The 115343-nt window shown below is 49.0% G+C and carries 92 protein-coding genes and 1 pseudogene (1 of these 93 running past the window's edge); 68 read left to right on the forward strand and 25 right to left on the reverse strand.

What is annotated here, in order from left to right; translation table 11 throughout:
• Positions 1-110: 110 nt before the first annotated feature.
• On the reverse strand, positions 111-851 hold the full coding sequence (locus HP552_RS24300; RefSeq protein WP_175397974.1) for an LSm family protein: 741 nt from the start codon (positions 849-851) through the stop codon (positions 111-113).
• A 343-nt stretch (positions 852-1194) separates the two neighbouring features.
• Here HP552_RS24300 and HP552_RS24305 point away from each other — a divergent pair, with 343 nt between their 5' ends.
• The 8 genes from HP552_RS24305 (at position 1195) to HP552_RS24340 (ending at position 12961) form a co-directional block, all read left to right on the forward strand.
• A complete protein-coding gene (locus HP552_RS24305) occupies positions 1195-2247 on the forward strand; it encodes a CotH kinase family protein (RefSeq protein ID WP_246311039.1) in 1053 nt (350 codons plus the stop codon).
• Between the two features lie 187 nt (positions 2248-2434).
• Positions 2435-4210 (forward strand): sensor histidine kinase, encoded by a 1776-nt coding sequence (locus tag HP552_RS24310; RefSeq protein WP_175397976.1) that lies wholly within the window; start codon positions 2435-2437, stop codon positions 4208-4210.
• On the forward strand, positions 4207-5283 hold the full coding sequence (locus HP552_RS24315; protein WP_175397977.1) for a response regulator: 1077 nt from the start codon (positions 4207-4209) through the stop codon (positions 5281-5283). Before HP552_RS24310 ends, HP552_RS24315 begins: the two co-directional genes overlap by 4 nt.
• Before the next feature lie 202 nt (positions 5284-5485).
• Positions 5486-6460: an ABC transporter permease gene (locus HP552_RS24320; RefSeq protein ID WP_175397978.1), complete on the forward strand. Its 975-nt coding sequence runs from the start codon at positions 5486-5488 to the stop codon at positions 6458-6460.
• 14 nt (positions 6461-6474) lie between these two features.
• Positions 6475-7344 carry a carbohydrate ABC transporter permease gene (locus HP552_RS24325; RefSeq protein WP_175397979.1) on the forward strand — a complete coding sequence of 290 codons (870 nt, stop codon included), beginning with the start codon at positions 6475-6477 and terminating at the stop codon, positions 7342-7344.
• A 60-nt stretch (positions 7345-7404) separates the two neighbouring features.
• The gene (locus HP552_RS24330; RefSeq protein WP_175397980.1) at positions 7405-9063 is read left to right on the forward strand and encodes an extracellular solute-binding protein; all 1659 of its coding nucleotides are present in this window, start codon (positions 7405-7407) and stop codon (positions 9061-9063) included.
• Positions 9064-9366: 303 nt separating this feature from the next.
• Positions 9367-11139, forward strand: a complete 1773-nt coding sequence (locus HP552_RS24335; protein WP_175397981.1) for an ABC transporter ATP-binding protein — start codon at positions 9367-9369, stop codon at positions 11137-11139.
• Positions 11120-12961 carry an ABC transporter ATP-binding protein gene (locus tag HP552_RS24340; protein ID WP_175397982.1) on the forward strand — a complete coding sequence of 614 codons (1842 nt, stop codon included), beginning with the start codon at positions 11120-11122 and terminating at the stop codon, positions 12959-12961. The genes HP552_RS24335 and HP552_RS24340 overlap by 20 nt, the downstream gene beginning before the upstream one ends.
• A 131-nt stretch (positions 12962-13092) precedes the next feature.
• Here the strand turns inward: HP552_RS24340 and HP552_RS24345 are convergent, their stop codons facing one another.
• Positions 13093-15084, reverse strand: coding sequence for a DUF4832 domain-containing protein (locus HP552_RS24345; protein ID WP_175397983.1), 1992 nt, complete (start codon positions 15082-15084; stop codon positions 13093-13095).
• 657 nt (positions 15085-15741) lie between these two features.
• On the opposite strand from HP552_RS24345, the gene HP552_RS24350 reads away from it, so the two are divergent.
• From HP552_RS24350 to HP552_RS24370, 5 genes are all read left to right on the forward strand, one after another.
• Entirely contained in the window at positions 15742-16842 is a 1101-nt protein-coding gene (locus HP552_RS24350; protein WP_175397984.1) for a Gfo/Idh/MocA family protein, read from the forward strand.
• Between the two features lie 11 nt (positions 16843-16853).
• Complete coding sequence (locus HP552_RS24355; protein ID WP_175397985.1) at positions 16854-17744, forward strand: carbohydrate ABC transporter permease; 891 nt, start codon at positions 16854-16856, stop codon at positions 17742-17744.
• A gap of 12 nt (positions 17745-17756) precedes the next feature.
• A complete protein-coding gene (locus HP552_RS24360) occupies positions 17757-18590 on the forward strand; it encodes a carbohydrate ABC transporter permease (protein ID WP_175397986.1) in 834 nt (277 codons plus the stop codon).
• Between the two features lie 68 nt (positions 18591-18658).
• On the forward strand, positions 18659-20002 hold the full coding sequence (locus HP552_RS24365; RefSeq protein WP_175397987.1) for an ABC transporter substrate-binding protein: 1344 nt from the start codon (positions 18659-18661) through the stop codon (positions 20000-20002).
• 288 nt (positions 20003-20290) lie between these two features.
• Positions 20291-21331, forward strand: coding sequence for a LacI family DNA-binding transcriptional regulator (locus HP552_RS24370; protein WP_175397988.1), 1041 nt, complete (start codon positions 20291-20293; stop codon positions 21329-21331).
• Positions 21332-21442: 111 nt separating this feature from the next.
• Here the strand turns inward: HP552_RS24370 and HP552_RS24375 are convergent, their stop codons facing one another.
• A complete protein-coding gene (locus tag HP552_RS24375; protein ID WP_175397989.1) occupies positions 21443-22348 on the reverse strand; it encodes a helix-turn-helix domain-containing protein in 906 nt (301 codons plus the stop codon).
• Between the two features lie 184 nt (positions 22349-22532).
• Here HP552_RS24375 and HP552_RS24380 point away from each other — a divergent pair, with 184 nt between their 5' ends.
• From HP552_RS24380 to HP552_RS24395, 4 genes are all read left to right on the forward strand, one after another.
• Complete coding sequence (locus tag HP552_RS24380) at positions 22533-23177, forward strand: carbohydrate-binding family 9-like protein (protein ID WP_246311040.1); 645 nt, start codon at positions 22533-22535, stop codon at positions 23175-23177.
• 49 nt (positions 23178-23226) lie between these two features.
• Positions 23227-24075, forward strand: a complete 849-nt coding sequence (locus tag HP552_RS24385) for a sugar phosphate isomerase/epimerase family protein (protein WP_175397990.1) — start codon at positions 23227-23229, stop codon at positions 24073-24075.
• 55 nt (positions 24076-24130) lie between these two features.
• A complete protein-coding gene (locus tag HP552_RS24390) occupies positions 24131-25174 on the forward strand; it encodes a Gfo/Idh/MocA family protein (RefSeq protein WP_175397991.1) in 1044 nt (347 codons plus the stop codon).
• A gap of 89 nt (positions 25175-25263) precedes the next feature.
• Positions 25264-25572 carry a hypothetical protein gene (locus HP552_RS24395; protein ID WP_175397992.1) on the forward strand — a complete coding sequence of 103 codons (309 nt, stop codon included), beginning with the start codon at positions 25264-25266 and terminating at the stop codon, positions 25570-25572.
• Between the two features lie 57 nt (positions 25573-25629).
• On the opposite strand, the gene HP552_RS24400 is transcribed toward HP552_RS24395, so the two are convergent.
• A complete protein-coding gene (locus HP552_RS24400; RefSeq protein ID WP_175397993.1) occupies positions 25630-27234 on the reverse strand; it encodes a bifunctional metallophosphatase/5'-nucleotidase in 1605 nt (534 codons plus the stop codon).
• 252 nt (positions 27235-27486) lie between these two features.
• On the opposite strand from HP552_RS24400, the gene HP552_RS24405 reads away from it, so the two are divergent.
• The 4 genes from HP552_RS24405 (at position 27487) to phnE (HP552_RS24420) (ending at position 31099) form a co-directional block, all read left to right on the forward strand.
• A complete protein-coding gene (locus HP552_RS24405; RefSeq protein ID WP_175397994.1) occupies positions 27487-28473 on the forward strand; it encodes a phosphate/phosphite/phosphonate ABC transporter substrate-binding protein in 987 nt (328 codons plus the stop codon).
• A 174-nt stretch (positions 28474-28647) separates the two neighbouring features.
• Positions 28648-29445, forward strand: a complete 798-nt coding sequence (gene phnC, locus HP552_RS24410) for a phosphonate ABC transporter ATP-binding protein (protein WP_175397995.1) — start codon at positions 28648-28650, stop codon at positions 29443-29445.
• Complete coding sequence (gene phnE / locus HP552_RS24415) at positions 29442-30296, forward strand: phosphonate ABC transporter, permease protein PhnE (protein ID WP_246311041.1); 855 nt, start codon at positions 29442-29444, stop codon at positions 30294-30296. Before phnC ends, phnE (HP552_RS24415) begins: the two co-directional genes overlap by 4 nt.
• Positions 30293-31099 carry a phosphonate ABC transporter, permease protein PhnE gene (gene phnE / locus HP552_RS24420; protein WP_175397996.1) on the forward strand — a complete coding sequence of 269 codons (807 nt, stop codon included), beginning with the start codon at positions 30293-30295 and terminating at the stop codon, positions 31097-31099. The genes phnE (HP552_RS24415) and phnE (HP552_RS24420) overlap by 4 nt, the downstream gene beginning before the upstream one ends.
• A 167-nt stretch (positions 31100-31266) precedes the next feature.
• On the opposite strand, the gene HP552_RS24425 is transcribed toward phnE (HP552_RS24420), so the two are convergent.
• The gene (locus HP552_RS24425) at positions 31267-34071 is read right to left on the reverse strand and encodes a chitinase N-terminal domain-containing protein (RefSeq protein ID WP_376768985.1); all 2805 of its coding nucleotides are present in this window, start codon (positions 34069-34071) and stop codon (positions 31267-31269) included.
• 794 nt (positions 34072-34865) lie between these two features.
• Between HP552_RS24425 and HP552_RS24430 the strand changes: the two genes are divergently transcribed.
• Complete coding sequence (locus HP552_RS24430; RefSeq protein ID WP_175398405.1) at positions 34866-37208, forward strand: rhamnogalacturonan lyase; 2343 nt, start codon at positions 34866-34868, stop codon at positions 37206-37208.
• A gap of 174 nt (positions 37209-37382) precedes the next feature.
• On the opposite strand, the gene HP552_RS24435 is transcribed toward HP552_RS24430, so the two are convergent.
• Positions 37383-37994: a histidine phosphatase family protein gene (locus tag HP552_RS24435; RefSeq protein ID WP_175397997.1), complete on the reverse strand. Its 612-nt coding sequence runs from the start codon at positions 37992-37994 to the stop codon at positions 37383-37385.
• 96 nt (positions 37995-38090) lie between these two features.
• On the opposite strand from HP552_RS24435, the gene HP552_RS24440 reads away from it, so the two are divergent.
• The 5 genes from HP552_RS24440 (at position 38091) to HP552_RS24460 (ending at position 43551) form a co-directional block, all read left to right on the forward strand.
• Complete coding sequence (locus HP552_RS24440; RefSeq protein WP_175397998.1) at positions 38091-39101, forward strand: AraC family transcriptional regulator; 1011 nt, start codon at positions 38091-38093, stop codon at positions 39099-39101.
• Positions 39102-39290: 189 nt separating this feature from the next.
• Positions 39291-40796 (forward strand): alpha-glucosidase/alpha-galactosidase, encoded by a 1506-nt coding sequence (locus HP552_RS24445; RefSeq protein ID WP_175397999.1) that lies wholly within the window; start codon positions 39291-39293, stop codon positions 40794-40796.
• A gap of 426 nt (positions 40797-41222) precedes the next feature.
• Positions 41223-41993 (forward strand): amino acid ABC transporter substrate-binding protein, encoded by a 771-nt coding sequence (locus HP552_RS24450; RefSeq protein ID WP_175398000.1) that lies wholly within the window; start codon positions 41223-41225, stop codon positions 41991-41993.
• 109 nt (positions 41994-42102) lie between these two features.
• A complete protein-coding gene (locus tag HP552_RS24455) occupies positions 42103-42762 on the forward strand; it encodes an amino acid ABC transporter permease (protein ID WP_175398001.1) in 660 nt (219 codons plus the stop codon).
• 33 nt (positions 42763-42795) lie between these two features.
• Positions 42796-43551, forward strand: coding sequence for an amino acid ABC transporter ATP-binding protein (locus HP552_RS24460; protein ID WP_175398002.1), 756 nt, complete (start codon positions 42796-42798; stop codon positions 43549-43551).
• 73 nt (positions 43552-43624) lie between these two features.
• Here HP552_RS24460 and HP552_RS24465 read toward each other — a convergent pair whose 3' ends face one another.
• Positions 43625-44176: a hypothetical protein gene (locus tag HP552_RS24465; RefSeq protein ID WP_175398003.1), complete on the reverse strand. Its 552-nt coding sequence runs from the start codon at positions 44174-44176 to the stop codon at positions 43625-43627.
• Positions 44177-44664: 488 nt separating this feature from the next.
• Between HP552_RS24465 and HP552_RS24470 the strand changes: the two genes are divergently transcribed.
• The 5 genes from HP552_RS24470 to HP552_RS24490 all read left to right on the forward strand — a co-directional run bounded on the left by HP552_RS24470 (position 44665) and on the right by HP552_RS24490 (position 52797).
• Entirely contained in the window at positions 44665-46773 is a 2109-nt protein-coding gene (locus tag HP552_RS24470) for an RICIN domain-containing protein (protein WP_175398004.1), read from the forward strand.
• Between the two features lie 369 nt (positions 46774-47142).
• A complete protein-coding gene (locus HP552_RS24475) occupies positions 47143-49155 on the forward strand; it encodes a CotH kinase family protein (RefSeq protein ID WP_175398005.1) in 2013 nt (670 codons plus the stop codon).
• Positions 49156-49620: 465 nt separating this feature from the next.
• Positions 49621-50934, forward strand: coding sequence for an ABC transporter substrate-binding protein (locus HP552_RS24480; protein ID WP_175398006.1), 1314 nt, complete (start codon positions 49621-49623; stop codon positions 50932-50934).
• A gap of 95 nt (positions 50935-51029) precedes the next feature.
• Entirely contained in the window at positions 51030-51923 is an 894-nt protein-coding gene (locus tag HP552_RS24485) for a carbohydrate ABC transporter permease (RefSeq protein WP_175398007.1), read from the forward strand.
• A gap of 16 nt (positions 51924-51939) precedes the next feature.
• Positions 51940-52797 carry a carbohydrate ABC transporter permease gene (locus HP552_RS24490; RefSeq protein WP_217506551.1) on the forward strand — a complete coding sequence of 286 codons (858 nt, stop codon included), beginning with the start codon at positions 51940-51942 and terminating at the stop codon, positions 52795-52797.
• Here HP552_RS24490 and HP552_RS24495 read toward each other — a convergent pair.
• Complete coding sequence (locus HP552_RS24495) at positions 52787-53593, reverse strand: helix-turn-helix transcriptional regulator (RefSeq protein ID WP_175398009.1); 807 nt, start codon at positions 53591-53593, stop codon at positions 52787-52789. The two genes, HP552_RS24490 and HP552_RS24495, sit on opposite strands and share 11 nt — an antisense overlap.
• 183 nt (positions 53594-53776) lie before the next feature.
• On the opposite strand from HP552_RS24495, the gene HP552_RS24500 reads away from it, so the two are divergent.
• Positions 53777-55198 carry a family 43 glycosylhydrolase gene (locus HP552_RS24500; protein WP_175398010.1) on the forward strand — a complete coding sequence of 474 codons (1422 nt, stop codon included), beginning with the start codon at positions 53777-53779 and terminating at the stop codon, positions 55196-55198.
• 83 nt (positions 55199-55281) lie between these two features.
• On the opposite strand, the gene HP552_RS24505 is transcribed toward HP552_RS24500, so the two are convergent.
• The gene (locus tag HP552_RS24505; protein ID WP_175398011.1) at positions 55282-56196 is read right to left on the reverse strand and encodes an AraC family transcriptional regulator; all 915 of its coding nucleotides are present in this window, start codon (positions 56194-56196) and stop codon (positions 55282-55284) included.
• A gap of 410 nt (positions 56197-56606) precedes the next feature.
• Here HP552_RS24505 and HP552_RS24510 point away from each other — a divergent pair, with 410 nt between their 5' ends.
• The 11 genes and pseudogenes from HP552_RS24510 to HP552_RS24560 all read left to right on the forward strand — a co-directional run bounded on the left by HP552_RS24510 (position 56607) and on the right by HP552_RS24560 (position 71112).
• Entirely contained in the window at positions 56607-57482 is an 876-nt protein-coding gene (locus HP552_RS24510; RefSeq protein WP_175398012.1) for a fumarylacetoacetate hydrolase family protein, read from the forward strand.
• A 21-nt stretch (positions 57483-57503) separates the two neighbouring features.
• The gene (gene gucD / locus HP552_RS24515) at positions 57504-58970 is read left to right on the forward strand and encodes an alpha-ketoglutaric semialdehyde dehydrogenase GucD (RefSeq protein WP_175398013.1); all 1467 of its coding nucleotides are present in this window, start codon (positions 57504-57506) and stop codon (positions 58968-58970) included.
• Between the two features lie 16 nt (positions 58971-58986).
• Positions 58987-60963 carry a YjhG/YagF family D-xylonate dehydratase gene (locus tag HP552_RS24520; RefSeq protein ID WP_175398014.1) on the forward strand — a complete coding sequence of 659 codons (1977 nt, stop codon included), beginning with the start codon at positions 58987-58989 and terminating at the stop codon, positions 60961-60963.
• A gap of 55 nt (positions 60964-61018) precedes the next feature.
• Positions 61019-62634: pseudogene (locus tag HP552_RS24525) on the forward strand (glycoside hydrolase family 43 protein).
• A gap of 319 nt (positions 62635-62953) precedes the next feature.
• Complete coding sequence (locus HP552_RS24530) at positions 62954-64642, forward strand: methyl-accepting chemotaxis protein (protein WP_175398015.1); 1689 nt, start codon at positions 62954-62956, stop codon at positions 64640-64642.
• 35 nt (positions 64643-64677) lie between these two features.
• A complete protein-coding gene (locus HP552_RS24535; RefSeq protein WP_175398016.1) occupies positions 64678-65322 on the forward strand; it encodes a Vat family streptogramin A O-acetyltransferase in 645 nt (214 codons plus the stop codon).
• Between the two features lie 215 nt (positions 65323-65537).
• Positions 65538-67349 (forward strand): ABC transporter substrate-binding protein, encoded by a 1812-nt coding sequence (locus tag HP552_RS24540; RefSeq protein ID WP_175398017.1) that lies wholly within the window; start codon positions 65538-65540, stop codon positions 67347-67349.
• Between the two features lie 70 nt (positions 67350-67419).
• Entirely contained in the window at positions 67420-68430 is a 1011-nt protein-coding gene (locus tag HP552_RS24545) for an ABC transporter permease (protein WP_175398018.1), read from the forward strand.
• Between the two features lies 1 nt (position 68431).
• Complete coding sequence (locus HP552_RS24550; protein ID WP_175398019.1) at positions 68432-69268, forward strand: ABC transporter permease; 837 nt, start codon at positions 68432-68434, stop codon at positions 69266-69268.
• Positions 69269-69272: 4 nt separating this feature from the next.
• On the forward strand, positions 69273-70286 hold the full coding sequence (locus HP552_RS24555; protein WP_175398020.1) for an ABC transporter ATP-binding protein: 1014 nt from the start codon (positions 69273-69275) through the stop codon (positions 70284-70286).
• A 25-nt stretch (positions 70287-70311) separates the two neighbouring features.
• Positions 70312-71112, forward strand: a complete 801-nt coding sequence (locus HP552_RS24560) for an ABC transporter ATP-binding protein (RefSeq protein ID WP_175398021.1) — start codon at positions 70312-70314, stop codon at positions 71110-71112.
• A 272-nt stretch (positions 71113-71384) separates the two neighbouring features.
• On the opposite strand, the gene HP552_RS24565 is transcribed toward HP552_RS24560, so the two are convergent.
• Both HP552_RS24565 and HP552_RS24570 read right to left on the reverse strand, forming a co-directional pair.
• On the reverse strand, positions 71385-71765 hold the full coding sequence (locus tag HP552_RS24565; protein WP_312884350.1) for an HU family DNA-binding protein: 381 nt from the start codon (positions 71763-71765) through the stop codon (positions 71385-71387).
• On the reverse strand, positions 71765-71965 hold the full coding sequence (locus tag HP552_RS24570) for a cold-shock protein (RefSeq protein WP_175398023.1): 201 nt from the start codon (positions 71963-71965) through the stop codon (positions 71765-71767). Before HP552_RS24570 ends, HP552_RS24565 begins: the two co-directional genes overlap by 1 nt.
• Before the next feature lie 171 nt (positions 71966-72136).
• Between HP552_RS24570 and HP552_RS24575 the strand changes: the two genes are divergently transcribed.
• A complete protein-coding gene (locus HP552_RS24575; RefSeq protein ID WP_175398024.1) occupies positions 72137-73060 on the forward strand; it encodes a tyrosine-type recombinase/integrase in 924 nt (307 codons plus the stop codon).
• Between the two features lie 83 nt (positions 73061-73143).
• Here HP552_RS24575 and HP552_RS24580 read toward each other — a convergent pair whose 3' ends face one another.
• Positions 73144-73656 (reverse strand): hypothetical protein, encoded by a 513-nt coding sequence (locus HP552_RS24580; RefSeq protein ID WP_175398025.1) that lies wholly within the window; start codon positions 73654-73656, stop codon positions 73144-73146.
• 243 nt (positions 73657-73899) lie between these two features.
• Here HP552_RS24580 and HP552_RS24585 point away from each other — a divergent pair, with 243 nt between their 5' ends.
• The 6 genes from HP552_RS24585 to mglC all read left to right on the forward strand — a co-directional run bounded on the left by HP552_RS24585 (position 73900) and on the right by mglC (position 82389).
• On the forward strand, positions 73900-75624 hold the full coding sequence (locus HP552_RS24585) for a response regulator (protein WP_175398026.1): 1725 nt from the start codon (positions 73900-73902) through the stop codon (positions 75622-75624).
• The gene (locus HP552_RS24590) at positions 75621-77444 is read left to right on the forward strand and encodes a cache domain-containing sensor histidine kinase (protein ID WP_175398027.1); all 1824 of its coding nucleotides are present in this window, start codon (positions 75621-75623) and stop codon (positions 77442-77444) included. Before HP552_RS24585 ends, HP552_RS24590 begins: the two co-directional genes overlap by 4 nt.
• Positions 77425-78582, forward strand: coding sequence for a substrate-binding domain-containing protein (locus HP552_RS24595; RefSeq protein ID WP_246311043.1), 1158 nt, complete (start codon positions 77425-77427; stop codon positions 78580-78582). Before HP552_RS24590 ends, HP552_RS24595 begins: the two co-directional genes overlap by 20 nt.
• Before the next feature lie 133 nt (positions 78583-78715).
• Complete coding sequence (locus HP552_RS24600) at positions 78716-79777, forward strand: galactose ABC transporter substrate-binding protein (RefSeq protein WP_175398028.1); 1062 nt, start codon at positions 78716-78718, stop codon at positions 79775-79777.
• Between the two features lie 72 nt (positions 79778-79849).
• The gene (locus HP552_RS24605; protein ID WP_175398029.1) at positions 79850-81355 is read left to right on the forward strand and encodes a sugar ABC transporter ATP-binding protein; all 1506 of its coding nucleotides are present in this window, start codon (positions 79850-79852) and stop codon (positions 81353-81355) included.
• Between the two features lie 14 nt (positions 81356-81369).
• Complete coding sequence (gene mglC, locus HP552_RS24610) at positions 81370-82389, forward strand: galactose/methyl galactoside ABC transporter permease MglC (protein WP_175398030.1); 1020 nt, start codon at positions 81370-81372, stop codon at positions 82387-82389.
• Positions 82390-82452: 63 nt separating this feature from the next.
• Here the strand turns inward: mglC and HP552_RS24615 are convergent, their stop codons facing one another.
• Positions 82453-82788 (reverse strand): hypothetical protein, encoded by a 336-nt coding sequence (locus tag HP552_RS24615; protein ID WP_175398031.1) that lies wholly within the window; start codon positions 82786-82788, stop codon positions 82453-82455.
• Positions 82789-83038: 250 nt separating this feature from the next.
• On the opposite strand from HP552_RS24615, the gene HP552_RS24620 reads away from it, so the two are divergent.
• The 4 genes from HP552_RS24620 to lpxA all read left to right on the forward strand — a co-directional run bounded on the left by HP552_RS24620 (position 83039) and on the right by lpxA (position 87729).
• Positions 83039-84610 (forward strand): sensor histidine kinase, encoded by a 1572-nt coding sequence (locus tag HP552_RS24620; RefSeq protein ID WP_246311044.1) that lies wholly within the window; start codon positions 83039-83041, stop codon positions 84608-84610.
• A gap of 468 nt (positions 84611-85078) precedes the next feature.
• Positions 85079-85909 carry a UDP-3-O-acyl-N-acetylglucosamine deacetylase gene (lpxC, locus tag HP552_RS24625; RefSeq protein ID WP_175398032.1) on the forward strand — a complete coding sequence of 277 codons (831 nt, stop codon included), beginning with the start codon at positions 85079-85081 and terminating at the stop codon, positions 85907-85909.
• A 21-nt stretch (positions 85910-85930) separates the two neighbouring features.
• The gene (gene lpxD, locus HP552_RS24630; protein ID WP_175398033.1) at positions 85931-86956 is read left to right on the forward strand and encodes a UDP-3-O-(3-hydroxymyristoyl)glucosamine N-acyltransferase; all 1026 of its coding nucleotides are present in this window, start codon (positions 85931-85933) and stop codon (positions 86954-86956) included.
• Entirely contained in the window at positions 86953-87729 is a 777-nt protein-coding gene (gene lpxA, locus HP552_RS24635) for an acyl-ACP--UDP-N-acetylglucosamine O-acyltransferase (RefSeq protein ID WP_175398034.1), read from the forward strand. Before lpxD ends, lpxA begins: the two co-directional genes overlap by 4 nt.
• 87 nt (positions 87730-87816) lie before the next feature.
• Here the strand turns inward: lpxA and HP552_RS24640 are convergent, their stop codons facing one another.
• The 4 genes from HP552_RS24640 to HP552_RS24655 form a co-directional block, all read right to left on the reverse strand.
• Positions 87817-89643, reverse strand: a complete 1827-nt coding sequence (locus tag HP552_RS24640) for an ABC transporter ATP-binding protein (protein ID WP_175398035.1) — start codon at positions 89641-89643, stop codon at positions 87817-87819.
• Positions 89627-91408: an ABC transporter ATP-binding protein gene (locus HP552_RS24645; RefSeq protein ID WP_175398036.1), complete on the reverse strand. Its 1782-nt coding sequence runs from the start codon at positions 91406-91408 to the stop codon at positions 89627-89629. Before HP552_RS24645 ends, HP552_RS24640 begins: the two co-directional genes overlap by 17 nt.
• Before the next feature lie 61 nt (positions 91409-91469).
• Positions 91470-91904 (reverse strand): MarR family winged helix-turn-helix transcriptional regulator, encoded by a 435-nt coding sequence (locus HP552_RS24650; RefSeq protein ID WP_175398037.1) that lies wholly within the window; start codon positions 91902-91904, stop codon positions 91470-91472.
• A gap of 230 nt (positions 91905-92134) precedes the next feature.
• The gene (locus HP552_RS24655; protein ID WP_175398038.1) at positions 92135-93286 is read right to left on the reverse strand and encodes a DUF418 domain-containing protein; all 1152 of its coding nucleotides are present in this window, start codon (positions 93284-93286) and stop codon (positions 92135-92137) included.
• A 193-nt stretch (positions 93287-93479) separates the two neighbouring features.
• Between HP552_RS24655 and HP552_RS24660 the strand changes: the two genes are divergently transcribed.
• The 4 genes from HP552_RS24660 to HP552_RS24675 are packed head-to-tail and all read left to right on the forward strand — an operon-like array spanning position 93480 to position 96282.
• The gene (locus tag HP552_RS24660; RefSeq protein ID WP_175398039.1) at positions 93480-94409 is read left to right on the forward strand and encodes an NUDIX hydrolase; all 930 of its coding nucleotides are present in this window, start codon (positions 93480-93482) and stop codon (positions 94407-94409) included.
• A 31-nt stretch (positions 94410-94440) separates the two neighbouring features.
• Positions 94441-94917 carry a riboflavin biosynthesis intermediates N-glycosidase gene (gene ybiA / locus HP552_RS24665; RefSeq protein WP_175398040.1) on the forward strand — a complete coding sequence of 159 codons (477 nt, stop codon included), beginning with the start codon at positions 94441-94443 and terminating at the stop codon, positions 94915-94917.
• 1 nt (position 94918) lies between these two features.
• Positions 94919-95827, forward strand: coding sequence for a TIGR02452 family protein (locus HP552_RS24670; protein WP_175398041.1), 909 nt, complete (start codon positions 94919-94921; stop codon positions 95825-95827).
• A gap of 32 nt (positions 95828-95859) precedes the next feature.
• A complete protein-coding gene (locus tag HP552_RS24675) occupies positions 95860-96282 on the forward strand; it encodes a macro domain-containing protein (protein ID WP_175398042.1) in 423 nt (140 codons plus the stop codon).
• A gap of 142 nt (positions 96283-96424) precedes the next feature.
• Here the strand turns inward: HP552_RS24675 and HP552_RS24680 are convergent, their stop codons facing one another.
• From HP552_RS24680 to HP552_RS24705, 6 genes are all read right to left on the reverse strand, one after another.
• Positions 96425-97366: an iron-hydroxamate ABC transporter substrate-binding protein gene (locus tag HP552_RS24680; protein WP_175398043.1), complete on the reverse strand. Its 942-nt coding sequence runs from the start codon at positions 97364-97366 to the stop codon at positions 96425-96427.
• A 76-nt stretch (positions 97367-97442) separates the two neighbouring features.
• Entirely contained in the window at positions 97443-98459 is a 1017-nt protein-coding gene (locus HP552_RS24685; RefSeq protein WP_175398044.1) for a FecCD family ABC transporter permease, read from the reverse strand.
• A gap of 2 nt (positions 98460-98461) precedes the next feature.
• Positions 98462-99433: a FecCD family ABC transporter permease gene (locus HP552_RS24690; RefSeq protein ID WP_246311067.1), complete on the reverse strand. Its 972-nt coding sequence runs from the start codon at positions 99431-99433 to the stop codon at positions 98462-98464.
• Between the two features lie 204 nt (positions 99434-99637).
• Complete coding sequence (locus HP552_RS35655; protein ID WP_175398046.1) at positions 99638-101323, reverse strand: helix-turn-helix domain-containing protein; 1686 nt, start codon at positions 101321-101323, stop codon at positions 99638-99640.
• Positions 101324-101359: 36 nt separating this feature from the next.
• Positions 101360-102109, reverse strand: coding sequence for an ABC transporter permease (locus HP552_RS24700; protein WP_175398047.1), 750 nt, complete (start codon positions 102107-102109; stop codon positions 101360-101362).
• On the reverse strand, positions 102091-102858 hold the full coding sequence (locus tag HP552_RS24705; protein WP_312884342.1) for an ABC transporter ATP-binding protein: 768 nt from the start codon (positions 102856-102858) through the stop codon (positions 102091-102093). The genes HP552_RS24700 and HP552_RS24705 overlap by 19 nt, the downstream gene beginning before the upstream one ends.
• 332 nt (positions 102859-103190) lie before the next feature.
• On the opposite strand from HP552_RS24705, the gene HP552_RS24710 reads away from it, so the two are divergent.
• A complete protein-coding gene (locus HP552_RS24710) occupies positions 103191-104195 on the forward strand; it encodes a Gfo/Idh/MocA family protein (RefSeq protein ID WP_175398048.1) in 1005 nt (334 codons plus the stop codon).
• Between the two features lie 91 nt (positions 104196-104286).
• The gene (locus tag HP552_RS24715; protein WP_175398049.1) at positions 104287-104907 is read left to right on the forward strand and encodes a pyroglutamyl-peptidase I; all 621 of its coding nucleotides are present in this window, start codon (positions 104287-104289) and stop codon (positions 104905-104907) included.
• 581 nt (positions 104908-105488) lie between these two features.
• On the opposite strand, the gene HP552_RS24720 is transcribed toward HP552_RS24715, so the two are convergent.
• Both HP552_RS24720 and HP552_RS24725 read right to left on the reverse strand, forming a co-directional pair.
• Positions 105489-106322, reverse strand: coding sequence for a 1,4-dihydroxy-6-naphtoate synthase (locus tag HP552_RS24720; protein WP_175398050.1), 834 nt, complete (start codon positions 106320-106322; stop codon positions 105489-105491).
• A complete protein-coding gene (locus HP552_RS24725; protein WP_175398051.1) occupies positions 106319-107149 on the reverse strand; it encodes a futalosine hydrolase in 831 nt (276 codons plus the stop codon). The genes HP552_RS24720 and HP552_RS24725 overlap by 4 nt, the downstream gene beginning before the upstream one ends.
• Before the next feature lie 385 nt (positions 107150-107534).
• Between HP552_RS24725 and HP552_RS24730 the strand changes: the two genes are divergently transcribed.
• The 7 genes from HP552_RS24730 to HP552_RS24760 form a co-directional block, all read left to right on the forward strand.
• A complete protein-coding gene (locus HP552_RS24730) occupies positions 107535-107924 on the forward strand; it encodes a GntR family transcriptional regulator (protein WP_175398052.1) in 390 nt (129 codons plus the stop codon).
• Entirely contained in the window at positions 107917-108819 is a 903-nt protein-coding gene (locus HP552_RS24735; protein WP_175398053.1) for an ABC transporter ATP-binding protein, read from the forward strand. Before HP552_RS24730 ends, HP552_RS24735 begins: the two co-directional genes overlap by 8 nt.
• Positions 108794-110818 carry a hypothetical protein gene (locus tag HP552_RS24740; RefSeq protein ID WP_175398054.1) on the forward strand — a complete coding sequence of 675 codons (2025 nt, stop codon included), beginning with the start codon at positions 108794-108796 and terminating at the stop codon, positions 110816-110818. Before HP552_RS24735 ends, HP552_RS24740 begins: the two co-directional genes overlap by 26 nt.
• A 299-nt stretch (positions 110819-111117) precedes the next feature.
• Positions 111118-112023: a hypothetical protein gene (locus tag HP552_RS24745; protein WP_175398055.1), complete on the forward strand. Its 906-nt coding sequence runs from the start codon at positions 111118-111120 to the stop codon at positions 112021-112023.
• A 122-nt stretch (positions 112024-112145) separates the two neighbouring features.
• Positions 112146-112622 (forward strand): nickel-responsive transcriptional regulator NikR, encoded by a 477-nt coding sequence (gene nikR / locus HP552_RS24750; RefSeq protein ID WP_175398056.1) that lies wholly within the window; start codon positions 112146-112148, stop codon positions 112620-112622.
• A 291-nt stretch (positions 112623-112913) separates the two neighbouring features.
• Positions 112914-114557 carry an ABC transporter substrate-binding protein gene (locus tag HP552_RS24755; RefSeq protein WP_175398057.1) on the forward strand — a complete coding sequence of 548 codons (1644 nt, stop codon included), beginning with the start codon at positions 112914-112916 and terminating at the stop codon, positions 114555-114557.
• 42 nt (positions 114558-114599) lie between these two features.
• Positions 114600-115343, forward strand: the 5' portion of a protein-coding gene (locus HP552_RS24760) for an ABC transporter permease (RefSeq protein ID WP_175398058.1). It continues 252 nt past the right edge of the window; the window shows 744 of its 996 coding nt (coding positions 1-744); it begins with the start codon at positions 114600-114602; the stop codon falls past the right edge of the window.

Genomic DNA, 115343 nt, shown 5'->3' on the forward strand with positions numbered 1-115343 from the left:
AACGCATGTAGGAGTCTCAACGGGACAGTTTCAGAAAACTTGGCTTCATCATTCCTGTCCTCGGATAGAAAGTTAGACTTAATTAAATTAGGTCCTTGCTTTTCCTGGTATTAACCAGTTATAGCAAAACAAGTCGCACACTTGTTGCCTTTGGACTGATTGCCTTGATTGCCGCGTGAACGATTGCCCTGAGCTCCCTGGGAACGGTTACCGCGTGATTGATTGCCTTGAGCACCTTGCTGTGCACCTTGGGAGCGATTCCCCCGGGATTGGTTACCCTGAGCGGCTTGATTACCTTGAGCAGCCTGATTACCTTGGGAACGATTGCCGCGAGATTGATTGCCTTGAGCAGATTGGTTGCCTTGGCTCGTATTATTACCATTGTTGTTGCTGTTGTTGGAGTTATTGTTATTGCTGTTATTATTGTTGTTACTACCGCGTACAAGGGATACGGATTTCACATGCTGCATGGGAATGCGGACAATCTCCTGATTTTTCAAAGTCATAATTAACTGGTTCTGATTGGCATCGGCCAGGATGCCTTCGACTTTTTCAGGCCCCCCCCGGTTAATCTGAACACGACGGAAGCGGAGTGCTTGCATAACGCCCAAAAACGTGTTGGATGGGATCGGGTTCCCCATGGCTGCATTTCTGTTACCGCCGGAACGACCTGTGTCTGTTATGCTTTTGACATGAGTTTCATTGACATAGACAATACCTTCCTTGCAGTTCATCGCCATATAGTCCCAGCGTACGTCCATCAGTGTGCCCTGTACGGCATCTGGGCCTCCCCGGTTAATCTTAATCTCTCTTCCCAACAAACCTCTCATGCCTTGACCGTTCATAGACATTGTGTTGTTCCCCTTCCGTGATATAAGTTCAGATGGACAAAAATGGCGGATGTTTTGATGATCCCTTCCATTCGTCATTCGTGTCTGTCTGTAGTTTAATCATATGTAACATGCTATTTGGGGGGACTAGCCTGACAACCATTTCTATACTATTTTGGCTATAATCTATGAGAAGAAGGCAATGTTCATAGATTAATGGCTCGAGTATTCCGCATTCCGGAAGGCCTGACTTGTTGGTGTTATGAATAAACTGTGTATCAGCCCTTACGGCTTGCTGTGCTCCTGCATAGGATGGTGTAACAGCCTACGGGCAATCTCACAGGTCTTCGAAAGGCGGATGGAAATGGCTTTACCTGTCTACCACATCACTGTGTCCGATAACGAATATCAACAGTTAACATCGAACATCTGGTCAGATACGTTTGTGAACGGAACGATGCAGATGGACGGCAAACAGCTTCCAATCCGGATTCGATACCGGGGAGGACACACACGTGGCTATGTCAAAAAATCATTTGAGATTCGAACGTCCAGCCGGACGTTCCATTTTAACGCTGAGTACGATGATCCCTCCCTGCTGCGCAATGCACTCTCTTTCCGTTTTTTTGAATCCATTCGTGTCCCGGCTCCGTCTACACAGCACTGCATACTTTATCTGAACGGGCAGCTCAAGGGAGTCTATTTGCGAATTGAGGGTGTTAAATCGTTCTTTTTTCGGCAGCGAAAGATACCTGTTCGAAGCATTTTCTATGCAGTGAACGATCAGGCAGGATTTGCGATTGATCCGAACTCGGATGAAACAGACACCGATCTACTGTCCGGATATACTCTGATTCGCGGTAAGGACGAGGACCGCACGAGGCTCCGTAACTTTATCCAGCAGCTGAACACGAAATCCAGACAGGAATTGCTTCGCTATTTGCAGTCGAGAATCGATACGGACAACTATTTGCGCTGGTTGAGTGGTGCTGTACTTACAGGAAATTTCGATGGTTTTCATCAAAACTACACCTGGTATGAGAAGATCAAGACCCGGAAGTATGCCATTTTACCGTGGGATTATGAGGGAACCTGGGGAAGAAACTGTTACGGAGCGAGAGTGAACCCTAACCTCGTTCGAATCCAGGGTTATAATAAACTTACAGGACGGCTGCTGGCCTTTCGCCTTTTTCGTCAGCAGTATAAGAGAATGATGAAGCAGCATCTGACGAACGCTTTTACAGAGAAGCGGATTATGCCGGTTGTATATCGATTGCACAGCCAGATTCGTGAAGCGGTGGAGCAAGACCCCTACGTGAAGTGGCCCCTTGATGTTTTTCACGGTGAACCGGAAAAGATCCGTACCTATGTGGCAGAGCGCCGGGAGCATCTGCAGAAGGAATTACATCGATTGTAGATGTCACAATAGAGGGAAGTTAGAAACTTTGACCACTGCAGGCAAGGGTCAGGGTTTTTCTGTTTTTTTAAACAGGGGTGTGATATGTTTTTAGGGATAAGATGGGGACGGAATATGGGTGAGGTGCGTGTACAGGATGTGGTGGATCAACTTTTGTAAACGCTTTAAATTCAGGACGAAATTAGTCTTGTTTTTGTCAGCAGCGACGGTATTGATTTCGGGAGTTACAGGACTGATTACGTATCGCATACATATTGCTCTTTTCAATGAAGAAGTCAGTCGGCAGTACAGCCTTACAGCTGAGCAGATCCTTGCACGCCTCGATTCCCGGGTGAACGACATGTACAAAGTCACGGATTACATCACACTGAATCCCTCCGTGAAAAATGCCATCAAGGCACAGGCCGCAGGCATCTCTTCCTATGATCAGATGAAGCTGGAAGATGAACTGGATGATCAGCTGTACCAGGTGCGGCTCGATGCACCGGAGATTATGGGGCTCCGCATTTATGATCTGAAGGAAAACATATTCAATCTTGGCGCCTTTGCGGGGTCGTTTCAACAGATGGATCCTTCCTATCTGGCAGAGATGGTTCATAGACTGGAAGGAACGGGCGGCGAATACGTATGGAATCGCCTGGGACCGGATGCCTTCCTGCAAGAGGAACAATCCAATTGGATTCTGGCAGGACGCTTAATGCGTTCTGTTGACCTGGAGACATACGGAGTGATGTTAATCCTGTTTAATACCTCGCTGTTCGAATCGTATCTCAAAGACCTGCGGCTAAATGATGAGGTTGCTGTTTATCTGTTTGATGCTAAAGGGGATCTTCTATATGCATTTCATAATCAGGATGCAAACCCGCCGCCGCTTGCACAGCTGAGCATGGGAGCAACCGAAATCAGGGATGAGCAGGGAACCACCCATTTGTATACCAAACAAACCTCGGATAAGGCTCACTTCACGCTGGTCAGCAAGGTATCACTCGCTCAGATTCAGAACAAGGGAAAGATCATCGTAAAAGTTGCCGTGTTCTCTGCGGCAGCCAGCGTATTATGCTCCTGGTTTATCATCACCATCATCAGCGGCAGATTGCTGCGTCCGCTGGCGAGCCTGGTCAACGCAATGAAGAGAGTGCGTGATGGGCGGTTTGATACAAGGGTCCGAATTGAGACCAAGGATGAACTGGGCTTCATCGGTGAACGGTTCAATGCGATGGCATCCCGGATCGATACGCTGATTCATGAGGTATACGAGCGGGAACTCAGTGAAAAGGAAGCCGAGCTCAAGGCCATTCAAGCCCAGCTGAACCCTCATTTTCTGTATAACACACTTAGCATGTTTTTCTGGAAGTTCTATATGCTGGGCGATGAGAAATCGGCTCGCCTGGTCACAGCCTTGTCCGAGATGCTGCAATATACGTTGGAACCGGTGCAGCGACTAACGACACTTCAGGATGAAATGACGCAAATTGATCATTACCTGCAGATTCAGCAGGCACGGTATCAGGAAGCATTGTCGATTGAAATTTCTGTTCCTGCGGAATTGCTTCGTTGTCAGGTGATCCGATTACTGCTCCAACCCATCGTGGAAAATGTTTTTGTTCATGCCTTTGCTGATAAAAGGGATAACCGGATCTTGGAGATTCGGGCTTCGCAGCCATCGGGAAATGAGGCCGAATCGGACATGCTCATCATCGAAATTTCAGATAACGGCTGCGGCATGGACACATCGGTCATTGAACGCATTATGGAGCCGGTGGCGCATGCGGATGAGGAGCGTCAGCACATTGGCATGAGAAGTGTACTTAGACGAATTGAGCTGATTCACGGCGAACCCTATGGTGTCCAGATCGAGTCGGCTGTAAACCAGGGGACGCTTGTACGTCTTCGTTTGCCATATCAGCTCGGAGAGGGAGTCATGCCTGGGAATTCGGATGGCAGAGAGGGGAAGGTTCAGTGAATGGACGAATGCTCGTGGTAGATGATGAAGCGTTATTTCGTCAGGGATTGATTCATCTGGTTCGCAACAATCCCCTTGGCTGGGAGGTCGTTGGTGAAGCTGCAGACGGAGAAGAAGCAATACAGGCAGTGAACAGCTGTACACCTGATCTGATTATTACGGATATCAACATGCCTGTGATGGATGGCCTGGATTTGGCCGAACGCATACACGAGAGCGGACAGGACATCATGATTATCATTTTGACCGGGTATCGTGAGTTTGAATATGCACAGCGTGCCATCCGTTATGGGGCGATTGAATTTTTGCTGAAGCCATTTTCCCTTGATGAAGCGTGTCAGGTGCTGCGCAAGGCCCATGAACGGTATCGCCGGAAACAGTCCGACATCCGGATCAGGGAACAATACAGCCAGGTGGACCGGACAGAGAGACTGCGCGAGGAACTGACTTCGCTGCTGCTGGGCCAGCAATTCGGGGAGATGATTATTCGGCTGGAGGGATTACTGGATGAAGCCTCCGGAATGCCGCTGCCGCAATGCAAGGCCGAAATTCATGTGCTCATGAAGGTCATGACGGACCTGCTTATACAGCAGCTGCAGCCGCAGGAGTCGGGAGGCTTTGACCAATTTGGTCCAGATCCGCTGCTCTGGATTCATACCGTTCCTGAAGCCATTGCCTGGGCCCGCTGCAAAAGCGAAGAATGGTTGGACATGATGATGCGGCACACACAGGAACAGCAGGATCATGTAATTACACGTGTCATTCAGTATATTGATATGAACTATTCCAGGACTTGCACGCTGCAGGCCGTGGCTGCCCATGTTCATGTGACCCCCAACTACTTAAGCCATTTGTTCAAAAAGGAGACCGGACAGGGCTTTAGCCAGTATGTTAGCAAACGCCGGATCGAGAAGGCGAAGCTGCTGCTGCACAGCACCCGGCAGAGCATGGCGGACATAGCGGAACAGACCGGGTTCGATAACTCCAGCTACTTTACAACCGTATTCAAACAGATGACAGGATTGTCGCCCCGCGAATACCGCAAGCAGCCGAATGGAAGTAACAGCGAATAGCCATCAGCCTTTATCTGGTTTGTAGCCAAAGTTAAAGAGAGTTTATTTTTTTATAAGTCACGTTTCCAGGGAGAGCCCCACCATGTGGGGTTATTTTTGTGTAGAAATTTAAAAAAGAATCGTTAAATAACAAATGTTTGCGCTTACATTTTTATCTAAAATACAACTATAGTACATCAGCAGGCAGAGAGGAGTGATGAACATGAAGGGGGAACTGGCCGCAGGAACGCCGTCTGGATTACAACCGCCGGACAGCGAAATCAAACATCGGCTCCGTCAGCAGCGGCTGCGAAGGTTCAAGACCAATATTCCGTTAATATTGATGTTTATTCCGGTCATTCTGTTTTACCTTACCTTTCGTTATGCACCGATCGGAGGCCTGGTCATGGCCTTCAAGGATTATAACTTCTATGACGGGCTCTGGCACAGTCCCTGGGTAGGCTTTCAGCATTTCGAGACACTATTTAGCGATCCACGGACGGTGGAGATTATCCGTAACACCTTGTTTCTCAGTTTGCTAAGCATCATCGTAGGCTTTCCCATTCCGATCATCCTGGCCATTATGCTGAATGAGGTGCGAAACATGGCCTTCAAGCGGACGGTGCAGACCGTGGTCTACATGCCGCACTTCTTCTCCTGGGTCATTATTGCGATGATGATCATGACCGTCTTCTCCTTGGAAAATGGAATCGTAAACCGCTGGGTCGAAGCATGGACGGGAGCTCCTTATCCGTTCATGTACAACAAGGGCTCATGGATTGCCGTGTTTGTCGGCTCGGGAATCTGGAAGGACATGGGCTTCAATGCCATCATTTTTCTGGCGGCACTAACGACCATTGATCCGAGCCAGTATGAGGCTGCACAGATGGACGGGGCGAGCAAGCTGCGGCAGATCTGGCATGTAACACTTCCGGGCATACGCTCCACCATTATTCTGCTGCTCATTCTGTCGATGGGACGGGTGATGGAGGTTGGGTTCGACCAGGTCTATATGCTTCAGAATTCCAATGTCAACGAGGTGGCGGATGTCATCAGTACGTATATTTACCGCACGGGTCTTCAGGGAGCACAGTTCAGCCTGACGACGGCGATGGGATTGTTCGAATCATTGGTCGCATTTATTCTCATTTTCTGTGCGAATTATATCGCACGCCGATTTAACGAAGGTCTGTGGTAGGGAGGGAGAACAGCATGAGAAAAACCAGAGGAGAAAAAGTCTTTTATCTGATCAATTATCTATTGTTAACATTGGTTGCCGTCAGCTGTATCCTGCCCCTCCTGAATATTATTGCCTTGTCATTCAGTGATGCGCGCGCCGTCGTTTCCGGCAACGTGGGGTTATGGCCGGTTGACTTCACCTGGTTCTCCTACCACAGCCTGATTACGGGAACGCCAATTCTGAATGCGTTCTGGAACAGTGTGGAGATCACATTGATCGGTACAGGGCTGAGCATGGCGGTAACAATTATGGCGGCATATCCGCTGTCACGCAGGCATTTTTACCACCGCCGCTTTTTTACGATGGCGATGGTGTTCACGATGATTTTTAACGGCGGACTCATTCCGACTTACTTGGTCGTGCAGAATCTCGGTCTTGTGAACAGTTATGGGGCACTCTGGCTGCCAGGTTTGGTGAGCACGTATAACATGCTGATCATGCGGTCCTATTTTGAAAACCTGCCTGGTGAAGTGGACGAGGCCGCTCGCATCGACGGCTGTGGTGAGCTGGGGCTGCTGTTTCGAATTGTGCTGCCACTATCCAAGCCTTTGCTGGCGACGATTGCCCTCTTTTACGGTGTGGGGTACTGGAATTCATTCATGAGTGTGATGATTTATATCAATGATACGTCCAAATACAACATGACTGTGCTGGTCCAGAATATGATTATGTCCAACCTGAATGTACAGGATTTTACTGACCCAACGATGATTTCCAATCTGACGCCGGAAGGCATCCGGGCAGCAGCGGTTATCGTGATGGTCATTCCCATTTTGGCGGTATATCCGTTCCTGCAGAAGTATTTTGTCAAAGGGGTCATGCTTGGCTCGATCAAAGGTTAAGACTGGCTGTGAGTTATACCGTGTGGGTTCATATTACAGGAGAGAAAGAGGGTCTTATCTATGGCGTTAACGAAGAAGACATGGATGAAGTCGGGTCTCGTTCTGGGCTTGGTTGGCGGAATACTGGCCGGATGCACAGGGGGAAGCGGCGGCAGCGAGAAGGCTGAAGGTGAAAGCGGCAGGGGGAATATCACGTCAACGATCTATGATCGGGGTGCTGTCCCGAGCGGCATGGGCACGATCGAAGACAACATGTGGTCCAAGTGGATCAATGAGAACGGTCCGGCCAATGTAAAGTATACTGCAGTTCCCCGCTGGGAATCCCAATCCAAGCTTAATGTACTATTTGCTTCAGGCAGCGCGCCGGATGTCATTTTCGAATTCGGAACGCCCATCCGCAATACGCTGTTTAATCAAAAACAGCTGATGCCGCTGGATGAGTTGATCGAGAACTCCAGCGTGGAGTACAAAGCGCTGATGGAGAAATATCCCCAGTTGAAGAAGGCCGGCATCAAAAGCGATGGCAAGTTATATGAAGTTGGCCGCATGAACGAGGTGTTTCCGCTGACGAGCTTTTTCATCCGGGAAGATTGGCTGGAGAAGCTGAATCTGGAGGTACCGACGAGCGAGGAAGAGATGCTGGCTGTGGCCAAGGCCTTCACGGAAAATGACCCCGATGGGAACGGAGCGGATGATACATATGGCATCGGCGGGTTTCAATTTGGGGATACAGCGGGGCTGTTCCGATATATGTTCAACGCCAACTGGGTCAACGTGGAGGATGGGGAGATTGTGGTCGGCCCCAATCACATGAAGGAAGCGACCGCATTTAAACGTGCCTTGTATGAAGCAGGCGTGGTAGATAAGGATTTTCTGACCGACAAGGACGGCGCCAAGGCGAAGCAGGATTTCCTGAATGGCAAAATCGGCATGTATGCCGCCATGACTTCGGATTATACGGGATTTGCGGCCAAGGAATTGGATACGCTGATGCAGAATGTTCCGGAGGCCAAATTAAAAGTCATTGCTCTGCCAACCACTTCGGTAGGTCAGTACACGATGGTATGGAACAACCCGGTGCAGATGACTGCGGTCGTGAATGCACGCGCCAAAAATCCGGAAGCGGTCATGCAATATATCGATTTTCTGACCAAAACAGAGACGGGCCGAACCTTCAAAAATGGATTTGAAGGCACACACTACACCCTGAATGATCAAGGCTGCCCGCGCATCTCGGATCAGGAGAAATACAAGCAGGAGATCAGCTGGGCAGGGGACTATGCCATGATGTACAGTCGCCTGGAGGAAGGCAAATGCGGATATACTGAAATGCTGTTCAGCGAGGAGATTCCGTCCCAGAAGGAAGGGCTTCGCCTTTTCAAAGAAGCTCGGGAAGTATACATGACGGATCTTCCGGTGGGCGAGGGAGTGACCCATTCGGAACATATGCCGCAGCTGCCCAAGGAGCTCCAGGTGAAGCTCACCAATGTGACGACAGCCATCAACGATATTTTCACCCGTTCCATCATTGGCGGCAGCAAGTATACGGTTGAACAGGCTGCTGAGGAAGCACAGCAGAAGTGGGAACAAGGCGGCGGACCGGAGATTGAAACATGGTACAAGGACTGGTGGAACAAGGAGAAGGATAATGTTCTGGTCTGGGATGATTTCTATGAAATCTATGAACAGCAGCAGGCGGATTTTAAGAAGTCGGAGTGAATGGAATCTCTGGATCAGTTCTTGATCAGTTTTGATAGGAATCAATTTTAATTAAAGTTAATGATTAAGCCTGGGGTGCTGCCCAGGTTTTTTTGTCCTGAATGGATATCCTCTTGTTCATTTCAGGTTAATAATGAAAAGGAAAGAAGATATTAACGATTTGAACGAGTAAAATGCGATATAATAATCGTATTGGTTACGTGAAATTTTACATAGAGTTAAAGAAAGAGACTAACGGAGCTGGCTGCGTAGACACAAAAATGAGTCACGGTTATCAAGCGCTCCGGGGCCGGAGGAATGGTAATGATCAAGCTGTTGTACTACTTGAAGAAGTATCGGGTTGCCGCAATCGCAGCACTGGTCATGATGCTGATTGAGCTCGCGGTGGAATTGGCTCAGCCTTACCTGATCTCCAAAATCATTGACAACGGGATCCAGCAAGGCGATCTGTCCGTCGTTTGGTTATGGGGCGGCGTTCTCGTCGGCAGTGCCGTAGTGGCATTTGCGGCCGGAATTGCCAGTTCGTTTTTTGCATCACATGCGAGTTTGGGGTTCGGATTCGATCTGCGGGAGAAGCTGTATGACAAAGTGCAAGCGCTCTCGTATGCGGTATTTAACCGCTTTGCCACGTCATCGCTGATTACCCGATTAACCGGAGATGTAACCCAGGTGCAGGATACGGTATTTATGAGTCTGCGGTTCATGACCCGCGTGCCGCTCGTGGTGATCGGAAGCATGATTATGGCCGTTGTCGTGAATCCAAGGTTGGGGCTGCTGCTGGTGGTAATGGTCCCTGTACTGCTCGTATTTGTCATCTGGATGATCAAAAAGGCCGCGCTGCTGTTCCGCAATGTGCAGCGCAGACTGGATGCCGTCAATGGAGTCATCCAGGAAAATCTGACAGGCATTCGGCTGATCCGGGTGTTCGTCCGGATGGGCCATGAGATTGAGCGCTTTGCCGGATTCAGCGGCAAGCTGATGAAGGGCACAATCTCCGCGCTGCGCCTGACGGAGACGACCATGCCATTCATGCTGCTCATGATGAATGGCTGCATCATCGCCGTCCTCTGGTTTGGACGGCGCGACATCTCCACCGGCAATGCAAGCGTCGGTGAAGTGGTTGCGGTCATCAACTATTTGCTCCGCACCATTGGTGCCATGTCTGCGTTGTCCTGGATTCTGGTGACATTCTCAAGAGCCAGTGCTTCGGCGCAGCGGATTAACGAAGTGTTTGACACAGTGGATACCTCGGAGACTGCTCAGGAGACATCTTCAGCACACAATATGGGTTCTGGAGAGAAGAGTAAACGGCCTAAAGCTGTTCAGGGTGCAGTTGAATTCCAAGGTGTAGGGTTCAGCTATCCAAACAGTGATATTACGGTCCTGGAGGATATCACGTTCTCCGCCAAGCGAGGAGATCGCATCGCCATTATGGGAGCGACAGGTTCAGGTAAATCCTCACTCGTACAGCTTATTCCAAGGCTGTATACCGAGGAACGGGGCAGGGTGTTGATTGATGGCACCGATGCAAATCAACTGGACATTCCCACATTGCGAGGAGCAATTGGTTATGTACCGCAGGAAGTTATCCTTTTCACGGGTTCAGTGAGAGATAATATTGCCTGGGGACGGGAAGATGCAACACTGGAAGAGATTAAGGAAGCCGCGAAGCGTGCCCAGATTCATGACACGATTGAGAAACTCCCGAATGGATATGACACTCAGTTGGGCCAGCGCGGGGTTAACTTGTCAGGTGGCCAGAAGCAGCGTCTGTCCATTGCACGTGCATTGATTCGCCGCCCGAGTATTTTGATTTTGGATGACAGCACGAGTGCACTCGATGTGGCGACTGAAGCGAGGTTGCTGGACGCCCTGGAAGAACTGTCCTGTACAACGTTTATTATCACCCAGAAGATCAGCTCAACCACCTCTGCGGATCTGATTTTGCTGCTGGATGATGGGCGATTGATTGGACAAGGCAAACACGAAGACCTGATGGATTCGTCCGAGCTGTATCGCCGAATCTACGGATCACAATACGGGGAGGGTACACCACATGTTCAAAGCGTTCATTGAACCTTTCCGTCAGCCCCCGCCGCCACTTGATCCCAAAGCGCTAAAAGAAGGTGGTGGCCGCAAGCCGAAGGCGCGGGCCAAGAACTGGTCCGGCACACTGGGCCGGATCTGGACGTATCTGGCCCGCCGCAAAGTGAAGCTGACGCTGGTGCTGCTGATGGTATTTGCCAGTTCCGCTCTGGCTTTGCTTGGTCCGTACATGGTCGGTGTGGCCGTGGACAATTATATGGATGGAGAAGCGACAAGCTCCAGCTGGATGACGTTTCTGCTGGGTCTTGCAGCGGTGTATGTGCTGTTCTCGCTCACCTCCTGGCTGCAAAATATATGGATGATTGAAATCGCGCAGGAGACCATCTTCCGGATGCGTTACGATCTGTTCTCCCATCTGCACAAGCTGCCAATTCCATTTTTCGGCAAGCGTCAGCAGGGTGAGATTATGAGTCGGGTCACCAATGACATTGAGAATGTCAGCGGGACGCTGAACAGCTCGGCCATTCAGATTTTCTCCAGTGTGTTGACGCTGCTTGGAACGTTTGGCGTGATGCTCTGGTTAAGTCCATTGCTGACCTTGCTGACGTTTATCGTCGTACCGCTGATGGCGATTGGCATGCGCTGGATTACACGCAGAACCGGACCGCTCTTCAAAGAACGTCAGCGTAACCTGGGTGAACTTAACGGGTATATCGAGGAGACCTTGTCCGGACAACGAATTATCAAGGCCTTTTCCCAGGAGGAGCGGGTGGTTCGCGGATTCGAAGAGCGGAATACCCGAATTCGGGTATCCGGTTTTTGGGCACAGACCATTTCCGGTTTTATCCCCAAACTGATGAATGGATTGAATAACCTGAGCTTTGCAATCGTTGCAGGGATCGGTGGTATTTTGGCCATCCAGGGTACTGTTACAGTTGGGGTAATTATCATCTTTGTGGAGTATGCTCGTCAGTTTACGCGTCCGCTCAATGACCTGGCGAACCAGTGGAATACGCTGCTGTCCGCCATTGCCGGGGCTGAGCGGGTTTTCGAAGTGTTGGACGAGGATGAAGAAGCGAAGGATGAAGGGGCTGCAGTATCTCTGGAAAAGGTTGAGGGTGCGGTGCGCTTCGATAAGGTTTCCTTCGGATATGATGAGGGACGGAATATATTACATCAGATTAGCTTTGAGGCGAAACCGGGTGAGATGATTGCGCTGGTCGGGCCGACGGGCGCCGGGAAAACAACCTTGATTCAGCTGTTGTCCCGCTTCTATGATCCGACTGAGGGCATGCTGACCGTGGATGGCCGGGATATTACCACCATTCGTCGTGAAAATCTGCGTTCTCACATGGCGTTTGTCCTTCAGGATTCATTCCTGTTCCAGGGGACGATTCGGGAGAATATCCGTTTTGGCCGCCTGGATGCAACAGACGAGGAAGTCGAAGAAGCTTCAAGGCTGGCCAATGCCCATTCGTTTATCATGCGCATGAAGGATGGGTACGATAAAGTGCTGCAGGCTGATGGAAGCGGCATAAGTCAGGGACAGAAACAGCTGCTTGCCATTGCCCGGGCCATTTTGGCCGATCCGTCCATTCTCGTATTGGATGAGGCGACCAGCAGTATCGATACCGTTACGGAGATCAAAATCCAGGAAGGGCTGCAGCGGCTGATGCAGGGCCGTACCAGTTTCGTCATTGCCCACAGGCTGAACACGATTCGGCAGGCAGACCGGATTCTGGTGCTGAAGGATGGGCAACTGCTGGAACAAGGCTCGCATGATGTGCTGTTGGAGCAGGGCGGTTTTTACAGTGAACTGTATTACAGCCAGCTGCGCAAGAAAGCGCAATAGTTGCCTATGGATCATCGGATTATATAGCATTGAATATTTATCGTTACAACAAAAGAAGAGCAGGGAGGGGGGATAAATGCCCTTCTTTCCTGCTCTTTGCTTATTTCTTGAATGAGAGAAATCATTCGCGTTTATTTCGTCACACTGCTTAGTTTGTAGGCACCGTCTGTCAGCCGGTTTGTATTGGCAAAATCCACACCAGGCTTGTTGGTTTCCGGATTAATGATCGCAATCGCGATATCATAGGTTCCGGCAGCAAGGCCTGAGACCGGAATGGAGTCGGTCAGGGTGTAGGTACCCGTTTTCCATGTGGTCAGATTGACGGTAGTTGTTTTCTTGGCAACCACTGTATTGCCGCTGCGCAGCTGAATCTCAACAGGCCAGGCAAAAGAGAAATGCTGAACGCCTTTGTTTTCCACTTGGATTGTTGCCGTAAAGGTGTTTCCGCTAATGGTGGAAGGATGGGATATTTCCTTCACAACAAAGTGATAACCCATTCTTTTCTTGAGTGCATCGATATTCGCCTGCAATGCATGGTTCAAAGGAAGCGAGGCTGGTGAGTTCGGCCCCAGCCAGCTAGGCTTGCTGAGCTCGGTTTGGCGCAGGGTTTCCGTGAATCCACTGCCGCTGGTCAAGGAAGCCAGCATGCCGGAAGCTCCCCCGTAAAATTCTCCACCGGAGATTCGTGTGTCCCAGAAGTTGGCATGTGCAGGCTGCTGCTGACCGATATCATCCCAGTACCCATTCTGGGTGCCCGTGTACCATCCCCAATCCGCATCAAAGCTGTCTTTATGCCCGAAGACATCGTTGAACATGCCCATAACCATGCCTTTATTGTTGGTTTTGGCCAGAGCAATGCTGCGCCGGATCAGCACCTGCATTTTGTCCTCTTTGCCGGCAAAGGCATCAATGTAGTGCTGGACGTACTTGTTGGAGATGTCATTGGTAGGGAAAGCGCCTGTGTAGTTGGTTTCACCATTTGGACCGACATAAGGCCAAGTATGGAACTCGCCCCAGTGTCCAAGGGAACCAATCTGGATAAAAGCAATCGGCCGATCATTGGTGTTATACCTGGCGGCGATGGCCTCTATGGCCAGTTTATGCCGTTCCTGCAAATAGGTAGAACTGTAGTTGGGGGAGAAGCCCATGTTGTTGCCTGCCCCCATCCCCCCGGTCGTATCGTTATATGGCGTCCCGGGAGAAATGCCTTGGCTTATCATGTCATTGTATAGCCAGTCGGGAATATCCCGATGAGCCTGGCCTGTAGGACTGTCGAGAATGAAGCGCAGCACCACTTTGACGCCCTTGCTTTTCCAATAGGCAAAGTTGTTGGTTGCTTCAATTGCACTAAAATCATAGGTGCCTTTGGTAGGCTCAAGTTCCTTCCAGGTTACCCCAGCATACACGAGCCTGTGCGGCTGTTCATAAGTGGTGCTCTTGGCGGAAGGTGCCCAGCCTTTGAATGGGTTATTGAGCGGGCTGTCAAGCTCTACCGGATTTACAATCGTGTTGTTACCCGAACCGCCACCCGATCCACCTGAGGTCAGCAGGTAAGCGGACAGCGTCTGTCCCGCGGCAGGCAGCCTGGATGTATCGGAACTGTTGTCGATATAACCGACCCGGACCGTGCTGCCAGCATTGATCTGCAATGCAGCCAGAGGAATAGCCACTTCAATCACTGAAGAACTGCGATAGAATTGTGCACTGGTGAGTGTGCTGCTAAAATTCCAGCTCCAATCGCTTCCGCTGCCAGTGTAGGCATATAAGCTTGTATTTTCGAGCAGCCACTCGACACCTGTCGTTCCCCAACCAGAAGCCTGGTAACCTGTTGTGGTATTGTTATCGGTATTAATCCAGAAGCTGCCCATCGATGTACTCAGCCCCGAACCTTGAACGAGCAGGTAGAGGTTCGTTCCATCATTCGTCAGTTTGAGCGTTTGAGCTGTGCCGCTATTGGTCGCAAGCGTCCCAACAGTGCTCCAATCACTGACGTTGCCATCAATGGTAACGGCTGCAGCGGCAGCCTTGGGCATTGCTCCAGCAGGCAGTATTAAGGTGATTAGGAGAACAAAAGTCAAAAAGAGTCCAAGAGTCAGCTTGCTTCTATCCAACAATCTTGTCATCGAATCCCTCCTGAGTAATGAATTTCTGAAAATTCCGGTATTGAAATTGCTGTTCCTCCTCAATGGATCATTCACGATAAGGGAGGGTTACTTCTTCTGTTCATCTCCTTCCTGTTCGCAAATATCGCAAGATAATAACGTATTATGTAAATATCATGGTAGCTATTGTAGGGAATTGCATTTTCTGAGTCGGGATAAATTTTTGCGGCAAATTAAAAGTGTGGTTCTCTGTGTTGTTTTCCGCGTATAAATTGCATTATAGGGGATGTAATGGCGAGATACAACAGAAAATTTTCCAAAATTTATCTGTTTTTTTGTGTCTTATTGTAAGGAAAATGCGTAGTGTTTGTTGTAGAGATCATCTGTACTGAAATATTTTTGCCGCAATTTTTAGTTATGGTGATCCAATTATAAAATAATAACTTTAAAATGTAAACGCTTTATAACGTATTATACAAACAATTAATCTTTATGGACACTTAACTTGTCTATTAATTTGTATTGCCGCAAATAAAATAAAAATTTAGCCAAAATGGATTGACAACAACTAAAAACTATTTTACTATCGTTACATATTCGTAATCCTGTAAGGTTTCTTTACATCAGAATTGCAGGATGGCATTTGCCGCAAAATTAAGAGCAACGGAGTGTGTGAGCATGGGGAAGATAAAAATGGCGTTTATCGGTGTGGGGGATATGGGGTCGCACCATTGTATCGGTTTTGATCTGCTTGAGGAATGTGAGGTTCGCTATATCTGTGATATGAATGAGGCCAATGTGGTGCGGACCCTGGTTGAACTTAAGAACAGCAACCCTGATGTATTGAAGGATTATCGTGAATTGCTGCATAAAGAGGATTTGGACGCGGTGGTCATCAGTGTACCCAACTATTTGCACCGTGAAGTGGCGGTTGCCTTTTTGGAAGCTGGCAAGCACGTATTCCTTGAGAAGCCGGTTGCTCATACGATTGAGGATTGTGATGCCATTATCCAGGCAGCCGAAAATGCTGGACGTGTTTTGCAGATCGGACTTGTGTATCGATATTCCAATCTGTATCGCCGGATGGCGAGAGAGCTGGAGAGTGGGCGTCTTGGCGATGTGAAGATGATGTGGTGCAAGGAATTCCGTGATCCGTTTCCACCGGCAGATTGGTTCTATGACAAATCCAAGTCTGGCGGAGCCATCGTAGAGAAGGATTGCCATCACTTTGATATTTTCAACTGGATGATCCAGGCGAACCCTGTCCGTGTTTTTGCCTCGGGTGGACAGCATGTCATGAAGCAGGGCGAGCCCAACCGGATTGAGAACTCCTACAGTCATTATCCGGCCAAACAGATTTCCGATACCTCAATTGTGGACCATGCGTTTATCACCATTGATTATGATAATGGCAGCAAGGCCAATCTTGGTCTGTGCATGTATCTGAAACCCCGCAATCTGATGGGGGAGGGACTTGAGATTGGTCTGATCGGGGAGAATGGCGGCCAGATGGTTGCCCGTAATGACAAGACCATTGATATCGTCGGCGGTCAGGACTGGACCCGAGATCACCTGGACATTGATGTGACCTCCGATTCCATCATGGGCGGACACACAGGGGGGCAGACCCAGCGAATTGATTTTCTGAAATGTGTGCAGGAAGGCAAATCGCCTTTTGCTAGTGCGCAGGTTGGCCGTAACGCTTTGTTGATTGCCCTCGCGGCAGAGAAATCCATCGTGGAAGAACGGTATGTGTATTTAGAAGAAATTACAGGCTGAGGGGTGTCATCATGAACAGATTGAGAAAATATGACACACTGCTGTTCTTTCTCTTCATTTTGCCTTGGATCATAGGCTTTATCACCTTTTTCCTGTTTCCTTTTGGAACATCCGTATTTTACGCATTTACGGATGCCAGACTTCCCGGAGCAACCAATTTCAACTTTGTCGGTTTTGATAATTTTACGCACATGATGGATGATCCGATCTTTTTGAAAAGTCTGCTGAACACGATGTATTTTGTTGTATTCGGTGTTCCCATCGTCACGGCCGGCATGCTTGGTCTGGCGATGCTGCTTAATTTTAATGTCAAAGGGATCGCGCTGTTCCGAACCTTCTTTTATCTCCCGACGCTGGTGCCGATCGTAGCAACGGTCATTATCTGGCGGCTGGTATTCAATTCGGAATTCGGCATATTGAATGCCGGACTTGGTGCTCTCGGTCTGGGCAAGATTGACTGGATCGGCGGAGAGCATACCATTAAGCCTGTCATTATCCTGCTTCAGGTCTGGATCTCCGGCAGCGGGGTGCTGATCTTCCTTGCCGCCCTCAAGAATGTTCCCAGGCATCTGTACGAAGCGGCGGCCATCGACGGGGCAAGCGGCATTCGGCGATTTTTCCGCATCACCTTGCCGATGATTAGTCCTTCCATTCTGTTTGTCATCATTATTCAGACGATGTATAACTTTCAGATGTTTACGGAAGCATTGCTGCTATCCAAGGGTGGGCCGAATTATTCTGCTTATACGTTTGTCTACAACATTTACAAGTCCGCCTTTACCGATTTGAAGTTTAGCATGGCGATGACGCAGTCGATTTTCCTGTTTGCCGTGATCTCGCTGGTCACCCTGATTCTGATGAAAGTTTCCAACCGCTTTGTGTATTACGAGGGAGAACGATAGGAGGAATGCTGCATGAATACCCGAAAAGTAGCGGTAAAAGCGTCCCAATATACATTGCTGATCGCGGCGTTGATGCTGTTTGCAGGGCCTCTTGTATGGATGCTCTCAACCATGCTGAAAACCAAGGCGGAGACATACAAGGTGCCTCCGACAATACTGCCGGAACAATTCAGTCTGGAAGCATTTGAACGATTGTTTGCTGTGCAGCCCATGATGTGGCAATGGATACAGAACTCATTTACCATTTCGTTTTTTGTGGCGGCAGGAGCGGTTGTATCCAGCTCGCTTGTCGCTTACGGTTTCTCCCGTTTTGCAACCAAATACCGGGATATCCTGTTTCCTGTTGTCCTGGTTACATTGATGATCCCTCCTTCCATAATGATGATTCCCTCGTATGTCCTTTTTTCCAAATTGAACTGGATCGACACCTGGCTGCCGTTAATTGTTCCATCCTGGCTCGGAGGTGCTTATTACATCTTCCTGTTTCGGCAGTTTTTCATGACCATTCCCCAGGAGCTGGATGAAGCTACATATCTCGACGGCGGCAATCGCTGGACGGTGTATGCAAGAGTCATTATGCCGCTCTCCAAACCCATTATTATGACGACCATCATTTTTGCCTTTGTGAACTCCTGGCTCGATTTTCTGGGGCCGTTCCTGTATATCAAAAACGCCGAGATGTTCACGCTGAGTGTGGGGCTGCAGCTGCTGATTGGTCAGACAAGCCAGGATTTGCCGGCACTTGCCGCAGGAGCATTCATCAGCATTGTTCCCATTGGCTTGCTGTACTTGTTCGCACAACGCTACATCGTTGAGGGGGTGGTGCTCACGGGCACCAAAGGATAGATGGGCTGCCTGCTTTCCGGTTTTCAGAGTGAGATGACTATTCGATATGATGTAAAGGGGAGCTGTATATGAGAGGAAAAAGCAAACGGCTGTTCAATGTGTGGGCACTTGTACTTGCCACGATGATGGTCATCAGTGGATGTGGAAATGGTGAATCATCAGAAGTGGCCAGCTCCGGCGGTTCCGGAAGCAGTGGGGGGGAGTCTGTAACCATCACATACTCCCAGTGGGGGACGGCAGAAGAGCTTCATCGGACACAGGAATTATTGGATCAGTTTATGAAGGAGAACTCTGATATTACGGTTAAGCTGGAGGGCAAGGATTGGGGCAGTTATTGGGATGGATTGACCGCGAATGCAGCGGGCGGCACGCTTCCTGACGTATTCAAAACCAGCTATGCCTATGTGGAGAAGTACGCCGAACTCGGCATTTTCAAGGAACTGAACGGCTTGCTTGCTGATAACCAGTTTGATCTGAACAACGTGGATCCAAGTCTGCTCGGTCTACATCAATATCAGGGCAAACAAGTATCCTTGCCCATCGATGCCAATGTCATCGTCTGGTATTATAACAAAGCCATATTTGAGAACGCCGCAACGAATCCTCACAACGCTCCGGTTCCATCGCTTGAACCGACGTGGAATGAAATCACTGATATTGCAACGAAGATGACACTCGACAAAAATGGGAAAAGTGCGGATGAGGCTGGATTTGATGCTGGCAATATCGTACAGTGGGGCATGTCGGTTTCCCCGGGATCCACAATGGATTGGTTCCTGGAGCCAGCGCTCTGGTCCAACGGCGCCAAGCTTGTGAATGACGATGGCTCGCTTGCGCTCGAAACACCGGAAGCAATGGAAGTGCTGAACTATTTTATCGATTTGACCAAAAATAAAAAAATTAACACCACCCCTGCTCAGATTGAAGGGTTGGGAGGACAGGTTAACCTCGCAATCACTACGTCGAAGGTAGCGATGAATCCGGGTGGCAGCTGGAATACAACCAACTACCAGGAGGCTGGCGTGGAATACGGCATTTCGTATCTGCCCAAATTCAAAACCAACCAGACCGTAGTTCAGCCTGCCGGACTTGCGATCAGCTCCAACACCAAACACGAAGAAGCGGCCTACAAGCTGCTCGCTTGGCTCGCCGGACCGGAGGGCCAGACCGAACTGGCGAAGCAAGGATACTCCATTCCGGCCAATAAGGCAGCGGCAGATGCCTACATTTCCACTGTTGGCGAAGATAATAAAATCTTCCTGGACGCGCAGCAGTACGGCATTGTTTCACCGTTTACGACGAAGAAAACCGATCTGGTATGGACGTATGGTGAGCAATCCCTTAAACTTCCGCTTGCAGGAGATGGGGATCTCAAGGCAGCGCTTCAGGATCTCGCGTCCAAGATGCAATAAATCGATAACGAGAGAGTTTTCGTTGTAGATTTGCAGAATATAAAAGTAGTATTCGGCGGCAGTCATGGGAAAGAAACAGCCCAAGGCTGCCGCTGTTCATTTTTCATTTTTTGCATAGAGAGCTCATGTGAAGCCTGATGTCAGAGACCATAAACCTTAGAGCGCATTGACTTCTTGCAAGGAGAAATATAGAATTATATTTGCCGCAAATTTGTGTTTGCAAGAATGAAATTGCCCCAATATCCATTGGGTTTGAATAGAAAGCTAGAGGAAAGGTGGGGCTTCAAATTGGCTAAATTGAAGGACATTGCAGAACGCGTAGGGGTATCCATCTCGACCGTTTCACGTGTAATGAAAAATGATGTCAACCGCTCCGTGAGTGAGGAGACCCGCAAGAAAATATGGGAAACGGCAGAGGAACTGGGGTATCGTTCACAGCGTCCCGTGAAGAAAAAGAAAATGGAACCCAAAACGTCGTATGCAATCGGCTGCGTTGTGGCCATTCCGCAGAACAAATACAACAGTCCTTATTTTTCGGTCATTATGGAAGGCATCGAGAAGCAGTTGGCTGAATCCGGCATGCGCCTGGAGTTTGTGTACAGCATAGAGAACGATGGGGATACTGTGCAGCTGCAGTCTCTGGTGAAGGAACATCGGATTGATGGCATGATTGTGGTGGAGCGAATTGACCCGGAAGCGTATCGCTGGCTCAAGGCCAATGTGCGCTCTGTTGTGGGGGTGGATATCACGGACCCCGACATTCCTGTGGTGGGTTATGACCGGGAAGCGGCTGCGAGAGAGGCGACGAATCATCTGATCGCCCAGGGTCATCGCCTGATTGCCTATGTTGGCGGCGCGGAATACAAAAATGATTTCCGGGCGGAAAAACGTTTCCTTGGTTACCAGCGGGCGATGAATGAGGCGGGGCTTCCGATTGACGACGACTGGGTCATTGATGTGAAGTGGGATGTATCGCTGAGTTATGAACTGACCCGGAAGGCATTTGCCAACAATGAGAGCAGACCTACTGCCATTTTTGCAGCAAGTGACATGATGGCCATTGCTGCGATGCGGGCAGCAACCGAGCAAGGTCTACGCGTACCGGAGGACATCGCCTTTTTTGGTGTGGATAATATTGAAATATCCGAATTCACTTCTCCACCGCTGTCGACCATCCATGTACCTAAACTGGAGATGGGGATGTTCGCGGTCAAGCAGCTGCTGGATTATCTGGATCATCAGCATGAAGTGGCTGTCAAAGTCATCATTCCGTACCGCTGTATATTTCGTCAGTCTTCCAATAGCAAGCGGGAAAGTGATTCGGTCTAAACTTAGGCCCATTTTTGTTGGTAATCCCGTTACATAGTGAGAAGATCATTTGATTCACAAGTGTTAACCGAAGAGTTCCCTCATCCAAGACTGGATGAAGGAACTCTTTTTTTATAGCATTCGGGATAATTTCCGGTACTCCCGAGGGGATATCCCTTCATGTTTGCGGAAAGTGCGGCTGAAATAATGAATGTCCGGGTAACCACTTCGTATGCCAACGACCTCGATGGAACAGTCCGTTTCCCGCAACAATTTACGTGCTTCACTCAGACGGATGGATTGAATGTATTCGTTTGGGGGTATGCCGACCATCTGTTTGAACAGTTTGGCCATGTGATCCACGCTCAGATTCAAATGTTTGGCTATGCCTGAATTGGTCCAAGGCTCTGAAGGAGCTGCTTCGATCTGTTTCATGAGCTCGCGCAGCTTGTCTCCGTGAACGGAAACATGGCGAGACGAGCTCAGGTACGGAGAACGCAGCAGATAGGTAAGCAGCTGCAGCATCAATGCTTTGCATATCAGTTCATATCCTGGTGGACGCATCGTAAATTCATGAACCAGCTGCTCCATCAGCTGAACTGCAGCAGAGGACGGTGTATAGACTGGATTCGCAGATAACGGTGTCATCCCTTCTGCGCAGGCTTCCGCGGCGAATTTATGCAGCTGAACATGGTCTTCGTTTACAACCATATCCGCCTCGGTCTGTATGGTCAATTCATTAAAAAAGTCAAAGTGAATGCCGATGAAACGTGTCTTCGGATGGGATACGGCTTCATTCTGATGATAGACCCCGGACGGCAGCATAATGAGCTGTCCCGCCTTCAGTGTATAGCGTGTATCGTGCATGTAGGTTGCTGCTTCGCCCTCACAGACGTACAACAGTTCAAAATCATACAATCGCCGTCTTGGCAGCTTACCTGGGGGGAGAGTCTGGAACTGCGCGTAGTGAACAGTGGGAGACCATTCCCTGAAACTGGCGGTTCTTTTTACTGGATAATCCGTTTGTGGGAGGGACACGGGCTCAGCTCCTCTCTTATGCAATTCAATGACCTGATCATTTTAAAAACAAAACGGAATTGTACAAATAATCTCTTGATCTTCTAAATAAAAATCCGAATGACTCATCTATAATACAAGTATTATCACATGTTCAACCCATAGTTACAACATCACGGATTAAGTCAAAAGGAGTTGAAGTGGATTGAACACTTTTTCCGCGGAACGAAACCCCAGATATCGCTGTAACGCATTCGCGTTTATGGCAGCGGGTGAGTTTCCTGCTCCTGATGATTGGGAGAAGTGTGTGCCGCTGAAATTGGTCGATACAGTGACGGGCCTGCCTCCTCTGCAAGCCACAGAAGTGCGCTTGGGCTGGAGTGAGGAATACCTGCATATCCGTTATGTATGTCAGGACCCCTATGTCGTATCCGACTTCACGGAACGAGATCAGCCTTTGTATGAACAGGACGTTGTTGAGATTTTTATCGACGAAGAAGGCGGTGGCCTGAAGTATATGGAGCTTGAGGTCAGCCCGCACAATGTTGTATTCGATGCCTTTATTCATAATGTCGATGGAGCTGGTTTGAATCTGAAGGCAGACGTCACTTGGCAGATGAAAGGGCTTCGAACGAAGGTAGAAACGGATGATCAAGGCAACCGGGTATACTTTATCCACATTCCATCCTGTAATTTCAAGTCACCTCTAACTTCGGGATTGTGCTGGAAAGTGAACATGTATCGCATAGACGAAAATGAGCAGGGAGAACGGGAGTACCAGGCTTGGCAGCCTACTGGTGCCATTAACTTTCATATACCTGCCAAGTTTGGTCTGTTTCAACTGGTATAGGATCGCCATGCCAAACGAAAACAAAGGATATGATGAGGAGGGATTTGAGATGAAAAAAGGGATTAACATCTGGTCGTTTCCAGGGGACTGGGCCATTGCAGATTGTATTAAGACAGCCAAGGAGGCTGGCTTCGATGGAATTGAGCTTTCGCTGAATGGGGAAGGTGAGCTAAGCCTGTCTGCTACAGATCAGGAAGTCCGCGATATTCGGGTACGTCTAGAAGAGGCTGGGCTGGAAATTGCAGGCCTGGCGACTGGGTTATACTGGGATTATCCGATGACGAGTGCCAATCCGGAGATCCGTACCAAAGCACTGGATGTGTGCAAAAGACAGTTGGAACTTGCTTCGGCATTTGGCGTGGATACGATCCTGGTTATTCCAGGTGCCGTAGGAGTTGATTTTATCCCTGACAGCGAAGTGACCGATTACGAGGTGGCCTATGAGCGGGCCCAGGAAGCTATTGCCCACCTGCTGCCGTATGCTGAACGTGCCGGAGTGTCGATTGGCATTGAAAACGTATGGAACAAGTTTCTGGTGTCACCGCTTGAACTTCGTACGTTCATCGATTCATTCCAGTCCGAGTATGTAGGTTCCTACTTTGACGTAGGCAATGTGGTGCAGAATGGCTATCCGGAACAGTGGGTTCGCATTCTCGGACACCGGATCAAAAAGGTACACTTTAAGGACTATCGCCGGCAAGCGGGCGGACTGCATGGTTTTGTTGACCTGCTGGCTGGGGATGTGAATTATCCTGCAGTTATGGAAGCACTGCATGCCATCGGATACGACAATTACGTCACGGCGGAGATGATTCCCCCATACACCCATCATTCCCAACAGATTGTCTATAACACATCGAGAGCGTTGGATGCCATCTTGGAGAGACCCATCCAATAAAATCGTATAACAACGAATAACAGAACTCATTATTTTGATATTAGGAGGCAAACACATGTTAAAAGTGGGTTTGGTTGGTTTCGGATTTATGGGACGTATGCATTTTGATAACTATGTACGCCTCGCCTCGGAGGGGGAGCCTGTAGAACTCGTCGCCATCTGTGATTTGAAAATAGAGGAACTGAAGCATGGGAAAGCAGCCGGAAATATGGCGACAGAGCAGGAGATCTATGACCTTACACCTTATCGGCTGTATGATGATATCGCTGTGATGGTGGAGCAGGAGGAACTGGATATCATTGATATTACATTGCCTACGCCGCTGCACGCGGAATTAACATGTGCCATGTTGGAAAAGGGCATCCATGTGCTGTGTGAGAAGCCGGTTGCACGCAATTCAGCGGATGGGTGGAAGATGGCACATGCCGCCAAACAGACTGGGAAAACACTGATGATCGGTCAGTGCTTGCGCTTCTGGCCTGCGTATGACTATCTGAAATCCGTGGTGGAAGACGGTCGTTATGGAGCGGTAAAGGCAGGCTATTTCTTCCGTGGTTCAGGTTTGCCTCAACCATGGTTTCTGGATGGAGACAAAAGTGGTGGCTGCATTTTGGATATGCACATTCATGATGCGGACATCATCCACTGGCTGTTTGGCAAGCCGGATCAGGTTTCCACACTCGCTCGTAACGTGATTCCAGGAAGCGGCTATGACACGGTATCGACCCATTATGTTTATCCTGACGGCAAGGTGCTGAATGCACAGGCGGATTGGACGCTGGAGGGGGATTATGGTTTCTCGATGACATACCGAGTGAATTTTGAGAAGGGGAACCTCGTTTTCGAAAACGGTGAACTCAAAGTGAACCCGAATGACGCTCCAGGTTTTGTTGCCGATCTTTCCCCGGACTCGGGATATTATCACCAGATCCGTTATTTTATCCGGTCGGTAGCAGAAGGGAAGCCTGTAACGGTATGCACACCGGAGAGTGCGGTTGGCAGTCTTGAAATCATTGAGGCGGAGATGCGTTCTGCGGATGATCGGGGTGCGCTCGTATCGCTCGGGGAGAAGGCTGGCAGCCTGACAGCGGAGGCATAGTTTATTCTGTAATGTGAAATTAATCCATGACGATCTGTCATCATGTGGATATACTGGAATGAGATTGTTTTTCCGGGAGGTCCCTTGTCATGAAAAATCGTACCGTGGCGTACTGGCTCTTATTTATCAATGCGATCAATCTAATTACTCTGGTAGCCTATCCATATATGCTGTTTATGAGCTTCTATATGATTGCAAGCAGTAAAACAGACGATTATATACTGGAATATATTGCCGCAGGGGTACTGGCTACCTATCCGGTCCCGGTCCTGGCATCGTTCACCTGCTGGGCGTTCTATAAGAACTATAAGTTCAAGACTGCGCTGGTCATGGCAAATTTGATACTGATTTGGGTGGCCATTCTTTTGCTTGCGGCGCTTGCCTCTACCCTGGTCTAGACTAATGAGAAAAAGAGCAGAACCTTCCTATACGAAGGTTTTGCTCTTTTCTTTTGGCTATCTGCCAACAACTCTCCAATTATTGGCCTGCTCCACCTTCAAAGGCTGATGCCTGCGGATATAATCCTCCACCAGTGCTGCCATATCGGTGGCGCCTTCGTGCAGTACCTTTTTGCCAGGGTACATCGCGTAGTCTCCGCCACCTGCCGCACGATAACTGTTCATCACCACCGAATATGTATCCGTCATCTCAAGCGGTTTACCTTCACGTTCCAGCCGGATCACACGATTCCCCACAGGCTCTGATATATCCAGCTCGTATTCAATACCTGCCCACATGTCATAGTTATAATGCTGCGGTTTCGGGGTCATGTAAGCCGGATTGACCATCACCTTGCCAGAAGCATCCACCTCAAAGTAACGAGCCGTTTGCTCCAGTGCATCCCGAATGTCCTGACCGCTTAGCTCCAATACAGTCAATGTGTTGGGATAGATAAAATTGGATAACACATCCCGAACCGTAATGTGGTGTCCGAAGCCACGAGCTTCTTCACTGAGCAGTGCCGTATTGGAAAGCTCAGCCCCGGTCGCTTCCATCTGTACCTGATGCACAAAGTCAATGAAGGGATGTGCCGAGAGCCGCAGAGCAGTGGCATCGTTGATGGACAGGTCCCCGGCTACCTCGCCAATCGGCTGGTCGAGCCAAGCCTGAGCCGCGTTTTCCAAGTCTTCCGTAAGATCCATGACGACAGCATCCGGCTGTACGTTACTGTTCTCATCCAGAAGCAGCAAACGAGCTTCTTTCTCGGTAATCTTCCACGTTCCGTCCGAATGCTGCTCTAACTGAACGTTTACTTGTCCAATACCGCTGCCGCTGAAGCTGGGTTGAATGACGGTCACGCCATGAATTTCGGCGGTAAGCTGACGGTGCTGATGCCCGGTCAGAAGTACATCAATGCCTTCGATGTCACGACAGATGGCATAGCCCTGGTTTTCTCCGGTTAACCGCTCGGCAGGCTCCCCCGTCTCCAGATCACACTCAAACCCGCCATGATAGCTGACCACCATCACGTCCGGCCGCTCATGCTCGCGAATGTAACCAACCCATTTCCGAATGGTCTCCAATGCGTCAAGGAACTGCAGGCCTTCTATATTTTTTGGATGCTCCCAGTTCGGGATATAGTGAGTGGTTGCACCAAGCAGGGCTACTTTAACACCCGAAGATAATGTCTTGATGAGATAAGGGGGACCATACGCCGGTACCTCCGGCTGTTCACTGCTTACAATATTGGCAGATAACCATGGGAAATGGGAGGCTTCAACCGCTCCGCGCAGCAATTCCTGACCATAGTTGAACTCGTGATTGCCCATTACAGCAGCATCATAGCCGAGTTCATTCAGAACAGTGATGAAGGGATGAGCTTCGTGATTCGTAACCAAGGAGGCCGCATACGAGGCCAGAGGAGAGCCCTGCAGCAGATCCCCGTTATCCACCAGCATTAATTCGGGTGACCGTTCACGCTCCTTGCGAATCAGGGAAGTGAGCAGAGCAAGCCCTGCCGGGCGGTACGCATTGGTATTGTAATGGATGGGGCGGATGGCCCCGTGCAGATCGCTAGTGAACAAAATGTCGAAGCTGGATGTATTCGTTATGGATGTCATTTTACAATCTCCTCTAATATATAAGTTTAAACATAAGGGATTACAGGCTGTTTTGCCTATAAATAACGAGTGAAGACCAGCCTCTCTACCTATATCTTCAACCATAATGAGCCTATTCTAACAGATGAAAGTCTCTCTGACAGCCTGACAAGAAACTTTACAAAACTCCAAATTTCGTTTCACATCGCGCAAATATTTGCCAATTATAGTAGACAAGTATTGAAAAATAGAAACTCTTTGGAGGGTGTTCGCTTGAAGAAGTCCGCTTTATTTTTACCATTGTTGATTTTGGTTTTGTTTCTAAGTGCTTGTGGGTCAGGCAGTACATCGAGTTCGACTAACGAGGCGAATTCGAGTTCTAATGCTTCCGGTACATCTACCGATACGGCAGAAACAGACAAAGCAGCCGAAGGTTATGTACCAACCGAGTTGACTGTGCAGTTCGTTCCATCCCAGAATGCAGACACGCTTGAAGCCAAAGCGAAACCACTGGAGAAATTGCTGGGCGACAAACTGGGCATTCCGGTAAAAGTCAGCGTATCCACTGACTACAACACGATTATTGAAGCGATGGCTTCCAATAAAGTAGACGTAGGCTTCCTGCCACCAACGGCTTATGTACTGGCAAAAGAAAAAGGTGCAGCACAAGTTATTCTGCAGGCACAACGTTTTGGCGTAAATGATGAGACAGGTGCTCCTACTGAAGAATTGGCTGATTCCTATAAATCCATGTTTATCGTGAAAAAAGACTCGCCGATCCAATCCATTGAAGAACTGAAAGGCAAAAAGATTGCCTACCAAAACGTAACTTCTTCCGCAGGTTATGTATGGCCGGCAGGTCTGCTGCTGGACAGAGGCATTGATCCATTGAAAGACGTAACACCTGTAACGGTAAAAGGTCATGACCAAGGGGTTATTGCTGTATTGAATGGTGACGTGGATGCAGCTGCCATTTTCCAAGATGCCCGTAACACGGTTTCCAAAGACTACCCAACCGTATTTGAAGATACACGTGTACTGGCGTTCACAGAGCCGATTCCTAACGATACGATCGCTGTACGTACAGACATGAATGCTGACTGGACAACAAAAATCAAACAGGCGTTCATCGACATCGGTAAAGATCCGGAAGGCCATGAAATTATCAAAGAAATCTACACGCATGAGGGCTATGTAGAGTCCGATGACAGCAAGTTCGAAATCGTTCGTCAATACGGCGAAAAAGTAAAAACCGAGTAGTCGTTTTTGATCAAAGCAGACATTTGAAATACCAGATTGTCATTAGCTTTTATTGTATGGAACAGATGTATTCGCAGTGCGGACAGGCCAGTTCAGCGTGATATACGCTGCGCTGGCTTGTCCCGTTACTGCAGGTCTTGATTGGAATCTATGAATGAAAGAAGGATAAATGCCATGATTGAGCTTCGCAATGTAACCAAAACATACGCAAACGGCACCAAGGGCCTGAATAATATCAATCTCACCTTTGAACAAGGTGAATTCATTGCGGTGGTAGGATTGTCCGGTGCAGGTAAATCCACGCTGCTGCGTTCCATTAATCGTCTCCATGATATCAGTGACGGAGAAATTTTGATCAACGGCAGTTCCATCACGAAGGCGCAAGGCAAGCGATTGCGCATGATTCGCCGGGATATCGGCATGATCTTCCAAAGTTTTAACCTGGTCAAACGATCCAGTGTGCTCCGCAACGTTCTGGCAGGACGCGTAGGTTACCATTCCACAATGCGTACCATTCTGGGCCGTTTTCCAAAAGAAGATACGGAACTCGCATTTGAGGCGCTCGAACGGGTGAACATTACAGAGAAGGCTTACTCCCGTGCAGATCAGCTGTCCGGTGGACAGCAGCAGCGTGTGGCGATTGCCCGTGTACTCGCACAGGAAGCAAAAATCATTCTAGCTGATGAACCGGTCGCTTCACTTGACCCGCTCACAACCAAACAAGTTATGGATGACCTGAAACGTATTAATCAGGATCTTGGCATAACCACGATCGTTAACCTTCACTTTATTGATCTGGCAAGAGAGTATGCCACGCGCATTGTTGGCTTGCGTGCAGGTGAAGTCGTGTTTGACGGTCCTGTGGAAGAGGCAACGGATGAGCGCTTTGCCGAAATTTATGGCAGACCGATCCTCGCAGACGAGTTATTGGACAAACAGGCTGTAACCGAGCAGGGAGAAGTTTTGGTATGAAGGGGCAGTCTGGCGCTTCACTTCATAAACCGCTGACGGGAGCAGGGAAGGAGCCTGGTTCCGGACCAGGGCAGGTCGTTCATCGTCCCAAACCGCCCGGCCGCACCAAGCATCTGCTTACGCTAGTCATCATTTTGCTGCTGCTCTGGGCTAGTGCCAAACAGACCGATGCCAGCTTCAGCGAGCTGATCGAAGGATTCCCCAACATGCTCGATCTGTTGAAGGACATGTTTCCACCAAGATGGACCTACTTCGATAACATCGTACAGGGCATGCTGGAAACCATTCGTATGGCTCTGATCGGTACGACCATCGGTGCCATTATTGCCATTCCGGTATCGATCATCTGTGCCGGAAACCTGATGCCAAGCCGCTGGATTTACTACCCGGCCCGTTTTGTACTGAACCTGATTCGTACCGTGCCTGATCTGCTTTTGGCCGCACTGTTTGTCGCTGTATTCGGTCTGGGTCCGATTCCTGGTATTTTGGCGCTTGCTGTATTCTCGGTAGGATTGATTGCCAAGCTGACCTATGAAACGCTGGAAACCATTGATCAGGGGCCGCTGGAAGCAATGACGGCTGTCGGTATGAATCGAATTCAGCTGATCGTCTATGGCGTGGTGCCACAGCTGGCTACGCAGTTTACGTCCTATGTCCTGTATGCCTTTGAAATCAATGTGCGCGCGGCTGCCATTCTTGGATTGGTAGGTGCGGGAGGTATCGGACTGTATTACGAAGCAACGCTTGGATTCCTGGAGTATGACAAAACGAGCGTGATCATCCTCTTTACCCTTGCTATCGTCCTGATCATCGATTATGTAAGTACTAAGCTGCGGGAGAAATTGCTATGATGAAAAATGAAACGAGCGTCATCCGGCGCAAACCTCGGAAAAACCCGCTTCGCTGGGTCATTGTTTTGCTGCTCATCCTATTATATGCCTGGGCACTGGCGGGTGTACCGTTCACCGGCTTCAAGGAAACAGCTGGCCAGATTATGAAGGCAATTATAGCCGGGATTTTCTCGCCAGACTGGAACTTTGTCTATTTACCGGAAGGTGAAGATTTGCTGCGAGGATTGCTGGACACGCTGGCGATCTCCATCCTGGGAACCGTCATTTCGGCTGTACTGTGTATTCCTTTCGCCTTCTGGTCTGCCAGAAACATGAGCCGCTTCCGCGGAATCTCGGGTGCAGGGAAAATGGTCCTGAGCTTTATTCGTACCTTTCCCGAAATCATTATGGCTTTGCTGTTTATCAAGGCCGTAGGACCGGGTTCCTTTGCGGGTGTACTCGCACTTGGACTGCATTCCATCGGGATGCTGGGTAAACTGTTCGCTGACGAAGTGGAAAATATCGATTATGGTCCTTCTGAAGCGCTGCTCGCTTCGGGAGCCACTCGTATGCAGCAGCTGTGGTTCGCCGTACTGCCGCAGGTGCTGCCTGGATTCCTCAACTATACGTTGTACCGATTTGAAATTAACGTACGTTCTGCAACCATTCTGGGTGTAATCGGGGCAGGGGGGATTGGTACACCTCTGATCTTTGCGCTTAGCACGCGGAACTGGCCGCGAGTGGGGATTATCCTGCTGGGGATCATTGTGATGATTACGATCATTGACCTGATCTCGGGGTACATTCGGAAGAAGCTGGTATAAATTATAGAAATCTTGGATTGTGCACGGCTTCTTCAATCCAGTTCAATTCAACTCCTGTTCGAGCACTCATTACACTGCATGCACCTTGACTTTCACAGAAAAAAATAAAACCGAGACCATGCAGCCCAGTTATTCGGGCTATATGGTCTCGGTTTTTGTGTAATTTCTTAGCTAGCCAAAGGCAGTGCTTTGGATACCTGAACCGTAATCGTTTCGGTGCTTGTCACACCAGCTGCATTGACCAGCTCAGCACGGTACGTATACGTTCCGTTGGCACGACCGGACAGGTCTGTTGCCGCGCTTTGAGCAGATGGTGTTGCAGCGTTCAACGTTTGGGTATCGATCAATACATCATTCTCATAGAGGCGATATTCTGTTGCGTTCGTACCCCACCAGAGATTCATGGTGACTTTATAGTTGCCATCGCCATCCCAGTTGTCTTGGGAGAGGACTGCTTTGCCTGGAGCAGCATGGGCCACTTGAACGGTCAGCACTTCACTGCGAGTTGAACCGCTGGTGTTGGTTAGCTCGGCTACATACGTATAGGTGCCATTGGCTTTGCCAGTAATACTGGTTTTAGCAGATTGTGCTTGCGGAGAAGCACTGGTCAGCGCTTGCGTATCAATCAACACGCCGTCTTCGTACAGTTTGTAGCTTGTTCCGTTTTCACCCCACCAGAGGTTCATGCTAACGGTATATGAGCCTTCAAGCAGACCGTTGGTATGACCATTGTTGGAGGAAAGCACCGGTTTACCCGGTGCGCCCACTGCAGGAGTGGAAGGTTGCTCACCTTCGCCTTCATCTACGGCAGCTGCAAAATCATCCAAGCTTCTAGGTTTCAATTGATATACATCCTTGAAGATGGCAGCAACACCCGTAACATTAATTTTGTCGCCTGCTGCATAAGGGAAGCTCGTTTCAGTTACCCCTATGCGTGTATCGACACGTACATGCGTGCTTGTCCCGTCCGCTGCAACCGCGTCGAATTCAAACGAGCCAACAGGTGTTGCACTGACAATGTTTTCAACAGTTACGTCTTTCAATTGGATCAGTTGTCCCTGATTTTCATCCGTTACTGTAGCTGCTTCAACTGGAGCCGGGATATCAGCTGTTCCTGTTTTCTCAAGCGCAACAATGTCAGTCAGTTCGAACTCAGAGTTGTACAGTGCCGTAGCAGCTGTAATTTTAACTTTGTCTCCAGCGTGGAAACCGCTTGTGCTTTGGAAGACATACAGTCCGCCCGTTTCATCCTGCAGGTAGAAGGATTGTCCGCCAAATGCGCCTGGTTCCGTAGTCACAACGCCTTCAACGGTTACGGTTGTTCCGGCTGTTTTGGTACGTGCTTCAGCAATCGTGATTGCTGCAGGAATCGGACCTTCTTCTTCAGGAAGCTGTTCTGCTGGAACATTGCTGATTGTGACGGCATTCGTAATCAGATTGCTGCCGTTCAAGCGAAGACGCAAGTTCGCTGCACCGGATGTACCTGGCTTGATGCGAACGTTCAGATCCTTGATAGCCCGGCCTTTGCTGTCGGAAGTTACGCTAAAGGTGGAGCTGTAGCCGTATGAAGTCGGCCAAGTGCCATTTTCATTCTGAATCATGGCCACCTGGGTTCCGCCAGTCAGATAGATTCCTGCACTGTACCCGGATACGGTGGTGTTGGCAGGCATATTTTCCACGACAACGCGAATCTGGAAGTCCTCTGCATTAGGCAGTGTATCCTGTTTCACGAAGCTGTAGGAAGCGTTGGCACTGGAAGCAGGCCCGCCATAGGAACCTGGCTTGAAGGTGGAGCGGTCATACCATTTGTACCCTGCAGCAGGTGCAGACCAAGGTTCAGCCTGTGGCTCAGTGGAAGCGGCTGGTTCCTCGAATGGCAGTAATGCTGTTGGGTTATCCAGTTCCAAGCCGTTTACTTGGGTCAGGTCCGTATAGCTCTCTTGTGTAGCGAGCCAGTTGATCGTGTTCACAAGCAATACACCGTCATCGACTTCCTTGAAGCCATCATACGTTGTTTTACGAGCGCCCGTCTCTTCACGCAAATATTTTGGCGATGCATCTTCTACCGGAGAGGAGTCCCCGATAAAGGCAGCTTTACCTGCGCCCAGCTTGGATACGGCTACGTAAGGACCTTCTTCAATCCCGCCGCCATTGTATACGCCCTGATCGACAGCATTAGGCCATGCTGCATTCGTTTTGGGCAGGTATACGATACCTTTGGCTTTTGTTGGATCGGTGATAGCCAGGGTAGAACCTGCGTGCATCGCTACAGCAGATACACCTTCTGTAATGCCAAACGCCTGTTCCGAAGGAACGATATTGGTGGCATTAATGTCGCCGAGTGCGTTATAACGGAAGCGTACACCGAAATTCTCGGACAGCCAGTCTGTGCTGGTTACATTCTGCATGGCTTCGGAGTTACGTTCCTCTGCACTCATGCCTTTGGCAGGATCTTCGAATGCACCACGGCGATAGCCGTTGAACGCTTCGGAGCCGTCCCAGCGGTTTTTGTTCCGGTCAGCATTGTAGTGGTCACCGATGAAGAAAATGCTTCCGCCTTTTTCAACGTATTCTTTCAATGCTGCCTGCTCTGTTGCCTTGAAAGGAACGTTAGGCTCAGCAATGACAAATACGTTGTAATCTTTCAGATCATCATAGGTAAAGGGAGTGGCTTTGCGCAGCTCTTTTACATCATACCCGTCATTTGCGAGTGCATTACCGAAGTCGGAGAAACCTCCGTCAATAACCCAATCTGCTGCTCCGGCTGTCTGTGCATGTGTATTGTCAAACAGTACCTTTTTGCCTGCATTTTCGTTCACAACTTTCGCCTGGATAAACGGTGCCGGATCCGTTGGTCCCTCTGCATGAACAGCAGCATCTCCATTCCATAATCCGACCTGAAGCGGTAAAGCCATAGACAATGCAAGGAGTGATTTTAACCATATTCCTCGCATGCGTGTTATTTTACCCAACCAAATCCCTCCCAAATATTAGTTGATTCATAAGTTCGTCCATATTCTATCACACCAAAATCTCACATAGTCATAACAATTTGTAAAAAATACCTCGAGTTTTGTAAAATTGAGCCATTGGTCATGCGTCAAAACGATAAGTAGCGATAAAAGCTTACATGAGATGTTTATTCTTATATTTAAACAAACAAGCCATCTTATTATGAGATTACTCAATTGGAGCCCGGCGACTTTTTTTTACCCGTATCAAGGATCGAGGCCACCAATCTTAAAATGAGATTTCGATGACATGTGAAAGGTAGTGGAGGAGACGAAGTCGATTCTGGAGAAGTGTAGCGTTCGCCTTTATCTCCGGATTTCTCCCTTCAAAAAGGGAGATGAGGAAATCAGGGGATAACAGCGATGGGAAGAACGATTCGTAAACGGAACGGTTGCTCGTAGAACATAGGGAACTTATTTTTGAAATGAGTCTCCATAAAACACTGAATATTGATCGTTTTGGACGGATATTTGCCTATGTCAGGGGAGACAGGATGTCTATAATAGTACCCGTTGGGTGAGATAACACTGCTCAGAAAGGATTGAAAGGAGGACGGCGCTCTGGCAGTCGGGTAAGCAAGTTACCTTCTTTTATTTTTGTAAGCGCAATCATAGAGATGTGCGATCTGTTTAAAACAAGATAAGCATCACCTATTCTGTCACAAGGAGAGTGAAGGTTGATGAATTCGAACAAAACAGTTTGGGTACATAAGGAATCGGTTCCCCGTGTACAGACCAATCGAAGGAAGGCACGCATGCCGCTTGCAGCCAAGGTGTTATCTTCTGCACTCAGTGTCGCTTTGCTTATAGCAGGAACTGCGGGGACAAGCGGAGCCGCCGCTTCAAATGGCAGCAGCGCAGCAGAGGCCAACCTGCAATCACACAAGGGGGGCGGTTCGTTGAAAGGGATTCAGCTCGAATATCTGGATCGGGGACTGGTGGCAGCATCAACATCCGAAGGTGTTTTCCTAAGCTGGAGACTCCTTGGGGATGAGGCAACAGGTTACAGTGACAAAGGGCTGACAGGCACGAACTTCAATATATATCGTGACGGCAAAAAGATTGCTACGGTCACAGACAGTACGAATTATGTTGATCCGGCAGGCAAAACGTCTTCCCGCTATGAAGTGGCTGCTGTGAACAATAAAGGAAAAGAAAGCAAACGCAGCAGCTCCGTCAAGCCGTGGGCAAACGGCTACATGGATATTCCGCTGCAAAAACCGGCTGACGGTGTCACGCCTGCGGGAGAAGCCTATACGTACTCCGCAAATGACATGACCGTAGGGGATGTGGACGGGGATGGACAGTATGAATTTTTCGTGAAATGGGACCCTTCCAATGCCAAGGACGTATCTCAAAAGGGCTACACCGGTAAAACGTACGTGGATTGTTACACACTGGACGGACAGTTGTTGTATCGGATTGATCTGGGGGTCAACATCCGTTCGGGTGCTCATTATACACAGATGCTCGTTTATGATTTTGACGGGGATGGCAAGGCAGAGTTGATGTTCAAGACCGCACCGGGTACCAAGATCATCAAATATAACCCAAAAGGCAAAGTGACGTCCGAGAAATTCATTACGCTTCCAAAAGAGGATCGCAAAGCGGGATATTCCAACGAAGATGACTACCGTTTAAGTGCTGACGGGTACTATGATCACGTGGTAGATATGTTTAAGAACTGGCATAAACATGCAGAGGTCGTGAAGGGGAACTGGCCTGCTACACTGGAGGAAGCCTTCGGCATCGAGAAGAAGTACGCCTATCCATTGTCCCAGCAGGATGCCGAGAGTCTGGCGGATTACTTCATTGATGTCTACGCTCCAAGCCGCAGTGACAAGAATGAGCTGCGCAAGTTTGAAGGTTTCATCCTGAATGGTCCTGAGTATGTAACGGTATTTGAAGGAAAATCAGGCAAAGAACTGGAGACCATTCCTTATGAGCCGGAACGGCATGATGATGGTCTGATGTGGGGCGATTATGCGATGGCGCGTATCGAACCGGGGAACCGGGTAGACCGTTTTCTGGCAGGGGTGGCCTATTTGGATGGCAAGAAGCCATCTGCGATCTTTGCACGCGGATATTACACTCGTTCCACCATGGTCGCTTATAACTGGGATGGCAAGAAGCTCAAACGTGAATGGAAAGTGGACAGCGGCTGGACACCGATGAAAAACCCGTTTAATGACGGACCCCACGGTGTAGATGGTACAGATCCGGAGTATGGCTCTATTACCACTCAGGGTGCACATTATTTCAGTGTGGCTGATGTCGATGGAGATGGCAAACAGGAGATTGTCTACGGTTCAGCAACGATTGACCATGACGGTAGTGTGCTGTACAGCTCAATGGACCTGATGCCTGCCGAGAGTGCTGCACCGGGAACTATGGCCCGTCTGGGACATGGAGACGCATTGCATGTCGCGGATATTGATCCGGATCGTCCGGGACTTGAAATCTTCATGGTTCATGAAGGCGGTTCGTGGGCTCCATACGGATATTCCTTGCGGGATGCCAAGACCGGTGAAGTGATCTATGGCGGATACACGGGGAAAGATACCGGACGCGGCATGGTTGGGGATGTAGACCCAACTCGTCGAGGTTTGGAGACATGGGCCGTAGGATTGTGGACAGCCAGTGGTGAGAAAATAAGCGATAAGGCGCCTGGCACAAATATGAATATTCGCTGGGCAGCAGATATGACCACCCAGATTGTGGATGGTGCCATTGATGTCACACCAACCATCAAGGACTGGAATCGTGGCACGCTGCTCACCGCTGACGGAACATTAACCAACAATCATACCAAAGGGACGCCTTCTCTCGTGGTTGATATCTTCGGGGATTGGCGGGAAGAGATGCTGGTGAGAACCGAGGACAGTTCGGCAATCCGCATCTACCTGAGTACCGAGAAGACAGACCGGAAGCTGTACACGCTGATGCATGATGCGATGTATCGCGTTGGCATTGCCGGACAAAATAGTGGCTACAACCAACCGTCCTATCCGTCCTTCTACATGGCATCGGATATCGACTGGTCGAAGGTAACGCTGCCCAAGTTCTACACTCCCCAATCAGGTAAGGGTGGAAAGTGATTAAATCCGATTAACAAGTAATATTTCTATTATACGAAGTAGCTCTGGAATACCCTTATGCGTTTTGGCGTATGAGGGATTTCAGAGCTTTTTGACATTTGAGTGGGAATTCCTCTGATCAGACCATCAGCACCATACGATTTTCTTTTCAACACCATTACTATTCTATTCTTTCTATAAGTTCAAATGATCTGTCGAAGCGAGCGCTTCGATCTTGTAGTTTCCGTTATCATGGATCAGTGTAGTGATGGAACACTCGGGAATAAGACGATTTTGCATGGCTATAAAATGGGAATGCCAGACGTTAAGCTCACGCTCGGTAAAGGTTTGTATAAGAAAATCGGTAATAAGTCCGCCATGTGTAACTACAATGATGTTACTGTTTGCCCGCTCGTTATGAGCCAATTCGGTAAGTATAGAGGCCAGACGTTCACCAGCCTGCTTTGCCGAATCACCCACGGGTGGGATGTATTCCGGATTAGCCGTACATTGATCCCACATCGCAATGAATTGTTCAAAGGTCTGATCAGGGCAATCCCCCCAGTTCGCACGTTCACGCAGGCGGAAATCCTCGATCACAAGGGAATGAGTATGATGGGCAAGCTTTTCGGCGGTTGCTACTGCTCTTCGGAGTGGGCTGGAGACGATTTTGGTAATGGGAAGGGGAGCTTTGGCAAAATGCAGTGCGGTTGCTTCGGCTTGCAATGACCCTTCAGCAGTGAGGGAGACATCGCCGATGCGCCTTTCTTTTAAACCATGCCTCACCAGATGAAAGGTAGTACTCATGACATGGACCTCCTTATGTTAGGTAGTTTTAATCCAGCAGACAGAATTGCTACAATGGTAAAAAGTGAGGATCGCTGCAGCAATGGAGGTATGGATATGAGCACGAAGCGTTGGACGGGGAGCCTGTTTCAGGAGGAGCTGCGAACGGAGGACTGTGGGCCTCGTTTTTACGCATACTATTATAAGCAATGGGACAATTACAGCATGGCTTATCACGATCATGACTCGACTGAAATCATGTATATCATTTCGGGGATGTGCAGAGTGGATGTACTGATGCCGGATGGGAGTTCGGAGCAGGCTGTACTAAAAAAAGGTCAGTTCATTCTACTGGATGCAGGTGTACCGCATCGTTTGCTGGTCGAAGATGGCGTGCCTTGCCGGATGCTCAATGTGGAGTTTGGTTTTGCCGGCTCGGGGCCTGGACAACCCTCCATTCGTCAGCTCGCACGTGAAGAAGAAGAGGTCGATATTTTTCTGACTCACGCCTCTCCGTATCTGGTGCTGCCTGACCCGGAAGAAGTGTATCACATTATGAAAAGTCTGGTGCTCGAACTGGACCAACGTGGCCTAATGGAGCAGGGAAGTTCGGCTATTCCGATGAAGATCATTCCTCCAGATGAACGGTCACATCATCGCGAAGCCCGGAATCTGAAGTCACCTGAACAGGGGACACTGGTCCGTACACTGTTTATCCAGCTGCTGGTCCGGGTTGCGCGTCTGCGTGGGGAAATGAGCCGGAGTGCGCTGGATCAGACGGAGCTGTATGTAAAACGCACCATTGAATTCATGCATCACAATATGGATCGCAGCATTCAGATGAAGGATATCGCAGCAGCCGTCAATTTGCATCCGGGCTATTTACATCGTATTTTTCGTCAGCACACGCAGCGGACACCTACCGACTATCTTACGATGCTTCGAATGGAGAAGGCCAAGATGCTGCTGCAGCAGACCAATATCCCGATCTCTGAAATTCCCGATTATGTGGGGGTGGGCAGCCGTCAATATTTCCACATGTTATTCAAAAAATATACAAGCCGGACTCCAGTTGAGTATCGGTCCATGATGGAGCGGCATGTCAGCCAGTACCCGCCGGAGGGATGAGTCGATTATGGTTATCCATTGAAGCATGCCAAGACTGGAGCGGGTCGTAAAAGTTAGGATTTTTGACAACCTGATCTGGAAAAGGTCATGATTTTGATAACGCTTCCCTAGTTCCGGTTGGTACAATGATTTCATGAAGTGAGGTCATTAACCGAAGCACATTGTTTCGGATTACGGGAGGGCATGTGAATGTCGTTTAAAGTGGCGTTTATCGGGGCAGGAAGTATCGGTTTTACACGGGGCTTGCTGCGGGACTTGTTGACGGTACCGGAGTTTAACAACATAGAGATTGCGTTCTGTGATATTAATCAGCACAATCTGGACATGGTGACAGAGCTGTGTCAGCGGGATATTCGGGAGAACGGACTGGATATTCAGATTCAGCCTACCACAGACCGGAAAGAGGCGCTTAAGTACGCGAAGTATGTACTGTGTACGATTCGTGTCGGGGGGCTGGAAGCATTCGCAACGGATGTGGACATTCCGCTCAAATATGGGGTGGATCAATGTGTCGGCGATACGTTGTGTGCAGGGGGCATTATGTATGGACAGCGCGGCATTGCCGAAATGCTGGACATTTGTAAAGATATTCGCGAACAGAGTGCACCGGACGTACTGCTGCTAAATTACTCCAACCCGATGGCCATGCTGACGTGGGCTTGCAATAAGTATGGGGGCGTACGTACCATCGGATTGTGTCACGGTGTACAGCATGGACATCACCAGATTGCGGAAGCTTTTGGATTGAAAAAGAGCGAAGTGGATATTATCTGTGCCGGCATTAACCATCAGACTTGGTATATCCAGGCTTCTCATCAGGGGAAAGATCTTACGGGAGATTTGCTTGAAGCCTTTGAAAAACATCCGGAATACAGTCGTACCGAGAAAGTGCGGATCGACATGCTGCGCCGCTTCGGGTACTACAGCACGGAATCGAACGGTCACCTGAGTGAATATGTACCTTGGTACCGTAAACGTCCGGAAGAGATCAAGGACTGGATTGATCTGGGCAACTGGATTAATGGCGAGACGGGTGGATATCTGCGGGTATGTACAGAGGGAAGAAACTGGTTTGAGACTGATTTCCCGAACTGGATGAAGGACGAACCCATGAGATTCATTCCGGAAAAACGGGGCGAGGAGCACGGTTCCTACATTATAGAAGGGCTCGAGACAGGACGCGTATATCGCGGACACTTCAATACCGTTAATAACGGTGTAATCTCCAATCTGCCAGATGATGCGATTATTGAAGCACCGGGATATGTGGATCGCAACGGCATCTCGATGCCGCATGTCGGTGATTTGCCACTTGGCCCGGCTGCAGTGTGTAATGTAAGTATTTCTGTACAACGGCTTGCCGTTGAAGCGGCTGTGAACGGAGACGACAAGCTGCTTCGTCAAGCATTCATGATGGATCCGCTTGTGGGTGCCGTTTGTAATCCAAAAGAAATTTGGCAAATGGTGGACGAGATGCTGGTTGCACAAGCACAGTGGCTGCCGCAATATGGTGAAGCGATTGCGGCCGCAGAAGCAAGACTCGCTGCTGGCAATCTCATTCCTACGAAGGAATATGAAGGTGCAGCACGTCTCAAAGTGAAAACGGTGGAAGAAATGCAGCAGGATCGTGATGCCGCCAACAAAAATGCGGGTGAATCCGATAAAGGGAAAGACCGCGAGAAAGTGCAGCAATAGCTGTAATTTTAGTATGGTCAGAAGATAAGTTGAACGTGAACCATGCAAGGCCCACTCCAATGTGTTGGAGGGGCCTTGTTTTATTATTTTTTCTCCACGAGACGAACGACAAAGGCAAATGAAGTATCCCCATCACCTCCCTAATATATTCCAGACGGAAAGCAAGATAATAATGTTGCTCTGCAATGGGCGGGAACGGAATTGAAGGGACTTGGGCAGCCTGGCAAATGGGCGTTCGAAGCTGGAGGAACCAGCAGAAATCAAAGAGACCTTTTCACAAATTGTTGACAATTAAGGCGCATCAAATATATGGAAATGGGCAAGACACTCGACTCTTCTCCCATGCTATGTTATTATAAGTCTCTGATAACGTGGTAACGAACTAAAGCGTTTGGGTTTTGGTTACAGACATGGAGGGTACGAGAGATGAGAAAAAAAGCGATATTATTATTATTTATCAGCATATGCATGATCGTTGTAGCTGGTTGTTCCAGCTCGGGAAGCAAGGACGACAACACCATTATTGTGGGGATTGATGATAAATTCGCTCCCATGGGTTTCCGGGATGAACAAAATGAAATTGTTGGCTTTGATATTGATTACGCCAGAGCCGCAGCGGAGAAAATGGGTAAAGAAGTTACCTTTCAGCCGATCGACTGGTCTTCGAAAGAGTCCGAGCTGAACAGCGGCCGGATCGACATGATCTGGAATGGTTACACGATTACGGACGAGCGCAAGGAGAAAGTGCTGTTCACGAAGCCGTATCTGGAAAACAGTCAGGTAGCGATTACTCTGGCAGATTCCCCAATTACGAAGCTGGATGAGCTGGATGGCAAAAATGTGGGATTGCAGGCACTGTCCTCCGCGGCAGATGCGCTGGCAGCGAGTCCCCTGAAAGATAAAGTGAATGCTTCCGAATTCAAGGATAACGTGCTTGCCCTGACGGATCTGAAGACGAAGCGCCTAGATGCGGTTATCATCGATGAAGTGGTGGCGAGATATTACATGTCCAAGGAAGAGGGAACATTCAAATTGCTGGATGAATCCCTTGCTCCGGAACAATATGGTATTGGGATCAAAAAAGGCAATGAAGAGTTGCTCGATCAGCTGCAAAAAGCACTGGATGAGCTGAATGCAGACGGAACGGCTGCCGAGATCTCAACCAAGTGGCTGGGTGAAGACAAAGTGTTGAAATAGACAGGCTAGTGCCTGACATACGATTGGAAACAAATATGACCCCGTATTCCATGTTGGAGCAGTGACTCCAAAGGAGTGCGGGGTTAACAGATTAGAGGAGACAAAAATCATGAGTTGGGATTATATTTCTACTATTTTGAAGCCTATGCTCGAGGGAGCGCAGACGACCATTTTCCTGTTTTTGGTCGCTATTGCGCTGTCCGTACCGCTTGGTTTTGCTGTTACACTGGTCATGAGGAGCCGATTCAAACCGCTCGCATGGCTGGCACATACGTACGTCTATGTTATGCGGGGAACACCGTTGTTGCTGCAGATCCTCTTTTTCTGCTTTGGTCTTCCACTGCTTCCAGTGATCGGTGAGTATCTGGTATTTGACCGGCTCGTTGCCGCTGCCATTGCTTTTATTCTGAACTACGCGGCGTACTTTGCCGAAATCTTTAGAGGTGGTTTGCTCTCCATCGACAAAGGGCAGCATGAAGCTGCACAGGTTCTTGGTTTAACGAAATGGCAAACGATGACCAAAGTGATCATTCCACAGATGATTCGGGTGGTATTGCCTGCAACGGCGAATGAATCCATTACTTTAATCAAGGATACGGCTTTGTTATATGCGGTGGCGGTTCCTGAATTGCTCTACTACGCTCAAGCCGCAGTGAACCGGGATTTGCAGCTGGTCCCTTTTTTCGTCGCAGCGATCATGTACCTGCTGATGACATTGGTGCTCACATTGCTGTTCAAGGCATTGGAGAAGCGGTTTTCATTTGAATAAATTAAATCTGATCAATCAAAGGACTGTCTGCATATGACACATATTATAGAAGTAAATCAGTTAAGAAAATCTTTTGGATCACTCGATGTACTGAAGCAGGTATCCTTCAACGTGGCGCCGGGTGAAGTCATTGCTGTGATCGGCCCATCCGGCTCGGGTAAAAGCACGATGCTGCGCAGTCTCATTCATCTGGAGGATATCTCCGGTGGAACGATTCGCATTCAGGATCAGACGCTGGCTGACAATGGCCGTTATGCTGGAGCTGCGGAAATTCGCAAGATCACAGATCGTATGGGCATGGTGTTTCAGCATTTTAATCTGTTCCCGCATCTGACCGTACAGGCGAATCTGGAACTGGCACCGAAGACGTTGAAAAAGGAAAGCTCAAGCCTCATCCGCCAGCGCAGCCTGGAATTGCTCGGCAAAGTGGGGCTGTCCGACAAGGCGGATGCCTATCCGGCCAATCTGTCCGGCGGACAGAAACAGCGCGTAGCGATTGCCCGCGCATTGATGATGCAGCCGGACATTCTGCTGTTCGATGAGCCGACATCGGCACTCGATCCCGAGTTGACCGGGGAAGTACTGCGAGTGATCAAAGAGCTGGCGCAGGAGAATATGACGATGATGATCGTCACGCATGAGATGAGCTTTGCCCGCGATGTTGCAGATCGGGTCTTCTTCATGGATAACGGCGAAATTGCCGAGGAGGGCCCGCCAGAACAGATTTTTGGCAATCCAAAGTTGGATCGCACACGGACCTTTCTTCAGCGGGTGGAAGTAGATTCTTAAATCCAAATGAAAATGAAAAAAAAGTGGTGTTCCATTGAATATGGGAGCATCACTTTTTTTTGGTTCAAGCTATTTAAGAGATATACCCGTCAAAAAACCACTCCCCTTCAGGTGAACGGATGAAGGAAAACTCGTACTCGATTTTTCCCTCAGAACCTTTTGTCGTAATAGTTCGGGCAATAAAAAGCATGAAGTGGTCTGAATCCTTTTGATCATAACCTCTGAACTCGAACTCGTCCCAAAGCATGCTCTTAATGAAATCAGCTTCATAAGAAGAATCTCCATGTCGAACAACAAATGCATTTCTGCTAGAGGTTATCTCCACATTGGGAGAAGATACGGACTCGATATAAGCGGTATCTTCTGATTCCATGGCAGCCATGAGTTTAAACGTCATATTCAGGGTCTCTCTCAGGTTTGTCCTAGCTTCCTCTTCGTTTACGCTTTCCTGTAGGAAAGTAACTTGTTCCTGCAGGCGAGTGTTCTCTTCTCTCAGTTCCTTGATAGTTTGGGTCATTTCGGCGTTCTGCTCGCTCAACTGAGTGTTCTCGACAGATGAACCGGGTTCATCGCAGCTTGTTAGTAATAAAGCGGCGGATACGAATAAAAGAAATCTTTTAAACATGATAACCCTCCTTATACTGGAAAATAGTAACATACCTTCTCTGGAATTACATGATTTAATCGACTCCAGATGTCCAACAGAACATATCTACCTTCCGCCAGGTGACGTGCCGATGAGCAGTTCACGAAAGGAGATGTTTAGTAAAAGTGAATAGTTTAAGGTTACATTATTACAAATTTATTAATATATATATTTATTTTCCATAGCGACATCATTCCCCTTACTTCGACAAGGATATGCATTTATTATGAGGTGGAGGATAGTGTTTGAATCCAGAATGGCTATGCAGCTTATTCTTTTGAAAGGAGGTTAATATATTCATTCATAAAGTAACAAAAACCTTTACGTTAGTAAATGTATTGGGGAAAGAGAGAAAATTTATTTTTTTCTCAAGTTATGAAAGCGCTTCAAAACTTCGATTTATACAGAATTATTATTATCTAATTTGCTATATGATCACGCCACTATGAAGGGAGATCGATCCGATCATGCAGTGTATTTACAAGTTATGGAACAAACTGGGCACCATGATGCTCGTTTTTGTCCTTTTGGTCGTTAGCGTAGGCAGTGGAAATGCATTAGGGGCAGCAAGTTCATCGACAACTTCGAATACAACCCGGGTGTCCGTACATGACCCGTCCATTTATTATGATTCGTCCACGAACAAGTATTACATTTACGGCTCGCATCTGGCTCAGGCCAGCAGCACGGATCTCCGAAACTGGTCTTACGAGGGAACGCAGGGGTATGCCAACAGTACCTTATATGCACCCTCTACCTTTGAAGGCTACTATTACATCAAAAATAAAAACAGCAACCTATACCTGGATGTCACCGACGGCTCATCTGCTGATGGGACAGGCATTCGGCAGTGGTCCTATAACGGGTCCGACGCGCAGAAGTTCAGAATTATGCACTACAGCAACGGGGAGTACTACCTCCTTACCGCCAACTCGGCCTATAAAAGTGCCATTGACGTCAATGGCGGCTCGGCTGCCGACGGTGCTCTCATTGAGCAGTGGGCGTATTGGGGTGGTACCATGCAGTTGTTCCGGATTCAGCAAAATGCGGATGGCTCGGTTGCTTTCCTGACCAAGGCTTCCGGATATACCAGTGCGCTGGATGTGGCGGACGGAAGCACGACTGCCGGTGCCAATGTACAGCAATGGAACTACTGGGGCGGGGATATGCAGAAATGGGAGCTGGTCAAAGCAGGCGGAACCGGGAATGCATCCCGAAGCTCGGGAGCTGCCTTGACATCCGCTCTGGCTGTATCCTATGCCTGGGCCGGTTATAACGATCAGGACAGCTCCGGCGGTCACGCGGTATGGGCGCCAGCATCGCCGATTTACAATGCTTCTTATACGTGGGCGGACGGCTCCAAGGGCGCCTACATGTTGTATTACTCCACTTCTTCCACCTATATTCGCTCAGCTATCGGTTTTGGTGTATCCAAGTCCGTTAAGGGACCCTACGAGTACATTGATACCATCATCTACTCGGGATTCACAAGCGGAAGCAATCCGATCACGACTACGTCATCTCTTGGAACAAAAACCGTAAACACATGGTACCAGAATACCAATATTCCCGAGCTGATTGACAAAGGGACGTTGTCTGGCACGCGAAGCGGCTGGTTCCTGAGCAATGGCGGATTCAATAATACACTGTTTCCCAACGCGATCGATCCTACCTTGACCTATGACAGTTCCGGCAAACTGTGGATGAGTTACGGATCCTGGTCAGGGGGAATCTATATTCTTCAAATTAATCCGGATACAGGCCAGCCGATCTATCCGGGAACGGACAGCGGCAATACGGACCGTTACTTTGGCAAACGCATTGCGGGAGGTTATGGGAAAACGGGAGAAGCTCCCTATATCGTGTATGACAGGGATGCAGGTTATTACTACCTGTATGTAACGTACGGCGGATTGGCCAATGAGGGCGGTTATCATATCCGCGTGTATCGTTCCACCACGATTGACGGAACATATACGGATGCTGCTGGCAATCAGGCCGTATATGCGTCTGCTTCGGTTGATCAGTCCACTCGCGGCGTGAAGCTGTTCGGCAACTATACGCTGTCGGGCATACCGCTTGGTTACAAATCGGGAGGACACAACTCCGCATTTGTCGATACGGATGGCGCAAGGTATCTGATCTATCATACCCGTTTCAATAACGGAACCGAGTATCATGAGGTTCGTGCGCACCAGCAATTCCTGAATGCCGACAAATGGCCGGTGACAGCCGTGTACGAATTTTTGGGAAGCAGCATCTCTTCCACGGGTTATAGCGCAAGCGACATGACGGGAACGTACCAGTTCGTTAACATGGGGCTGGATGCATCCATTAGCGGCGTAGGCATGCTTCCGACCCAGAGCGTCACGCTGAATGCCAACGGAACGATATCCGGTGCGGTAACCGGTACATGGTCGAATACTTCCGGTACGTATTACTGCACGATGGTGATTAACGGTGTAACGTACAAAGGTATATTCTTTAAACAGAAAAATGAGCTATCCAGCCATAACGAAGTGATGACATTCTCGCTGATTGGTACCAACAATCAATCGATCTGGGGTTCCAAATAGAACACCCGATTAGACGATACAAGCACTAAGTCGTGTCATGGATGATGGAAGCCCAAAACCATTTTCGAAATAGAAAGACTCACAAGACTGGCCGGGAGGCCTGATGCTTCGTGAGTTTTTTTTATATTCAAAAATACGATGTACATTCAAAAAATAAGGTGGCTAAGCGTGAAGTCTGGAGAGGGTAAAGTAATGAAGCTTACTTGGGTTGAAATACCGCCAATACCTGTACGTACCGAACAACTTATCGCGCTCCAAATAGAGCCCGTTAGACACGAACCTCATTTAAGATTCACTAAAGGTTTGTCCCCTACCATGGTTGCATAAGCCTCAGGTGCTTAACAGAAACCAAGAAGGAGGATTTATCACTTGAATAATTTACTACAAAAAGTTGCAGTAACGGCACTGTCCGTGACAATGGTGACGTCGTCGTTCGGCCTGATCGCTAGCCCTAACGCAGCGTATGCCGCAGAGGATACAGCCGCTACAACGACCAGCACAGGCATTACACAAGCGTACGAATCATTATTCCAGACAGATAATGTCATTGATATCAACGTTACGATTGATGATGCAGACTGGGAGAGCATGCTTGAAAGTCCGCTGGATAAGGATTATAAGAAGGTCAGTGTGGAAGTGGATGGCAACAAGCTGGATAATGTCGGTTTTTCCACGAAAGGCAATCTGACACTGAAGTCCGTGGCATCCATGGAAGATTCGGACCGTTACAGCTTCAGACTGAAGTTTGATAAATACGACAAGACGCAGACCCTGCTTGGTCTGGACAAAATGGTACTGAACAACAACTACGCAGATCCATCGTACATGCGTGAAGTTCTTCACTATGAAGCGCTGCGCAGTGTTGGTATGGATGTACCGATGACGAACTACGTCAACCTGTATGTCAACGGCGAGCTGGTCGGTTTCTATACAGGTGTTGAAGCGGTGGATGACAGCTATCTGGCGCGCAACTACGGTGAAGATTACGAGGATGGGGTCCTCTATGATACGGATGAGAGAAGCTATCTTCAATATGAAGAGGGCAGCGACTACAGCACACTCACTGAAGATTTGGGTACGGACGAGAATAAAACCAAACTCAAAAACTTTATCAAAACGCTGAATGACATGCCTGAAGGGGAAAAAGGCGATATCGAGAGTGTGCTTGACGTTGACTCCGCACTTCAGTATATCGCAGGGAACATGGTTTTCGGCAACTATGACAGCTATAACGGCGACAAAGGGCACAACTACATGCTCTACAGCGATGCCGATGGCAAGTTCACGGTTGTACCTTGGGACTTTAACATGTCCTTCAATGGGTATTCGGGTGGAGGCGGACGTGGAACAACGACAACCGGATCCACTACGACCAACACCAATGCAACGAACGTATCCGTGGACGAGCCAGTATTGGGCATCAGCATGGAAAATGTACCGATGATTAACAACCTGCTTGCCGTACCGGAGTATAAAGAAAAATACTTGAGCTACGTCAACGAGTTGACGGACTACCTGGAAGGCATCCAAGACCGTATTACAGAACTTGCTGATGTCATCCGTCCTTATGTAGAAGCAGATCCAACCAAATTCTACACGACCGAACAGTTCGAATCCAACATCGCTTACTCTGCTAACGCTGATGCAGCAGATGGCATGGGTGGAACACCGCCGGAAGGATTCGATGGCATGACGCAACCAGAGGGCATGGAAGGTATGACGCCCCCTGAAGGTTTCGAAGGCATGACACCTCCAGATGGAATGACACCACCCACACAGTCGGATGGGGCAGCGGGAACAGAGACAACAGACACCACAACAAGCAAAGGGAATACCCAAACACGTCCTGGCGGTAACTTTGGCGGTGGCGGAGGCGGCATGGGCTCCATGGCAGCAGGATCGCTGACGACATTTGCCCTGAACCGGCTTGCCAATTTGCAAGAGCAGCTTGGACGTGAAGTGACTCCTTTGCCTGAGACTACGGAAGATACAGGCTCGGAAACTTCCTCTGAAACGGGAACAACGGTCAAAACCATTTCCGTCACGCTGGATGGTCAGGCGATTACGTTCCCGGATCAGGACCCGCTGGAGCAAAGTCGGCGAGTAATGGTTCCTGTAAATGCAATCCTTGAAACGCTTGGTGCAGAGGTGACCTGGAACAAAACAGCGAAGACGGTAACGGCTGTTTTGAATGACCAAACCCTTGTACTCCAGATTGGAAGCAGCACGGCAACGGTTAACGGGGAGACGATTGATATCGATGAGCCACCCATTATCCAAAACAGTCGTACACTGGTGCCTGTACGCTTCATTTCGGAAGGACTCGGATTAACAGTGGATTGGGATCAATCCGCTGCACAAGTAAGTCTTACATCCAAATAATCCATATTGGGAAAAGGGATTCGATGAGCGCATCGAGTCCCTTTTTTTGTTTCGCTTCTTCCTATGTCTGAGTTCACCTGCCTAAATCAACATCGGAGGTAAACTCTAGGACATCTTCTTTTCTGCAAGAATTGAACTTCGGCCCTTGATATCAAATTTTGAATATGACTATTGATCAATAATTCTTCAGGATAGGTCATTGAATCAAACAGTCAGAAACCTTACTTTTAAATAACGATAGAAAACGCTAACAAAACAGAAGGAGTGGTGTTTTAATATGCGATGTCTGGAATTTTACCTTGCCATTTTGTGATAAATGCAGGTTTGGGAAGATCATGGGGTCTTTGTATTAAATAAGAATAGATCAGTAATTACCTCCCCAGTTTTTTCGACTGTAATCAGGATTTTAAGTTCATTCGTCGAGTTACAACACCAGCCATGACCTAAGTCCAAAGGAGGATAAATATGAGAAGATTTTCAGCCATTCTATTCATCGGGATATTAATGACAGCGCTCACCGCTTGTGGAGGAACCGGTAATCAGGCGGAGGAAAACCCTGCGGGTAGTACTAATCCAGGGCAAGAAATTTCTGGAGACCTTACCGTATTCGGGTGGGGCGGCGGTGAGGAGCTCCAGTCCCGGAAGGAAGCAACCAAAATGTTCAAGAAGCTTTATCCTAAAGTGAAGGTGCATGAAGTTTGGCTCCCTGCAGATAACATCGATGTTAAGCTGGATGCAGCTCTGGCTGCGGGAAATGCCGGTGATGTGATTATGATGTCTCCAGACTGGAAAGGGTTAAGATCCAAGTGGTTCGAAGATTTAAATCCTTATATTGAAAAGGATCAATTGGACCTCGAAGCTTTGTTTACGCAGGGAGTTGACGGAGGATATGTAGATCCGGACGGTACACGCAAAGGTATGCCGACAACAGCCTCGGATTTTATGATTGCGTACAATAAAGACATTTTTGACAAGGCCGGTATCCCATACCCAACAAATGACTGGACTTGGGATGATTTCTCAGCAACAGCCAAGCAGGTCTCCTCGGGTGAAGGAGTAAGCCGGGTCTACGGTATTGTGTCCCATTGGATTTGGCAAAGCTTCGCTCCCTTTATATACGGCGGGATGCCATATAACGAGGATTGGACCAAACAGACGTTGGATGATCCCAATACCCTTAAGGGTTACCAATTGTTCGGCGACCTGGTGAACGCAAAGGCAATGCCGGATGACGCAGCCGCCAAGAGCATGCCCATGGACCAAATGTTCGCCGCAGGCAAAGCTGCTATGTATCCGCTAGGTGTATTTGAAGCTTCGACGATCGCCAAAAATATCGGGTCAAACTTTAAATGGGGAATTGTGATGCCTCCAAAAGATCCGTCCGGAAAGACCGTAAACATTAAATTTCAGACCGGCTTCGCCATGAATAAGGATTCTAAAAACAAAGAAGCTGCTTGGGCTTATATAAAAACTGTATCCCTGAATAAAGAGGTAGGCGATTTGTACAGTAAGGTAAATCTGCCTGCGGCGAAAGAATCGGCTGAAAGTACGTTTGCCAATTTAAAAATTGAAGGTACAGATATCTCCATGGTGGATTTTGTAACGGGGCTGCAGGATGCCATAACTTTCCCTTGGGGAGGCTCCATTGCCAAGGCAGGGGATCTCTACGAGCAAACCTGGCAGCAGGTCACCGTTCAGGGGAAATCGGCTGAGGAAGCGGCCAAAGCCTATACTTCACAAATCCAGGCCGCTCTCGACTCCATCCATCAAAATAAATAATAGAAGAACAACACCCGGTTTAACCAAGGGGGAGATCTTTTCCCCCTTTCTATCATAATCCGGTCTCAAATGGAGGCATTTATGGAGGCGAAAGAATGAAGGCTCGAAACAGCAGCAGTGAAAAAAGGGAGGAGAAACCATTTTTCCTCTTTATCTCGCCATGGCTTTTGGGTTTTTTAATATTCACCTTATATCCCATGGCTTATTCCATCATTCTGGTTTTCACAAATATGGATATGACCGGCTCAGGCGAATTTATTGGCTTAGATAATATCATCAGGGCCTTTACACAGGATCCGCTATTTTATCGTTCTTTGCTGAACACGCTATATTTTGTGGTGGTTTCCGTTCCGGCCAGTTTGCTCTTGTCGTTTCTGATTGCTCTTCTGCTTAATCAAAAAATTAAGGGGGTTGGTTTTTTCCGAACCAGCTTTTATATCCCTTATATCACATCCGGCGTTGCGGTTACCTTACTTTGGGGTTGGATTTTTAATGCTCAATTCGGGCTCGTTAATTATTTCCTTTCTCTCTTCGGCATTACAGGACCGAATTGGTTAAGCGATGCCAAATGGGCAATGCCGGCAATTATTATTATGGGGGTCTGGACCATCGGAAATTCCATCATCATTACACTGGCGGGGCTGCAGGATATTCCGGAAGCCCTATATGAGAGCGCTGAAATGGATGGAGCAAGCAGTTTAGTTAAAATTACGCGGATTACCCTGCCCCTGATAACGCCAACACTTTATTTTAATCTGGTCATGGGGATCATCGGTGGTTTCCAAATCTTTATGCAACCTTACATCCTGACCGAAGGCGGCCCAAGTTACTCCACCTATACGTACATGATACATATTTATAACAGCGGATTTAAATATAACGAGATGGGTTACGCCTCTACTTTGGCCTGGTTATTATTCATCGTTATTATGATCATCACTCTAATCGTAAACCGGACCTCCAGATACTGGGTTTATTACGATAACTAATTTGGGAGGTGCAGCCATGGAGGCTTATTATAAAAGTAAAAGAACCAGCGACCGGATCAGAGTCAGCTTGAGTTATGTCGTATTGACGATCGTTGCAATCGTATTTATCTTTCCGTTTATATGGATGCTTTCCACCGCTTTTAAAATCCCCTCGGAAGCCTATACGCTGCCTCCCAAAATCATCCCGGGAACGTTTACGTGGGATAATTTCATTCAGGGCTGGCAGTATGCGGATTTCACACGCTATACATGGAATACCTTAATCGTAACGGGGCTGGCAACGTTTGGGACGGTTCTTTCCGCTTCATTTGTAGCCTATGGCTTTGCACGATTTAAATCCAGATACAGCGGATTGTTATTTACCATGGTGCTTGCTACCATGATGCTCCCCAGTCAGGTGACTCTCGTTCCTACTTACCTGTTGTTCACCAAACTTGGCTGGCTTGATACCTTGATGCCTCTTATCATTCCCTCCTTTTTTGGGGGAGGCGCGTTTAACATTTTCCTTCTTCGACAATTCTTCAAAACGATCCCGAAAGATTTGGATGAAGCCGCCTATATTGACGGTGCAAATGCCTTCCAGATTTATTACAAAATCCTGCTGCCGGCAATCAAACCGGCTTTGATTACGGTGGGTCTCATGTCGATTACCTTTCACTGGAATGACTACATGTCTCCGCTAATTTATTTGAACAGCGATGAGAATTTCACGCTGGCTATCGGTCTGCAGTTCTTCCAGAATTCTTTTGGCTCCTCGCAAATACAGATGTTGATGGCGGTTTCCCTGATCACAGTTATTCCTGTGCTGATCCTCTTCTTCATCGGACAAAAATATTTTGTTCAGGGGATTACGATGACCGGAATCAAGGGTTGATCTCATCGGAATCGGCTGTGCCGACAGTTAAGCTGCCAGTGTGTTTGTGAAATCTCTTTGGCGACGAACCGGTCATTTGTTTGAACTGCCTGGAGAAATGCTCCACATTACGGTACCCGCACCGGTCTGCAATCTCCGCAACCGTGTAAAGATGATGTCTGAGGTATTCTTTGGCTAAGCGAATTCGACTATGAATAACATCATCCATACACGAGAGACCAAACAATTTCTTGTAAATTAACTGCAGGTATCCCGGACTGATGCTAATGATTTTTGCCATTTCCGATATTGTCCAAGGGTGGCTGGGATTATTGTGGATCGCCGCCCGAAGCTTTAAAAGATTATAGTGCTGAGGACTAATTTCCTCTTGAAAGTAAGACTCAAGCAGTTTGTTGAAAAGGGTCCGGAGCAGACAATCTATGGATGATTCCCTGTAGTCTTTTTTGAATGAATTCTCTACGACAAGCAGTTGGAATAGCTTGTGGCAATATTCGGGGTCATCCAAAGGAAAAGGTTTGCCAAATGGAAGCGAGGTTTCGGTCACGTAAGGTTCATCGCTTTCAAAACGAATCCAGTCATTAATATATTGCTCTGCACAGGCACGATAATAAACTTTTTGATGCGGCTCAAAAAGAACGGCACAATGGGGTGGGTAATCCTTTAGTTTTCCATCTACCCAGAACTGAGCGGGAGTCTGTGTGATAACCAAAAGCCAGCAAGGATGCCCTTCGGGAATATCAAAAACAAAATTGCTGTTATGTGCTGCGTCATACTCAACGTAAAAAATGTTTGTCATTGCTCTTCACCTTTACCATCTGGGTTTGTCAAACGGACCATGTAAGTTAGATCGTGTTATAGATCAATTTATCTTGATTAATAGAATAGAAAAGTAGGTAAGCGTTTTAGTTGTTTTCTATTATAGGGATTTATTTTCAATTAATAAATTGCATAATTACTTTTTACGAGGAGTGTAGCTTGAATGAAGAAGCAGGGGTTAAATCCATACCTTCCATCCTGGGAGTACGTCCCTGATAGTGAACCTTATGTGTTTGATGGCAGAGTTTATGTGTACGGGTCGCATGACCGGTTTAACGGACATGTCTTTTGTTTAAACGACTATGTATGCTGGTCCGCGCCAGTGGACGACTTGGGGAATTGGCGAAATGAAGGTGTGATCTACCGAAAAACAGATGATCCGCTAAATCCGGATGGCAGTATGTGCCTGTATGCACCAGACGTTACGGTAGGTCCTGACGGACGTTATTATCTTTATTATGTGCTGGATAAAGTGCCGGTTGTTTCTGTGGCTGTATGCGATACACCTGCCGGCACATATGAATTCTACGGTTACGTAGAATATGCCGACGGCACCCGACTGGGAGAAAGAGACGGGGACGAGCCACAATTCGATCCCGGTGTGTTGACGGAAGGACTGCAAACGTATCTGTATACCGGCTTCTGTGCGCCCGGAGACCAATCGAGACATGGCGCGATGGTGACAGTGCTTGGTCCGGACATGCTGACGATTGTGGATGAGCCCGTATTCGTCGCTCCTAGTCAACCCTACAGCGAGGGCAGCGGATTTGAAGGACATGAATTTTTTGAGGCACCTTCCATCCGGAAGAGAGGGGAAATCTACTACTTGGTTTATTCCTCGATCGGCATGCATGAATTATGTTATGCTACCAGCAAATTTCCAAACAAAGGGTTCGAATATCAGGGCGTAATCGTTAGCAACTCCGATCTACATATTGACTCCTATAAACCAGCTGACAAGCCGATGTATTATGGCGGCAATAACCATGGCAGTATTATCGAAATCAACGGGGACTGGTATATTTTTTATCACCGCCATACAAACGGGGATGCATTCAACCGTCAGGGCTGCATCGAACGGATCTCTTTTCACGAGGACGGAACCATTCCTCAGGCGGAAATGACTTCCTGCGGCCTGAATGGGGAGTCTCTTCGAGGAAAAGGGGAGTACCCGGCATACCTTGCATGCAATCTTTTTACGAAAGATGATCAAATGTATACAGGAGGTTTCGGAGAGGGAGCGTGGCTGGACAGCCGCTTTCCGAAGATTACCCAGGATGGAAGAGATGGCGATGAAGAGACCGGATATATTGCCAATATGGTGGAATCCGCCACGGCAGGTTTTAAATATTTCGATTGTAACGGAATCCGTCAGGTCACGATCAAGGTGCGCGGATATTGTAATGGAGTCTTCGAAGTTAAAACCGCATGGGACGGTCCAGTGTTGGGAATGATTCCGGTACATTTTACAAATGATTGGAAAAAATACAAGGCTGAGATTACCGTTCCGGACGGCAGACAGGCTTTGTATTTTACTTACAGGGGAGCAGGAGGAGCGAGCTTGGCTTCATTTACATTAGAATAAACGGCTGAACGATTCGACCTGCGTACAAAACAAAGCAGCTGCTGGTAATCCAGCAGCTGCTTATTTCATTTGAACAGGATACTTCAATCATCAGGATGAGCGGCTGCCGCAGCTTGCTGTGAATGGCTGCGAAATTCGCTTGGTGCGATACCGGTCCACCGCTTGAACTGCCGGCTGAAATGCGCATTGGTCTTATATCCCAGCATCATCGCAATATGGTCAATGTTTAGGTCTGTTTGCTTTAAAAGCCGCTGGGCTTCGTTCAGAAGGGTTTCTGATAAAAACTTGCGTGGTGCTGTGCCATATACCTGCCGAAAGATCCGATTGACCTGCGACGGGCTAATGTTTAGCGACTTGGCAATGTCTTGGATCCAGGTTCGCTCGCTATCCCGAATCTCACCATGAAGATGGATATATCTTACGGAATCCTCAATGTGCTCGGCAATTTGACGGGCGATGGCTTCTTTTCTGGATAAGGTAACGGATGCGTTCTGAGATAACTGGCCGACCAGGGAGCCGAGCAATTCGAATACGGCAGCATGAACCTTCATCTGTTTGGAGGAAGACAGCGGAATGGACAAGTGCTCTGTGGCCAGATCATACAGTGTACACAGTGAAGAGGACAACCCCAGAGCTAAAGTCGAATCTGCCGGATAATAAATATCCTTGCAGCGATTGAGTTCTCTGCAAAAGGAGGTGTCGTGTACGCTGAAATGAACCGAAAAGTAAGTGAAGCCCTGCGGTCCGGCACCGGTGCAGGAATGGGTCATACCGGGGCGGATGAACAGAAGGTCTCCGACAGACTGACTGTATAGTTGTCCGTTGACCACCATGTTCATCTGACCATCCAGCATCCAGTGGATTTCGTACATGGAATGCTCATGGGACGGATACGTCCAACTGGAATCTACTTTTCTTGCATGCAGCCCCAATAATTGAAAAGACATGCGAACATCGGGCAGACGGCCTAAATATACGGCTTCCGAGAGCTTGGTCACAGGAACCTCCTCGTCATGTTCTGTATTCCAACATCTTACCGTTTCGTCTATATCAATTGAACTAACTATTTACACAGAAACGGAGAGGACAGAAAAAACCTGAAAAAGCGAAGCGGTCGCCTAAAAGCTTTCTGAAAGAAAGCTGCATCGGAAGCATAAGCTATCACCGGATTTTCCCCTTATGAAGAGGGAATCAAAAAAATCTGGGGATAACAGTGATTGGAAGGTTATTCTGTCATCGGAGTGTCCGTGTAAATCATCTTTAGTTCAACTGATATAGATTCATCTTAACAGAAAAATAATGCGTGAAAAGGGTAAGTCGTTGGAGTGATTAGAACATCGTCATGTACCCTAGCTGGTGCTAAGGTAGTAGTATCAACCCGATGGGGGAGAATGGGGGGCAAGCTTGAATGAGAATTATTCGATTTCTGGACGGACAAGAGAAGTGGCTGGCAGCCGTTACGGATGATGAGAAGGCCTATCGTTTGCCACAGGCGGATTTTATGACTCTGATCTATCAAGCTAGGGAGCAGGGAATTTCTCCCGTTCAACTGGTTGAAAGCGCTTTTAAACCGTTAAACGAACTGACCGATGATTGGACTTCATTGCATCTGATCACGCCAGTGGAAGCTCCGGAAGTATGGGCGGCGGGTGTGACTTATCAGCGGAGCCGGGAAGCGCGAAACTATGAAGCTACGGATGGAAAGCTGGATGCGGAGACCTTTTACGATAAGGTCTATGATGCAGAGAGACCGGAGATCTTTTTTAAATCCACAGCAGCCCGGACCGTCGGACCGAATGAGGCTGTCACGCTGCGCAGTGACTCCAGTTGGCAGATCCCGGAGCCTGAGCTGGGATTGGTGCTTGACGCTGATGGCAGCATTGTGGGCTATATCGTTGGCAATGACATGAGCTGCCGCGATATCGAAGGGGAAAACCCGCTGTATCTGCCGCAAGCAAAAATATGGCGCAATTCCTGCTCCATAGGTCCGGCCATTCGTCTAGCGGAAACGGTGCAGAATCCTTATGAATTCAGTATCGTCTGTCAGATCTATCGCGATGGAGAAATGGTTGTTAAGAGTGAAGCGAGTACGAGTGAATTAAACCGGAAGCTGGATGAGCTGGTCTCTTTTCTGGCGAGGGACAACGATCTGTTCGACGGCACGGTACTTTTGACAGGCACAAGCATCGTACCACCCAATGAGTTTACGCTTGAACCTGGGGACCGTATTGAAATATCCGTTAGTAATATCGGGACACTGATCAATCCTGTCATATCAAACTAGTATATAAGGAGGATGAATGCTATGACCGCATTTCAGGTAGAGCAGACATACAGAAATTATATAAACGGGGAATGGGTGCAGGCTGTGTCCGGAGAAACCGAACCCAGCATAAATCCGGCGAATCGGAATGAGGTCGTTGGGTATGTACAAGACTCCGGCGTAGAGGATCTGAACCGAGCTGTTGCAGCTGCGAAGGCAGCAGCGAGGGATTGGCGGAGGTTAACCGGTGCGGAGCGCGGTAACTATCTATTTCAGGCGGCGAACGTGCTGGAACGCCGGGCAGCTGAGGTTGCGGAGGCGATGACAAGGGAAATGGGCAAAACACTTCCTGAAGCCAAAGGAGAGACGATGCGCGGAGTTGCGATCTTAAGGTACTATGCCGGTGAAGGAATGCGAAAAACCGGTGATGTCATTCCTTCGACCGACAGCGAAGCGCTGATGTTTACAACCCGTGTGCCGCTAGGCGTCGTGGGCGTTATTGCTCCGTGGAACTTCCCTGTAGCGATTCCCATTTGGAAGACGGCCCCGGCCCTGATTTATGGCAATACGGTTGTATTAAAGCCCGCACAGGAGACCGCAGTCACTGCGGCTAAAATAATGGAATGCTTTGAGGAGGCGGGCATTCCGGCTGGCGTTCTCAATCTGGTATGCGGGAGAGGCTCAGTGATCGGTTCTGCACTTGCTGAGCATCCGGATGTGGGTGGAATTACATTCACAGGTTCCAATGAAGTGGGCAAGCGGGTCGGCGCCGCAGCCCTGGGACGAGGGGCCAAGTATCAACTTGAAATGGGCGGGAAAAACCCGATCATCATTGCGGCAGATGCTGACTTGGATTTGGCTGTCGAGGCCACGATCAGCGGTGGCTTGAAATCGACGGGCCAAAAATGCACGGCTACCAGCAAGGTCATTATTGAACGAAAAGTATATGAAGCCTTTAAAGAAAAGCTCCTCTCGCAAATCCAGGAGATTCGACTGGGTGACGGCATGTCTTCCGGAAGCTGGATGGGTCCATGTGCGAACGAAGGACAGCTCAAGACCGTACTGAGCTATATACAAAAAGGACAGGATGAAGGAGCCGTTCTGCTGGCTGGCGGAAAAAGGGCCGATGGTCCAGGGCTTGAAGAGGGATTTTATGTTCAGCCGACCGTATTTGAAGGGGTCGAATCGCATATGTCCATCGCCCGGGAAGAAATTTTCGGTCCAGTGCTTGCCTTGATTGCGGTGGATTCCCTCGAAGAAGCTATAGAGGCCGCTAATGATAGTGATTATGGCTTGAGCGCTTCCATCTATACACAAAATGTCGGAGCCATGCTTTCTTTCATCCGGGATATGGATGCAGGATTGGTACGGATTAATGCGGAAACGGCCGGCGTAGAGCTGCAGGCTCCGTTCGGTGGAATGAAGATGTCAAGCTCGCATTCCAGGGAACAGGGGCAAGCGGCTATCGAGTTTTTTACAGCGATCAAAACAGTCTTTGTGAAGTCATAAACGGTGGGAGGGTCTCATGTACGAACAGATTATGGCGATTATGGGGGAGAAAGAGTCCGACTGCTTTGATATCATGGCACAAGCTCCAGGGGCAGCAGGACGTCTGCCTTTAACCGATGATTTGCTGCGAAATGCTCCAAGCGGCGACTTGTTCGGCATGTCCCAGAATGTTGGAATGGGCTGGAAGCCCGGAGAATTGAACGGTAAACAGTTTCTGATCTTAAGTACGCAGGGCGGTATCCGCAATGAGGATGGCAGTCCCGCAGCTCTCGGTTACCATACGGGCCACTGGGAGGTCGGCTTGCTGATGAAAGCTGCTGCAGAAGAACTATCGAGCCGCGGAGGGATTCCGTTTGCCGGATATGTCAGCGACCCTTGTGACGGCAGGTCACAGGGAACGACCGGCATGTTCGACTCGCTCCCGTACCGGAATGATGCCGCTCTGGTGTTTCGCAGACTGATTCGCTCGCTGCCAACACGTAAAGGCGTGATCGGCGTCGCAACGTGTGACAAAGGTCTGCCAGCGATGATGCTCGCGCTTGCGGGCATGCCGCAGCTGCCAGGCGTGATCGTACCCGGTGGCGTCACACTTCCGCCTGTCGATGGAGAGGATGCTGGTAAAATTCAGACCATCGGGGCACGGTATGTCAGCGGTGAACTCTCTTTGGAAATGGCGTCGGAGTTAGGATGCCGTGCTTGTGCAACACCGGGGGGAGGATGTCAGTTTCTGGGTACTGCGGCAACAGCCCAGGTTGTAGCAGAGGCAATGGGGATGACGGTACCGCATGCAGCGCTTGCACCTTCCGGGCAGCCTATCTGGTTCGAAATGGCACGCCAATCCGCACGCGCACTGATCAACATGGAGTCCCAGGGGATGAGAATGGCGGATATTGTTACAGATGCGTCGGTTCGCAATGCCATGACCGTTCATGCCGCTTTCGGCGGATCGACCAATCTGCTTCTTCACATACCGGCTATTGCCCATGCAGCGGGTTTAACCGTGCCCACGGTACAGGACTGGATACAGGTCAACAAGAATGTTCCGAGACTGGTTAGTGCCCTGCCGAACGGACCAATCTTCCACCCCACCATTCGGGTTTTTCAGGCCGGAGGTGTCCCCGAGGTCATGCTCCACCTCAGACAGCTTGGCCTGCTGGATGAGTCTGTACCTACAGTGACAGGTACGTCATTGGGCGAGGTGCTGGATTGGTGGGAATCGTCGGAACGCCGTCATCTCATGCGCAAGCAATTGAAAGAGAAGGACGGCATTGATCCGGACAGTGTCATCATGAGTATAGAACACTCGCAGCGTCTTGGGATTTCCTCGACCGTGACATTTCCAACCGGGAATATCGCTCCCGAAGGCTCTGTCATCAAATCGACATCCATTGACCCAACTGTGCTGGATGAGCAAGGCGTGTATCGTCATCGTGGCCGGGCCAAGGTGTTTACAACCGAACGTGAGGCGATCCATGCGATTAAGACGGGCGGTGTTCTGGCTGGCGACGTTGTGGTACTGCTCGGGCGTGGACCCTCAGGAACAGGGATGGAGGAAACGTACCAGCTTACGTCTGCGCTCAAGCATTTGCCTTTTGGAAAATATGTTTCGCTCATCACCGATGCCCGATTCTCCGGTGTGTCCACCGGAGCTTGTATTGGCCATGTTGGCCCCGAAGCACTGGCAGGCGGGCCGATCGGCAAGCTGCGAAACGGAGATTTGATTGATATTGTCGTGGATCGGGGCACGCTGGAGGGCAGCGTAAACTTTGTTGGAGAAGGGGAGACGGAGGTTTCGCCGGAGGTAGGAGCTCTCATCCTGGCACAAAGGACCTTTCATCCGGATATGCGGCCTGATGAAGCGCTGCCGGATGATACCAGACTGTGGGCTGCGCTGCAATCGGTCAGCGGTGGTACGTGGAGAGGAAATGTGTACGATGTAGACCGGATCATAACCGCCCTGGAAGCCGGCAAAAAAACACTGGGATGGTCATGAAATCTTATCTTCTGTTGTACTTGCCATTATTTTCATACCGGAGGTTGCTACTATAATGAATATGATCACCAACCCCATTCTTCGCGGCTTTCATCCCGATCCGTCCATATGCAGGGCGGGGGAAGATTATTATATCGCTACGTCCACCTTCGAATGGTTCCCGGGTGTACGGATTCACCATTCCCGGGATCTGGTTCATTGGCGACCGATATCTTCTCCGCTAACCCGCATCACACAGGTGAACATGGAAGGAAACATTAACTCCGGAGGCGTATGGGCTCCCTGTCTTAGCTACGACAACGGCATGTTCTACCTGATTTACACCGATGTCAAAAGCCGGGTAGGCGCTTTTAAAGATACCCACAATTACCTTGTGACAGCCACGGATATCGAAGGCCCTTGGTCTGAGCCGGTGTATCTGAACAGCAGCGGCTTTGATCCTTCCCTGTTTCATGATGACGACGGACGGAAGTGGCTGGTCAATATGATTTGGGATCACCGTAAGGGTAAAAATCGGTTTTCAGGCATCGTTCTCCAGGAATATTCCGTCCGGGAACAAAAGTTGGTTGGGCCTGCTGTTAATATATTTAAGGGAACAGAATTAGGACTGACGGAAGCACCGCATCTGTATAAGCATAATGATTATTATTATTTAATAACGGCTGAAGGGGGAACCGGTTATGAGCATGCGGTTACAGCAGCACGTTCCCGTACGCTACAAGGCCCTTATGAGGTCGATCCTTCCAATCCGATTCTCACGTCATACGGAAGGCCCGATTTAGATCTGCAAAAGGCCGGTCATGGCAGTCTCGTCGAAACGCACACTGGAGAGTGGTATATGGCCCATCTGGTTGGCCGGCCCGTGAATCAAAAGTTTTGCATACTAGGACGTGAGACTGCTCTTCAGCTGTGCACTTGGAGCGAGGACGGCTGGTTGAGGCTTGCGACCGGTGACCGGTATCCTGAGGTCCAGGTGCCTGCACCGAAGATCAAGGCACATCCATTTGAACCAGCAGCGGAAATGGACCACTTCGATCAATTCGAGCTCCGGAACGATTGGAATACACTTCGTATACCACCGGATCCGACCTGGCTCAGCCTGACGGAACGTCCCGGTTACTTGCGCTTACGCGGAATGGAGTCCATGAGCTCGACGCACAGGCAAAGCATGGTCGCCCGGAGACTGCAGGCTTTTGAGTGTGAAGCCGAAACCTGTCTGGAATTTGCGCCGGACCATCCACAGCAAATGGCCGGACTGATTCTGTACTACGATACCAAAGACTATCTCTATTTACGGGTAACTTTTCATGAAGTGAAGGGACTGTGCTTGGGCATTATTCAGTCCAGGTACGGGATATATGACGAACTAATGGAGGATATCCCGTTAGAATCAGTGAACCGGATCCGGTTAAAGGTTGTGTTTAAGTACGATCATGCCTGCTTTTTCTATGCGCCAAATGATGACCAGTCCTGGTATCCAGCAGGCGGGTGGTTTGATATCACGCACCTGTCAGATGAATCTCCGGAATATATCCGATTTACAGGAACCTATATTGGTCTTTGTGTGCAGGATCTTGGTGGGACCCGGAAGCACGCGATTTTGATTACTTTGTATATAAAGAAGGGAACAGCCGAACGGTCTACACCGATACGGATATGCTCCCCTCATAATTGAAACCCAAACAAATAAAGAGGCGGCCTCCCTATGAAGGGAGCCGCCTTGTTGTTGCTTTCACTCTTATATGAATTCAGACATATCCCTTTCACCTGTTTAGGGCATTGGAATTTCCAGACAGAAGGACATTCTCACACGATTACGGAAAACACGGAAATGTTTTGGTTTTTTCAATGAAAAATTGTGACAAATATCACTGAAAACTTATAAATAATGTGATTGTCCCTACCGATAACACTATAGTTGATATTCGAAATGAATCGAAATTCGCTTCAATATTAACTCAATCACATAGGGAAATGGGTGGCTCAACACATGCGGAGCATGAGCATCGGTACCAAAATAAGTTTGATTGTTATCAGCATATTTATCGTATTTTCCACAGCAGTAGCGTTAAGTGTCATTCTGGAAATGAGGCAGGGGATTACGACATTTGCCACGGAAAAGGCGAAGCGGGATTTGGAGATGGCGAATCAAATCATTACATACAAACACCCCGGCGACTGGGCCATCAGGGATGGACAGCTCTACAAAGGAGACACATCCATGGAAGGCAACTTCGATCTGGTGGACGAGATTGGCGAGGCATCAGGAGATACGGTCACCATTTTTCGTGGCGAAGAGCGCGTGGCAACCAACGTGATGATGGATGGAGAACGTGCTGTCGGAACAAAAGTATCGGAACAGGTCGCCCAGACCGTTTTACAGCAGGGTGAAAAATTTTACGGGGAAGCCGTTGTAGTCGGCCAGAACTACCAAACGGCCTATCAACCGATCAAGGATGCATCCGGGGAAATCATCGGGATCCTCTATGTAGGGGCATCCCAATCGCTGATCGATGTCATTATCTCCTCATTTTTCAAAACCTTCTCGATTGTAGTCCTGCTGGCGATGGCGGTGGCCATTATAGCGGTTATCCTGTATGTCCGCCGGGTGAAATTAAGAATTGAACGAGTGTCCATGGCGATTAAACGTGCGGGCACAGGTGACTTTACTCAGCCGATTGTCGACAACGTCAAGGATGAGATCGGCATGCTTGGCGCTGGATACAACGAGATGAGAAGCAGCTTGAAGACCATTATTCAGGGTGGCCTTCAGGCTGCAGAGAAGGCTGAGCATTCGACTGGACTTCTCTTGACCATTGCGGAACAGACGGCACGGGAATCAGAACAGATTGCCTCGTCAGTGGAACAGGTCGCCAGAGGAGCAGAGAGCCAGACGATCAGTACCGGAGAAAATCTGCAAGCCATGGAGGAGGTGGCGATCGGAGTACAGCGGATGGCAGACAGGGCCTCCAGCATCTCTGAATCAGCCCTGTATTCCCGCAGGCAGGCAGAAACCGGAGGTGAAGCGGTGCAGCTGACCGTTCAGCAAATGTCGACGATCGAATCCTCTGTTACCACAACGGATGAAGTCATTCGCATGCTGGAAGGGAAGTCAGCCCAGATTAGCCAGATGGTTACCACCATTCATGAGATTGCCAACCAAACGAACCTGCTCGCTCTGAATGCATCGATCGAAGCGGCGAGAGCAGGGGAGCATGGCAGAGGGTTCGCCGTAGTGTCTACCGAGGTTCGCAAACTGGCTGAACAGGCCGGAGATTCTTCGAGTCGCATTGAGGAACTGGTGAAAGCCATGGAACAGGACATGCTGCAATCGCTATCGGCCATGTCCAGAGTGAAGGAGGAAGTGCAGGAAGGGCTGCGCTTGACTCGCGAGACAGAACAAAACTTCAGCCTGATCCGGGACACGAACCTGCAGATCGCTACGGAGATTGAGGACATGGCTGCGACGAGTGAAGAGATGTCTGCAGGCGTAGAGCAGATTGTTGCTTCCGTACATGAAATTGCACGTCATGCCGAGACAGCCAGTGCCAATTCGCAGCAGGCTGCCGGATCTGTTCATGAACAGCTGAAATCAGTGGAACAAATCAAGGCCTCTGCGGCTGTATTGTCTGATGTTTCGACAGAGCTGCAAACCTCACTCAGCCCGTTTAAGATCTGATATCTGTTACAATGGTGGAAAAAGGAGGAATAAGTATGGCTCCCGATAAAACAAAACTTTTCCCCAACGAAAACATTCGCACCGTTTGTTATATTCAAAATTTGCCGCCCCGTCCCAACGTGGACATCGGTGACTATACCTACTATAGCGACAATAGTAATCCGCCTGAACATTTTTATGACCGAATTCTGCATCATTATGATTTTCTGGGAGACCGCCTGGTGATCGGCAAGTTTTGTGCGATTGCAGAAGGTGTGACCTTCATTATGAATGGTGCAAACCACCGGATGGAGGGAATGACGACCTATCCTTTCAATATTTTCGGTGGAGGATGGGAAAAAGTGACGCCCACTCTGGATCAGCTGCCATTTAAGGGCAATACCGTACTGGGCAACGATGTATGGCTTGGGCAAAATGTAACGATCATGCCGGGTATCACAGTCGGAGACGGTGTGATTGTTGCGTCCAATTCGACGGTTACCCGGAACATCGAGCCTTATGTCATTGTTGGTGGCAATCCGGCCAAGCCGATCAAAAAGCGCTTCGACGACGAAACGATTGAACTGCTGCTGGAACTGAAATGGTGGGATCAGGATGAAGAGTGGCTGGATACCCATTTGGAACAATTGGTTTCCACATATGACCTGCAGATATTGAAGGGACTTTTGAATAAGAAATAGGATTGGTTTCGAAAAGAAAACGAGGCAGCAGCTGGTTCCTGACGGAGCCGGCTGTTTCTATTTGGACACCATATGCCTATGCCCTGTGGCCTAGCTGCAAGAAATAATGTCTCAACATTGAGGAAAGAGATGGAATGTTTCGTGTGATATACCTCATAGAATATCGTTAAGTAAGCGCTTCCAAATACCAATATGAATTCACGGAGGGGTTCAGGATGCGAGTCAAGAGTGCTGCAAAACCGCTCATCGCCCTGTTATTATCGGCTGCTTTATTTGCCGGATGCCAAAGTGTTCAGCCACCGTCGGTAAGTGAACCGCAAGGAACGGTAGATCCGCCTGCTACGACCACTCAAAATGAACCAGCACCTCAAACCAACAAGGAGACCCCGCGTAATGAGACGCTGTACGTCAATGGACTGCAATGGGGGCCGCCAACCAACTTCAATCTGCTCAGTGGTAATCCCGCCTTTCCTGTAAATTACGGAAACTCCAGGGAATTGGTGTATGAGACACTGTTTATGGTGAACCAGTTGGACGGCGCGCTTGAGCCGCTGCTTGGCAAGACGTATGAATGGACGGATGACACCACGCTGCGAATTGAGCTGAACGAGGATGCCAAGTGGAGTGATGGGACGGCTTTTACGGCAGACGATGTTGTGTACACTTATGAGCTGGGCAAAAAATATGACATCAACTGGAGCAGTTTTTGGACCTACATCCAGGAAGTAAAAGCGGACGGACCGCAAGCCGTTGAGATCAAGCTGAACCCTGATAATCCCAATAAACTAACGGTGCTGGATAGTATTGAACTGATTCCCATGCTGCCGAAGCATATCTGGGAAGAGATTGAGAAGAAGAATAATAACGATCTGACCGCGATTCGCAAAGAAATTAACGACAATCCGGTGGGCACCGGAGCTTACAAACTGCATTTCTACAATGATCAGAAAATCACGATTATCCGCGACGACAACTACTGGGGACAGAAACTATTCGGCAAACTGCCTGCACCCAAGTACATCACTCATGTGATCTACAAGGATAATGCCGCAGGTGATCTGGCGTTCAAGAGCGGCCAAGTGGACGTCTCCCAACAGTTTATCCCGCAGGTGTGGAAAATGTGGGAAGGCGGGGCTCCGATCAAAACCTACCTGAAGGATGCACCATATTATTTGCCGGGTTCCATGCCAAGCATTTTCTTCAATCTGTCCAAGGCGGGACTGGATAACGCAGACGTTCGCCGGGCCATTGCGATGAGCATCAATTATGACAAAATTTCCGAACTAGCGATGAGCGGATACTCTGCACCGATGCAGCCTTCCCTGACTCTGAACTCGGATGCCGAGTCCAAGTACGTTGACCAGAATGCGATCAAGTCGCTGCAATGGACGACGGATATTGAAGGAGCGAACGCGCTGCTTGACCAGATTGGGGCCACCAAAGGCAAAGACGGTATTCGTGTCCTGAACGGAACGCGCCTCGGGCCTTTTGAAATCGAATGTCCGTACGGCTGGTCAGACTGGAATGCTGCCCTGGAGATCGTCGCACAGAGTGCCAAGGCGATTGGCATTGAGATTCGAACCAAATTCCCGGAATCCCCGGTCTGGACCAATGATCTGCAAACCGGCAAATTCGATATCATCATGAACACACCTGCGGGCGGAGTGAGTCCGAGCCAGCCGTGGAACCGCGCCATGACCATTATGTACTCCAAAGGAGTCGCTCCACTCGGCGAGATGGCATTCTGGAATTGGGGCCGTTATCAGAATGACCGTGCAGACGCAATCATTGAAGAGATTCCTTCCGTGTCGGATGAAGCAAAACTAAAAGCATTGTACACCGAGCTCAATACGATCTGGCTGAAAGATATCCCGTCCATTCCACTGATGTACAGACCTTGGGTGTTTGATACCGTGAATGAATCCGTTTGGAAAGGATTCCCGACCGAAGGGGACGGCACCAACATTCCACCGCAGATTTCAATGGATGGCGCAGGCATTAAGGCCCTTTACCAAATTCATAATTAAGCGATAAAAGAACGTGCTCACCTGAGCACCAATATGACCTTATCCGTAAAATTCGGGGGGTGCTGATCCAATGAATGCCTACGCCAGATATGTAGCGAAAAAAGTGTTCTGGTATGGCCTGACCCTGATCATTGCCATTGGATTGAATTTTATTCTGCCAAGATTGATTGAAGGCAACCCGGTGAGCATGATCGCTTCCAAAATGACCGCAGGCATGACCGATTCGGACTCCATCAAGCGGGTGTATGAGACCTTTACCGTTGAATTTGGTATCGATCAACCGCTGTGGACCCAGTTCGGGATATATCTGAAAAATCTGTTCACAGGCAATCTCGGCACATCCTTCGGACTATATCCGAAGCCTGTGACGGACATTCTGGCCTCCGCCGTCCCTTGGACGGTGGGGCTTCAACTTCCGGCCATCCTGGTCGGCTGGCTGGTGGGTAATCTGCTCGGTGCGATTGCAGCATACCGGAAGGGTGTTTTTGATAAAGTGCTGTTCCCGGTGGCCCTGTTTATCAATTCCATTCCTTTTTTTACTCTGGCTATTATTATGCTGTATGTCTTTGCTTTAACACTGAAATGGTTTCCGCTGTCCGGGGGATATGACTTCCAGATGGTGCCGCAGTTAAGCTTCGACTTTATCATGTCGGTCATACGCCACCATACCCTGCCGTTTCTGTCCATAGTGCTGGTGACCATCGGAGGTCAGGCCATTGGCATGCGGGAGATGTCCATTTATGAGCTGAATTCGGATTATGTGCTGTACAGTAAACTGCTTGGCATCCGCGATGGCCGCATTGCGCGCTATGTGTTCCGCAACGCCATGCTGCCGCAAATTACAGGACTCGCACTCTCCATAGGCACGATGGTTGGTGGATCGCTGATCTGTGAAATTGTATTCAGTTATCCAGGCATCGGGACATGGCTGTTCACGGCCATACGTCAGCTGGATTATCCGCTCATCTCGGGATGTACACTGTTAATTGCCATCGCCGTACTGCTGGCGAATTTCACGATCGATGTCATTTATGGCTTTATTGACCCACGCATCAAGGCTGCTCAAATGGAGGAACAATGACATGAAGCATTCGATCTCTATTTTGCTGAAGTCGCCCAAGTTTATGATTGGTGCGGTGACTTTTGTAGGCATGCTGCTGCTTGTGACCATCTATCCGCTCATTAATCGCAGTGACCCGCTGGAGATGATTGCAATGGCGTTTCAGCCTCCTGGGGATGGATTGCTGCTGGGATCGGACAATTTCGGGCGCGATATCTTTTTGGAATTAATGTATGGCATTCAGACCTCCATACGGGTGGGATTGATTGCGGGTGTTTTTGCGACGGTGATTGGGCTGGTCATGGGCTTGGTCTCCGGGTATATCGGGGGCATGCTGGATAATTTTCTGACTGCGGTCACAAATATTTTCATCGTGATTCCATCATTCATCATTTTGATTCTCATCTCGGTCAGTATCGATTCCCGCAGCTCCCTCGTGACGGCCATCATTATCGGAATTACGAGCTGGCCATGGACAGCTAGGGCGGTACGCGCTCAGACGACATCCTTGCGCAGCCGGGATCATGTGCATATTGCAAAGATTTCGGGACATAGCACACCGCGCATCATTATCCATGAGATTCTGCCGTATATCGCGTCTTATGTAGTCATGGCTTTTGTGCTTCAGACAGCCTCGGGCATTTTGTCCGAAGCCTCAATCTCGATGCTGGGTCTCGGTCCGTATAACACAATATCACTCGGCATTCTGATGAACTGGGCACTGGTGTTTGAAGCCCCGGTGGCAGGAGCCTGGTGGGCATTTATCCCTGCGGCATTTGCCATCGCTGTCATTACGTTCTCGCTCTATCTGATGAATACAGGCATGGACGAAATCTTTAATCCGAAAATAAGGAGCTAAGACCATGAACCAACCTATACTTCAGGTCAGCGGCCTCAAAACCTATTATCGTACCCGGCTCAAAGAGAACGTTTTTGCGGTCGACGGGGTCGAGTTTGGACTGAAAGAAGGGCAGACGCTGGGCATTGCGGGGGAGTCCGGCTGTGGCAAATCAACACTTGCGCTCAGTCTGATGGGTTTTTATTTCCCACCCCTCCATTATGGTAGTGGTTCGATCCAAATCAATGGCACGGATATTATGCAGCTAAACAAGGAGCAGCTTCGCTCCCGTATTCTGGGGAAGGAGATTGCCTATATTCCGCAGGCCGCCATGAATGCGCTGAATCCCACGCTGCGCATTATCCGATTCATCGAAGATATCATGAAGGAACATCGCCCGGGGATGAAGCGTACGGAGGTACGGAAGATGGCAGCCGAGCGCTTCCAATCGCTGAATCTGTCCCCGGACGTGCTGGATATGTATCCGAATGAGTTATCCGGTGGCATGAAGCAGCGAACGGTGATCGCGATCTCCACCATTTTAAACCCCAAAGTGCTCATTGCGGATGAACCGACATCCGCCCTGGACGTGACTTCACAGAAGGCGGTCATCCGCCTTTTGAAGGATTTGCTGAAACGGGAAGTCATTAAGTCGCTGATATTTATCACCCATGAGCTGCCGCTCCTGTATCATGTCACGGATGAGATCATGGTCATGTATGCCGGGGAGATTGTCGAGCGGGGAACGGCAGAGCAGATGATTTTCAATCCGCTGCATCCTTATACACGTAAGTTGATGGGATCCATTATTGTGCCGGAAGAGGGGATGAAGGAGCATAAACTTGCTGCCATCCCGGGAGCCCCGCCGAATCTGAAGCATGTGCCCGAAGGCTGCCGATTTGCAGAACGCTGCACGCTGGTTACGGACGACTGTCGTCAGGGCAAGATTGAGAACATCCATGTGGATGAACGGATCTATCGCTGCCTGCTGACACCGGAAATCCTGGAGCAGATCAGGAAAGAGGAGCAGCTTGATTAATGACTCCCGAAAGGAGTGAACCCGCATGGCGATGGGCAAAGTGCTGATTAGCGGCCGTCATTTGACGAAGGTATACGGTACAGGCAACCGTAAAAAGGCGGCGGTAGACGATGTCAGCTTTGATTTTCACCAAGGCGAGATTATATCGATTGTTGGCGAGAGCGGCAGCGGCAAGACCACGCTTGCGAAGATGATAATGGGACTGCTTAAGGAAACAAGCGGGGCCATTGAATACAATGGAAAGCCGAGACAGCTGAGGCGCTATCGTGAACGTAAAGCCTATTGGAAGGATATTCAGGCCATTTTCCAGGATCCATTTTCATCGTTCAATGTCTTTCATCGGGTAGAGAAGCTGCTCGTGGATTGTATCAAACTTCAAGGATTGAAGCTAAGTGATGATGAGGAATACGCCAAAATGAAAGAAGCCTGTTCCTTCGTGAACCTGAAGTTTGAGGAGTTGTACAACAAATATCCGTTCGAGCTGTCAGGTGGACAGATGCAGCGGCTGATGATTGCCCGGATCTTCATGCTGCATCCGAAAGTGCTGATTGCAGATGAACCAACCTCCATGGTGGATGCCTGTTCACGTTCCACGATTCTGGATATGCTGCTCAAGCTGCGTGATGAGAATCGAATGACCATTGTGTTTATCACCCATGATGTGGGTCTGGCTTATTATGTGAGCGACACGATCTGTATTATGGAACATGGGCGGATGGTGGAGGCAGGAAAAGCGGAGGAAATCATTCACCATGCGGAGCATCCTTATACAAGACAGTTGATTAACGATGTACCCAAGATTCATTCTCCCTGGGTGCTGGATTAACATAAATCAAGCCCTGGACCGGATGACAGCGGAACAGGGCTTTTGTAGTCCAATATGAAAGGGTTCGTTCAGCGAGTGGGTGGTGGTAGGGTCTGCTCAGACTCTGCTGATGGGGCTGTTGAATGGGTGTGATCTTTCGCGTTATCCTGGTTCGTCTGCTTGCCGGAATAATAGTTAAGAATATCATCAACGGTAGAAAATACGACATTTACATTATATATATTGTTGTTTGTTTGAATGAAAACCTTCTTTCCAATACAGGGTTTGCTGCCTTAATTAAGTGCCTCTTTCATGGTTAATCCTGCCGTGAATACGGGAACTTTCCCTGCAGGAAGCTGGATTTCTTTGCCCGTTCTCCGACTTCTGCCCATACGCGCTTCACGATCACGTACCTCGAATTTTCCGAATCCGACAAGCTGAACTTCCTTGCCTTCTTTTAAAGCCTCTAAAATCGAATCGAGTACGACAGTTACGGCCTTTTCAGCGTTCTTCTTGGAGAAACCGCCAGATTTGGCTACTTCGGCAATCAATTGTTCCTTATCCATGTGTAATCCCTCGCTTTGTTTGATTTGGTATTCGGTCGGACTGTGATCTGGTAGGTCAGAAACGGAATAAAAACAAAAAGCTGCCTGTAAAGGCAGCTTGAATATAATTAGATGACCGTAACGTTTTCAGCTTGTGGTCCACGGTTACCTTGAGTTACTTCGAATTGAACGCGTTGTCCTTCATCCAAAGTTTTGAAACCGTCGCCTTGAATTGCGCTGAAATGAACGAAAACGTCATTTCCTTCTTGAATTTCGATAAAGCCGAAGCCTTTATCCGCGTTAAACCATTTCACTGTACCTGTTTGCATGTGATTCCTCCAAAAAAATAAGTTTTTTAAACGACCATTTTGATTAGGGCTAATGAGAAATTAACACTGATCAGGTATATTCAAACCACAGACTTGATGTCCGCTAATGTATCGATTAATATGATAATACCATGTCCGCTAATATAAGTCAAGATTTGGAGGTTTTTTTAAATGAGCAAGGCATCTGGGGTTCCGGCACAAGGGGAATTGGTTGTTCAGGAGTTCATACATATGCTTACGAATAAGGGAGAGCTAACGCCCAAAACATTAAGGGAATATGCGAGTGATCTGAAACATTTTACCGAATGGTACAAAGGAAGTGCAGCTGCAAAAGAACATCTCATGCGAATCGAAGACGTGGATACATCGACGTTAACGAGCTACCGGGATCATTCACAGAATGTGCTGCAGTTGAAGCCATCGACCATTAATCGCCGACTTATCACACTGAAGCGTTTCTTCAAATGGGCTGCAGCGGAATCCAGGATCAGCAGTGATCCTTCCAAACCTCTGAAATTCATTCCGGAGGACAAGGTGAGCCCTCGCCGAATGACAGCCATGGAAGAACAATCATTCCTCTCTGCGGTCGAACAGGGCAACTCACTTCGTGATCAGACAATCCTGACCCTCATGTTCCATACGGGTTTACGGACGATGGAGGTATGCAACCTCGAGCCGGTTGATATTGAACTGGGAAAACGAAGTGGGCAGCTTACCGTGCGAGCCGATAAACGAAACGGACAGCGGAAAATCCCATTGAACAAAACGTGTAATCTGATGCTGAAGAAATATATCGCAGGTTTGGATCCGCATAGCCCTTACCTGTTTCCTTCCGAGAAGACCAACGATCGTCTGACCGAGAGGGCACTGCGCCATTTGATTAAAAAGGTGATGACTGCAGCCGGACTGGAGGGGCTAAGTTCACATGATCTGCGTCATCGGTTTGGCTATGCCATGGCAGAGCGAACTCCACTGCACCGTTTGGCGGAAATAATGGGGCACACCAATCCGGACACAACGATGATTTATGTAAAAGGTTTGAATATTCATCTCTCAGAGCAAGAAAAAGATAGCTCACCATCTGAAGTGGATTGAAGGGTGGGAAGGGTCTATCATATTCGCCAATGATTCTGTTAAAACTGGACTTAAGTCAAGAAGCCCTGAACTCTTTAAGCGGATCAGGGCTTCTTGACGATCTGCGTACCACTTTCAAGCCATTTGCGCTTGCCATCTTGATCCAGTTGTTTCTCCATTGTAATGATCGCATAGGTACCATCATGCTTTTCCCAGAACTGAATTGCTTTTGAGTGGTCAGGATTGAGGAGAAGAGCAGGCAGGGTATCTCCATTTTCAAGTAAAGTTCTGCGGGTATCGCTGTAATAGAGATCAATAAAGGAGGAGCGCTCTTTGTGGGGAATCTGATGTATAGCATGCTCCAAACTATAAAATAGCTTCCATTCATTTAGGTTTTCCTTATCACCATCACTACCCATCACTCTATGAATTGCTTTTAATCCCCCGCTCCACGAGCGTGTTAATTTATTACTCAATTCCTCAGAATGATCTTCCCACCTTGATGATTCCGTGGACGACTGGAGTCGTTCGGAGCGTATAGTTTCCGTGATTGCCCCACTACAGAGCAATATTGCACCAATTCCTGTGGTTACCAACCCTGCTTGTAATCTATTCAATGGAATGACACTCCCTTCTCGCATTTTTTGTACAGAATAGATGACTATAATTTACCATAAATATAAGATGTAAGTGATCCGAATAGGAGTTTGGAATCATTTAAAGTAAGCGGTTACATAAATGAAATAATATTGTATAGTATGATGGCAACCTTGGAGGAACGAGCAGAATTGAATTTAGCAACATGCTGACATATGGCTTGTGGCGCGCAGCCCACTCAAATAAAAGGGAGGAATTCGCAAGTGTACCGGGTATTACTGGTGGATGATGAAGAGGATGTACGCGAAGGGCTGGTCGTAGAGGTGGATTGGGAAGCACTGGATCTGCGGATTGTCGGCCTTGCAGAGAATGGCCGCGAAGCGTTGGAGATGGCCGAAAGGGTTGAGCCGGATATTGTGGTGACCGATATCAGCATGCCGTTTATGGATGGACTCGAGCTGGCACGAAGATTGCGGGAACGCAATCCACTCGTGAAAGTTGTCATTTTGACAGGCTATGATGAATTTGATTACGCCAGGCAGGCCGTCTCACTGAGTGTGGACGAATATTTGCTGAAGCCGTTCTCCGCCGGACATCTGACGGAACTGCTGACCCGTCTTCGGGCGCAAATGGCATCTGAAGTGGCAGAACGCAAAGATGTCCAGCAGCTGCGGGATCATTACTATACAAGCCTGCCGCTGGTGCAGGCCGATTTGATGGCTACCCTGCTGCATCGGCAGAAGCCGCCTGCGTACATTCATGGTCAAGCGAAACAATGCGGGCTGGATTTGCAGGGTGAGCGGTACGGGGTATCTGTTTTAACGCTGCATTTGGAGGGAGACGGGAAAAAGAATGGTGGCCATGAGGGTACGTTTAAATCGGAATTAGCCGGTGCAGGCCAACGATCGGTGGAAACGGATAAACATGAAACCGGAGGATCATTGCGTCAATCCGAGGATGCGGAGCTGAAGCAGTTCGCTGCACTTAACATTGCATCAGAGGTGTGGACGGAACATGGGGCAGGACATGCTTTTATGCACCAGGAGGCCATTGTTCTGCTTTTTGTTGACCGATGGGGTCATCCGGAGGGGGAGAAAAGACAGCAGCAGGCACTCGAAAATGTCATCCGGAGCATGAATCATTACTTGCGCATCCCGGCCACAGTGGGGTCAGGGGCAATGGTGGATACGCTCACGGATGTGAAACATGCTTATGAAGATGCACTGCTGGCGCTCGACTACCGACTTGTGCCGGGAACCGATTCACTCATCTATATTGCGGATGTGGAGCGGCAGACTGCAGGCAAACTGCGTTTCGACGAGTTGAAGCAGCAGGCACTGACCCGCTGTCTCAAGGCAGGAACCCAGGTAGAGCTCGAAGACGCCCTGAGGATCATTTTCCGGGAAATTACGGTAGAGCATGGACGAGGTGACATCCAGCTATATCTGATTGAAGTTTTAACAACGGTTTGGAAGGCGGCACAGGCATCGGGAGAGGACATGGAAGATATCTTCGGTGCAGGATTTCAGTTGTATGCGGATTTGTTCCGTTTACCTGGATTATTCGAGGCACAGAGCAAAGTGCGGGATGTCTGTATGCTCGTACAACATCGGATTGCCAGCGGACGCCAGCATGTGTACAAAGATATCGTGGAGCAAGCGCTGCTGTTTACGAAGGAACATTACGCCGATCCTGATCTGTCCATACAGAAGGTATGCGGCCATCTGCATATCAGTTCAGGGTATTTTTGCGGTATTTTCAAAAAAGAAGTGCAGCTTACGTTCCTGCAGTATCTGATGCAGATCCGTATGGAGGCGGCCAAGGAACTGCTTCGCTCCACGGAGCTGAAGTCGTTTGAGATCGCGGAACGGGTAGGCTTCGCCGAACCGAATTATTTCAGCTTTTGCTTCAAGAAACATATTGGCATTTCGCCGAAAGAATATCGCAAGCAATCCGCGCTGACAACCAGTGAAGGTGCAGAACGATGAGAGCGTTTGCCGGACGGATGGGACAATTATGGCTTAGAATGCGTTCCCGTCTTCGGTCTTCAAAGGTTAGCAGTATCCGGTCGATTATCACGTGGTCCTTTTCCATCTTCATCGTACTGGTGCTCACCGTGATGGCGCTGCTTCTGCACGATAAATTCACACAAGCTGCCGAACGCAGCGCCGAACTGACGACGAGACAGATTGTGGATCAGGTCAGTTACAACCTCGAGGACTATGTCCGGAGCATGTCGCATCTGTACCGGGCCATTGAGGAGCATATGCTGCGGGACGGGACATGGGAAGGGGAACAGGTGGACAAACAGCTTGATACACTGCTCAGCAGCCGGGAGGACATTATCTCGATTACCCTGCTCGATTCCAAGGGCGAGCTGCTTAAGAACAGACCTACGGCAGATTTAAAACCAAGCGCCCATGTGACACAGCAAGGGTGGTTTCAATCTGCGCTCAGAGTGCCGGACCATCTTAGTTTTTCACTGCCTCATATCCAGAATATGTATGCCGGGCCCTACAAATGGGTCGTATCGATGAGTAAAGGGATTACGGTGCGGCAAAACGGTCAGGATCGGCAGGTGATTCTACTGGTGGATATCAACTTCAAACAGATGGATGAACTGAGCCGGCGGGTCAGTCTGGGGCAGCGGGGATACGTCTACATCATCGACGAGAGCGCAGGCAATATCGTTTATCATCCGCAGCAGCAGCTGATGTACATGGGACTCAAAAGTGAAAATATCGAACAGGCTTTGGTCGCCACGGGCAGTTATGAAGATGAAGCCGATGGACAGAAACGGCTGAATACCGTGAAGTCTGTTGCCAATATCGGATGGAAAATCGTTGGAGTGGCCTACCTGGATGAAATTATGACGACCCGCCAGGAGGTCAATGGCTATCTCATCCGGGTGTTGCTGGTTGTTTTGGTGCTCGTCATTCTCGTATCCATGCTGCTCTCTTCCAGTTTGACACGCCCGATCCGGCGCATGGAACGGAAGATGAAGGCTGTGGAACGAGGGGATTTCAACGTGGAATTGACCATCCAAGGACCACTTGAAGTGGAGCGGTTATCCCGTCGTTTCAACCTGATGGTGAACAAAATTCGCACCCTGATGAATGAGATCATTCATGAACAGGAACAGAAACGGCGTCTCGAACTGGAAGCGCTGCAGGCCCAGATTAATCCTCATTTTCTCTATAACACATTGAATTCTGTCGTGCGGATGGTGGGCATGAGTCGTAATGACGAAGTAATTACCATGATCACCTCGCTCTCCCGTTTGTTCCGCATTAGCCTCAGCAAAGGTAAGACCATAATTACCGTCCGCGAAGAGCTGGAACACGCACATCATTATCTGACGATTCAGCAGATGCGATTCAAGCGCAAATTCCGGTTCAGCATCGATGCCGATGAGGATATATTGGATTGCCTGACACTGAAGCTGGTACTTCAGCCGCTGATCGAGAATGCCATCGTGCATGGTATCGAGTATCACACAGAGGAAGGCTGTATTGAGATCCGTGTTTATCGGGAAAAGGAGATGCTGGTGTTTCGCATCACGGACAATGGTGTCGGCATGACAGCGGAGCAGGTGTCAGGACTACTGGGTGGCAGTCCCATCGTCAAGAGTGGTGCGGGTTCAGGTGTAGCCGTGCGCAATGTGCATGACCGAATTCGGCTCTACTATGGGGAAGACTGCGGCCTTGAGTTCGAGAGCGAACTGGAGGAAGGAACGACAGTCTGGATTCGGATTCCGATTCAATGCGAACGGGAGGAAGGCAAAATTCATGATGAAGAACAAGGCTAACAAGGCGTCCATTGGCAGGATGGTCAGTACAGATCCATTTAATGAGTTCAGTCCGTCCATCCTCGGTGTACGCAGCTTCATGGGGATCGTTGCAGTAAGCTGCTGTCTGTTCCTTGGTACAGCCTGTGGTATATCCAATGCGGATTCGGTCCAGCCACCACCTCGTGTCGCTCTGATTACGCCTGCAGGAACAGGTGAACTTGCCGAAGCCATAAGGCTCGGAGCAGAAGCAGCGGCCAAGGAAAATGGGGCTGAACTGATGACCGTGGAGGCTTTTCCGTCTGAGGCGCCAACCCATGCACCAGCCAATCCTGATTCGATGATCCACCTAGAGATGGAGCTGCAGGAATTATCCGGGCAAGGTGTCGGGGCGTACAGTTCACGCGAACAGGCGCAGATTCGGGCGGTCACACAGGCATTGGAGCAGGGGGCTTCCGCTTTGCTGGTTGATCCACTAAGTGAGGAGGCGCTAAGCGAGATCATTCAGAAGGCACAGACTGAGAATGCAAGCGAAATGAGTATTCCGGTCATTGTTCTCAACGATGAGTTTCCCGTGAAGGGCATAACGAGTGTGATTTCTATGGACAATGTGGAGGCCGGACGCCAGGCAGGTGAAGCGATGGCCGAACTTCTGGGAGGGCGAGGCAGCGTAGCTTTGCTGGGGCCGGATCCGGTGAATCCAGGGCTGATCCACCGGGAGCAGGGAGTCTTGGAAGCACTGGAGCAGTATCCTGAGATTCAGGTCGAACCCAAATCCGTATGCGGTACCCGGGATGTGTGCTGGCAGGCAGCGAAGCAGCTGCTGGATGAGCAGCAGGTGGACGGCTTCATTGCCCTTCAGGAACCGGCCTCTCTGGGCGCAGCTGATGAACTGCATCGCCGCAAGCTGGAACATCAGGTCAAGATCGTTGGTTTTGGCAGTGAACAGCAGCAGCTGGAGCAGCTGCAGGAAGGGGTGTTCCAGCACCTCATTGTGCAAAATGGCTTCAGCGCAGGTTATCTTGGATTGAACCAGGCGGTGGCACGGCTGAATGATCAACAGGTCCAGACGAGAGTAACTTTGGAAACGAAGCTGGTAAGCACCGATAATATGTTCTGGATGGATAACCAGAAGCTGCTGTTTCCTTTTGTGCAATGAAGACGGAAGACATATATCAACAGAGGAAGATTTCGATAAAACAGATGAAGATATTGTATTCGAAAATGGTGTAAACCCTTTCATAATAAAGATATCGGTGAAGCCGAATGAACTTGGGGGAGGTCATTAGGATATGAAGAAAACGTGGATGACATTGCTGCTTACCGCATTTATGGTTGCTGCGGCTGGTTGCAGCAGCGGCGGGGACAGTGCGGGCGGAAGTACAGGAACGGACACAGGAGAGCAGGCAGCAGGAGGTACGGAAACGCCGAAGATTGGTGTCGCGATCTACAAATTCGATGATACGTTCATGACGGGCGTACGGAATGCCATGACGGCAGCGGCAGAAGGCAAAGCCACACTTGATATCGTGGATAGCCAGAACGCACAGCCGACCCAGAATGAGAAAGTGGATCTCTTTGTATCCAAGAAATACAGTGCCATGGCCGTAAATCCGGTGGATCGGACGGCAGCAGGCGTCATCATTGACAAGGCCAAGGCGGCAAGCATTCCTGTCGTTTTCCTGAACCGTGAACCGGTAGCCGAAGACATGAACAAATGGGATAAAGTCTACTACGTGGGCGCCAAGGCTGAAGAGTCGGGTACGATCTCCGGCCAGCTGATTGTGGATTACTGGAAAGCCCATCCGGAAGCGGACAAAAACGGGGATGGCAAACTGCAATACGTCATGCTGAAAGGGGAGCCGGGCCATCAGGATGCCGAGCTGCGGACCAAATATTCTGTACAGGCGATCCAGGATGCTGGTATTGAAGTAGAGGCATTGGCGGAAGATACGGCGATGTGGGACCGGGTCAAAGGGCAGGAGAAAATGCAGGCATTTCTCGCTTCCCATGGCGACAAGATCGAAGCCGTGCTTGCCAACAACGATGATATGGCACTCGGTGCCATTGAGGCATTGAAGGCGGCAGGGTATTTCAAGGACGGCAAAGCGATGCCTGTTGTAGGTGTGGATGCGACGGCTCCTGCCATTCAGGCCCTCCAGGACGGCACGATGCTGGGGACCGTATTGAATGACGCCAAGAACCAGGGTGCTGCGACAGTCGCTCTCGCTTCCGTACTTGCTAAGGGCGAGACACCTACGAAGGATAATACGGGGTATGACATTACGGATGGCAAATATGTCTGGATCGCCTACAAGAAAATTACGAAAGACAACATTGCCGACGCCCAATAACAGTTGCAGAGAGGGACGTCCGTCTTACAGGTGGCGTCCTTTTTTCTGGGCATATGGAAGGGAGGAATCAACATGGAATCACCTTACCTGCTGGAGATGGATGGCATATCCAAGGCATTTCCGGGTGTGCAGGCACTTAGTCAGGTTACGCTGAGGGTAAAACCAGGAACGGTCCATGCCCTGATGGGAGAGAATGGGGCGGGCAAGTCCACACTTATGAAATGTCTGTTCGGCATGTATCGACCGGACGAAGGATCAATTCGAATCGAAGGAAAACAGGCAGACATCCCGAATTCCAAAGCGGCGCTGGAGCATGGAATATCCATGATTCATCAGGAGCTGAATCCGGTGCCTTACCGTCCTGTGATGGAGAATATATGGCTGGGGCGTTTTCCGATGAGAGGGTTACTGGTCGACGAGAAGAAGATGTATGCCGATACCCTGGCCTTGTTTGAGGATCTGAATCTGGATATTGATCCGAAAGCGCAGGCAGGAACATTATCCGTATCCAAAATTCAATCCATGGAAATTGCCAAAGCGGTCTCTTTTCATTCCAAAGTCATTGTCATGGATGAACCGACTTCGTCCCTGACAGGCAAGGAAGTGGAACAGCTCTTTGCCATTATTAATGAGCTTCGGAGCCGCGGCGTATCGATCATTTACATCTCGCACAAAATGGAGGAAATTCTTACGATTTCGGACGAAGTGACCATCATGCGTGACGGGTTCGTCGTCGGTACCTGGGATGCGGCTGAGCTGACCACGGATCTGATCATCACCCGGATGGTTGGGCGTGATCTGGACGAACGTTTTCCGGAAAGGACCAATGTTCCGGGAGAAGTGATAATGAAGGCAGAAGGCCTGACTTCGAACCAGCCTCAGTCGTTCAAGGATATAACGTTTGAGCTCCGAAAAGGCGAAGTGCTCGGCATTGGCGGGCTCGTTGGAGCGCAGCGGACGGAACTGATTGAATCCCTGTTTGGGCTCCGCGGACTTGCTTCAGGTACGATCTCCATTCACGGACGCAAAGTGAAGATCAACTCACCAGCCGCAGCGAAACGTCATAACATGGCTTTGCTGACCGAGGAACGGAGGGTTACGGGAATTTTTCCGGTGTTGTCGGTGTATGAAAATACCATTATTGCGAGTCTGGGACGATATCGAAACCGAGTGGGACTGCTGGATGAGAAAAAGGGGCGCGAAGAGGCACGGGAGCAAACCCAGAAGTTCAGAACCAAAACGCCTTCGGTTAACACGCTGATTCGCAACCTCTCTGGGGGTAATCAGCAGAAAGTACTTTTGGCGCGGTGGTTACTGACCGATCCGGAAATTTTGCTGCTCGATGAACCGACACGGGGCATTGATGTGGGAGCCAAGTTTGAAATTTATACCATTATTACCGAACTGGCCCGTCAGGGCAAAAGCATTATTATGATCAGCTCGGAGATGCCTGAACTGCTGGGCATGTCGGATCGGATCATGGTCATGAGCGAAGGAAGGCTGACCGGTATTGTAGAGGGAGCCGAGGCAACAGAGCAGGAAATTATGAGGCTGGCCGCTCAGCAGCGGATGGCTTAGACAGGAGGGAACAGATGAACACACAAGTAATCAATCAGGTGAAGCAATATGTAACGCAGCGCGCCATCTTTATCGTACTGATTTTGCTCGTCATTGGTATTGCCATTGCCGATCCGAACTTCCTTGCATTCTCTACGCTTCGGGATATTTTACAGCAATCCTCCACTCGGGCCATCATCGCACTGGGGGCGGCCTTCATCCTTGTCACCGGTGGAGTCGATCTGTCTGCAGGACGGGTGGTTGGTCTGACGGCAGTGGTATCTGCATCGATGCTGCAGATTGATGAGTACGCGAATCGGTTCTTCCCCGATCTGCCACAATTGTGGGTAGGATTGCCTATCGTTATCGGAATTGTAGCCGGTCTGGCCGTAGGGCTGGTGAACGGAATTATTGTAGCCAAATTGCACGTACCTCCTTTTATCGCGACATTGGGAACGATGGTAGCCGTGTATGGTTTGAACTCGATTTATTTTGATACAGAGCCGAATCAGTCACAGCCGATTGGAGGACTCAGACCAGACCTTACGGTTATCGGATCGGGATATATTGATCTGGGCGGTGGTTATTCGATCCCTTATATTGTACTGATCGCGATTGCTGTCGCGTTAATCTGTTGGGTCGTTTTCAACAAAACCCGTCTGGGCAAAAATATGTACGCCATCGGCGGTAACATTCAGGCAGCGCATGTATCAGGGATTCATGTGGCACGCAATCTGATCGCCCTGTATGCCATTGCGGGAGCGTTGTATGGGCTGGGTGGTGTGCTGGAGGCAGCACGTACGGGTGGTGCAACGAATAACTACGGCAACATGTATGAACTGGATGCCATCGCGGCATGTGTTGTGGGTGGAGTTTCCACTGCAGGAGGCATAGGTACAGTCCCGGGTGTCATGGCAGGTGTTCTCATCTTCGGGGTGATCAACTACGGCCTCACCTTTATCGGTGTAAGCCCATATTGGCAGCTGATTATCAAAGGATTGATTATCGTTGCGGCTGTTGCATTTGATATCCGTAAATATATGGCGAAGAAATAGTTATGTTAATTAGTAAGAAAGAAGAAGCCAGCGCTCTGGAACGTCAGAGCGCTGGCTTCTTCTTTATGAATGAATGATCCAATTTAGCACTAGAACTAATGGCCCCAAGATACAGAAGATCAGTATGAATCGAGCGACATTGAATGCAACGCGGGTACCGTAATGATAATCATATTTTCGAGCAATCACCACAGCAGGCACCCAGAAAATTGCAGTTGCTACAAAAGGCAAATGGAGGCCGTCATTTCCATTGCTATAGATTGGCCAGTTCATCTGATGAAAGAGATAGTAACTGAAACGAAAATCCTCAGGTCCCCACGCATAATTAAATGCAAATCCCAAAGCTATGACCAGCAGAGAAAATGTGCCCAAACCAATTGGTTTTCTTTGTTGTATCATGAAATCTCCTTCACATTCCGGATTTTATTGAAAATAAATCCATTATCGTAGTATAACATACCGAAAAAAAGATGAATTGTGTTCTGAAATATTGTTCGATACAGAATGTATATGGGTATTTATTCCATGAGACCTTCCATTCCAATTTGGAGAGCTTCCATTAATCGACAACATTAGCTACTCATTATGGCTATAATACATGTAAATAAAATGTTAGATGTGAGTAGATTGTCAAAGGGGGCGAGGCTGTTTGCTAACGTACACGATGAAAAGGGTTATATTCCCGCTGGGCTGCCTGCTTGTAATCCTGTCCTCCTATTTTCTGGGCCGCACTTCCAGCCTCACATTGATGATCATTGCGGGATCCCTGTTTGTTGCAAGTATTTATGGGGAAAGACGATATCCTGTATTGCAAAAAATCCAGTGGATCTTCCTTGGACTGTTTCATTACTTCAGTGAATTGAATTGGTGTAACATGCTGTATTATCTGCTCATCATGACGATGATTCAGGACAAACAGCGAGTAGTTCAGACTCTGCCCATTTCTCTCCTGCTCGTGCTGGAATATACTTCGATTCGCCTTTCCTATGTCACCATAGATGCTTACACACTGCTCGTTTCCCTGTTTGATGTACTCACAGCTTTTGTGATTATTTTTCTGTACCATACACTGATTAATAGCGAAGCCGAGAAACGCAGATTGCGCGAAAAAAATCATTTCCTCACCCTGCACGATCCACTTACTGGTATGCTCAACTACGAAGGATATATGAATGCACTGCAAGAGACGGCTGACAAGGAGCGTTCCTTTTTCTTAATCCTTCTGAATATTCAGAATTTCAACGGATTCAACAAGGAAGTGGAAGACAATTGGAGCACGATTATAACGGGGACAGGGGACAGCATCTCCAGACATTTCGCGGATGCGTATGGGGTATCCCGCTATGCGGGAGATCGATTTTCAATCATTTTGCCCGAGGTTGCGGGTATCGAGGAACGAATGAGTACGATGCAAACCACCGATCTGAAAGGATTACAGGTTACGTATAGCATTTCGGTCTATCCGGAGACAGCAGAGACCCTCCAGCAGTTAATAACGATTGCAGAGGAGCGACTATTTCAGGCACAGCGCAGCAAGTGGATTAAGAATGAAGAAGAGGTCTACCGTTCGGAAAGGCTCAGGGCTGTTGGAGAACTTGCAGCCGGCATGGCGCATGAAATCCGTAATCCGCTCACGGCGATTCGTGGATTCTTGCAGCTGTCACGCGGACAAGCGTACAATATCGCTCCGTGGTATGAAGTGATTATGGGTGAGGTTATCCGGGTAACGGACCTGACAGCCGAGTTTTTGCAATTCTCCAAACCACAGGCACATCTAATGAAACCGGAGAAGCTGGGTCACTGCCTTGAACGCGTCTTTTCATTAACCGAATCGGATGCAGCATCCCGTGGACACCGGATTACATTAGAGATGACAGGCGAATCAGTTGTGGTCAATATGGATCGGGACAAGATCGTACAGGTTCTGATTAATCTGATTCGTAATGCTTTTGAAGCAATGGAAGACCCGGGTGAAGTGCGTATTGGTTTGTTACATGATGGAGAAGAAGCACTTATCTCGATTACGGATACGGGCAGCGGCATTCCGGAGAACGCACTGGCGACGATCTTTGATCCATTTTATACGACCAAGGAAGAAGGTACAGGACTTGGACTGGCACTCTGTCAGAAAATTGCTTTGGACCATCATGGCAAAATTACCGTTCATAGTGAAATAGGGATTGGCGCTACATTCACCCTTCATTTACCTATGGGGGCATAATTCCAGCAAACAAAAATGCTGAACTGCTCACCGTTAAATAGACAGATAAAAAAACAAAAAAATAGTTCGTTTAGAAACCTTAGCTCAATGAGTGCTAAGGTTTCTTGTTTTGCTGTTCTTGAGCATTCATTCGGAAACAGACCGCCGAAATACTCCGTTAACGTTAGTTAATGTAGTATCACATATAACGGTGAACGGCACTGTGAACATCTTCATACGTGTCATACCTCGTAAGATAATAACATTTTGTTTTAGTTTAATTATCAAATTATACGTTCATGTGAATTTGACGAGCCTCCAAATATCGACAACATCAGCTAATCATAATCGATATAATACATGTGAAATAGGATCCGAGTTCGAGAATTATGTCAAAGGGGACGAGCTTGTTTGCTAAGTTACACGATAAACAGGGTGGGCGGTTCCATTATTCAGTAGACTAATGTTCAATAAAATGGAGGGGATGCTATGTACCAAAAAACGATTCGTAATAGTTTTACATTAGACGGCATTGCTATACATAGTGGAAATTTGTCAGAGATAACTCTGCATTCTGCACAACCAAACACAGGTATTGTTTTTAGAAGAGTGGATGTAGATCCATATGAAATTATTGAAGCTAAAATCGGTAATGTATCCAATACAGAACGTTGCACACAGCTTAAAAACAAGCATGGATACGCTGTATCTATGGTTGAACATACAATGTCTGCTGTGCGCGGGATGGGCATCGATAACGTGATTATTGATGTTAATGGTGAGGAATTGCCTATTTTTGATGGCAGCTCTTCCTATATTGCAGCGAAGATTTTGGAAGTGGGTTATCTGCAGCAAGAAGTCCCCAAAACATACCTTCATTTACAACATAAAGTTAGAGTTGAGCATGGTACTTCTTTTCTCGAAGCTCATCCCTCCTCTACGACCTCCTACTGCGTATGTTTTAAAAACGAACATCATGTTCCCTTCCTCTCAGATCAAACGTCCTATTTTAATTTTATTGAGAACGATTACTTGACGGATATTGCACCTGCCAGGACATTTTGTTTTAAAAAAGAAATCATGTATTTAAGAAGCAAGGGTTTAATTCAGGGTGCTTCTTTAGAACATGGCATAGTCATTGGTGAAAAGAAAATTTACCCTAATTTACGGTTTCCTGATGAATTGTCTCGTCACAAGCTGCTAGATCTGATTGGTGATTTGGCTTTGAATCCTTATTTTCATGCCGAAATTATAGGATCCGGCACCTCTCATTATTTGAATACTCTTTTTGCTAGAGAACTGTTAAAAAATCTAAGGTGAGTACAAGGGAGAATATACCATATGCCATATAATCTAAATGAAATTTCTGAAAAGTTAAATGGGATTTTAGTAGGCGATGGAAATGTCGTTATAACCGGCGTAGGTTCAATTAATTCGGCCATGAAAGGGGAGATTGCGTTTGTTACGGTACAAAATTTAAATAAATTGGATGCATGTAATGCTTCAGCGTTAATCGTACCAGAAACGCCATCAAAAGAATTCAAAGTTCCTGTTATTAAGGTGAAGAATCCAAGACTCGATTTTATTCAATTAATTAACATGTTTAGTGAAAAGACCAAAAGCAGTGGTGTAATATCATCAAAAGCCATTGAGCCTTCTGCAACGTTAGGCTACAATGTTCAGATTGATGAATTTACGGTAGTAAAGGAAAATGTGTCTATTGGTGATCATACTATTATTTCTGCTCACTCGTTTATTGGTAAGAATGTGACAATTGGAATGAATTGCTTGATTCATCCTAATGTCACAATTTTAAATGATACTTTTATTGGAGACAATGTCATTGTTCATTCAGGGGCGGTGATAGGCGCAGACGGTTTTGGCTTTGAATGGGATGGGCATAAACAGGTGAAGATTCCCCACATTGGAAATGTCATTATTTCTGATGATGTTGAAATTGGGGCGAACACAGCTATTGATCGTGGAACGATTGATTCAACGATCATCGGTAAAGGAACCAAAATGGACAATCTTATTCAAATTGGTCATAATGTTCAGATTGGTGAGCACTGCATTATCGCAGGCACAAGTGCAATTGGGGGATCATCGAACATTGGCAATCGCGTTATACTGGCTGCTGGAAGTGCTGTTATAAATAACATTACGATTGGAGACAATTGTGTTGTTTTAGCTAAAACAAATGTTTCTAAAAATTTGCCCGAAAACTCAGTGGTGTCAGGATATATAGCTCGTCCACACAAGATACACCTGCAACAATCCGCTGCACTTTCTAGACTTCCTAAAACAATAAAAAAACTTAATGAAAAACTTGATGAACTTTCCAGAACAAAGGCAGGTGCCAAATGATACATCACTCAGCCATAATTCACCCTTCCGCAGTAATTGGCAACAATGTCGAAATCGGACCTTATAGTATCATTGAAGAAAATTCAAAAATAGGAAGCGCGTCTAAGGTTGGAAGTCACGTTATCATAGGATCCAACACGATATTGGGCAAAAACAACTGCATTTCACATGGCGCGATCATCGGTTCAGATCCACAAGACAAAGGTTACCGAGGTGAAGAAGGATATCTCATTATTGGGGATAATAATACAGTGAGAGAGTATGTAACCATTTGTAAAGGCTCTTCAAAAGGCGATCATTTCACGAGAGTAGGAAATAACAACTTTATTATGAACTATGCCCATCTCGCACATGATGTAATGATGGGAGATCATAATGTCATCGTCAATAAAGTTCAAATTGGTGGACATGTTCGTATAGATGACTATATCACTATCGGTGGCGGTTCTGTTGTCCACCAATTATGTAGCATTGGAAGTTTTGCGATGATCGGTGCGGGAAGCAAAGTTTCCCAAGATATCGTTCCATATTCTTTAGCAGATGGTCCGCGTTCGTATATATATGGTATAAATATCGTTGGTCTAAAAAGAAATGGATTCTCAAATGACGAAATAAACACGATAAAAAAGATTAATGCCATTTTATTCCGCCAAAAACGAAGTCTCAGTCAATCCATTGAAGCAATACATAACTTACCATATTCTGAATTTAAAGAACACACATTGAATTTTCTGAATAGATCCACACGCGGACTTGTACGGATGAAGCGATAAAAATAGAAATGCTATAGGAAAACGCCGCACGGGTCCGGAATAAAACGGACCTGTGCGGCGTTTTTGTGTTGCAGCGCAGTGGATGAATCAGTTTAGCTGCCCTTGTTGAAGCTGATAATAAAACCCTTTTTGATGCATGAGATCTTCATGATTACCTCGCTCGGCAATCTGACCTGAATCGATGACCAGGATCTGATCAGCCTCCCGGATTGTGCTCAGTCTATGGGCGATCACGAAGCTGGTCCGGTCTTTCATCAATGTACGCATCGCCTCTTGAATTTGCATTTCCGTACGGGTATCAATGCTGCTGGTTGCTTCATCCAAAATAAGAATGGCTGGATCCGCCAGGATGGCCCTGGCGATCGTCAGCAGTTGCCGCTGCCCTTGGCTAAGGTTGCTTCCGCCCGCAATAATAGGGGTGTCGTAACCTTGGGATAACTTGCGAATGAATGAATGGGCATTGGCCAGCTCGGCTGCCTGCCTGATCTGCTCATCTGTAGCTTCCGGCTTGCCATAGGCGATATTGTCACGGATGGTCCCCGAGAACAGGTAGGCATCCTGCAGCACGATGCCCAGCCCGCGCCGAAGGTGGTCCTTTTCCAGTTCCGAGATGTCAGAGCCATCAATGGTAATTCTTCCGCCTGTAATTTCATAGAAGCGGGGGAGTAGGTTAATGATGGTTGTTTTGCCTGCACCTGTCGGTCCGACGAGGGCGATCATCTCGCCAGGCTGAGCGGTGAAGCTGACATTTTTTAAGATCTCTCTTTCGGAACTGTATGCAAAAGACACATTTTCAAAAACTACTTTGCCCTGAATGTGGTTCAATTGTTTTTGCTGTTTCTCGTCATATTCACTCGGTGTATCGATAATCTGAAACACACGCTCAGCACCAGCAATAGCTGCCTGGATCAGGTTGTACTGGTTCGCCAGATCATTGATCGGCCGCTCAATCTGGCGGGAGTAAGCGAGAAAACTCACAATCAGTCCAATTGACGTCAGATCGTGGTAAGCCATCCATCCACCTACTGCTGCCAGAATGGCAAATCCAATGTTGTTCATGACGTTCATCGTAGGTCCGACCAGTCCGGATACGGTTTGAGCCTGCGTACTGGATGTACGCAGTTTTTCATTCAGGTTCATAAAATGCTTATGTGCCTGCTCTTGACGGTTATAGGCGGCGACCACCTTTTGTCCGGCAATCGTTTCCTGCGCAAAACCATTCAGCTCCCCGAGCAATTTCTGCTGGGCAGAGAAATGTTTGCGGGTCCTGGAAGCGATCAGCTTGGTGGCGATCGTGATCAATGGCACGGTCACCAGACTGAGGAGTGTCAGCCGGAGATCCAGCGCAAACATGATTGACAGTGAACCAACGAGCAGGATGGCACTGGACATCAATTGCGTGACACTCTGGTTCAGCGTGGTGGAGACGTTATCGACATCATTGGTAGCCCGGCTCATCAGATCTCCGCTTTGATTTTTGTCAAAAAAGCTGATGGGCAGCTGCTGCAACCTGGAGAACAAAGCCTGACGCAGATCCTTCACCGTCAATTGGGAGACACCGATCATGACATAGGACTGCCCCCACATCATAAGCGAACTCAGCACGTATACAGTCAGCAGCTGGAGACAGTCTTTCAAAAGACCATCTGTCACTTTTGGAACGATATGCTCATTGACGGCACGCCCAAGAAGGTAGGGCCCTGCCAGATTAAGCAGTGTTCCCAGAGCGGTAAGCGCCAGAGCCACGATAACCCCTTTGCGATGGCGTCCCATGTACGACCAGACTCGGAGGATGGCATGCTTGGCATTTTTGGCTCTTACTTTGGGAACGGTTTCCCGGCCTGGCGGTCTTCCAATGGGAGGGACGACAGGTGGCTGTGTGGAGGAAGTTGCAGGTTTAGCCAAATTGAACATCCTCCTTCCGCTGTTGTGAATAATAGATGGACTGATAATGTGTGGAGTGGGTCATGAGCTCGTCATGTGTACCACTTGCAACGATTTTCCCCTCGTCAAGCACATAAATGCAGTCTGCATCCTTCACCGAGGAAATGCGCTGTGCAATCAAAAAAGTTGTGCTGTCTTTCATCAGGGAATGCAGTGCTCGCTGAATGCTTGCCTCGGTTCGCAGATCAACTGCACTTGTACTGTCATCCAAAATAAGAACCTCCGGTCGCATGAGCAGGGCACGGGCAATGGAAATACGCTGTTTCTGCCCGCCGGAGAGATTGACTCCCCGTTGTCCCAGCTCCGTGTCATAACCATCTTTCAGGTTCGTGATAAATTCATCCGCTGCCGCTGCCTGTGCCGCAGCACGAATCTCGGCATCGGTGGCATTTGGTCTGCCGAAACCAATATTATCCCGGATGCTGCCACTGAACAGAATGGATTCCTGCAATACGATGGACACCCGGCTGCGAAGCAGCTGAAGATCCCAGTTCCGCACGTTGACTCCGTTTACAAGCACTTCACCCAACGAGGCATCGTACAGGCGGGGAATCAACTGAACGAGTGATGTTTTGCCTGAACCTGTGGAACCGAGTAACGCCACTTTTTCCCCGGCACGGGCTGTAAGCGTAATTCCCGTGAGAGCATCTTCGCCATCGTAACGGAAGTAGACATCCCGGAATTCCACCTCACCTGTTCTGTTGGCGGGCATGGAGGCCGGATCAGGGTGCATCGAATATACCTGATTTGGCAGTGCCTTTTCCCTGTGAGGCTCATGACCGGATTGAATATCCGGCTCCGTATAGAGAACCTCGTTGATCCGCGCGGCAGATACCTTGGCACGGGAATAACTCATCATCATCATACCGATGGAGGTAAGGGAAGAGAGTACTACGGTTACGTAATTGATAAAAGCAATCAGATCCCCGGCTGCAATATCGCCCCCTACAACCTGAAAGCCTCCAAACCACAATACGGCCACAATCGTCGCATTCAGCATCAAGCTGAGGACAGGTGCATTCAATGTAACAATGCGCCAGGCTTTTACGGCTGTTCCCGTATAATCCTCATTGGATTGGTTGAAACGCTTTTTCTCCATACCGGCACGGGCAAAAGCCTTAACGACGCGCATACCAGCGAGATTTTCCTGGAGAACGGCATTCACTTTATCCAGCTTGTTCTGCACACTGGCAAACAGCGGGTAGGAAGCGGATATGAGGATATACAAAACAACAAAGAGAACGGGCACGGTCATCATAAGAATCAGGGCCAGCTTGATACTGATCGTGAAGGCCATAATAATACTGCCGATAATCAGCATGGGCGAACGGATGAACATCCGCAGAAGCATCTGCACAAATGTCTGCATCTGGGTAATATCACTCGTTAGCCGCGTGATCAGCGACCCTTCCTGGAACGTATCCAGGTTACGAAAGGAAAAGGTTTGGATATGATCGAACAGTTCCTGACGCAGATCGGTGCCATAGCCAACAGATGCTTTGCTGGAAAAGAGCGTACAGCCTGCACCACCAACCCAGCCGATCAGGGCAAATAAAAGCATGAACAGTCCTGTGCGCACAATGTGGGACAGGTCCCCCGCAAGTACACCATCATCTACAATGCTGGACATCAGCTTCGGTTGAAGCAGATCCATGGCGACCTCAAGTACCATGAGTAGTGGAGCGAGTATGGCCGCTGTCTTATAGGGGGTCAAAAATCGTTTTAACGTCCACAATAGGAAAATCACCTCATTCAGTTATGACCTGGAATCATGCTGTAAAAAAACCACACATGACTCAGGATTCACGGAGATTCTGAATCATGCGCTGTGCAAGCGCTGACATCAGTTGTGTCTCTTCTGGTGTAAAACCTTCCTGAGCCTGGAGTTCAAGTGCCTGGAACGCTTCTCTCAAATCTTTGAGCGCTGCCCGTCCCTGGTCGGTCAAATAGACACGCAGACTACGCAGATCATTCGGATCGGCTTCACGCCTTACATATCCCGCAGTTTCCATGCGTTTGAGCATGACTGTAACGGTTGCAGGGGCGCGGCGAAGCTGCTCGGCCAGACTTTTCTGGGTTTGACCATCTTCCCGGTCAAGCTGGAACAGCAGTGGCGGTTGTCCGGGGTACAGCTCGGGGTGGTTAACAAGCTTCTCATGAACCTTATAACGCTGCAGCTTCACGAGTTCCGATAACTGCGCCAATAGCCGTTCATTTTGGGCTGAATTCATAAGCTCTCATCCTTTTAATTAGTCGACTAACTAAATCATAGGTTTTATCTGACATATCGTCAAGAGATTTGTGATATCAAAAACGTGCACTTAACTGGGTTTGAGAACGCCCCCTAACTCCAAGGGAAGGTTGTATTTGCAATCAGTAAAACAGGGCTCCGGATAGGATCCGCAGCCCTGTTTGGATAGGAGAACATTTTACAAATGGATAGAAGGGGGATAGCTCGATATTACATTGGTTCAGATCGTGACGGATGTTTGGCTGCAGGAGAGATGGAGAGCTTGCGCCAAAGCCACTCGACCGGACCCAGCGAAAATTGGCGAAGCCAAACATGTGAGAATAACATCATCAGGATACAGATGCCGGCCCACATAGATAAGACCAGAAGCGAGGACGGATGACCACCTAATCCCAGACCCCAACCATAGAAGAGTACGGAAGCCAGAATGTTCTGCAAAATGTAACAGCTCAGCGCCATCTTGCCGATTTCTCCTAAGCGTTCGAAGAGGCGGGGCAAAGTATTTTTTTCCAACAGGTAAGCAATCAGACCAAGATAGCCCAGCGTAAGGACGGGGGCACTGATGTAACGAACAAACAGGTCCATCATTCCTCCGGGGATCAGCAGGAGCAGGTTCAGCGGAATGCCTGCGGCAAGTCCGATGTTCATTAATTTGCGGCGTTTACGTCGTGCAGAAGGGTGGTCTGAAAATACGCCCGCTCGCATGAGCAGGGCACCAAACAAGAACAGAAATATATTAAGAGGGATAATCGCGATGGATTCCGTTCGGAAGAAAACGAAGTTGCTGAGCCGGAACAGGACTTGCTCCCACCACGTTCCCGCTGCATATAGCTGCGTAATTATCTCCATGCCATTAAAGGAAGAACCGGACTCCGAAAGTGCCAGCAATGCTGTAATTCCGCCCACTCCAATGAAGTGTATACTGCCCATGATCCCCATGATGATCAAAATGAAACGACGGGAACGGTGGATGATGAAAGACACCATGATGCCTGTAATCGCATAACTCATCAATACGTCATATTCCATCACCAACGTGTAATGCAGCAAACCATCGATGAACAGCAGCACACATGTCCATATGTAAATGCCAGGCCAGGTGTATCCTTTGCGCAGTGCTTTTTGCCTCTTTAATTCCATGCCAGCTCCGAAGAGAAGTGTAAGCAGGCCGAGAAACTTTCCGTTTACCAACAAAAGCATCAGCGTTTGCAATATGCGATCACCTGTGGCCCACCATGGCTGAAGGGGATCTCCAAACATTTTGTTCAAGTTGCCCAGATAGGCAAAGAGCCAAATATTTGTACCCAGTGTACCGATAATAGCAAATCCCCTGAGAACATCCAGCAACACGATTCTTTTCATTACGGCGTAACCTCCTCTTTTTATAACACGACTGAATTAAAAACGATATAACACAATTGTATTAAAATAAACAACTGAAAGAATGGCTTTTACATAGAGTATGGGAAATATTGACGGAGGAAAAAAGCTGTGTTAAATTCTTATTATCTAATTGTTAATAACAAATTGTTAATAACAGAATGGGGTCGTATATATGGCAAACGAAGGTCATTCTGGTGGTCGTCCGTCGGAGCATCAGGATCACGTAAATATAAGTGAGCAGCAGTTTCTCGAGACATATGATGCTGGGGATTATGAGCGTCCATCCGTAACGGTGGATATGCTTGTATTCACCATACGGAGTGAAGCTCAGTCCAATTACCGCAAGCTTGCCGAGCCGGCACTGCAGCTGCTGATGATTCGCCGGGGCGGTCATCCCGATCTGGGGAAGTGGGCATTACCGGGCGGATTCGTGTCGATGCAGGAATCACTTGAAGATGCGGCACGCCGTGAACTGGTTACAGAGACCGGGCTGGATAACATTTATCTGGAACAGTTGTACACGTGGGGGGATGTGCATCGTGATCCTCGTACAAGGGTTATCAGCTGCTCCTATATGGCACTTGTGGATAGCAGTGAGCTTGAACTGGAAGCTGGAGATGATGCAAGTGAAGCTGGGTGGTTCAGGGTAGATCAGCGATTGGTGGAAGAGAAACGTCATCTTCATGAACACGGTCGTACGACAGAACGCAGAGTACAGTTGATGTTGTCCAATGGTACAGAGGAGCTATCGGCTGTGATTGAGGTGAAGGAAGCGGTGGAGGGCAGTGTGCGAAGCAGCAGCATGACAGTAACGGAGGTTGAGGGCATAGCGTTTGACCACGCCAAAATGATTCATTATGCACTGGAACGGTTGCGATCCAAAGTGGAGTATACGGATATTGCATTTAATCTGATGCCGGAGACATTTACGTTAACGGCACTGCAGAAAGTATATGAGATTATCAGTGGCAAAAAGCTGCTGGCTGCCGCTTTCCGGCGCAAAATCGCGGGTTGGGTGATAGAGACCGGAGAGTTTACAGGTCATGCAGGACACCGCCCTTCCCGCTTATACAGGCTAAACCCGGATCGTCTGACAACATAGTGGTTTTATAAAAAGGAGGGCACATGAATTCATGGAGAAGTTTACGTTTTTCTGGCGTACCGCGTCACCCTTTTCCCAGTGGCATCCGGCGGATTTTAGGGTGAATGGAACCCAGTATACCAGCGCGGAACAGTACATGATGCATCAGAAAGCGCTGCTGTTTGGTGACCAGGTCATTGCGGACAAGATTTTGAAGGCCAGCTCCGCTTCGGTACAAAAAAAGCTTGGCAGACAGGTCGCCGGGTTTGACCAGAAGATATGGGAAGCCGAGTGCAAACGCATTGTTTATGAGGGCAACGAAGCCAAATTCACACAAAATGAAAACCTGCTCGCAGCATTGCTGGCCACTCGAGGGACGACCCTTGTCGAAGCAAGCCCGGATGATCGAATCTGGGGTGTTGGGCTGGCAGAGGAAGATTCGCGCATTCGAAACCGAAGAACATGGCGGGGAACGAACTGGTTGGGCGAGATTTTGACCCGTCTGAGAGAAAATATAGGAAGTGATTAGGATGAATGAAAACAACCAACGAAAAAGTACGAATCAACTGAAAAGCAATAACCAGCGTTCAGGCCGGGCGCGTATCGCTCAGGAGACACTGGCTATTTTGGAAGAAGGACAATATATCAACGGATATGATCGCAGGGTACCAATCGATGCAGATCTGAAAAAAGCAATCCAGGGTTCGGTTCTATACCGTCCCAACGAGCTTCCTGCACTTCGGGAGCAGGTGCATCAATTGAGGCTATCGTCTGAGGCAGCAGCTGTTCAGATCGAAGTTACGGGCGAGACCACACTTGCGGCAGCTTCACGTCTCGTAGTGGACGAGGGGAGAACGGATGTCGTTTGTCTTAACTTTGCCTCAGCGAAAAATCCTGGCGGAGGATTCCTGGGAGGAAGTCAGGCACAGGAGGAGAGTTTGACCCGGGCTACAGGGTTATATCCATGTATCGTACAGATGAATGAAATGTATGACCACAATCGCAAGCTGCGCACTTGTCTGTACTCCGATTACATGATCTATTCACCGGATGTTCCGGTCATTCGGGATGATGAAGACCGGCTGTTGGATAAGGCCTATGTATCTTCATTCATTACGGCCCCAGCGGTTAATGCTGGCGTCGTGAGAGAAAGGGAGGAAGCAAATGAGCAGCAGATCGAAGCGGTTATGAAACAACGAATTCGATCTATTTTGGACGTGGCTGTGATAAACGGACACCGCGCCCTTGTCCTTGGTGCTTATGGTTGCGGAGTGTTCCGGAATGATCCGGTTGATGTAGCAAAGTATTTTCATGATGTTTTGGTACAGGAAAACTTCAGGCATTCATTTGAGCGAATCGTATTTGCCGTATTCGATCGGTCAACTGGACAGAAAACATTTAAGGCATTTCAAGATCGTCTGCATTTGGCTGGCGAGTGATTAAACTTTTTTTCGGAAAGGAGAGGATTTGGATGCAATTTCGAGAGATACAACAGGATCTGTTTGCGATGGATGAAGCCTATACGCTTGCTCACTGCATTTCAGCGGATGCGCGAATGGGTGCGGGGATTGCAGTACAGTTCCGGCAAAGATTCGGATTGGAGGTACTTCAGGAACAGGCGAAGCAGGAGCCGCTGGAGATCGGCCAGTGTTACGCAGTAGGACGGACATTGAATCTCGTGACCAAGGCGAAGTTTTCAAACAAACCGACCTATTCGTCCTTTACCCAAGCTGTGAAATCCATGCGCGACATATGCGTAGAACAAGGAATCGGCAAGCTGGCGATGCCGCAGATTGGCTGCGGGCTCGACAGACTGAAGTGGGATAAAGTGAGCGGTATTATTCAGGATACGTTTGCTGATACGGATGTTGAGATTGTTGTTTGTACCATATGAGCAATGACAGCAGCTTTAGCATATTTAACATATACAGAAAAAAACCTCTGCTTCGAACGGAGGAGAACAGGGCAGTGCTAGTGGCTGCAATGTCTCCAGTTTCGTAAGCGAGGTTTTTTGTCATTTCATCGTGACATGTTCCTTATTTGCTCTGGGTAAACATCTCTTTGGCTTCATCCAGTGCCATTTTGTTGCCAATCGCGGAATAGTCGAGCCAAGGTTGTGCACCGATCGTATAGACGTGACCTGCCTTAACGGCTTTCAGACCTTGCCAGATCGGATTGTCTTGCAGTTCTTTGAACATGTTTTCCGCTTCTTCATCCGAGTTCACCACTACGAAGATGGCATCTGCATCGAAGTCAGGCAGTATTTCACGGGAAATGACCTGGTAAGGCTTCGAGGAATCAATGTCTGCGATGCCTTTGGCCGGGGTCAACCCGAGATCATCATACAAAATTGGACCCATTGGACGGCGCGTACTGAACACGCGCAATTCTTTGGCCGTTACACGGATGGCCATCACGGTACCGTCACCGATCTCGTCATGAATCAGCGATTTTACTTCATCCGTTTCGGTTGCATAATCCTGAATGTATTGCTCCGCTTCCTTCTCACGATTCACCAGTTTGCCGATGGCTTTCAGATGGTCACGCCATGTGCCGTCATCCAGATTAAATACATGCACAGGAGCAATTTTCTCAAACTTGGCAATGTCATCACCGGAGAATTCTTCATCCAGATAGATGACATCGGGCTTCAGGGCAAGCAATGCTTCCATGTCCGGATCTTTCACCGGGCCCAGTGGAGTTGTGTTTTGCAGTTGATCTGCGACATGGGACAGGAACCCTTTCGCTTCGCCGCCAATAACGGAACCTACAGGTGTGATGCCGAGCGCCAGCAGGTCATTGGTCAAATGAATGGACATGGACGCGATGCGCTGTTCTCCGGAAGCTGGGCTGTTACCCTCTTGTTCGGTTGAAGTGCTGCCAGCAGATGAAGAGCCTGAAGGGTTGGCATTTCCGCAAGCGGCAAGCACAAATATCAGACAGAGGCTCAGGGCAAACAATAGGTTTTTCTTTAACATGAATATTCACATTCTCCTTGAACATCACTTGGATGCTAGTTAGTAATAGGTTTAAAAAAGTAGATCAGCGTATCAATCATTTGGTTCTCACCAGCAGATATAAAAAGTAGGGCGCACCGATGGCAGCCACCACAATTCCTGCGGGGATGGCGTTTGGTTGAAAAATCGTTCGGCCAATCGTATCCGCAGCGACCAGGATCACCATGCCGATCAGTCCGGCCGCCGGAATCAGGTGGCGATGCATGGGACCCACAAGTCTGCGGGCGAGATGCGGTGCTGCCAGCCCGATGAAGCCGATGCCGCCAGCCATGGATACACTCACGGCGGACAGCGCCACAGTACATAAAAGAAGCCATATGCGCTGCGATCTGACGGGTGTGCCAATGCCAGTTGCAGCCGCGTCTCCTAGACCAAAAGCGTCCAGCGTTTTGGAGCGGCTCCAAATGTAGGGGACACAGAGTATAATCCAAGGCAGCAGAGCCTGTACATGAATCCAGTCCCGTCCCCACACACTACCGGCCAGCCAGCGGGCAGCGAAGGAATAGGTGTCTTCATCCAGGCGTAGGGACAGATACAGCGTTAACGCATGAAATCCGGCGGCGACAGCGATACCGACAAGAATGAGCTTGATGGGAGATACCCCGTTATGTCGGTCATAGGCCAGCAGCATAATGATCAGTGCCGAGATGACACCTCCTGCAAAAGAAAACAATGGGATCAGCAGGGCAACCGAGCCGTCGATCGAATAGGACAGACTTACGAAAACCATGAGCCCCAGGGCTGCTCCAGCATGAAGACCAAGAATGCCGGGATCAGCAAGCGGATTGCGCGTGATACCTTGCAGGGCGGCTCCCGAGATGCCCAGTCCTGCTCCGGCCAGTACCGTAATCAGAATGCGGGGCAGGCGGTAATCGAACAACACAATCTGATCGTCCGGACTGCCATTGCCGAGCAATGTTTGCAGTACAGCAAGGGGAGACAGACGAATTGTTCCCGTATTCAGGCTGATTACGATCACTGCACATGCGATACAGAGCAGCGTAACACTGACGACAATGGATCGTTTCCCTCGTGAGGGCACATGGGATCTCATCGTTACAATGCCCTCCTTTCCTTGCGGGCCAGATAGAGGAAGAACGGTACGCCGACAAAGGCAACCATGATGCCTACTGCCAGTTCCTCCGGTGGATTCACAATGCGTGAGCCCAGATCGGCCAATACCAGAAGGATGGCTCCGAGCAGGGAGGACATGGGAATGATCAGACGGTAATTGACACCGACCAGCTTGCGGGAAATATGCGGAATGACCAGCCCGACAAAGCCGATGGAGCCAACGGCGGATACGGACACGCCAGCCAGTATGACGACAGCTGTCAGCGCGAGCAGTCTGGTCATGCGAATATTAATCCCCAGATTAAGCGCGACTTCTTCTCCGAGCGACATGAGCGATACGCGCCGGGCAAGAGGTATGGTCAGCAGCAGCGTGATCAGAAGCACAGGAACAATAAGTCTCAGATGCCGCCATTCAATGCCGCCAAAGCCGCCTGCATACCAGAAAGCGAGATCCTGACTCAGGTCAAAATAAATGGCGACACCCGTGCTGAGCGAGCTTAACATGGCTGCAACGACAGCACCTGCAACAGTCAGCCTCATGGATGTCAGGCCCCCAGGCGTGGCTGATCCAAGCAGGAAAATAAACAGGGTGCTTAGCACCGCACCAGCAAAAGAAAGCCCCATTAGCCAGGCATAAGGCAGTCCTGGCCATAGGGCAAAGCTCAACGCCACCATGAATGTGGCGCCGGCGTTAATGCCCAGCACCCCCGTATCCGCCAGTGGATTGCGGGTGATTCCCTGCATTAAGGCCCCGGCAACAGCAAAGGCAGCGCCAACGACAGCAGCAGCAATAACCCGGGGAAGACGGAGCTCATGAATGATCTGGTGAGGTGTCAGAGCCGGGTTATACTGAAATATGGCAGACCATACCGTTTCGAGTGTTAACGATTTGGCACCCAGCGAAATGGCGACAAACAGGCTTATCAGCAAAATGGCGATGGCTGACAAAAACATTAGGCCAACCGTCACCGGGGATTTTCGAGAGTTGGATGGACGACGCGGCAGTCCCGGATGTTGAATGGGAGTCACTCCTTTTGTTGCCAGCAAGATCATTTCTGCTGTTATTGATTATCATTATCAATTAGAGTTCATTATAAAATCTTAATTCAGGCCCGTACATGGCATAAATTAAGATTTGGGAGATGGACATTTTTTAGATTACATAAAGGATAGTTTATTCGTCAACAGCGTTACGGCTTCATCCAGCTGGATGTTGATGGAATAGGGAGCGTATACGACCCAGGAATTCCAATTAATAATATGAACGCGACCGTTCCGTACGGCAGGATACTGATTCCATAGCGGATCAGCAGTGATCTGCTGCAGCAGCGATTCACGTTCCTTTAGCGAAGGAACAGCTAGCAGCAGAATATCGGCCTCCAGTCCATCCCATTCTCCGGGTGTTATGGACATCCAGTTGAACCCCACGCCGGGAGGTTTGCCAGCGAGCTCGGATTGAATACGTTCAGGGGGATTCAGCTCCAGGCTGCGGTAGAACACATGGCCGAAGTTGCGGGTGCTGTACATGCGTGGTCCCTTCGCAGTTAAAGTACAGACTGCAACAGTGGCTTGTCCAACCGTCTCCCTGATCTTCTTGCGTGCACGCTCAGCCTTGCGTTCATGCCGTTCCAGCCAGTCATTCGCTGCCTGGGTGCGGTCCACGATAGATGCAATCGTATGAAGATGACCGAACATATCGGTCTGATTCCAGGGAATGGTGATAATCGGAGCGACATCTCCGATATGTTCCATGGCTTTTGCCGCTGCATTGTCCTTGGTCAAAATGAGGTCGGGATTCACCTCCAGGAAGGCCTGACGACCTTGCTCCCAAGGCTCATAGGCATGAAATGGCAGAGTAAGCGATTTGGGAATATGGGGAAGATGCCCCTGAATCTGAGCTGCACAAGGTGTAATGCCCAGTGTCATCAGGTGATCCGTGTAAGGATACGAGAGAGAAACAATGTTGCGGTGCACCTGTTTCGCATAGGTTGTCGGTGCGTATCCGGCATGATTTCGAAAACGGCGGCTGAAATAGAATTCGTCCCGGTAACCGACACTTCGGGCAACGTCACGAATGCGCATGTCCGAGGCCATCAGCAGCTCCTTGGCCCGATTCATGCGCAAATGGGTTAAATATTCAATCGGGTTTTTGTGCATCCGGCTCTTGAAGAGCTGCGAATAATACGATGGATGCATGCCTGCCAGTTCGGCCAGTTTTTCCAGTTTGATCTCATGCATATAGTTGTCACGCATATATTGCATCGTGAGTTGGAGCCACTGGTTCGCATCCCCATGTGCTTCTGTACCCGTCTGCATTTCCTGAGGCCAGAGCATGGTCAGCAGCTCAGTCATCAGCAGTTTCTTTTTATGAGCAGGCTGTCCGGTTTCAGCAGTCAACTGCGCTGCAATGCGCTGTATGCCGTAATAAGGGCCTTGTATCCAGCCTGTTACCGGGAAGTTCAGTTCGCGTTCATAGATGCGCCGCTCATCGGTTTTCTCTGCTGCACGGAACAGATCATAACTGATGATATACAGCTCGGTCTCGTTTCCTGCGTCACTGGATAGTTCCAGGGCAGTGCCTGGTGTGCAGAGGAAGGCAGATTTGCGGTTGACCGGGTGCTCGGTCCCGTTCATCATCAGTTTACCCGTAAATTTGTGCATATATATAAAGGTATGGTGGGCAATGTCGGGTTTGCTCCAATACCATTCCTTATCGTCGAACCTAATCAGGTCTGCTTGGTGAAGTTCGAGCAGGGTATCTTCCAGAAAAAGCTCCAAACCATGATGTTCGCTCCCTTCCTCGTCTCGATCCGGAGAATCAACTGCGTTTGAATGGCTTATCACTCCGAGTGCCCCCTTTCTTGGTTAGGTTAATTCCTTCTACATGGAGCGTAACCGCATATCTGAAGTAAACCACTGCCGATATGTCAGTAAGCTCAAGATGATGCTGGTAATGGCAGCTGAGCTGGTGAAGGCAAACACAATCAAAATCTGATAACGGACAGCTTCGACCGGGTCGGCTCCTGCGATAATCATGCCGGTCATCATGCCTGGAAGCTGCACAAGCCCAACGGTTTTCATACCGTCAATGGTCGGAATCATGCTTGATTTTACAGAGCGTTTTAATACGTCCTGAAATGCACGCCTTGGCGTAGCGCCTAGGGCTAACAGTGTCTCAATTTCACCTTTGGAAGCCTCGACCTCACGTTTCATCTGATTCAAAAACAGCCCCGAGACAACCATCGCATTTCCGATCGTCATGCCGCTCAAAGGAATGATGTATTGCGGGGTCGGCTCCACTATGTGAAGACCTAACAGCAGCCCCATCATCAATAGCTCGGTCACCGTAATGGCAGCTGCAATATAGAGAGAGATTCGGCGAAGTCCCTTGCCGCGCTTGCCCGCGTTGATCGATGCCACAGTAATCATAAAAGCTACAATTACAATAATCAGAGCAGGATGATCCGAGTTGAAAATAAACTGAAGGACATAACCCACCAGCAGAAGCTGTACTGCGGAACGAATCGTACCTATAGCAATATCTCTTTCCAGACCAAGCTTCTGCCAAACGGAAACCAGCATGGTCAGCATAATAAATATGATGGTGAAACTCAGTGCGAGGATGGACATGGGTTCTCCTTATCTGCCTCAGGGGCAGGGTGCAGAATAAATTGCCGGGCCAATTCCGTATTCGGGTGGGCAAAAAAGAGGGATGTGGACTCCCGTTCCAGCAGGGTCTGATTGCCCATGAACCATGTCGTTGTGCTAAACGAGCGCGCCTGTTCCTGATCATGGGTGACCCAGACCAGCGAAATGCCTTCCTGCTTGCTCCATTCCGTCAATTGCTGTTCCACAAGCCGGGCATTGGTCCGGTCCAGAGAAGCCGTGACTTCATCCAGGAGCAGTACCTTTGGACGAAGCATCATGGAACGGATCAGCGATATGCGCTGCTTCTCTCCGCCTGACAGATCACTGGCCCGCTTATGTATATCCAGTCCTTCCAGACCCATTCCGGCAAGCAGAAGTAGAGCCAGTTTCTGATCATAGGGTGTCCGGTGCAAGAGATGGACGGTTTTCAAATTATCTTCAACGCTGCCTGCAAGCATGACGGGTTGCTGCGCGACATAGGACATGCGCATGCGCCAGGCTCTGGGGTCGGAATCAAGGTAAGAAGTGCCTTTCCACAGGATATCTCCATCATCGGGTACATCCAGCAAGGACAGGATGCGGAGGAGTGTGCTTTTGCCTTGACCGGATGCACCCAGTATGGCAATTCGCTCTCCTTCGGCGATGGGGGCATTTACTTTTTCAAACAATAGTCGTCGTTCGGTCGTACCCATATATTTAGTGAGATGCTGAATGGTTACCAGATTAGACACAGCTGGATCGTCCTTTCATCCGTGATCTGCTGATAATCTTAGCAAAAATGCTGGAGAATTGAAATGAAACGGGGCTTAGCCAGGCATGCAGGAGCAGAAGGTGAAACCATCGTCTGACGCCAGAGGTTCTTTTTGGTAATATAGAGGAGAGTCAGATTTGGAAATGCATATAATAGAGCATTTTGCATAAACCGATTGAGTGACTTCCAATCAGCAAGATATAAACCGAAATGATACTATTTGTCTAATGTATTCGGGAGCGACTTGAATCGAATTATGCAAAATGCGGAGTGAAGTCGGTTCTACCAATTTGGTACTAGGGAGGCTTTAATATGACGGGAGTTACTGGAGGACAGGACAAAGTCAAGTGGGGCATTATGGGCACGGGATGGATCGCATCCCAATTTGCCAGAGATCTGGAACATGCCGGAAATGCCGTGAAGGCAGCTGTTGGCTCGCGGACGCAGGAAAGCGCGGAGAAATTCGCAGCTGAATATGGTTTTGCAAGCGGATACGGATCATATGAAAAATTGCTGCAGGACCCGGAAGTGGACATTATCTATGTCGCTACACCCCATCCGTTCCATAAGGAGAACGTAATGGCTTGTCTGGAAGCGGGAAAAGCAGTGCTGTGCGAGAAGCCGTTCACGATGAATGGCCGCCAGCTGGAGCAATTGGTGGAAACGGCGCGTAGCCGCAAACTCTTCCTGATGGAGGGCATGTGGACCCGTTTCTTGCCTCCGATCGTTCAGGCGCGGAAATGGATTGCGGAAGGTCGAATTGGCGAAGTGCGACTTGTCAAAGCAGACTTTGGTTTCCGTATAGGCTGGGAGCCTGAAGGAAGGCTGCTTAACCCGGACCTGGGCGGGGGTGCGCTGCTGGATGCAGGCGTATATCCCGTTTCATTCGCCTCCATGATCTTTGGGGAGCAGCCGCAGCATGTGTGGAGCACAGCGAATATCGGAGAGACCGGTGTGGATGAACAATTCTCTGTACTGCTGTCCTACTCGGAAGGGCGTTCGGCGTCATTGAACGGGGCGGTTCGGCTTAATTTGAGTAACGAAGCGGTCGTTTATGGTACAGAGGGGTATATTCGTTTGCCGCTTTTCCTCGCCGGGAAAGAAGCGTATCTGCATGTGAACGGCCAGGACGAGCCTGAGACATTTACGGATGACCGGATAAGTATCGGTTATGCATTTGAAGCTGAAGAAGCCGGGCGCTGCATTTTGGAAGGCAAAACGGAAAGTTCGATTATACCGCTGGACGAGTCCCTTGAGATTATGAAGCTGATGGACACCATTCGTGGTCAGTGGGGCTTGCGTTATAAATTTGAATAAATGAAATCACAACCCCAGGACGGCTTTAAGCCAGGCAATTGCACGGAGAAACGATGGGAGATATGCATAGATGGATGGGAGTGGGATAAGGATGAAAATTCTGGTTTCGGGGTTTGAACCTTTTGGCGGGGATGCCGTGAATCCTACGGGAGAACTGATGGCAGCTCTCGCGCAGGAAGTGGTGGAAGGTGCCGAGTTGAAAACGGTACTGCTGCCGGTACATTTCGATGAATGTGCGGATCTGCTGATCGCAGAGATGGAAGCATATCGCCCGGAGGTGGTGATTGCCTGCGGTCTGGCAAAAGGCCGGACAGCGGTTACCCCTGAACGCATTGCGGTGAATGTAAAAGACATTCCGCCTGGATCCTACGCGGATAACCAGGGACAGCGCCCTGTGGACGAGCCCATAACCGAAGGCAGCCCGGACGGTCTGTTCTCGACCTTGCCCATTCGTGCCATGGTGAATGAGATGATTGCAGCGGGCATTCCGGCAGCGGTATCCAATACAGCAGGGACGTATATCTGCAACAATACGATGTATCGTGTGCTGGATCGAATTCGTTTGGAACAGCTGCCGATCCGGGCGGGATTTGTACACTTCCCGGCCTCCACCGAGATGTCGTTGCTGCAACCCTCGGTGCCTTCCTTGCCGATAGGTGTAATGCTGGATGCCTTGCGGGTTATGATTCGTACAGTGGTGGCGGAAGCATGAATTAAGGATTGGTTTGTAAGTAAGTAAGTACGTAAGTAAGTAAGTAAGTAAGTAAGTAAGTAAGTAAGTAAGTAAGTAAGTAAGTTGGGTGGAATGTCAGTTTGAGAGTGATTTCTTTCTGATTATTGCGGCTCCTAAAACGTTTTCCGGATTTATCTTCAACATATATATCTTTCGTGTCTGTACCGAAACAGATGAAAGGGGCTGTCCCATAAAGTCATGTGAATGACTATGGGACAGCCCCTTTTGGATAATTAGCCCGTGACAGTCGTGCAGCTAACGGGAGTTCGCCGCATAGATGACGATGGTTTAACGAACTTTGCACGTGTTAAGGGGCGAGATTCCGCTGAAACGGCGTTGTAACGAATTGTAGAGATGTTATTTCTTCGTTCCAGTCGCCCGATCACAGGTTTTTGGTGGAATAACGTGTCTGATGTTCATTAGTGTGTCCTATTCGAACGAATGCTCCAAATAAGATGTGACCGGTTCGTTAGCGGCCTAAGCATGAGGCAGCAGATTCAGCAAAATTCGAACACGTTTCTTACCGAATATAGTCGTCCAATATGACTGCTGTTGCTGGCTCAGATCCGCAGCAGATTCAAGTCGAATTCGGGAACAAGGCCTTCTTTCATGGCTCGTCCAAGCAGTGCTGTAATCGCACCGTAGCCGTCATCGCCCAGATGGGCACTAAATTCGTTCACATACAGATCGATATGCTGCGCTGCCACATCCGGGTCCATTTCCTGTGCATGCGCCATGACGTACTCTCTGGATTCATCGGGATGTGCCCAGGCGTATTCTACAGATGCGCGTGCCCATCCGGCGAGTGCATGAGCGTCCAGATTGCGGCGTGCAATGATTGCTCCAAGCGGGATCGGCAGACCTGTGTCACTTTCCCACCAGCTGCCCAGGTCGGTCATCAGCTTCAGGTCATAGTTCTGGTATGTGAAGCGCGCTTCATGAATGACCAGGCCGGCATCGATTTTGCCGTCACGGACAGCAGGCATGATCTGGTCGAACGGCATCACAACGATTTCGCCCACTCCGCCAGGGACATTCTGAGCTGCCCACAGACGGAACAGCAGATAAGCGGTTGAACGTTCACTTGGCACGGCAACCCGGCGCCCCGACAGATAAGCAGGATCGGTCGTACCGTCAGCGGTAAGAACCAGTGGCCCGCACCCTCTTCCCAGTGCACCGCCGGAAGGCAGCAGAGCATATTCGGACAGCACATAAGGCAGTGCTGCATATGAAATTTTCAGTACATCCGGACCGCCAGGATTGGCAGCCAGACCGTTGGTAATGTCAATATCCGCATAACGGACGTCCAGTTCAGGGGCACCCGGAATCAGACCGTGTACCCAGGCGTGAAAGATGAACGTATCGTTAGGACAAGGGGAAAATGCAATTTTCATGATGTAAGTACCTCCCGTAAAATGGAACTTGCTGCCTGGAGCGCATCCAGGGCATCCTTGATGCGCCAGGCATCGCGGTCGCGTGGACCGACCGCGTTTGATATGGCCCGCAGTTCGAGCGCAGGCACGCCGAACTGCTTGGACGCTGTTGCCACGCCGAAGCCTTCCATGCCTTCGGCGGTGGCATCCGGCACGCGGCGCAGCAGCTCCGCGGCTGTCTCAGCCGTTCCGGTCGCCGTGGACACGGTGACCGCCGTACCTCCGCTGACAGCGTGCCCGGCCCGCTGCAGCTCATAGCGCAGGCGCGCGGCAAGCTCCGCGTCCGCCGCCACACGGGACGAGCCGAATCCGAGCTCGTCCACGCTCAGGAAGCCGTCTGGCGTCTGCGAGCCCAGATCGGCGGCAACCATGGCGTCGGCCACCACGAGGGAGCCGACGTCCGCCCGGCCGGGGAACCCGCCGCCGATGCCGGCACTGACCACCAGCGAGTACGCTGGGGTCAGTCCGGTCCCGGCAAGGGGCCCCGGGGATGCGGCAGATGACTGTGCCGCATCCGGTCCGGCTGGCGCGGTGGCACCCTGCGCCAGTGCCTGCACGCCAGCCGCTGCGGCCAATGCCAGCGTGGCTGCCGTGCTTGCTGCAACCGCTGACGGGCCAACCCCGCCAGCGATCACGTCAAACATGCCCGCGGGGTGGTCACCCAGGCCGCGGAGTACGGCTTCTTTTTCCGCATCGACAGCGGTCACGATTAATACACGCGGAGCCGCTTTTTCGGGTGCTGGGCCCGTTGGCCCTGTATGGTTTAACGCTTGATTTTGCTCATTCATCGGAGTTCTCCCTTATAAGGTGTTAGATTCAACGCTGTATTTGGTCATCTCCATCATAACGGAATGGGAAAGTGCGGAACAACCTTTGCATTCATTTATCTGAGCATTTTGCCTGAATCCAACAAGCTCACTTTACCGAATGATGCCTCAACTATAATTCCATGTTTAACTGCCCACGCGAGCCCTATATGTTATTTCATATATATAAAGTTATCGCGGATCAAACGGGAAGTCAAAGTTAACCGTTGACAAGCGAATCTAACTGTATTAATAATAATAGTACAGTTAATACACCTCAGTGTTAGGAGCATACACTTCAGATACAGTCAGTCATTATTAAGCTTACGGGGTATTACATCATATTTTTTTGGAGAGGAGGTGCGGGATGTTCGAATTAGATGTACGCAGCCGTAAGGCGATCTACGAACAGCTAGTGGACAAAATCAAGGAAATGATCGTGTACGGTGTTCTCCAACCTGATGAGCAGCTTCCTTCCGTGCGCACACTGTCAGCGCAGCTGACCGTCAACCCGAATACGATTCAGAAGGCATATCGGGAGCTTGAACGTGAAGGTTATATCTACTCTTTGCAGGGAAAAGGGAGCTTCGTATCATCGTCTGTGGAACATCCGAATGCAGCCATGAGAGATGAGATTAGAGCGGCACTGGTGAAGCTGATTGCAGAAGCTTCGTATTCCGGTTTAACCAAGGCGGATCTGACGCTTTTGTTCCAGGAAGCGATGGCCCGTATAGAAAAGGGGGAGCCGAATGATTGAGCTAAATCAGGTCATTAAAGCGTTTGAACATGAAAAAGCGGTTGATGGCGTAACGATGCACATACATAAGGGATCAATCTACGGTTTGCTCGGTTCCAACGGGGCAGGCAAAACATCGCTGCTCAAGATCATAGCAGGCATCTATCGTCAGGACAGCGGAACAGTTCGCATCGATGGGGCTGAAATTTATGAAAATATGGACCTCAAGGGCCGCACTATCTTCATGGCAGATGCGCCTTACTTTTTCCCGCAATCTTCCATTACCCAGATGGCTGCCTTTTATCGTTCGGTATATCCGCGCTGGAATGAGGAACGGTTCGCGCAGCTGGCGACAGTGTTCAAACTGGACGTAAAACGCAAACTGCATCGCATGTCCAAAGGCATGCGCAGGCAGGCAGCTGTGTGGCTCGGGCTGAGCTGCATGCCGGAAGTGCTGCTCATGGATGAGCCGATAGACGGCCTTGATCCGGTGATGCGTCAGCAGATCAAAAATCTGCTGTTCCAGGAAGCCGCCGAGCGCCAGGTGACCATTATTATTTCGTCGCATAATCTGCGTGAAATCGAAGACCTTTGTGATCACGTCGCCATTATGCACAAAGGCCGCATTATAGTAGAGAAGGATCTCGATGATCTGAAGGCCGATACACATAAAATTCAGGTTGCTTTCCGCCATCCTGACGATGCGAAGGCAGTGGATGATCAATTGAACATTTTACATGAAGAGATGCGGGGAAGTGTCTCACTATACATTGTCAAAGGTAACCGTGAGCTCGTGACGGAACGGTTTCGCTCCCTGAATCCTTACCTGCTGGACGTGCTGCCGCTGACGCTGGAAGAAATATTTATTTATGAAATGGAGGATGCAGGGTATGATATTCAACCGATTATTCTGTAACCGGGGCATCCTGTACCAAAATTTCAGGCAGCATGGCTGGCTCGGAATTCTGTACCTGATCACGCTGCTGTTTTCGCTGCCGCTCCATATTGCGACGGAGCATAGAGATATCCCGCAGCAGATTACCAGCTTGTTTCAGTCGAACGGGGAAACCCACATTTTGTTTGCAATCACCTTCCCGGTGGCGATGGGCATTTTTCTTTTCCGTTATATGCAATCCGGAGCGCCGTCGGATTTGTTCCACGGTTTGCCGCTGCAGCGCAAACATCTGTTAACGGTGAATCTGCTAACCGGCTTCGGGATGATTCTGGTTCCAATCTGGCTTACCACAGCGATTACCGGCTGGGTATGGGCTGCTCAGGATGGACTCGCTTTTATCTTTAACGGCAGTGAGATCTGGATGTGGGGTCTTAGCATGAGCATTTATTCGCTGTTTATGTTCATGCTGACGGTGGCTGTGGGCATGTGCATCGGCCAATCCGTACTGCAGGGACTAACGGTCTATGCAATCCTGTTGCTGCCTGTCGTGTTCTGGTTTATCTTTACGCTGCACCTGCAGCATTATCTGTTTGGATATCCATACGGTGATATGAACAGCTACGCGGAGAAAATATCCCTTGTTCTGCGTATGGCTTCAATCAGCAATTATCCGGTGATTGGTAGGGAACTCGTAATCTACGCAGCTTTGGCCCTTGTATTCATCCCATTGTCTTATGTCTTATATGCCAAGCGCAAAGTGGAATCCGCTACCCAGGCCATTACGTTTACCCTTGTAAAACCAATATTTCGCTTTGGTTTGATGTTTACGCTGGTACTGATTGGCGGAGCCTACTTCACGATGATTGCACCGCCAGGATCAACCGGGTGGACCATCTTCGGGTATGTTCTCGGTGGTATTGTCGGGTACATTGTGGCCGAGATGATCATTCGTAAAACGTGGCTGATCTGGAACGGCAGATTACTGCCCAAGCTGGTTCTATATGGTCTCTTGTCTGGGTTGATTCTGTACGTGCCTGTTGCCGATTGGAACGGATACGCTGCCAGAGTGCCAGAGATGAATGATGTCAAAAGCATTAAACTTGGCGGGGATCATTACACTTACGTTAACGGTGTGAATCAGAAGGTGGATGATCAACCATTTTACTCGGATGACCCTGAATTTATGGAAGCTGTCCTTGCCCTTCATCAAAAAATAATCACTTCGGATCTGTCTTTGCCAGACCCCGTTTATCCGGATGATAATTATGATGAGTATGTTTACATTAACTACAAATTGAATAACGGCAAGGTCATGAAGCGCAGATACCAAATTCCTGAAGCCGAATTCAGACAGGAACTGATGGCTTTGAAACAGTCCCCGGATTATAAAAGGGTGGCCTATGATACGTATAAACTGGATGAGGATTTGCTCAGTATTGGTATCCGTTCAACCATCAGTTCGTATCGCAAAGTATACATTGGCAGTCCTGACCAGGTCCGTGAGTTCAAGGAGCTGCTGAAGCAGGATATTCTGGACCAGACCTATGAGGAGCAGCGTTCCCCGTGGCAGTCGTTTGCATACGCGGAAATGAACCAGGAATCGGCTTCAAATGATCCGTATCAACCGAAAGAGATGTGGAGTTTTGAAATTAAACCCAGCTATGACCGGGTGATCGGATGGTTAAAAGAGAACAAATTATACGATCAACTGCTTATTACTGCCGATGAAATTGCTTCGGCCCAGATCGTTAAACAGGAAATAGACAGTCCGGGTAATCCTCAGTGGGTATATGCTGAGCCGGAATATATTGACGGAAACTTAAGCGGCAGCAAGCAGGTTGCGACTAAAAATAAAAAGATCATCAGCGACCTGCTTGAACGTCAGCGATCAGGGGAACGGACAGAGAAAGCAACCGTTTATCAGATCAAGCTGAATGCCATCCGCGGTGAGAACATCTACATGATGCTGAAGGAAGAGGATTTGACCGAAGACATGAAGGCCATTTTGGCCGATCAGTAGATTACATTGTAAGCGGGAAGGGTTCTCCCGCTGCATGATGTTGTATGATGTACAGCCTGGAGGCTGACTTGACGAAATGAGAGTGTTGGAATATATTAGAAAAGGTTGAGATTCGCGCTAAAAACAAGATAAAACTGCGAATTATATAGGGAACGGTTAATAAGGGAAGCACCCGTAAAATCAGGCAATCGTCTGACTTTGCGGGTGCTTTTTTGTGTTTGTTTCGGCCGCTTCACCTTGGATCAACTGGAGAACGAAGAAGTTGTATTACATTTAGAGTGAACGAGGAGGAAGGTTCAATGAACATGGTGGAAGATCGATTCAACATGGACCAAGGCACGAGTCACGGTCATGTTGCGAGGAGAACTGCAAGGTGGTTTATCACCCGCCTGTGCATCTCGCTGCTGCTGGTTGTCAGCATGGGCTCAATCCATGCTTTCACACCAGCTGCCGAGGCGGCAGGACCGGATCTTGGTGTAACCGCGCAAAAGTCGTGGGAAGCCCTGCTTAAGAAGGCGGATGCTCAAACGAAAGCTTCCCTGCAGCAAGCGTACCAGAAAGTGGGGAACTGGACGACACAGGAGCAGAGCTGGGAGCAGAAAACCAAAACACTTCATGCAGCGAATGCGGCTGAGTTATCCAGGCTTCGTCAGGAAATACGGAAAGCAGATGAAGCGAAACTGGCTGCTCTGGCCGATACGTTGAAGCGTACCCAAACCCGGTATGAACCGATGTTTACGTTGTATACCACAGTCAACAAGCAGCTTGCAGCAGCAAGAGCCGCCAAAAACAAGGAATGGACGGCCGCACTCCGAGCCCAGGCGGAGACACTAAAACCGGCTGTACAGCTGGCGAAGGCAGATGTTCGCATGAAGAAACAGCAGCTTGCCGATGCCCGCAAACGCAAAAGTACCGAGGATAAGCGTCTTCGAAGTATGCTTGCGGCGGCTGACCCGTTCAAGAAACAGATTCAAACAGGCAAAAAGCAGGCAAGCCTAACCAAAGAGAGATACGCGAACGCACTGAAGCTGTTCAAACAGAACATCAAACAAGGCCAACCCTCACGTGTGTTGAGTTCATTGAATCAGCTCTCATCTGCGGCCGAGAAGTGGGCCGGCTCCAAACAAAATATCCATGCATTGGAGCAAAAGGTTGCCGATACCTACCTGAAAGTAAAAAAGGAGCTCGCAAAGAGAACACAATAGATAAAGTCCAGTTCGGTGCCTCACCAACATAATGAGTCCATTCCACTTTTTGCATGAGTACAGTCGAAGATGAACCGGGACTATGATACACTCGGATATAAACGACGTGCAGGAGGCTGTGAATGGCAGACAAAGAAGATTTGACCCGATTCGGCGTGGCATTTCCTACCCCGCTGATTGAACAGTTTGATGAGTATATTGAAGAGCGGGGTTATAAAAACCGATCCGAGGCTTTTCGTGATTTGGTTCGCAAAACGCTGCTGGAGCCTTCTCATCTGCAATCCGAGCAGGATGTGGCGGGTACCATTGTCATGGTTTATGACCACCATATCAGCGATCTGCCGATTCGGCTGATGGAATTGCAGCATCAGGCACATCATGACATTATCTCCAATATGCATGTACATTTGAACCACGATCAGTGTCTGGAGGTTATCGCAGTAAGGGGCAACCTGGGGCGCTTGCGTCATCTGCATCAACAGATCCAGGTTCAAAAAGGGGTACTCTATGCCGAATTGTCCGTGACATATGTGGATGAACTCAACAAACTCGCGACCCGTCACAGCCACGATCACAATCACAGCCATCATTATGAATGAGTTTCAGCTCTTCATCATGTAGTCCCATACATTTAAAACAGACTGTTGGTTAAGAGCCAACAGTCTGTTTTTGTTGTCAACGTTTCTGACCTGGTTGTTTGAGGTGACAGAGTAAACACCATAAATCCACCGTAATATTTTGTGAAATGAAAATAAATGGATTTTGAAGTCAACTTAGTTAACACGGAAAATAGTAATTGTGCTACAATTGCTAAAAATAGTAACACGGTTACGGATTGAACAGCATCCAGTCTGGAGAATTGCTGCATATCCAAAGGGGGAAAAGGGTAGATGGGCCAATTTTCATGGAGAAAACGTTCAAGCCAAGCAGGGCTGAGTCTTTTGCTTGTATGTGCGGTTGGACTGGCAGGATGTGCACAAGGTGCATCCTCGGTCAAGGAGAGTGGGCAATCAGCAGCTTCACATTCAAGTGACGAGCTGGTGCTTGCGGTTGGTACGGAGCCTGAAGGTGGATTCGATCCGACAACAGGTTGGGGACAGTATGGTTCACCGCTCTTCCAGAGTACTTTGCTGAAAAGGGATGCCAAGCTGCATCTGGTCAACGACCTGGCAACAGACCATTCCGTCAGTGAAGACGGTCTCACATGGACGATAACGCTGCGGGATGATGTGAAGTTCTCTGATGGTGAGCCACTGACGGCAGAGGATGTAAAGTTTACGTTTGAAACGGCGGCCAACAGCGGATCGGTGATTGATCTAACCAATATGGCTGGTGTACAGGCTCCTGATCCAACAACGGTTGTATTCACATTGAAGACGCCGCAGTCCACGTTTATCAGTGTTTTGACTACACTCGGGATTGTCCCTGAACACGCCTATGGCTCCGATTATGCCGAACACCCTGTCGGATCCGGTCCATACAAGCTGATTCAATGGGATAAGGGGCAGCAGGCCATCGTGGAGGCCAACGAGGAATACTACGGCCAAAAGTCTGCATTCCGCAAACTGACATTCCTCTACCTGGATGAAGATGCAGCCTTCGCAGCGGCACAAGCCGGATCCGTGGATATTGCCGCCATTCCGGCCGCATTCAGCAAGCAGCAGGTGAACGGCATGACACTGGAATCGGTCAAAACCGTGGATAATCGGGGCATCATGTTTCCCATGCAGCCAGCGGGCGGGACTTCTGCAGACGGCTTTCCGGCAGGGAATGATGTGACGTCCGATCTTGCCATCCGCCAAGCGGTGAATGTAGCCATTGACCGCAATGCATTGGTCGAGGGGGTGCTTGAGGGATATGGCCGTCCGGCTTATTCCGTCAGTGATGATCTGCCTTGGGGCAATCCGGATACTGTATTCGCAGATGGGGATGTTCAAGAAGCGAAGCGGATTCTGGCGGATGGAGGCTGGACCGATGCAGACGGTGATGGGATTGTTGAGAAAAACGGTGTAGAAGCCGAGTTCAACCTGCTCTACTTTGCAGGAGACCTGACCAGACAGTCGTTAGCGCTTGCTGCAGCGGATATGGCTGCTCAAGCTGGAATCAAAATCAATGTGGAAGGCAAGAGCCGTGAAGAAACGAAAAAACAGGCTTACGCCAATGCCGTCCTATTTGGATGGGGCAGTCACGATCCGCTGGAAACCTACAATTTGTACAGCAGTACGCATAAAGGAGAGGGGTACTATAATGTGGGACTGTATTCCAACCCGGCGGTAGACCGCTGGATGCAGCAGGCCCTTCAGGCTACGAGTGAAGAAGAAGCCCTTCCATTCTGGCAAAAGGCAGAGTGGGACGGGACGACCGGATTCAGTTATCAGGGGGACGCCCCATGGGCATGGTTGGTCAACATTGATCACCTGTATCTGGTCAAGGAAGGTCTGAACATTGGTGAACAACAAATTCACCCGCATGGTCACGGTTGGCCGGTGACATCCAATCTGGAGGAATGGTCCTGGGATGACAATGCGAAATAGGCATCGAGGGGACAGATCCAGCCTGAATCAAGGAGAGATGGTATGACAGGCAGTCGTGGATGGGCCATGTTTATTGGTGTTAAGATGTTGCGACTTTTATCTCTGTTGGTAGGAGTCAGTGTAGTGGCTTTTATATTGATGCAATTTTCGCCTGTGGATCCGGTAGAGGCCTACATTGGCGGAGACATGATCAGGGTGAGTGCTGAGCAGCGAAGCCTTATTGAAGAACGCTGGGGATTGAATGATCCGCCTATCCAGCGGTTATTCGCCTGGGGCCAGGCATTGCTTCAGGGTGATCTGGGAACATCGATGATCTACAGACAGCCGGTTGCTGATATTATTCAGGAACGATTCCTGAACTCTGCTGCGCTTATGGCGGTGGCTTGGGTTCTATCCGGTGTGATTGGATTTGGTTTGGGTGCAGCCGCAGGGATGAGAAGGGATTCCAAGCTGGATCGTCTGATCTGTTGGTATTGTTATACGCTGGCTTCCACCCCGGTATTTTGGATGGCCTTGCTCCTGCTCATGGTGTTCGGTGTATGGCTTGGATGGCTTCCGGTGGGTCTGGGAGTACCCGCAGGGATGGCAGCCGATCAGGTCACATGGACGGATCGAGCCATTCACATGATTCTCCCTGCATTGACCCTGAGTCTGACAGGTGTGGCTGCCATTGCCCTGCATACCCGTCAGAAGCTGTTGGACGTACTTGAATCGGACTATATTGTCTTTGCCAGAGCAAGAGGCGAGCGAGGGGTACAGCTGTTTCGCAGGCATGGATTCAGACAT

It is taken from the genome of Paenibacillus xylanilyticus (assembly GCF_013359935.1).
In the GTDB taxonomy this organism is placed as follows: Bacteria; Bacillota; Bacilli; order Paenibacillales; family Paenibacillaceae; genus Paenibacillus; species Paenibacillus xylanilyticus.

Bases quoted from the DNA above. Each gene is read 5' to 3' on its own strand.
- HP552_RS24460 (WP_175398002.1), top strand. From the start codon at position 42,796: ATGACACATATTATAGAAGTAAATCAGTTAAGAAAATCTTTTGGATCA.
- HP552_RS24445 (WP_175397999.1), top strand. From the start codon at position 39,291: ATGTCGTTTAAAGTGGCGTTTATCGGGGCAGGAAGTATCGGTTTTACA.
- HP552_RS24345 (WP_175397983.1), bottom strand. From the start codon at position 15,084: ATGACAAGATTGTTGGATAGAAGCAAGCTGACTCTTGGACTCTTTTTG.
- phnE (WP_246311041.1), top strand. From the start codon at position 29,442: ATGAAGGGGCAGTCTGGCGCTTCACTTCATAAACCGCTGACGGGAGCA.
- HP552_RS24455 (WP_175398001.1), top strand. From the start codon at position 42,103: ATGAGTTGGGATTATATTTCTACTATTTTGAAGCCTATGCTCGAGGGA.
- HP552_RS24325 (WP_175397979.1), top strand. From the start codon at position 6,475: ATGAGAAAAACCAGAGGAGAAAAAGTCTTTTATCTGATCAATTATCTA.
- lpxA (WP_175398034.1), top strand. From the start codon at position 86,953: ATGATACATCACTCAGCCATAATTCACCCTTCCGCAGTAATTGGCAAC.
- HP552_RS24570 (WP_175398023.1), bottom strand. From the start codon at position 71,965: ATGCAAACAGGTACAGTGAAATGGTTTAACGCGGATAAAGGCTTCGGC.
- HP552_RS24755 (WP_175398057.1), top strand. From the start codon at position 112,914: ATGGGCCAATTTTCATGGAGAAAACGTTCAAGCCAAGCAGGGCTGAGT.
- HP552_RS24670 (WP_175398041.1), top strand. From the start codon at position 94,919: ATGAATGAAAACAACCAACGAAAAAGTACGAATCAACTGAAAAGCAAT.
- HP552_RS24355 (WP_175397985.1), top strand. From the start codon at position 16,854: ATGAACAGATTGAGAAAATATGACACACTGCTGTTCTTTCTCTTCATT.
- HP552_RS24650 (WP_175398037.1), bottom strand. From the start codon at position 91,904: ATGAATTCAGCCCAAAATGAACGGCTATTGGCGCAGTTATCGGAACTC.
- HP552_RS24685 (WP_175398044.1), bottom strand. From the start codon at position 98,459: ATGAGATCCCATGTGCCCTCACGAGGGAAACGATCCATTGTCGTCAGT.
- HP552_RS24400 (WP_175397993.1), bottom strand. From the start codon at position 27,234: ATGACATCCATAACGAATACATCCAGCTTCGACATTTTGTTCACTAGC.
- HP552_RS24660 (WP_175398039.1), top strand. From the start codon at position 93,480: ATGGCAAACGAAGGTCATTCTGGTGGTCGTCCGTCGGAGCATCAGGAT.
- HP552_RS24300 (WP_175397974.1), bottom strand. From the start codon at position 851: ATGTCTATGAACGGTCAAGGCATGAGAGGTTTGTTGGGAAGAGAGATT.
- HP552_RS24480 (WP_175398006.1), top strand. From the start codon at position 49,621: ATGAGAAGATTTTCAGCCATTCTATTCATCGGGATATTAATGACAGCG.
- lpxD (WP_175398033.1), top strand. From the start codon at position 85,931: ATGCCATATAATCTAAATGAAATTTCTGAAAAGTTAAATGGGATTTTA.
- gucD (WP_175398013.1), top strand. From the start codon at position 57,504: ATGACCGCATTTCAGGTAGAGCAGACATACAGAAATTATATAAACGGG.
- HP552_RS24690 (WP_246311067.1), bottom strand. From the start codon at position 99,433: ATGTTTTTGTCAGCCATCGCCATTTTGCTGATAAGCCTGTTTGTCGCC.
- HP552_RS24615 (WP_175398031.1), bottom strand. From the start codon at position 82,788: ATGATACAACAAAGAAAACCAATTGGTTTGGGCACATTTTCTCTGCTG.
- HP552_RS24550 (WP_175398019.1), top strand. From the start codon at position 68,432: ATGAAGCATTCGATCTCTATTTTGCTGAAGTCGCCCAAGTTTATGATT.
- lpxC (WP_175398032.1), top strand. From the start codon at position 85,079: ATGTACCAAAAAACGATTCGTAATAGTTTTACATTAGACGGCATTGCT.
- HP552_RS24385 (WP_175397990.1), top strand. From the start codon at position 23,227: ATGAAAAAAGGGATTAACATCTGGTCGTTTCCAGGGGACTGGGCCATT.
- HP552_RS24545 (WP_175398018.1), top strand. From the start codon at position 67,420: ATGAATGCCTACGCCAGATATGTAGCGAAAAAAGTGTTCTGGTATGGC.
- HP552_RS24725 (WP_175398051.1), bottom strand. From the start codon at position 107,149: ATGAATGAGCAAAATCAAGCGTTAAACCATACAGGGCCAACGGGCCCA.
- HP552_RS24495 (WP_175398009.1), bottom strand. From the start codon at position 53,593: ATGACAAACATTTTTTACGTTGAGTATGACGCAGCACATAACAGCAAT.
- HP552_RS24710 (WP_175398048.1), top strand. From the start codon at position 103,191: ATGACGGGAGTTACTGGAGGACAGGACAAAGTCAAGTGGGGCATTATG.
- HP552_RS24490 (WP_217506551.1), top strand. From the start codon at position 51,940: ATGGAGGCTTATTATAAAAGTAAAAGAACCAGCGACCGGATCAGAGTC.
- HP552_RS24590 (WP_175398027.1), top strand. From the start codon at position 75,621: ATGAGAGCGTTTGCCGGACGGATGGGACAATTATGGCTTAGAATGCGT.
- HP552_RS24330 (WP_175397980.1), top strand. From the start codon at position 7,405: ATGGCGTTAACGAAGAAGACATGGATGAAGTCGGGTCTCGTTCTGGGC.
- phnC (WP_175397995.1), top strand. From the start codon at position 28,648: ATGATTGAGCTTCGCAATGTAACCAAAACATACGCAAACGGCACCAAG.
- HP552_RS24440 (WP_175397998.1), top strand. From the start codon at position 38,091: ATGAGCACGAAGCGTTGGACGGGGAGCCTGTTTCAGGAGGAGCTGCGA.
- HP552_RS24450 (WP_175398000.1), top strand. From the start codon at position 41,223: ATGAGAAAAAAAGCGATATTATTATTATTTATCAGCATATGCATGATC.
- phnE (WP_175397996.1), top strand. From the start codon at position 30,293: ATGATGAAAAATGAAACGAGCGTCATCCGGCGCAAACCTCGGAAAAAC.
- nikR (WP_175398056.1), top strand. From the start codon at position 112,146: ATGGCAGACAAAGAAGATTTGACCCGATTCGGCGTGGCATTTCCTACC.
- HP552_RS24560 (WP_175398021.1), top strand. From the start codon at position 70,312: ATGGCGATGGGCAAAGTGCTGATTAGCGGCCGTCATTTGACGAAGGTA.
- HP552_RS24730 (WP_175398052.1), top strand. From the start codon at position 107,535: ATGTTCGAATTAGATGTACGCAGCCGTAAGGCGATCTACGAACAGCTA.
- HP552_RS24605 (WP_175398029.1), top strand. From the start codon at position 79,850: ATGGAATCACCTTACCTGCTGGAGATGGATGGCATATCCAAGGCATTT.
- HP552_RS24465 (WP_175398003.1), bottom strand. From the start codon at position 44,176: ATGTTTAAAAGATTTCTTTTATTCGTATCCGCCGCTTTATTACTAACA.
- HP552_RS24350 (WP_175397984.1), top strand. From the start codon at position 15,742: ATGGGGAAGATAAAAATGGCGTTTATCGGTGTGGGGGATATGGGGTCG.
- HP552_RS24600 (WP_175398028.1), top strand. From the start codon at position 78,716: ATGAAGAAAACGTGGATGACATTGCTGCTTACCGCATTTATGGTTGCT.
- HP552_RS24500 (WP_175398010.1), top strand. From the start codon at position 53,777: ATGAAGAAGCAGGGGTTAAATCCATACCTTCCATCCTGGGAGTACGTC.
- HP552_RS24595 (WP_246311043.1), top strand. From the start codon at position 77,425: ATGATGAAGAACAAGGCTAACAAGGCGTCCATTGGCAGGATGGTCAGT.
- HP552_RS24510 (WP_175398012.1), top strand. From the start codon at position 56,607: ATGAGAATTATTCGATTTCTGGACGGACAAGAGAAGTGGCTGGCAGCC.
- HP552_RS24320 (WP_175397978.1), top strand. From the start codon at position 5,486: ATGAAGGGGGAACTGGCCGCAGGAACGCCGTCTGGATTACAACCGCCG.
- HP552_RS24390 (WP_175397991.1), top strand. From the start codon at position 24,131: ATGTTAAAAGTGGGTTTGGTTGGTTTCGGATTTATGGGACGTATGCAT.
- HP552_RS24395 (WP_175397992.1), top strand. From the start codon at position 25,264: ATGAAAAATCGTACCGTGGCGTACTGGCTCTTATTTATCAATGCGATC.
- HP552_RS24555 (WP_175398020.1), top strand. From the start codon at position 69,273: ATGAACCAACCTATACTTCAGGTCAGCGGCCTCAAAACCTATTATCGT.
- HP552_RS24430 (WP_175398405.1), top strand. From the start codon at position 34,866: ATGCCGCTTGCAGCCAAGGTGTTATCTTCTGCACTCAGTGTCGCTTTG.
- HP552_RS24340 (WP_175397982.1), top strand. From the start codon at position 11,120: ATGTTCAAAGCGTTCATTGAACCTTTCCGTCAGCCCCCGCCGCCACTT.
- HP552_RS24305 (WP_246311039.1), top strand. From the start codon at position 1,195: ATGGCTTTACCTGTCTACCACATCACTGTGTCCGATAACGAATATCAA.
- HP552_RS24740 (WP_175398054.1), top strand. From the start codon at position 108,794: ATGATATTCAACCGATTATTCTGTAACCGGGGCATCCTGTACCAAAAT.
- HP552_RS24745 (WP_175398055.1), top strand. From the start codon at position 111,118: ATGAACATGGTGGAAGATCGATTCAACATGGACCAAGGCACGAGTCAC.
- HP552_RS24360 (WP_175397986.1), top strand. From the start codon at position 17,757: ATGAATACCCGAAAAGTAGCGGTAAAAGCGTCCCAATATACATTGCTG.
- HP552_RS24735 (WP_175398053.1), top strand. From the start codon at position 107,917: ATGATTGAGCTAAATCAGGTCATTAAAGCGTTTGAACATGAAAAAGCG.
- HP552_RS24470 (WP_175398004.1), top strand. From the start codon at position 44,665: ATGCAGTGTATTTACAAGTTATGGAACAAACTGGGCACCATGATGCTC.
- HP552_RS24435 (WP_175397997.1), bottom strand. From the start codon at position 37,994: ATGAGTACTACCTTTCATCTGGTGAGGCATGGTTTAAAAGAAAGGCGC.
- HP552_RS24675 (WP_175398042.1), top strand. From the start codon at position 95,860: ATGCAATTTCGAGAGATACAACAGGATCTGTTTGCGATGGATGAAGCC.
- HP552_RS24335 (WP_175397981.1), top strand. From the start codon at position 9,367: ATGATCAAGCTGTTGTACTACTTGAAGAAGTATCGGGTTGCCGCAATC.
- HP552_RS24485 (WP_175398007.1), top strand. From the start codon at position 51,030: ATGAAGGCTCGAAACAGCAGCAGTGAAAAAAGGGAGGAGAAACCATTT.
- HP552_RS24640 (WP_175398035.1), bottom strand. From the start codon at position 89,643: ATGTTCAATTTGGCTAAACCTGCAACTTCCTCCACACAGCCACCTGTC.
- HP552_RS24365 (WP_175397987.1), top strand. From the start codon at position 18,659: ATGAGAGGAAAAAGCAAACGGCTGTTCAATGTGTGGGCACTTGTACTT.
- HP552_RS24540 (WP_175398017.1), top strand. From the start codon at position 65,538: ATGCGAGTCAAGAGTGCTGCAAAACCGCTCATCGCCCTGTTATTATCG.
- HP552_RS24575 (WP_175398024.1), top strand. From the start codon at position 72,137: ATGAGCAAGGCATCTGGGGTTCCGGCACAAGGGGAATTGGTTGTTCAG.
- HP552_RS24535 (WP_175398016.1), top strand. From the start codon at position 64,678: ATGGCTCCCGATAAAACAAAACTTTTCCCCAACGAAAACATTCGCACC.
- HP552_RS24655 (WP_175398038.1), bottom strand. From the start codon at position 93,286: ATGAAAAGAATCGTGTTGCTGGATGTTCTCAGGGGATTTGCTATTATC.
- HP552_RS24720 (WP_175398050.1), bottom strand. From the start codon at position 106,322: ATGAAAATTGCATTTTCCCCTTGTCCTAACGATACGTTCATCTTTCAC.
- HP552_RS24530 (WP_175398015.1), top strand. From the start codon at position 62,954: ATGCGGAGCATGAGCATCGGTACCAAAATAAGTTTGATTGTTATCAGC.
- HP552_RS24520 (WP_175398014.1), top strand. From the start codon at position 58,987: ATGTACGAACAGATTATGGCGATTATGGGGGAGAAAGAGTCCGACTGC.
- mglC (WP_175398030.1), top strand. From the start codon at position 81,370: ATGAACACACAAGTAATCAATCAGGTGAAGCAATATGTAACGCAGCGC.
- HP552_RS24715 (WP_175398049.1), top strand. From the start codon at position 104,287: ATGAAAATTCTGGTTTCGGGGTTTGAACCTTTTGGCGGGGATGCCGTG.
- ybiA (WP_175398040.1), top strand. From the start codon at position 94,441: ATGGAGAAGTTTACGTTTTTCTGGCGTACCGCGTCACCCTTTTCCCAG.
- HP552_RS24680 (WP_175398043.1), bottom strand. From the start codon at position 97,366: ATGTTAAAGAAAAACCTATTGTTTGCCCTGAGCCTCTGTCTGATATTT.
- HP552_RS24700 (WP_175398047.1), bottom strand. From the start codon at position 102,109: ATGTCCATCCTCGCACTGAGTTTCACCATCATATTTATTATGCTGACC.